Annotated in this window: 99 protein-coding genes, 1 tRNA gene and 3 pseudogenes; 59 read left to right on the forward strand and 44 right to left on the reverse strand. The window is 65.2% G+C overall.

The genetic code is table 11. The annotated features are described in order from the left end of the window. Positions 1–69: 69 nt before the first annotated feature. The 6 genes and pseudogenes from CKO40_RS23935 to CKO40_RS08565 form a co-directional block, all read right to left on the reverse strand. On the reverse strand, positions 70–267 hold the full coding sequence (locus CKO40_RS23935) for a restriction endonuclease (protein ID WP_207173505.1): 198 nt from the start codon (positions 265–267) through the stop codon (positions 70–72). A gap of 116 nt (positions 268–383) precedes the next feature. Beyond that, a pseudogene (locus CKO40_RS23940) lies at positions 384–911 on the reverse strand (restriction endonuclease subunit R); the annotation flags it as partial. A 138-nt stretch (positions 912–1,049) separates the two neighbouring features. After that, a complete protein-coding gene (locus CKO40_RS08550; protein ID WP_200345789.1) occupies positions 1,050–1,472 on the reverse strand; it encodes a type II toxin-antitoxin system VapC family toxin in 423 nt (140 codons plus the stop codon). Further along, on the reverse strand, positions 1,472–1,711 hold the full coding sequence (locus CKO40_RS08555) for a DUF2281 domain-containing protein (RefSeq protein WP_200345790.1): 240 nt from the start codon (positions 1,709–1,711) through the stop codon (positions 1,472–1,474). The genes CKO40_RS08550 and CKO40_RS08555 overlap by 1 nt, the downstream gene beginning before the upstream one ends. Then, positions 1,708–1,872, reverse strand: coding sequence for a PIN domain-containing protein (locus tag CKO40_RS08560; RefSeq protein ID WP_200345791.1), 165 nt, complete (start codon positions 1,870–1,872; stop codon positions 1,708–1,710). The genes CKO40_RS08555 and CKO40_RS08560 overlap by 4 nt, the downstream gene beginning before the upstream one ends. Further along, entirely contained in the window at positions 1,869–2,015 is a 147-nt protein-coding gene (locus tag CKO40_RS08565) for a hypothetical protein (RefSeq protein ID WP_200345792.1), read from the reverse strand. The genes CKO40_RS08560 and CKO40_RS08565 overlap by 4 nt, the downstream gene beginning before the upstream one ends. A gap of 189 nt (positions 2,016–2,204) precedes the next feature. Between CKO40_RS08565 and CKO40_RS08570 the strand changes: the two genes are divergently transcribed. After that, complete coding sequence (locus CKO40_RS08570) at positions 2,205–2,486, forward strand: hypothetical protein (RefSeq protein WP_200345793.1); 282 nt, start codon at positions 2,205–2,207, stop codon at positions 2,484–2,486. A 226-nt stretch (positions 2,487–2,712) separates the two neighbouring features. Here CKO40_RS08570 and CKO40_RS24890 read toward each other — a convergent pair whose 3' ends face one another. Both CKO40_RS24890 and CKO40_RS24260 read right to left on the reverse strand, forming a co-directional pair. Beyond that, positions 2,713–2,847, reverse strand: coding sequence for a hypothetical protein (locus CKO40_RS24890; protein ID WP_276570800.1), 135 nt, complete (start codon positions 2,845–2,847; stop codon positions 2,713–2,715). 86 nt (positions 2,848–2,933) lie between these two features. Further along, complete coding sequence (locus tag CKO40_RS24260; RefSeq protein WP_242476918.1) at positions 2,934–3,128, reverse strand: PIN domain-containing protein; 195 nt, start codon at positions 3,126–3,128, stop codon at positions 2,934–2,936. A gap of 223 nt (positions 3,129–3,351) precedes the next feature. On the opposite strand from CKO40_RS24260, the gene CKO40_RS08580 reads away from it, so the two are divergent. Beyond that, positions 3,352–3,744 (forward strand): DDE-type integrase/transposase/recombinase, encoded by a 393-nt coding sequence (locus tag CKO40_RS08580; protein ID WP_200345794.1) that lies wholly within the window; start codon positions 3,352–3,354, stop codon positions 3,742–3,744. 88 nt (positions 3,745–3,832) lie between these two features. Here the strand turns inward: CKO40_RS08580 and CKO40_RS08585 are convergent. Further along, positions 3,833–3,923: transfer RNA gene (locus tag CKO40_RS08585), tRNA-Ser, on the reverse strand. A 178-nt stretch (positions 3,924–4,101) separates the two neighbouring features. Here CKO40_RS08585 and CKO40_RS08590 point away from each other — a divergent pair. Then, positions 4,102–4,923 (forward strand): class I SAM-dependent methyltransferase, encoded by an 822-nt coding sequence (locus CKO40_RS08590; protein WP_200345795.1) that lies wholly within the window; start codon positions 4,102–4,104, stop codon positions 4,921–4,923. 84 nt (positions 4,924–5,007) lie between these two features. Here CKO40_RS08590 and CKO40_RS08595 read toward each other — a convergent pair whose 3' ends face one another. Beyond that, entirely contained in the window at positions 5,008–6,180 is a 1,173-nt protein-coding gene (locus tag CKO40_RS08595; RefSeq protein WP_200345796.1) for a DesA family fatty acid desaturase, read from the reverse strand. A gap of 212 nt (positions 6,181–6,392) precedes the next feature. Here CKO40_RS08595 and mutM point away from each other — a divergent pair, with 212 nt between their 5' ends. Then, complete coding sequence (gene mutM / locus CKO40_RS08600; protein ID WP_200345797.1) at positions 6,393–7,208, forward strand: bifunctional DNA-formamidopyrimidine glycosylase/DNA-(apurinic or apyrimidinic site) lyase; 816 nt, start codon at positions 6,393–6,395, stop codon at positions 7,206–7,208. Between the two features lie 227 nt (positions 7,209–7,435). On the opposite strand, the gene CKO40_RS08605 is transcribed toward mutM, so the two are convergent. Together CKO40_RS08605 and CKO40_RS08610 are read right to left on the reverse strand one after the other, a co-directional pair. Beyond that, complete coding sequence (locus CKO40_RS08605) at positions 7,436–8,602, reverse strand: glycerate kinase (protein WP_200345798.1); 1,167 nt, start codon at positions 8,600–8,602, stop codon at positions 7,436–7,438. A 59-nt stretch (positions 8,603–8,661) separates the two neighbouring features. After that, the gene (locus CKO40_RS08610; protein WP_200345799.1) at positions 8,662–9,057 is read right to left on the reverse strand and encodes a CPCC family cysteine-rich protein; all 396 of its coding nucleotides are present in this window, start codon (positions 9,055–9,057) and stop codon (positions 8,662–8,664) included. Positions 9,058–9,320: 263 nt separating this feature from the next. Between CKO40_RS08610 and rapA the strand changes: the two genes are divergently transcribed. After that, positions 9,321–12,218, forward strand: coding sequence for an RNA polymerase-associated protein RapA (gene rapA / locus CKO40_RS08615; RefSeq protein WP_200345800.1), 2,898 nt, complete (start codon positions 9,321–9,323; stop codon positions 12,216–12,218). A 199-nt stretch (positions 12,219–12,417) separates the two neighbouring features. Here rapA and CKO40_RS08620 read toward each other — a convergent pair whose 3' ends face one another. The 3 genes from CKO40_RS08620 to CKO40_RS08630 all read right to left on the reverse strand — a co-directional run bounded on the left by CKO40_RS08620 (position 12,418) and on the right by CKO40_RS08630 (position 18,130). Beyond that, entirely contained in the window at positions 12,418–13,395 is a 978-nt protein-coding gene (locus CKO40_RS08620) for a general secretion pathway protein GspB (RefSeq protein WP_200345801.1), read from the reverse strand. 129 nt (positions 13,396–13,524) lie between these two features. Further along, a complete protein-coding gene (locus CKO40_RS08625) occupies positions 13,525–15,465 on the reverse strand; it encodes an ExeA family protein (RefSeq protein WP_207173509.1) in 1,941 nt (646 codons plus the stop codon). Positions 15,466–15,514: 49 nt separating this feature from the next. Next, positions 15,515–18,130 carry an EAL domain-containing protein gene (locus CKO40_RS08630; RefSeq protein WP_200345802.1) on the reverse strand — a complete coding sequence of 872 codons (2,616 nt, stop codon included), beginning with the start codon at positions 18,128–18,130 and terminating at the stop codon, positions 15,515–15,517. Positions 18,131–18,145: 15 nt separating this feature from the next. On the opposite strand from CKO40_RS08630, the gene CKO40_RS08635 reads away from it, so the two are divergent. From CKO40_RS08635 to CKO40_RS08660, 6 genes are all read left to right on the forward strand, one after another. Beyond that, positions 18,146–18,499: a DUF2333 family protein gene (locus CKO40_RS08635; protein ID WP_200345803.1), complete on the forward strand. Its 354-nt coding sequence runs from the start codon at positions 18,146–18,148 to the stop codon at positions 18,497–18,499. A gap of 92 nt (positions 18,500–18,591) precedes the next feature. Further along, complete coding sequence (locus CKO40_RS08640) at positions 18,592–21,933, forward strand: MFS transporter (protein ID WP_200345804.1); 3,342 nt, start codon at positions 18,592–18,594, stop codon at positions 21,931–21,933. A 12-nt stretch (positions 21,934–21,945) separates the two neighbouring features. Continuing rightward, a complete protein-coding gene (locus CKO40_RS08645) occupies positions 21,946–22,395 on the forward strand; it encodes a hypothetical protein (protein WP_200345805.1) in 450 nt (149 codons plus the stop codon). Between the two features lie 257 nt (positions 22,396–22,652). After that, complete coding sequence (locus CKO40_RS08650) at positions 22,653–22,946, forward strand: RNA recognition motif domain-containing protein (protein WP_200345806.1); 294 nt, start codon at positions 22,653–22,655, stop codon at positions 22,944–22,946. A gap of 243 nt (positions 22,947–23,189) precedes the next feature. After that, on the forward strand, positions 23,190–23,390 hold the full coding sequence (locus CKO40_RS08655) for a Trm112 family protein (protein ID WP_200345873.1): 201 nt from the start codon (positions 23,190–23,192) through the stop codon (positions 23,388–23,390). 86 nt (positions 23,391–23,476) lie between these two features. Next, positions 23,477–24,484 carry an NAD-dependent epimerase gene (locus tag CKO40_RS08660; RefSeq protein ID WP_200345807.1) on the forward strand — a complete coding sequence of 336 codons (1,008 nt, stop codon included), beginning with the start codon at positions 23,477–23,479 and terminating at the stop codon, positions 24,482–24,484. A gap of 105 nt (positions 24,485–24,589) precedes the next feature. Here CKO40_RS08660 and CKO40_RS08665 read toward each other — a convergent pair whose 3' ends face one another. After that, positions 24,590–25,627: a recombination-associated protein RdgC gene (locus tag CKO40_RS08665; protein ID WP_200345808.1), complete on the reverse strand. Its 1,038-nt coding sequence runs from the start codon at positions 25,625–25,627 to the stop codon at positions 24,590–24,592. 63 nt (positions 25,628–25,690) lie between these two features. Next, positions 25,691–27,049 carry an AmmeMemoRadiSam system radical SAM enzyme gene (gene amrS / locus CKO40_RS08670; RefSeq protein ID WP_242476921.1) on the reverse strand — a complete coding sequence of 453 codons (1,359 nt, stop codon included), beginning with the start codon at positions 27,047–27,049 and terminating at the stop codon, positions 25,691–25,693. A 94-nt stretch (positions 27,050–27,143) separates the two neighbouring features. Between amrS and amrB the strand changes: the two genes are divergently transcribed. The 3 genes from amrB to CKO40_RS08685 all read left to right on the forward strand — a co-directional run bounded on the left by amrB (position 27,144) and on the right by CKO40_RS08685 (position 30,063). Beyond that, on the forward strand, positions 27,144–27,983 hold the full coding sequence (gene amrB / locus CKO40_RS08675; RefSeq protein WP_200345809.1) for an AmmeMemoRadiSam system protein B: 840 nt from the start codon (positions 27,144–27,146) through the stop codon (positions 27,981–27,983). Further along, entirely contained in the window at positions 27,970–28,704 is a 735-nt protein-coding gene (amrA, locus tag CKO40_RS08680; protein WP_200345810.1) for an AmmeMemoRadiSam system protein A, read from the forward strand. The genes amrB and amrA overlap by 14 nt, the downstream gene beginning before the upstream one ends. Before the next feature lie 72 nt (positions 28,705–28,776). Further along, on the forward strand, positions 28,777–30,063 hold the full coding sequence (locus CKO40_RS08685; protein ID WP_200345811.1) for a CNNM domain-containing protein: 1,287 nt from the start codon (positions 28,777–28,779) through the stop codon (positions 30,061–30,063). A 285-nt stretch (positions 30,064–30,348) separates the two neighbouring features. Here the strand turns inward: CKO40_RS08685 and CKO40_RS08690 are convergent, their stop codons facing one another. Next, the gene (locus tag CKO40_RS08690) at positions 30,349–31,194 is read right to left on the reverse strand and encodes a SirB1 family protein (RefSeq protein ID WP_200345812.1); all 846 of its coding nucleotides are present in this window, start codon (positions 31,192–31,194) and stop codon (positions 30,349–30,351) included. A gap of 113 nt (positions 31,195–31,307) precedes the next feature. Between CKO40_RS08690 and cysZ the strand changes: the two genes are divergently transcribed. Further along, a complete protein-coding gene (gene cysZ / locus CKO40_RS08695; protein ID WP_200345813.1) occupies positions 31,308–32,063 on the forward strand; it encodes a sulfate transporter CysZ in 756 nt (251 codons plus the stop codon). A 21-nt stretch (positions 32,064–32,084) separates the two neighbouring features. Here cysZ and CKO40_RS08700 read toward each other — a convergent pair whose 3' ends face one another. From CKO40_RS08700 to CKO40_RS08715, 5 genes are all read right to left on the reverse strand, one after another. Next, the gene (locus CKO40_RS08700; RefSeq protein WP_200345814.1) at positions 32,085–32,528 is read right to left on the reverse strand and encodes a type II toxin-antitoxin system VapC family toxin; all 444 of its coding nucleotides are present in this window, start codon (positions 32,526–32,528) and stop codon (positions 32,085–32,087) included. Further along, complete coding sequence (locus CKO40_RS08705) at positions 32,516–32,803, reverse strand: type II toxin-antitoxin system Phd/YefM family antitoxin (RefSeq protein ID WP_200345815.1); 288 nt, start codon at positions 32,801–32,803, stop codon at positions 32,516–32,518. The genes CKO40_RS08700 and CKO40_RS08705 overlap by 13 nt, the downstream gene beginning before the upstream one ends. Positions 32,804–32,906: 103 nt before the next feature. Then, positions 32,907–33,254, reverse strand: a complete 348-nt coding sequence (locus CKO40_RS24265) for a YbfB/YjiJ family MFS transporter (protein ID WP_338074155.1) — start codon at positions 33,252–33,254, stop codon at positions 32,907–32,909. Between the two features lie 30 nt (positions 33,255–33,284). Further along, on the reverse strand, positions 33,285–33,497 hold the full coding sequence (locus CKO40_RS24270) for a hypothetical protein (RefSeq protein WP_242476922.1): 213 nt from the start codon (positions 33,495–33,497) through the stop codon (positions 33,285–33,287). Continuing rightward, complete coding sequence (locus CKO40_RS08715; protein WP_200345816.1) at positions 33,494–34,852, reverse strand: hemolysin family protein; 1,359 nt, start codon at positions 34,850–34,852, stop codon at positions 33,494–33,496. The genes CKO40_RS24270 and CKO40_RS08715 overlap by 4 nt, the downstream gene beginning before the upstream one ends. Positions 34,853–35,155: 303 nt before the next feature. Here CKO40_RS08715 and CKO40_RS08720 point away from each other — a divergent pair, with 303 nt between their 5' ends. The 8 genes from CKO40_RS08720 to CKO40_RS08755 all read left to right on the forward strand — a co-directional run bounded on the left by CKO40_RS08720 (position 35,156) and on the right by CKO40_RS08755 (position 47,604). Then, positions 35,156–36,244: an efflux RND transporter periplasmic adaptor subunit gene (locus CKO40_RS08720; RefSeq protein ID WP_200345817.1), complete on the forward strand. Its 1,089-nt coding sequence runs from the start codon at positions 35,156–35,158 to the stop codon at positions 36,242–36,244. Continuing rightward, the gene (locus CKO40_RS08725; protein ID WP_200345818.1) at positions 36,241–39,318 is read left to right on the forward strand and encodes an efflux RND transporter permease subunit; all 3,078 of its coding nucleotides are present in this window, start codon (positions 36,241–36,243) and stop codon (positions 39,316–39,318) included. Before CKO40_RS08720 ends, CKO40_RS08725 begins: the two co-directional genes overlap by 4 nt. 106 nt (positions 39,319–39,424) lie before the next feature. Next, positions 39,425–39,985, forward strand: coding sequence for a Uma2 family endonuclease (locus tag CKO40_RS08730; protein WP_200345819.1), 561 nt, complete (start codon positions 39,425–39,427; stop codon positions 39,983–39,985). 38 nt (positions 39,986–40,023) lie between these two features. After that, on the forward strand, positions 40,024–43,356 hold the full coding sequence (locus CKO40_RS08735; RefSeq protein ID WP_200345820.1) for a DEAD/DEAH box helicase: 3,333 nt from the start codon (positions 40,024–40,026) through the stop codon (positions 43,354–43,356). Positions 43,357–43,400: 44 nt separating this feature from the next. Then, positions 43,401–44,300, forward strand: coding sequence for an SWIM zinc finger family protein (locus CKO40_RS08740; RefSeq protein ID WP_200345821.1), 900 nt, complete (start codon positions 43,401–43,403; stop codon positions 44,298–44,300). 25 nt (positions 44,301–44,325) lie between these two features. Beyond that, positions 44,326–44,721 carry an HI0074 family nucleotidyltransferase substrate-binding subunit gene (locus CKO40_RS08745; RefSeq protein ID WP_200345822.1) on the forward strand — a complete coding sequence of 132 codons (396 nt, stop codon included), beginning with the start codon at positions 44,326–44,328 and terminating at the stop codon, positions 44,719–44,721. Continuing rightward, on the forward strand, positions 44,706–45,065 hold the full coding sequence (locus CKO40_RS08750) for a nucleotidyltransferase domain-containing protein (RefSeq protein WP_200345823.1): 360 nt from the start codon (positions 44,706–44,708) through the stop codon (positions 45,063–45,065). The genes CKO40_RS08745 and CKO40_RS08750 overlap by 16 nt, the downstream gene beginning before the upstream one ends. A gap of 73 nt (positions 45,066–45,138) precedes the next feature. Further along, entirely contained in the window at positions 45,139–47,604 is a 2,466-nt protein-coding gene (locus tag CKO40_RS08755) for a 2OG-Fe(II) oxygenase (RefSeq protein ID WP_200345824.1), read from the forward strand. A gap of 228 nt (positions 47,605–47,832) precedes the next feature. On the opposite strand, the gene CKO40_RS08760 is transcribed toward CKO40_RS08755, so the two are convergent. Then, on the reverse strand, positions 47,833–48,705 hold the full coding sequence (locus tag CKO40_RS08760; RefSeq protein WP_200345825.1) for a DUF1295 domain-containing protein: 873 nt from the start codon (positions 48,703–48,705) through the stop codon (positions 47,833–47,835). Positions 48,706–48,819: 114 nt separating this feature from the next. Here CKO40_RS08760 and CKO40_RS08765 point away from each other — a divergent pair, with 114 nt between their 5' ends. From CKO40_RS08765 to CKO40_RS08780, 4 genes are all read left to right on the forward strand, one after another. After that, the gene (locus CKO40_RS08765) at positions 48,820–50,166 is read left to right on the forward strand and encodes an MFS transporter (protein ID WP_200345826.1); all 1,347 of its coding nucleotides are present in this window, start codon (positions 48,820–48,822) and stop codon (positions 50,164–50,166) included. Between the two features lie 106 nt (positions 50,167–50,272). Further along, positions 50,273–51,829 carry a DUF2235 domain-containing protein gene (locus tag CKO40_RS08770; protein WP_200345827.1) on the forward strand — a complete coding sequence of 519 codons (1,557 nt, stop codon included), beginning with the start codon at positions 50,273–50,275 and terminating at the stop codon, positions 51,827–51,829. A gap of 557 nt (positions 51,830–52,386) precedes the next feature. Then, on the forward strand, positions 52,387–53,421 hold the full coding sequence (locus CKO40_RS08775; RefSeq protein WP_200345828.1) for an efflux RND transporter periplasmic adaptor subunit: 1,035 nt from the start codon (positions 52,387–52,389) through the stop codon (positions 53,419–53,421). Further along, positions 53,418–57,026, forward strand: a complete 3,609-nt coding sequence (locus CKO40_RS08780; RefSeq protein ID WP_200345829.1) for an efflux RND transporter permease subunit — start codon at positions 53,418–53,420, stop codon at positions 57,024–57,026. The genes CKO40_RS08775 and CKO40_RS08780 overlap by 4 nt, the downstream gene beginning before the upstream one ends. A 220-nt stretch (positions 57,027–57,246) precedes the next feature. On the opposite strand, the gene CKO40_RS08785 is transcribed toward CKO40_RS08780, so the two are convergent. Continuing rightward, positions 57,247–58,152 (reverse strand): PEP-CTERM sorting domain-containing protein, encoded by a 906-nt coding sequence (locus CKO40_RS08785; RefSeq protein ID WP_200345830.1) that lies wholly within the window; start codon positions 58,150–58,152, stop codon positions 57,247–57,249. Between the two features lie 627 nt (positions 58,153–58,779). On the opposite strand from CKO40_RS08785, the gene CKO40_RS08790 reads away from it, so the two are divergent. Then, a complete protein-coding gene (locus CKO40_RS08790) occupies positions 58,780–58,947 on the forward strand; it encodes a hypothetical protein (protein WP_200345831.1) in 168 nt (55 codons plus the stop codon). A gap of 75 nt (positions 58,948–59,022) precedes the next feature. On the opposite strand, the gene CKO40_RS08795 is transcribed toward CKO40_RS08790, so the two are convergent. From CKO40_RS08795 to CKO40_RS08865, 15 genes are all read right to left on the reverse strand, one after another. Next, complete coding sequence (locus CKO40_RS08795; RefSeq protein ID WP_200345832.1) at positions 59,023–59,427, reverse strand: type II toxin-antitoxin system VapC family toxin; 405 nt, start codon at positions 59,425–59,427, stop codon at positions 59,023–59,025. Next, positions 59,420–59,653 (reverse strand): hypothetical protein, encoded by a 234-nt coding sequence (locus tag CKO40_RS08800; protein ID WP_200345833.1) that lies wholly within the window; start codon positions 59,651–59,653, stop codon positions 59,420–59,422. The genes CKO40_RS08795 and CKO40_RS08800 overlap by 8 nt, the downstream gene beginning before the upstream one ends. Before the next feature lie 97 nt (positions 59,654–59,750). After that, on the reverse strand, positions 59,751–60,782 hold the full coding sequence (locus CKO40_RS08805) for a class I fructose-bisphosphate aldolase (protein ID WP_200345834.1): 1,032 nt from the start codon (positions 60,780–60,782) through the stop codon (positions 59,751–59,753). 267 nt (positions 60,783–61,049) lie between these two features. Beyond that, positions 61,050–61,667: an urease accessory protein UreG gene (ureG, locus tag CKO40_RS08810; protein ID WP_200345835.1), complete on the reverse strand. Its 618-nt coding sequence runs from the start codon at positions 61,665–61,667 to the stop codon at positions 61,050–61,052. A 200-nt stretch (positions 61,668–61,867) separates the two neighbouring features. Then, positions 61,868–62,272: a VanZ family protein gene (locus CKO40_RS08815; RefSeq protein ID WP_200345836.1), complete on the reverse strand. Its 405-nt coding sequence runs from the start codon at positions 62,270–62,272 to the stop codon at positions 61,868–61,870. Continuing rightward, the gene (locus tag CKO40_RS08820; protein ID WP_242476924.1) at positions 62,269–63,084 is read right to left on the reverse strand and encodes an urease accessory protein UreF; all 816 of its coding nucleotides are present in this window, start codon (positions 63,082–63,084) and stop codon (positions 62,269–62,271) included. The genes CKO40_RS08815 and CKO40_RS08820 overlap by 4 nt, the downstream gene beginning before the upstream one ends. Continuing rightward, on the reverse strand, positions 63,014–63,526 hold the full coding sequence (gene ureE, locus CKO40_RS08825) for an urease accessory protein UreE (protein WP_200345837.1): 513 nt from the start codon (positions 63,524–63,526) through the stop codon (positions 63,014–63,016). The genes CKO40_RS08820 and ureE overlap by 71 nt, the downstream gene beginning before the upstream one ends. Then, positions 63,516–63,938, reverse strand: coding sequence for a type VII toxin-antitoxin system HepT family RNase toxin (gene hepT, locus CKO40_RS08830; RefSeq protein WP_200345838.1), 423 nt, complete (start codon positions 63,936–63,938; stop codon positions 63,516–63,518). Before hepT ends, ureE begins: the two co-directional genes overlap by 11 nt. Next, positions 63,935–64,324 carry a type VII toxin-antitoxin system MntA family adenylyltransferase antitoxin gene (gene mntA / locus CKO40_RS08835; RefSeq protein ID WP_200345839.1) on the reverse strand — a complete coding sequence of 130 codons (390 nt, stop codon included), beginning with the start codon at positions 64,322–64,324 and terminating at the stop codon, positions 63,935–63,937. Before mntA ends, hepT begins: the two co-directional genes overlap by 4 nt. A 329-nt stretch (positions 64,325–64,653) precedes the next feature. Next, a complete protein-coding gene (gene ureC, locus CKO40_RS08840) occupies positions 64,654–66,378 on the reverse strand; it encodes an urease subunit alpha (protein ID WP_200345840.1) in 1,725 nt (574 codons plus the stop codon). Continuing rightward, entirely contained in the window at positions 66,375–66,752 is a 378-nt protein-coding gene (locus tag CKO40_RS08845; protein ID WP_200345841.1) for an urease subunit beta, read from the reverse strand. The genes ureC and CKO40_RS08845 overlap by 4 nt, the downstream gene beginning before the upstream one ends. A 77-nt stretch (positions 66,753–66,829) precedes the next feature. Continuing rightward, positions 66,830–67,132 (reverse strand): urease subunit gamma, encoded by a 303-nt coding sequence (gene ureA, locus CKO40_RS08850; RefSeq protein ID WP_200345842.1) that lies wholly within the window; start codon positions 67,130–67,132, stop codon positions 66,830–66,832. Positions 67,133–67,559: 427 nt separating this feature from the next. Further along, positions 67,560–68,606, reverse strand: coding sequence for an urease accessory protein UreD (locus CKO40_RS08855; protein WP_200345843.1), 1,047 nt, complete (start codon positions 68,604–68,606; stop codon positions 67,560–67,562). After that, positions 68,606–69,301 carry an urea ABC transporter ATP-binding subunit UrtE gene (urtE, locus tag CKO40_RS08860; protein WP_200345876.1) on the reverse strand — a complete coding sequence of 232 codons (696 nt, stop codon included), beginning with the start codon at positions 69,299–69,301 and terminating at the stop codon, positions 68,606–68,608. Before urtE ends, CKO40_RS08855 begins: the two co-directional genes overlap by 1 nt. 53 nt (positions 69,302–69,354) lie before the next feature. Beyond that, complete coding sequence (locus tag CKO40_RS08865) at positions 69,355–71,442, reverse strand: ATP-binding cassette domain-containing protein (RefSeq protein WP_200345844.1); 2,088 nt, start codon at positions 71,440–71,442, stop codon at positions 69,355–69,357. A gap of 167 nt (positions 71,443–71,609) precedes the next feature. Here CKO40_RS08865 and CKO40_RS08870 point away from each other — a divergent pair, with 167 nt between their 5' ends. The 22 genes and pseudogenes from CKO40_RS08870 (at position 71,610) to prsR (ending at position 98,112) form a co-directional block, all read left to right on the forward strand. After that, complete coding sequence (locus CKO40_RS08870; RefSeq protein ID WP_200345845.1) at positions 71,610–72,317, forward strand: Crp/Fnr family transcriptional regulator; 708 nt, start codon at positions 71,610–71,612, stop codon at positions 72,315–72,317. A 673-nt stretch (positions 72,318–72,990) separates the two neighbouring features. Further along, complete coding sequence (locus tag CKO40_RS08875) at positions 72,991–73,989, forward strand: SLAC1 anion channel family protein (RefSeq protein ID WP_200345846.1); 999 nt, start codon at positions 72,991–72,993, stop codon at positions 73,987–73,989. A gap of 52 nt (positions 73,990–74,041) precedes the next feature. Next, positions 74,042–74,488 (forward strand): DUF6858 family protein, encoded by a 447-nt coding sequence (locus CKO40_RS08880; protein WP_200345847.1) that lies wholly within the window; start codon positions 74,042–74,044, stop codon positions 74,486–74,488. Positions 74,489–74,658: 170 nt separating this feature from the next. Then, entirely contained in the window at positions 74,659–75,006 is a 348-nt protein-coding gene (locus CKO40_RS08885) for a NifB/NifX family molybdenum-iron cluster-binding protein (protein WP_200345848.1), read from the forward strand. A gap of 425 nt (positions 75,007–75,431) precedes the next feature. Then, on the forward strand, positions 75,432–77,057 hold the full coding sequence (locus tag CKO40_RS08890; protein ID WP_200345849.1) for a cytochrome ubiquinol oxidase subunit I: 1,626 nt from the start codon (positions 75,432–75,434) through the stop codon (positions 77,055–77,057). A 2-nt stretch (positions 77,058–77,059) separates the two neighbouring features. Next, entirely contained in the window at positions 77,060–78,202 is a 1,143-nt protein-coding gene (cydB, locus tag CKO40_RS08895) for a cytochrome d ubiquinol oxidase subunit II (protein WP_207173512.1), read from the forward strand. 103 nt (positions 78,203–78,305) lie between these two features. Beyond that, complete coding sequence (gene cydX, locus CKO40_RS08900; RefSeq protein WP_200345850.1) at positions 78,306–78,446, forward strand: cytochrome bd-I oxidase subunit CydX; 141 nt, start codon at positions 78,306–78,308, stop codon at positions 78,444–78,446. Positions 78,447–78,589: 143 nt separating this feature from the next. Next, entirely contained in the window at positions 78,590–79,399 is an 810-nt protein-coding gene (locus tag CKO40_RS08905; protein WP_338074152.1) for an SDR family oxidoreductase, read from the forward strand. Between the two features lie 145 nt (positions 79,400–79,544). Further along, complete coding sequence (locus tag CKO40_RS24275) at positions 79,545–80,672, forward strand: transketolase (protein ID WP_242476925.1); 1,128 nt, start codon at positions 79,545–79,547, stop codon at positions 80,670–80,672. After that, positions 80,669–81,697, forward strand: a complete 1,029-nt coding sequence (locus tag CKO40_RS08920; RefSeq protein ID WP_207173514.1) for a transketolase family protein — start codon at positions 80,669–80,671, stop codon at positions 81,695–81,697. Before CKO40_RS24275 ends, CKO40_RS08920 begins: the two co-directional genes overlap by 4 nt. Before the next feature lie 242 nt (positions 81,698–81,939). Then, on the forward strand, positions 81,940–82,431 hold the full coding sequence (locus tag CKO40_RS08925) for a DUF29 domain-containing protein (protein WP_200345851.1): 492 nt from the start codon (positions 81,940–81,942) through the stop codon (positions 82,429–82,431). Continuing rightward, the gene (locus CKO40_RS08930) at positions 82,428–83,681 is read left to right on the forward strand and encodes a RuBisCO large subunit C-terminal-like domain-containing protein (protein ID WP_200345852.1); all 1,254 of its coding nucleotides are present in this window, start codon (positions 82,428–82,430) and stop codon (positions 83,679–83,681) included. The genes CKO40_RS08925 and CKO40_RS08930 overlap by 4 nt, the downstream gene beginning before the upstream one ends. 219 nt (positions 83,682–83,900) lie before the next feature. Next, positions 83,901–84,779 (forward strand): hypothetical protein, encoded by an 879-nt coding sequence (locus CKO40_RS08935; protein WP_200345853.1) that lies wholly within the window; start codon positions 83,901–83,903, stop codon positions 84,777–84,779. Between the two features lie 502 nt (positions 84,780–85,281). After that, on the forward strand, positions 85,282–87,951 hold the full coding sequence (gene aceE / locus CKO40_RS08940; RefSeq protein ID WP_200345854.1) for a pyruvate dehydrogenase (acetyl-transferring), homodimeric type: 2,670 nt from the start codon (positions 85,282–85,284) through the stop codon (positions 87,949–87,951). Positions 87,952–88,179: 228 nt separating this feature from the next. Beyond that, positions 88,180–88,347 (forward strand): annotated as a pseudogene (locus tag CKO40_RS25325) (biotin/lipoyl-containing protein); the annotation flags it as partial. 456 nt (positions 88,348–88,803) lie between these two features. Continuing rightward, on the forward strand, positions 88,804–90,249 hold the full coding sequence (locus CKO40_RS08950; protein ID WP_242476931.1) for a dihydrolipoyllysine-residue acetyltransferase: 1,446 nt from the start codon (positions 88,804–88,806) through the stop codon (positions 90,247–90,249). A 244-nt stretch (positions 90,250–90,493) separates the two neighbouring features. Beyond that, entirely contained in the window at positions 90,494–90,964 is a 471-nt protein-coding gene (locus CKO40_RS08955; protein WP_200345855.1) for a DUF29 domain-containing protein, read from the forward strand. A gap of 28 nt (positions 90,965–90,992) precedes the next feature. Beyond that, positions 90,993–91,550 (forward strand): Uma2 family endonuclease, encoded by a 558-nt coding sequence (locus CKO40_RS08960; RefSeq protein ID WP_200345856.1) that lies wholly within the window; start codon positions 90,993–90,995, stop codon positions 91,548–91,550. Between the two features lie 120 nt (positions 91,551–91,670). Continuing rightward, positions 91,671–93,101, forward strand: a complete 1,431-nt coding sequence (lpdA, locus tag CKO40_RS08965) for a dihydrolipoyl dehydrogenase (RefSeq protein WP_200345857.1) — start codon at positions 91,671–91,673, stop codon at positions 93,099–93,101. Positions 93,102–93,207: 106 nt separating this feature from the next. Continuing rightward, positions 93,208–94,599, forward strand: coding sequence for a TIGR03013 family XrtA/PEP-CTERM system glycosyltransferase (locus tag CKO40_RS08970; RefSeq protein ID WP_200345858.1), 1,392 nt, complete (start codon positions 93,208–93,210; stop codon positions 94,597–94,599). Between the two features lie 30 nt (positions 94,600–94,629). After that, entirely contained in the window at positions 94,630–96,696 is a 2,067-nt protein-coding gene (gene prsK, locus CKO40_RS08975; RefSeq protein WP_200345859.1) for an XrtA/PEP-CTERM system histidine kinase PrsK, read from the forward strand. 75 nt (positions 96,697–96,771) lie between these two features. Next, the gene (gene prsR, locus CKO40_RS08980; RefSeq protein WP_420827373.1) at positions 96,772–98,112 is read left to right on the forward strand and encodes a PEP-CTERM-box response regulator transcription factor; all 1,341 of its coding nucleotides are present in this window, start codon (positions 96,772–96,774) and stop codon (positions 98,110–98,112) included. A gap of 15 nt (positions 98,113–98,127) precedes the next feature. Here the strand turns inward: prsR and CKO40_RS08985 are convergent, their stop codons facing one another. Both CKO40_RS08985 and CKO40_RS08990 read right to left on the reverse strand, forming a co-directional pair. After that, complete coding sequence (locus tag CKO40_RS08985) at positions 98,128–98,712, reverse strand: PilZ domain-containing protein (protein ID WP_200345861.1); 585 nt, start codon at positions 98,710–98,712, stop codon at positions 98,128–98,130. 249 nt (positions 98,713–98,961) lie between these two features. After that, on the reverse strand, positions 98,962–99,750 hold the full coding sequence (locus CKO40_RS08990) for a S1 family peptidase (RefSeq protein WP_200345862.1): 789 nt from the start codon (positions 99,748–99,750) through the stop codon (positions 98,962–98,964). Between the two features lie 349 nt (positions 99,751–100,099). Between CKO40_RS08990 and CKO40_RS08995 the strand changes: the two genes are divergently transcribed. From CKO40_RS08995 to CKO40_RS09015, 6 genes and pseudogenes are all read left to right on the forward strand, one after another. Continuing rightward, the gene (locus CKO40_RS08995; protein ID WP_200345863.1) at positions 100,100–100,474 is read left to right on the forward strand and encodes a hypothetical protein; all 375 of its coding nucleotides are present in this window, start codon (positions 100,100–100,102) and stop codon (positions 100,472–100,474) included. A gap of 99 nt (positions 100,475–100,573) precedes the next feature. Continuing rightward, a complete protein-coding gene (locus CKO40_RS09000; protein ID WP_200345864.1) occupies positions 100,574–100,825 on the forward strand; it encodes an HPr-rel-A system PqqD family peptide chaperone in 252 nt (83 codons plus the stop codon). Next, positions 100,822–101,793: an HprK-related kinase A gene (locus tag CKO40_RS09005; protein WP_200345865.1), complete on the forward strand. Its 972-nt coding sequence runs from the start codon at positions 100,822–100,824 to the stop codon at positions 101,791–101,793. Before CKO40_RS09000 ends, CKO40_RS09005 begins: the two co-directional genes overlap by 4 nt. A gap of 4 nt (positions 101,794–101,797) precedes the next feature. Continuing rightward, on the forward strand, positions 101,798–102,892 hold the full coding sequence (locus CKO40_RS09010) for a nucleotidyltransferase domain-containing protein (RefSeq protein WP_200345866.1): 1,095 nt from the start codon (positions 101,798–101,800) through the stop codon (positions 102,890–102,892). Positions 102,893–102,918: 26 nt separating this feature from the next. Next, positions 102,919–103,293, forward strand: a pseudogene (locus CKO40_RS25330) (VanZ family protein); the annotation flags it as partial. 123 nt (positions 103,294–103,416) lie between these two features. Further along, entirely contained in the window at positions 103,417–105,537 is a 2,121-nt protein-coding gene (locus CKO40_RS09015; protein WP_242476926.1) for a hypothetical protein, read from the forward strand. A gap of 6 nt (positions 105,538–105,543) precedes the next feature. Here CKO40_RS09015 and CKO40_RS09020 read toward each other — a convergent pair whose 3' ends face one another. Further along, positions 105,544–106,539 carry a right-handed parallel beta-helix repeat-containing protein gene (locus CKO40_RS09020; RefSeq protein ID WP_200345868.1) on the reverse strand — a complete coding sequence of 332 codons (996 nt, stop codon included), beginning with the start codon at positions 106,537–106,539 and terminating at the stop codon, positions 105,544–105,546. 863 nt (positions 106,540–107,402) lie between these two features. On the opposite strand from CKO40_RS09020, the gene CKO40_RS09025 reads away from it, so the two are divergent. From CKO40_RS09025 to CKO40_RS09035, 3 genes are all read left to right on the forward strand, one after another. Then, a complete protein-coding gene (locus CKO40_RS09025; RefSeq protein WP_242476927.1) occupies positions 107,403–107,996 on the forward strand; it encodes a hypothetical protein in 594 nt (197 codons plus the stop codon). A 14-nt stretch (positions 107,997–108,010) separates the two neighbouring features. Then, positions 108,011–108,715 carry a tetratricopeptide repeat protein gene (locus CKO40_RS09030; RefSeq protein WP_200345869.1) on the forward strand — a complete coding sequence of 235 codons (705 nt, stop codon included), beginning with the start codon at positions 108,011–108,013 and terminating at the stop codon, positions 108,713–108,715. Between the two features lie 407 nt (positions 108,716–109,122). Continuing rightward, positions 109,123–110,427, forward strand: coding sequence for a hypothetical protein (locus CKO40_RS09035; RefSeq protein WP_200345870.1), 1,305 nt, complete (start codon positions 109,123–109,125; stop codon positions 110,425–110,427). Here the strand turns inward: CKO40_RS09035 and CKO40_RS09040 are convergent. Further along, positions 110,385–111,074: an IS630 family transposase gene (locus tag CKO40_RS09040; RefSeq protein ID WP_200345871.1), complete on the reverse strand. Its 690-nt coding sequence runs from the start codon at positions 111,072–111,074 to the stop codon at positions 110,385–110,387. The two genes, CKO40_RS09035 and CKO40_RS09040, sit on opposite strands and share 43 nt — an antisense overlap. Between the last annotated feature and the right edge of the window lie 666 nt (positions 111,075–111,740).

A 111,740-nucleotide genomic window follows, 5' to 3' on the forward strand; every position in this document is an offset into this window, starting at 1 on the left:
TGAGGGGAGAACAAGCCAGCTTCATCAAAGCGTTGCTCTGCAGCGAGGCGTCCATGCGTCCAGAGATCTTCAATGCCGGTCTCCGTGTCTTGTCAGCTGCCATCTCCGAGGATGGCGGGAATTGCTGTCAGCAGCGAAGTAGATGTGCCGCACGCTGCCGGCGGTGAACGCGATCGCCCAGTCCGGGTTGTAGTCGCCGACGGGTGTCGGGATCAGGAAGCCGCGTAGCAGCTTGGCGTAGACGACTACTTCCGGGCGCGTCTCCAAGTCGTTGACGAAGTCCCGCTCAACATTGGAGTCGACGATGGCGTAGTCGTAGACATGGTTCTTGAGCTTCTCCGTGGCGCTGGAGAAATCATGGCCGGCCTGGCTGGCGGTGAACACGCATACTCGCCCTTCTCGTCGGCCTGAGCGTAGTCGCGGTACTTCACCACCTCGTCGATGAAGAACAGCGATAGCACCTTGACGCCCTGGGCGAAGAGCTGCTTTTCCTTGTCCAGATGGGCCTTGATGGTCTCGCGGATCTGGATGCGGCGGATATCGCTCTCGGAGACGTCGCCGTTGGCCTCGCCCACCTTCAGCACCTCGCCGTTGGTGAATTCGACCGTGTCGGTCACGGCGTCGATCTGGCTGATGGTGAAGCCTTGGTACTGGTCCAGCTCGCCGGAAGCGATGAACAGATCGTCGCGAAAGCGCAGCCGGCGCAGTTGCCGCTTGATCTCGCCAGACTTGAGCTTGACCTCCAGCTCGATGCGCGCGACGGGCGCTTGCTTGGAGATGTCGATGCCTTCGAGGTAGAGATAGGCGTTGGTCCCAGCCAGCCCGCGGGTCTGGATGCCACGCACGGCAATCTTCTTCACCAGCTTCTGGTTGAAGGCATCGAGCGCTTCGAGCCGGTGCACGCGGTGGTGCTAGGTGCGATGTACGTAAGGCCGGAGGTCATCGGCTGACCGGCGAAGCAATCGACGACCGTTTCGACGGCGTTGGTCTGTTAAGGCTGGACTTTGAACTTGAGCTTCATACCGGAGACGTCAGTATCCTACAGAACATCAGGGCGCATGAACGACGATTTCGAGGTGAGTCGCAGCATCGCTCATCACGCCATCCAGCGTACAGATTGACATGCCCCGACGCTCGGCAATCGCGATATGCAGTGCGTCGCCCGCTCGCAACCCTGACTGCCACTGATCGCACAGCGAGGCAGCCTCATCAAAGTCAGCAGCATCGGGTATCAAGACGACAAAGTCGCTCTGCACGAACTGTCTGACCTTTGACAAGACTTCGTCATGCAGCGAGTCACTGATCACCTGCATGCGCCGCTTCACCCCTAAAGCACTTGCTATCTCCGTGAGCGTCCACTTGCTGATCAGGGTAGAACCTGGCGCTTGCCGATTGAACCAGCCCCATGTATCCCCTGTCTTCGACTCATTGAGGAACATCGCAAGCAGCACGCTCGTATCAACATAGGTCATCAATACCTGGCCTCATGGCGCAAGCGATGAACAAATTCACCCGCACTCTCTGACTGTTTTGGTTGCGAGGCAACCCAAGCCTGCAATTCAGCGCGGTGTTGCCGTGCAACGTCAGTTGGACAGGCGGCTGAAAGCTCAAGCTGTTTCGCTTTTAGACACTCCGCATAGTCAAGAACCTCAGCAGCCTGCGACTCTGGGAGGCCTTTGACAGCTTCGTAGACTTTCTCGGCGATCGTCATCGTAGATTCCATAACAGGTTCAACTCAGTCATCATGATCATCATCGTTTCTTGATACACAGTGTCGGGCATCAGCACGCGACCGAAGAGGCTGCGGAGTATCGTCAGGCGCTGCGTTTGCCCAAGCGCGATCAGTGGGCTTGCATTGGTGATGACGATCATCGATGCTGCATCAATGCCTCGAAGGCGCAATAGCTGGCGTCCGCTTCTTCCGCTGAGACATTGACGAAGCTCAGGCCTTTTTGTCCCAGCAGGACGAAGAACTCCTGATAGCTCAGATCGAGTCGCTCAGCGGCCTTGCTCAAACTGACTGCCCCCACCTGGCGTTGCTCGATGATGAAATCCTAATAGAGCGTTCGACGCAATTCGTCCTCGCTTTGAAAATTGGCCGCAAGCTCATCGGGCAGTGTCAAGGTTAGCTGCATCGTTGTTCTCCAACATCATGGACACCACTAAGACGCTCAAGCGGCCTGAGATAGCACCTTGTTTAGCTCATGCCAGAAGATCGCGGTCTGCTCAGGCTTCTGGTCGAAAAAGTCCTCGAAAAACCCAGGCGCGTTCAAGGCGGCGGGATAGGCATACCGCTCACCGTCATCGCCGAACTCGGTGAGCCAATCAGCTGGTTGTTGACTGTCGATCACCTCGAAAAAGGCGGCTGGATACAGATAGGGCTTGCCGGAATCATTGAGTATCCGAAAATCGTCGGCCTCAATGCCAATCACGAAGTAAGGCTGATTCGCGGACAGATCTGGATACTCGGGCTGCGTTGTGGTTAGACGAACAATCATCGCAATCAGAGCCTCTTCATCTTTGTTTCAAATCGACCCAAGCCTTGGTGTTCGTACCAGTGGTACTCACAGGTCTCGCCCTGATCCTCGAACGGAGGGCTACTCTTCTTGACCCACTTCGACGCCTTCCCACCGTAGGTCGCGACGAGCCGATCTACGTCGCAGATGCGCCGGCCCTTCGCGATGACACGCGAGGCCGAGATCAACGCTTTAGTCAGCGGTTCAGACATGCCGATTCAAGCGACTTGACCTCGGTGATCGGCGAAAGCTGACGGACCTTGACCCGCTCCTCAGTCACGCCATGCTCGAAGGAGGAGACCAAGGCGGTGTCGCCGAATTTGAGCTTCATTGCCTACCAGAGCCGCTGAACTTGAAAGCTATCGCATAGGGTTTCATTGCTGACCAGCGTCATGTCCTCGATCTGCGCCTGAGCAATCAGCATTCGGTCGAAAGGATTACGATGCGCATGCTGCAACAGCCAGCCTGGCGCGCATGCTCGACACGGGTGGCCAGCGGCGTGAAGACCTGCTCCGACAAGATCTCGGGCAGGCGTGCCGCCACCTCGACGGCCTCAGGCAGTTTGCCGATCCGAACCTTGGTGGCGATTTCCCATACCGTCGCCGCACTCACCCACACCGGATGGGCCTCATTCCCGATCGCGGTGCGCGCGGTCAGAGATAGCTTGGCGTCCCCATCAAGCCATCACAGCAGGGCATGCGTATCGAGCAACAAGCGCATGCGTCATCCCTCCCAAGCGCTCAACTGATCCTCGGGCAACGGCTCGAAGAACCGCTCATCAACCCGTGCGCGTCCGGCCATGGCGCCGAACCGACGCCCCACCCGATACGGCCCGATGGCACTGAGCCGTGAGGTCGTGGGCTGGGAGGTGTTCGAGGCCGAGTCGGCGGCCAACGCAAGCGGGATGATCCGCTGCGAGGTGCCGGCCGAGGCCGTGATCGATCAGCCGTTGGTGCTGCATGCCGATAACGGCAGCCCGTTCAAGGGCGCCACGTTGCTGGCGACGCTGCGGGCGCTGAAGATTACCCCCTCCTCTAGCCGCCCGCGGGTGAGCGATGACAATGCCTTCTCCGAGGCACTGTTTCGCACCTGTCAGTACGTGCCCAGCTATCCCGTCAACGGCTTCGAAGGCCTCGAGGCCGCTCGGCGTAAGGCGATTGCCGGAAAAGCTCGTACCGAATTGCGCAGGATGTTCGTTTGCCTTCGAGGAGCGTCGCCGGGAGCATAGCCGGGCTATGTGACCGGCGGCGCGACGAAGAAGGCGAGCGAAAAGACCAGCAAGGCGGTATGAGCTTTGACAGAAATCGCCTAAGGTATGGCGGAGAGGGTGGGATTCGAACCCACGATAGGCTATTAACCTATACACACTTTCCAGGCGTGCTCCTTAAGCCACTCGGACACCTCTCCGGAATGCAGTCGGGCAAGGCCACCGTTGCAGTAGCAAACGCTCCGACGCTTGCACCGATGCGCAGCGAGCCTGCAAGCTTAAGGGAAGCCGCCTTTGCTTGCAAACGGAGCACGACGCTCGCCGATGAGCCGCATCCCTGATCCACCTCTCTCAGCACCATCCCAAGGCCCTTCGCTGATGGCCGATCGAGCCGACCGGTATGCGCTCTATGAGCGCGCGGTTCAGTGTCCGGAAGCCGAGGTCGACTTCATCGCGGAGACCTTTCAGGCGCACCGCGGGCGCCCTGCACGAACGCTGGCCGAAGACTTCTGCGGGACGGCGGCAGTCTGCTGCGAGTGGGTTCTGCGTGATCCGTCCCATCGGGCGGTCGGGTTCGACAATGATCCGGATGTCCTGGCCTGGGCATCGGATCAGAAGCTCGCCATGCTCAGCCCAGAGGCACGCGCCAGGCTGAGCCTGGTCGAGGCCGATGTGCTGGAGATCGAACCGGCCTGGTCTTCGAGTCCTGAAGACGGGCTTGTCGACCTTGTGCTGGCGATGAATTTCAGCTGGTGGCTGATCACCAACCGGCGCCGATTGCGACGGTACTTCGAGCGCGTGCGCGAGCGTTTGCGCGCCGACGGCCTATTCATGCTCGATGCCTACGGCGGCTACGACGCGTTCCGGGTGATCACCGAGGAGCGCGAGATCGATGACGGCGGCTCGCCCTTCACCTATGTCTGGGAGCAGTCTGACTATGATCCGATCAGCGGCCACATGGACTGCGCCATCCATTTTGTGTTCCCTGATGGCTCCCGGCTCGACCGGGCCTTCAATTACAGCTGGCGACTGTGGACCCTACCCGAGCTCCGCGAGCTTCTGGCGGAGGCAGGCTTCAGCAATCTCTGCGTCTACTGGCAGGGCTGGACCGAGGACGGCGAGCCGGACGGGACCTTCAGGCCGGTGCAGCGAGCGGACCCGGACGCCGGCTGGATCTGCTATCTGACCGCAGAGCCTTGAGCCGGCTTGAAGCCAGCCACGCCCCCTTGCTTGTACGCTCGATCACCAGGGCATCGGACTGGCTCCAGTCGATCCAAGCGCGCGCTAGGCGCTGACCAGCGACAATCCCCGCAGGTTGCGTGAGAACCCTTCCAGGGCTTGGATACCAGTCGCTTCCGCGCGCTGACACCAGTCCTGCAGCGATTTGAGCAGCGCCTCCTGGGAGGCCGCATTGCGCTCCCAGATCTGGCGTAACTGCTCGCGAAACTGATAGACGACCTTCAATTGCTGGCTGCGCGAGAGCATCTGCTCGAGGTTCGAACGGCTCAGCTCATCGAGGCGCTCTCGCACGAGGAGCCTCCGGGCCTGGCGTGCGATCCGCCGGCATTTCCGCCTGCCTTGACAGAGCTCGGCCCGTGTCACCGGACGCAAGACCTCGTTCGAGTACCGACGGATGACCAGCATGCGGGCGACCAGCACTGCCTTGAGCGTATCCATATCAACATGCTGCTTGCCTTCAACAACGGTTGCCCGTGGCGGAAGCTTCTTGACCCGCGCTAACCCCAGTAACTCGAGTAGACGCACATAGAACCAGCCGATATCGAGCTCCCAGCGGCGCATCGATAGGCGCGCCGAGGCCGGAAAGGCATGATGGTTGTTGTGGAGCTCTTCGCCCCCAATCACGATGCCCCAGGGCAACACGTTCGCAGAAGCGTCCGGCGTGTCGAAGTTGCGATAGCCCCAATAGTGACCAACCCCATTGATCACCCCGGCCGCCAAAACCGGAATCCAGAGCATTTGGACCGCCCAGGCCGTGATGCCGTAGACGCCGAAGAGCCCGAGATCAATGATCAGCATCAGTGCGCACCCTTGCCAGGCGAATCGGCTGTAGAGGTGGCGCTCGAGCCAGTCATCCGGCGTGCCGTGCCCGAATCGCTCGACGATGCTCGGGTTTTTCGCGCTCAGCCCGTAGAGCTCCGCACCCTGCCAGAAGACCTTACTCAGACCGAGCACTTGGGGGCTGTGCGGATCATCGGCGGTCTCGCAGCGAGCATGGTGCTTGCGATGCACCGCCACCCAGCGGCGCGTCACCATGCCGGTGGTCAGCCAGAGCCAGAACCGGAAGAAGTGCTCCGGGATCGGATGGAGATCAAGGGCGCGATGGGCCTGCGCCCGATGCAGGAACAGGGTGACCGCAACGATCGTGATGTGTGTCAGACCAAGGGTAATCAGGGCCACCTGCCAGGCCGGCAGATTGAGCAATCCGTAAAGCGTCATGAGAGATTCCGGCTAAGTGGAGGTCGCGGCGATGGGATTCGGCGCTTGCGATTTGGACCCGGCGCTTGCAATGCAGCACTTCCGATCAGGGATTTGACACCAGCTGTCCGAGACGTTCCGCCGAGCCGGCAAAATCCCCCCGGCAAGCTTGCCCACAGGCGCTTTCTGTAACCGCCTCCCCCGTAAACTGTTGCCGAGGAGTCAACGCCTGCATGCCCGAGCTTCCCGAGGTCGAAACCAGTCTGCGCGGCATCGCGCCGCATCTGAGCGGACAGCGCATCGAACGGCTCGAGGTCCGCGACCACCGCCTGCGATGGCCGATCCCAGCCGATACCGCTGAGCGAGTCGTCGATCAGCGCATCCAACAATTGCGCCGGCGCGCCAAGTATCTCGTGCTCGAGCTCGAGGAGGGCTGCCTGTTGCTCCATCTGGGGATGTCGGGGAGCCTGCGCGTGCTGCCGGCGGCGACCCCGCCGGCACTACACGATCATGTCGATCTCGTACTCGCGAACGGAGACTGCCTGCGCTTCCGCGACCCGCGCCGCTTCGGGATGCTGCAATGGACGCCGAGCCCGGCCGAGGCGCATCCACTGCTGCGCGATCTTGGTCCGGAGCCCCTCGGGCCGGCGTTCAGCGGCGACTATCTCTACCAGCGTTCACGCGGACGGCGCGCGCCGGTCAAGAGCTTCATCATGGATAGCCACGTGGTCGTCGGTGTAGGCAACATCTATGCCAGTGAGGCCCTGCATCGCGCCCGTATCCACCCCAATCGCGCTGCGGGACGCATCGCCCGGCCACGCTATCAAGCACTGGCCCAGGCGATCCGGCTCGTGCTGAGCGCGGCCATCGCCCAGGGCGGCACCAGCCTGCGCGACTTCGTTCAGGAGGACGGCCATCCCGGTTACTTCGCCCAATCGCTCAGCGTCTACGGCCGCGCCGATCTGCCCTGCCCCTGCTGCGGCCAACCCATCCGTCAGCGCCGTATCGGCCAACGCTCGAGCTTCTACTGCGCGGCCTGCCAGCATTAACACCGGGCACGCAAGGCCCTTTTGTAACCCGTTGGCTATACCAGCTCGCGTGACGGCCGCTCGACCTTAGAGCACCGTCTCACCCAAAACCTACCAATGCAGCCCGGAATACCGTGTTTAAACGCTTATCGTAGAGACCAAGCGAACCCTACTATAGTCACTCGCCCTGGTTTCCAGACAAGCTGAGCCCATCGGTGCTGACTGTTCCGGCGCTTTCTGTCCGGCGATCAGGCGAAATGGCTATACCGACCCTCGCCTGCAGACGACTGAGCGCGCACACCGGCCAGGAATGCGCGGACGGCCTGCTCGGCAGCATCGGCGAGCAGCTCGGTGACGCGCTGCTCGGCCTGATCGAGACTGATCGGGCCCGGACACAGGCTAAAGAGGGCATCGAGACCGAGTTGGTGCAGCGCCTCGCGCCCAGCGCCGAGACCGCCGGCGATCGCGAAGCAGGCGACGCCATGCTGCTTTGCGCGCGCGGCCACCGCGGCCGGCGCCTTGCCGTATGCGGTCTGACCGTCGATCTGCCCCTCTGCCGTCAACACCAGATCAGCGCCCGCGAGCGCGGTATCGAATCCGATCAGATCCAGTATCACATCGGCTCCCGGCCGCAGCTCGGCGGCACAGAACGCGAGCAGGCCAGCGCCCAGGCCCCCGGCCGCACCGGCGCCAGCTATCGCGCTCGGATCACAGCCGAGGTCTTCGCGCATCCGCGACGCAAGCCGCTCAAGGCCGGCGTCGAGCTCGGCGACCTGAGCCGGGGTCGCCCCCTTCTGCGGACCGTAGACCCATGCTGCACCCCTCGCCCCGGTGAGCGGATTCTCGACATCGCAGACGGCCTGCACCTTGACCCGCTGCAGACGAGGATCACACCCCGAGCAATCGATCTGTGCGATCTGCCCGACCGCCATACCGACCGGCTCCAGCTCGCACCCGGTCGCGTCGAGGAACCGATAGCCAAGTGCGGCCGCCATGCCGATGCCGCCATCATTGGTGGCACTCCCGCCAAGACCGACAATCAGGGTTTCGGCGCCGAGCTCGAGCGCATGTCGCATCAGCTCGCCGGTGCCGAAGGTCGTGGTGCGCGCTGGATCGCGCTTGCTCGTCGCTAAGAGCGCCAAACCGCTGGCCAGCGCCATCTCGATGATGGCGGTGCGCTGTACCGGCAGCCAGGCGAGGGTCGCTGCGACCGGGCGCTGAATCGGGTCGGTGACTCGGAAGGTCCGCGGCTCCGCACCCGGCCACTGGAGCGCGATCTCGACAAGGCCGTCGCCGCCGTCGGCGACCGGGACCTGGCGAATCTCTGCAGCGGCCGCGACACGCCGGGCACCGGCGGCCAGCGCCGCCGCCGCTGCGCCCGCGGTGCAGCTTCCCTTCAGCGCGTTCGGGGCCATCACCAGCGTCAGGGGATGCGATCCCTTTTCCCGAAAAGGCTGCACTGACAGTTCGTTGCTTAGCTCGCGAGACGTCGCCAATAGGTTCTGCGCCAGTAGTAGAGGACAGTCGTATCCGGCCATGGATACGAATCGCCATAGCCAACACCGCGCCGCGGCTGTTCGACATTGTCCTGCGCCCGATCCAAGGGCCGCCATTCCTGTTCGACCGGCTCACCGTCAACCGGCTTCCGGGTCGCCCCGCGATTACGGCGCTCTGAGGCGCCGTAGTCTTGATAGTTTTGCTGGGCCTCGGCGAGACTGACGGTGTTGCTGCTGCCGGGCATCTCTGGGAACCGCAGCTGCGAGAGATCGTCCTCCCAGCCGCAGATGGGACAGACCTGATGGGAGCCGGGAACCTGATCGTGGACCAGATGGCCGCAGCACGGGCATGGAAATTTCTCGGCGGCGTGCATCGATGCTGTCTCCTCTGTCGTCGTGTCAAAGGACACCTCGTCTCGTCACTATAACGACCTGGCCTGAGCCGAAAAACCATCGGCTGCGTCGGTCGATCACAACGGCTGTGTCCGCAGCTTGCCGCCCCGAGATAAACAGCGGCGAGGCCGAATCGACGCACGCGCCCGAGCGCAACAGCGCAAAAGTCCGGATAATCGCGCTCTTGGAACCGATTCATCAGCGCGTTCGCGTCCAACAGTCCTGCAATCTGCCCCCAGTCCTTATGTCTGAGCCCGCCTCTGCCTTCGCCGTCGGCCAACGTTGGCTCTCCGAGACCCAGCCCGAGCTCGGCCTGGGTATGGTCGAGAACGTCGAGCACCGCCGCGTCACGGTACTGTTCCCGGCCACCGGCGAGCGCCGCACCTATGCCGCCGACAATACCCCATTATGGCGCGCCCAGTTGGCGGCCGGCGAGCTGCTGCGGGATCTCGAGGGGCGCGACCTGACTGTGGTCGACCTGCTCGAGCACAATGGCTTCGTCACCTACCTGGTGCGCGACACCGCCGGCAACGAGGAGCCCTTACCAGAGACCCGGATTGATCCGACACTCCGCCTCAGCAGGCCGCAGCAGCGCTTGCGCGCCGGCCGCCTCGATACCGACACCTGGTTCCGGCTGCGGGTGCAGGCACTCGAGCAGACTGCGCGTTTGGCGACTGCGCCTGCGCGCGGCCTGATCGGCGCCCGCATCAGCCCGATCCCACATCAGCTCCATATCGCCGCCGAGGTCGCAGACCGCCATCAACCACGCGTGCTCCTGGCCGATGAGGTCGGCCTTGGCAAGACCATCGAAGCGGGTCTGATCCTGCACCGTCTCCTGCTGGCCGGGCGGGTGCGCCGGGTGCTGGTGCTGGTGCCCGAGCCGCTGTTGCATCAGTGGCTGGTCGAGCTGCTGCGCCGCTTCAATCGCCGCTTCGCATTGTTCGATCGCGAGCGCCTGCGCGGGCGTGGGCAGGCTGCCGACGCGGGTAACCCATTCGAGTCGGAACAGCAGATCCTCTGCAGTCTGGAGCTGCTGCGCGATGACCCCGGGCTCGCCGAGTCGGCCATGCAAGCCGGTTGGGATCTGCTGATCTGCGATGAGGCGCATCATCTGGAATGGACGCCCGCTTCGGCCAGCCCCGCTTACGACCTGGTTGCTGGTCTCGCTGCGCAGACCCCCGCAGTGCTGCTGCTGACCGCCACGCCAGAGCAGCTCGGCCGCGCCGGTCACTTCGGCCGACTGCGGCTGCTGGACCCGGAACGCTTCGGCGATTATCAGGATTTCCTCAACGAGGAGGCGCGCTACGCTCCCGTCGCCGAGCTCGTGACCCGCCTGCTTGACCCAAGCCCGCTCAATGCAGACGAGCAGCAGCGCCTTGAGGAGCTGGTCGGCCCTCAGGATGGCGGGGGTCCCGACCCGGATTTGGAAGCAGGCGCCCTCGCAACCGAAGCCCAGTCAAGCAGCGAGGAGGCCGACAATGCGGTCCCACCCGGACGCCAGGCACTGATCGACCGGCTGCTCGATCTACAGGGCACCGGCCGGGTGCTGTTCCGCAACACACGCGCTGCGATCAGTGGATTTCCCGAACGCCAGCTCTATCCGGCTGCGCTCGAGCCGAGCGCGACAGAGTCGATCGCCGATATAGACCCCCTCGATCCTCAGCGATCGGCGCTGGATGATCCAGATTGGGCCGAGTCCGATCCGCGCGTCGATTGGCTGATCGAGCAGCTGCGCGCGCTCAGCCCGGCCAAGGCCCTATTGATTGCGGCCGCGGCCGAGACCGTGCTCGATCTCCGGCGCTTCCTGCTCGAGCGCGCCGGCATCCATGCGGCCGTCTTCCACGAGGGCATGCCGATCGTCGAGCGCGACCGCGCGGCCGCATTCTTCGCCGATCCGGAGGAAGGCGCCCAGCTGTTGCTATGCTCCGAGATCGGCAGCGAAGGACGCAACTTCCAGTTTGCGCACCATCTGATCCTGTTCGATCTACCCGAGGACCCCGAGCTGCTGGAGCAGCGCATCGGTCGGCTCGACCGTATCGGCCAAACCGAAACGGTCGCTATCCACGTCCCCTACCGCACCGGTACCGCGGATGAGGTGCTGTTCCGTTGGTATCACGAGGGTCTGGATGCGTTCTCGGCACACCAACCGGCCGCTCCGGCCGTCTATTGGGAGCAGCAGGAACGGCTCGGCGAGCTGCTGCTCGACCCGGCGCCGGAGGCCGACGAGATCGCGGCGTTGGTCGCTGAGGCCGCTTCGCGACGGGCCGAGCTCGACGCCCAGCTCACCCAGGGGCGCGACCGCCTGCTCGAGCTCAGTTCGCATCGGCCCGCCGTCGGTCGGGCGCTGGCGGAGGCAATCGATGCGGAGGACCGTGATCCAGCCATCGAGACCTTCTTGACCGGGCTCTGGGATGCGTTCGGCGTCGAGCGCGAGCCAGGGCCGAGCGGCAGCATCGTCGTCCGCCCTGGCGCCCACATGATGCAAGAGCGCTTCCCCGAGCTGCCCGACGAAGGGCTGACCGCGACCTTCAGCCGCACCCATGCGCTGGCCCATGAGGAGCGCCAGTTCCTGACGCGCGAGCATCCGCTGTCGCGTGCGGCACTCGAGCTCGTCACCGGCTCGCATCTCGGCACCAGTGCGCTGGTGCTGACCCAAGACCCGCGCTTCCCTTCCAGCGCCGTGCTGCTGGAAGCCGTCTACGTCGCCGAATGCCCGGCCCCGCCGGTCTTGAACGCCCAGCGCTTTCTGCCGCCGACAGCGCGGCGGATGCTGATCGACGAGCACGGCCAGGAACGCAGCACCGAGATCGACGCTGACGCGCTCGGCGGCAAGTGTCTGCGCAGCCGGCGCCCATTGGCCAAGGCCCTGCTCGAGGCCAAGCGCAAGATCCTCGATGCGATGGTGACCTTGGCCGAACAGCAGGCTGCTCGCGAGACAGCCGAGCTGCGCGATCAGGCCGTTGCGCTGATGCGGCGCGAGCTCGACGGCGAGCTGGTCCGACTCGAGACCCTCGCGCAGCGTAACCCAGCGGTTCGCAGTGAAGAGATCGAAGCCCTCAAGGCAGAGCGGGATGCGCTGACCGAAGCCCTCGCAAACAGCCGGCTGCGACTCGACGCCCTGCGCGTCATCGCCTTCGCATAATGCTGTCCCGATGCGTGGCCGTTGGATGCCGCCTAAGGTCTTGTCGGTACGACCGCGCGAGGAAAGCGAAACGGCGGTTCGACCGCGCTCCGGCCGCGCGCCGCAGCCCCGATTGCACGCCGGCCAACAGCGCAATCCAAAGCGAACTCGTCATCCTATTCCAACGAGTTGTCACGCCGCCGAGAACAGTCAGCGCAGGTCAAGGGGACTGGAAGAAGCGATGCTCGTCATAGCGGAAGATTGCGCCATCGGCAACGATCTGCTCGACGATGAATCCGTCCCGGCTCAGCTCCCCTTCTCGCAGCTTGTTTCCATTCAGGTAGACGAAGCGACGAGTCGGACTCGGATCATAGACATGCACGGTCATCGAGAACGGGGGCAACTGTCGCCGCAGCGATGAGCTCAGTGGCGGCGGGCGGCCTGAACTGGCGTCCGAAGTGGCCGCGCGCGAAGCGACCCGATCTTGATCCGCTGCCGTTGCGTCGTCGCTTTCAGCGGCCGGGCCATCACCGGCTTGGACCGTCCGTTTGAACTGCTCGATCTCGGCGATCAACTCCGGCGGCACCGGCACATGATCCGGCGCCGGTTGCGCCCGCACAGGGCCTTGTTCCCGGCGCCTGATCGACGAAGACGCCTCAGGGCCGAGCACCGCGCGTCGGAGCTCATCGGCGCCGCGCGGCAACCGCTCGCCGGGCTTCGGCGGAGCAGGCACGACCAGCACCTGCGGCTCGACGCTGAGATCATCCGGATCAGTGGCGGCCAGCGGCGAGTCAGTCCCGCTCGACGCAGGTGCTGACTGCGGACCGGAATCCCCTGCATTGCGAGTTGGTCCAGTCATGCCGCTTGCGCCTGTTCCCGGTTTGGCGCCTGGTTTGGCTGCCGGTTTGGCTTCCGGCTCGGCGCTAGCGATCATCGCCCCAGCGCCCTGATCACCGGCAGCGGTATCCACATCGCTTACCGCAACTGGATCGGCCGCCGGTTCCAGCACCGGCGGGCGCAGCGCTGCATAGCTCGCCAACATCACTGCGATGATTGCGAGGCCGAGCGCGACGTAGATCCAAGGCTGGACCCGCGCGGGCTCCAACGGCTCCTCGAACATCGGCGCCTGAAGCCGCGGCACCTGGCCGAGCTCTCGCTCCTGCTGTGACTTCTTGAGCGCTTCCAGGATATAGGACATGGTCGAACGCCCGGCCCAGGTCAGGCGCTTGCGCGGCTCGGGTTCGAGAAGACCGGCCTGCTGATTCCCGGTTTTCTGGTTCCCGGCCTTCTGGTTCCCGATCGAGGGGGTCGCATGAATCGCATGACCCTAGCGCCCCTGCGACTGGCTCAAGCGGGGGATCGTGCGATCCGACAAGGCGTTGTTCAGCATCATCAGGGTGCGAGGCCCGGCGATCCCGTCGGCGACCAAGCCGCGGCCGGCTTGGAATGTGCGCACCGCCTTGCGGAGCCCGTCATCGTAGCTGGGACTGGTCACATCGCTCAGGACGCCATCGGGTAAGGCAGCCAACTGCTCACGCAGCCAGAGAACCGCCTCGCCAGCGGTGCCAGGTCCGATCAGACGCACGCCGTGGGGCGGCACTCGCCAGAGCATCAACAGATCGCCAGACCAGCGCTCATCCAGGGTTGCAATGGGTACGCGGCCACTGTTGTCTCCGCGCTTGAGGATCGCAAACTCTTCATCGAGCGCCGTAATCAGTGCGTAACGCTCTTGGTCTTCGACGACCAACCGCAGTGCAACCGGACGGTCAAAGAGCCGCAGATCGCTCCAGCGCGCTTGAGCGCGCTCGCAACCGAGGCTGAAATCGGACAGACCGTCACAACCCAATCCCTCCTCGACCTTATACCCCCAGCTGTGCATCAGTGCCGAAACCGGCTCGCCGTCATCCAGAGTCAGCTCCGGCAGCTCTGCGACCGCGACCTCGGGAACCCGGGTCGCGACTCGCGCCAATGCGACCCGTGGGGTCGCTTCATCGCGTTCAGTCGAGCTCGCCGGCGCGGCGTCGTCGGCCTCCCCGCCCTCGGATTCCGCGACGACCCTCCCCGAGCTAAGGGGGGCACCCGCACCTTCGTCGTTAGCACCAGCCGGAATACCCACCGTGGTCGGCTCCTCAGCTCCAGCGCTCGATACCTTGTCTGCGGTACCCACAGCCATAGCCGCCGACGGGCCGTCCGCATCGTCATTCGGGACCGGTTTACGACCCGGTTCACTACCGCTCGCAGCCAGGGCTTCGGGTGCTCGTTGTGGCTCCTTCAGTGCTGTCCAAAGCTGGCGTGTCCGATCGACCTGCCTCAGCGCTCCATCGACGAAACCATTCGTCCCGAGCCATGCACCGAAGGCCAGCGCAAACACGCCAGCCGCGACGGCCCCAAGCAACTGCGGACGCTGGGCCTGCGTCCTTGCCCGGGGCTGGTCGCCGAGCAGCTCCCGAGCCGCACGGCGAACGATGCGTGTCGAGACCAGCATCTGCCGCGTCACGGCGGCACCGAGCAGCGCTCGGTCGCAGACCAGATTGATCAGCCGTGGGACCCCCTGAGTGCACCGATTGACCTCGCGTAATGCGGCAGGGGTGAACAATGGCCGCTCAACGCCGGCGACGGCGAGCCGGTGCTCGACGTAGGCAACGGTCTCGCGCGCCGACAGCGGCGAGAGATGAAACCGCGCCGTGATGCGCTGATTCAACTGCCGCAGCTCGGGCGTTGCCAGGGTCTCCCTGAGCTCGGGCTGTCCAATCAGGAAGATCTGCAGCAGCTTGTGCTTGGAGGTTTCCAGATTCGTCAGCAATCGCACCTGCTCGAGTACGCGCGGACAGAGATTCTGCGCCTCGTCGATCATCAACACCGGGTGACGGCCGCAGGCATGGGCATCGAGCAGGAAACGGTTCAGACGATCGACCAGCCCCTTGACCGAGTCGTTATCCGCCGGGGTCTCGACACCGAACTCTTGACAGATGGCGTGCATCAGCTCGATCGCTGTCATCGCCGGATTCAGCACGAGCGCGACGTCGACCTGTTCCGGCGTCTGCTCGAGAAAGGCTCGGCAAATGGTCGTCTTGCCGGTGCCGACCTCGCCGGTGAGCAGCACGAAACCGCCGTTCTCGCCAGCACCATAGAGCAGATGCGCGAGCGCTTCACGGTGCTGCTCGCTCAGGAAGAGGTACTGCGGATCAGGCGTGATCGAGAAACTGGCTTCGCTCAGACCGAAATAGTTGAGATACACGATCGAGACCTGCGCAATCGCCCGGCTCAAGGCGCGGGTAATTCGGAAAAGACGGCATCAGCGGACCAAGCCATGGAGACTAACCTGGAGCAGACAGATGTTGAGAGAGCGCCTCCACTGGCATGGGCTCAGCGAAATAGTAGCCCTGAAAGACACTGCATCCCTCGGCGCGCAATAACTGGAATTGTTCCTCGTTCTCGACGCCCTCGGCGATCACCGCCAAAGATAACGCCTTGGCCGCACTGATCGCCGCGCGCACGATGGCCACCTTGGTCGGGCTGTTCTCGATGCCCCGAACCAGTCCCTGATCGATCTTGACCGCCTGCAAGGAAAGCCGCTGCAGCTGTAACAAGGACGAGGAGCCGGTACCGAAATCATCGAGCACGATCGCAATGCCATGGCTTAGAAGTCGTTCGATGGCCGCCTGCGCCTGCTCGACATCGACGAACAAGGCTTGCTCGGTGACCTCGAGCCGGAGGTGGTGGGGCTGCAGCCCAGCTTCGAGCACCGTCTGCATCACGCGCTCGGCAAACTCCGTATCCAATAGTTGGCGGATACTGACGTTGACCCCCAGATGCAGGTAAGACGGCGGCTGGTGGGCGGTCAGGTCGGCGAAGTCACGGCAGGCTCGCTGCAGCACCCAGTCGTCGATCGCCTGGATCAAGCCACTGCTCTCGGCCAGCTTCAAGAACTCGTCCGGACGGCGCAGCTCGTGCCCGGAGGCGTTCCAGCGCACCAACGCCTCGTAGCCGCACCACTGGCCTTCTTGATCGACCTGAGGCAAGTAACGCAGCACCAGCCGATCCTCATGCAAGGCCTGCCGCAGGGCCTGCGTCTTCGCCTCTTGTTGCTCGATCGCGCGCTGCATCGAGGTCTCGAAGAAGCGCCAAGTATCCCGACCGGTCCGTTTGGACTCGTACATCGCGATATCGGCCTGCTTCATCAGCTCATCGGCACTGCAGGATTCATCGTTGAACAGGGTGATGCCGATACTCACCGAACAGTAGAGCGGCACCTCGTCGGCACCGCTTAGCCAGTAAGGCTCGGCCGCCATCTCAACGAGCTTGGAGGCGATCCGCGCCGCCTCCTGGGTGGCATCCTCAGCCGACGCGCTGAGCCCGCCGCACAGAACAACGAACTCATCCCCTCCCAGCCGCGCGGCCGTATCGGTGCGCCGCAGCGCATGGCGGAGACGATCAGCGAACGCGATCAGCAACCGGTCCCCGACAGCATGGCCGCGGGTATCGTTCGCCCGTTTGAACCCATCCAGATCGAGCAGCAGCAGCGCCCGGTAGCTATGCTGGCGCTGCGTGAGCCTGATCGCCTGACTAAGCCGGTCCATCAGGAGCCGGCGGTTCGATAATCCGGTCAGCTCGTCGAACAGGGCGAGCTGCTCGATCCGCGCAGAGGCCAGGTGCTGCTCGGTGACATCGTAGCAGACGCCTGTGACCCGCGGCCGCTGGCCGTTCCCATCCCGAAACCGGCAGGCGTGCAGCTGCAGATAGCGGTATTCATCGTTCGGCAGCACGATGCGCAGACGCGCGCTGCGCGGCTGGTCCGAGCGCGCGGCCGAGAGCAAGGCGCGGGTCGCGCGGAATCGGTCATCCGGCACGATCCGCTCGCGCCACTCGCGCACACTGGTCAACATGGCGTCGCCGTTCAAGCCGTGCAGGCGGCGCATCCAACCATCCCAGTGCAGCGTACCCTGCTCCAAGTCCAGTTCCCAGATCCCGATCCGGGCGGCATCGACGGCAAGGCGCAGCCGCTGCTCGTTCTCGTGGAGTCGCGCCGCGATCTCGCGCCGTTCGGTGAAGTCCTCGAGCAAACCGATGCCGGCGACGATCCTCCCACTGCCATCGCGGACGCCGGTGAAGACGGCCCGCACGGGTAGGAACTGATTCCAGGCCGCGGACCGGTAGACGATATCGAGGTGACCTTGGCCTTGGGTCAGCGAGCGACGGACGGCATCGACAACCCGCTGGTCATCGATGTCATGGATCAGGTTGGCGCCGATGAGCTGCTCGCGATCCGCTCCGAGAACCCTGAGATAGACGGCATTGCAGTCGACGATGGTCCCGTCCGCGTCATAGTGGACGATGCCGAGCGGACTCTGCTCGAAGATCTGACGATAACGCCCCTGGCTCTCGATGAGCACCGCCGCGTTGCGGCGCGCCTCGAGTGCGAGCCCGAGCGCATTCGCGGTGACCTCCAGCAACAGCACCTCGTCCTGACCGAAGAGGTCGGCAACCGCGGCACAGAGGTTGAGCGTGCCGAGCACCCCTTCCGAGGAGCGCAGCGGCAGCGCAATCGCAGCGGCGACCCCGCTCGCGCGGGCGCGCTCTTGCCAGGGCTCGGCCCAGGGATCGGCAGGCGCCGAGTCGAGCACATCGTTATCGAGATAGGTCTGACCGCTGCGATAGGCCAGCAGATGCGGTCCTTGGGCGAGCGAAGGCTCGCCATGCGGCGCAAGGACAAGCTCATCGAGGCAGTCTGTTCTGCCCGCGGCCGCAGCGCTCTCGAGCCGGCCACTCGCGCTCGGCAGCGCCACCCAGGCGAGTACGATCTCCGCACCGCGCACGAGGGTTTCGCACAGGGCCTCGAGCAGCCTGTGCTCGGCCGGTTCGAACGGGATGGCCTGGTTGGCCGCCGCAATGGTGGCCTTCAGGCGGTCCCTAGGGTGTTCGGTGTGATCCACGTCTTCGGACTCTAGATGCTCTTCGGACCGAGTTGCAAATGCGGGGTGATCATGGCGCTGTGCGACGCACTGCGCGCGCTGCGCAACGATTTCAGCCGAGCGCAGACCCAATCTGTCGAGAACCTCGATCTCAAACGCGCCGATCTCCAGTTCGCTATCGACCCCAAATTCTGGATCATGCCAGCAGCCGAAGACGAGTACCAGAAGCGGATCGAGGCGCTGAAGGGCCATCTGCACGCAATGGATGTCGGGCGAAGATCGCCCATAAGCTGGTTCCTACCGCACGACCCTTGCGGGCAGGGACAATCGGTCCCGGGATTTCCGCTGTCTTGCACGAGCGATGACGGACTGTTCGATCTTCGCGCCTGAGGATTAGAATCCGCGTTCGCTCGCCAGCGCTCCGGGCATGAACCGACCGAGGCGCCCGGCGGCTTGGGCCATTTGCAGGGGACTCGCGCGGCATGACCCGCCTTACGCAGATCGCCGGCTTTCTGCCGTTTGTAGCGGTCGTCTTCCTCAACAGCTTCGTTGATCTTGGTCACAAGATCATCGTCCAGAACGCGCTGTTCAAGGCCTATGATGGGCCTGAGCAGATCTGGCTGACGGCCTTCGTCAATGCCCTGATCCTGCTGCCGTTCATCCTGGTGTTCACACCATCGGGCTTCATCGCCGACCGTTGGCCCAAACCGCGCGTGATGCGCATCGGCGCCTTCGTCGCGGTCGCGATCACGCTGGCGATCACTGCCTGCTACTACCTCGGCTGGTTCTGGACCGCATTCGCGATGACCTTCGTGCTCGCCGTGCAGAGCGCGCTCTATTCACCGTCGAAGTTCGGCTATATCAAGGAATTGTCGGGCAACGAGGCATTGACCACCGCCAACGGCTGGGTGCAGGCGGCGACCAGCACCGCGATCCTGGCCGGGACCCTGGTCTTCTCGGTGCTGTTCGAGGCGCTGTTGCGCACCGACTCGGGGGCGATCGGCGGCACTGGCCTGCCGCCCGATGAGCTGCTGCGGCGCATCGCGCCGATCGGCTGGTGCCTGGTGCTCGCCTCGCTGATCGAGGCCCTGCTCACCTTCCGGCTGCCCGAGCATCACCCCGGCCAAACGGCGCTCCGCTTCGACCGCGCCGACTATCTCAGCGGCCGCTACCTCAAGCACAACCTGCATGCGGCCTGGGACAACCAGGTGATCTGGCTCGCGATCGTCGGGCTCGGGGTGTTCTGGGGCATCGCCCAGGTGCTGCTGGCAGCCTTCCCAGCCTTCGTCGAGGACCGCTTCGGCGAGCACAACACCGTGATGATCCAAGGAGTGATGGCGTTCTCCGGCATCGGCATCATCCTCGGTGCGGCGATCGCCGGGCGCATCTCGCGCGATCATGTCGAGACCGGGCTGATCCCGGTCGGCGCCGTCGGCATCGCGCTGGTGCTAATCCTGCTGCCGCAAATCAGTATCGAATGGCTGCACGCGCTGAACTTCTTGGCGCTCGGCGTCCTCGCCGGCTTCTTCATCGTCCCGCTCAATGCCCTGATCCAGTTCAATGCCGGTGAACGCGAGCTCGGCCGCGTGTTGGCGGCGAAGAACTTCGTGCTCAACTGGGTGATGCTCGCGGCGCTGGCCATCACCCTGGCCTCGGCGCTCGCCGATGCCGGCAGCCGGGTGATCATGGTGGCGTTGAGCCTGGTCGCCATCGGCGGCGCCCTGTACACCATCGTCCAGCTGCCGCAATCGCTACTGCGCTTCCTGCTCGCGCGCCTGATGCACAGCCGCTACCGACTCGAGGTGAGCGGGCTCGATCACATGCCGGCGCAAGGCGGCGTGCTGCTGCTCGGCAACCATATCAGCTGGATCGATTGGGCGCTGGTGCAGCTGGCCAGCCCGCGGCCGGTGCGCTTCGTGATGGAACGCGGGATCTACGAGCGCTGGTATCTGCGCTGGTTTCTGGACTCCTTCGGCGTGGTGCCGATCTCCGAAGGCCGCCCGCGCGGCGCCCTCAAGAAGGTGGCCCGATTGCTGGACGCTGGCCAGGTGGTCTGCCTGTTCCCGGAGGGGACCATGAGCAAGAACGCCCAGCTCGGCGCGTTCAAGCGCGGCTTCGAGCGCGCCGCGGCGGCCGTCGACCCCGGTGCCGAGGCCTGCATCCTGCCGTTCTATCTGCGCGGGCTCTGGGGCAGCCGCTTCTCACACGCCAGCGCCAAGCTCAAGCGCAGCCAGCCAGCGGGGCGGCCGCGGGATGTCATCGTCGCCTTCGGCCCGGTGCTGCCGATCACGGCAAACGCCGAGACCGTGAAGCAGGCCGTGTTCGGGCTCTCGATTAGCTCGTGGGAGGGGCATGCGGCGACCCTGCCGACCCTGCCCGTCGCCTGGCTCAGGCGCGCCAAGCGCCGCCTCGCCGCGACCGCGGTGATCGACGCCGACGGCTACAGGCTCAGCAATCGCCGGTTGATCGCGGCGGTGCTGATCGCGGCCGAGCGTCTGCGCCACCGCTGTCCCGACGCGCGCCTCGCCATCCTGCTGCCGCCGGGCCGCGCTGCCGTCATCGCCAATCTCGCCGCCTGGATGGCCGGCAAGCAGGTGGTGCACCTGGATGCCACGGCTAGCACCGACACGCTCATCGCCGTCTGCCGCCAGGCCGGCATCGCGCAGCTCGTCAGCGCGCCAGGGTTCTTGGACAGGCTGCATGAGCGCGGTCTCGAGCCTGAGCGGCTGTTCGCGCAACGGACGCTGATCGACGCCGCCGACCTGCACGGCGATGGCGTCGGCTGGCAGCATCTACTGGCGCTGGGCGGGGCCTTGCTGCTACCGTCCTGGCTGCTCGTCGCCCTCAGCGCCCGCCAGCGCCCGCACCCGCAGGAGACAGCCGCGATCCTGGTCGTGCGTGGCGACAGGACCAGCCCGGGGAAGGCCGTCGCGCTCAGCCATCGGCATCTCGTCGCCAACATCGAACAGATCGTCGATGTGCTGAACATCGAGCAGGATGACGTGATGCTCGCCAATCTGCCGCTATCCCATACGATGGGCCTGACCGTCACCACCTGTCTGCCGCTGCTCGCCGGGGTGCCGATGGTCTGTCATCCGGAATCGACCGACGCGCTCGGCACCGCCAAGACGATCGCCCGCTACCGCGCCACCCTCCTCTTCAGCACCCCGACCTTACTCGGCCTGCTCTTGGCCGAGCCGCGCATCCACCCGTTGATGCTGGAGCCGCTGCGCCTCCTGGTCACCAGCACCGAGCCTCTCGGTTCGCCGCTGCGCGAAGGCTTCGCGCTGCGTTTCAGGAAGCCGATCTTCGAGGGCTACGGCGTCACCGAGGCGACCCCGCTCGCGAGCGTGAACATCCCCGATGTGCTTGAGACCCGGCATTGGACCATCCAGACGGGCTGCAAGCCAGGCACGGTCGGGATGCCGCTGCCCGGAACCTGCTTTCGCATTGTCGATCCGGTCACCTTAAAGGAACAGCCGCGTGGCGGTGAAGGGCAGGTATTGATCGGCGGCGTGCCGATCATGCAAGGCTATCTCGGCGATCCCGAGCGCACCGCCGAGGTGATCGTCGAGCTCGACGGCCGGCCTTGGCTCCGAACTGACGACCGCGGGTGGGTTGATCCTGATGGCTTCCTGACCCTCACCGAGCAGGGCGCGGCTTCCGCTAGAATGGGCAGCGCGCCGGTGAGCACACGTGCGTCGAATACCGACCCGACCGACGCAGCCGCAAAGCCACTGGTGCAGCAAGCGCCCCCTGAGAATCCCCCTGAGAATCGCCCCAGGGATCACCCCGGGGATCACCCCGCTGAGGTTCACCGCTGAGGTTCATAATCGATGAGACCGATCGAATCCCGACCGCGCTTACGCCGGCCTCTGCTTGCCGGCCTGTGTGCCAGCGCCCTACTGCTCGGCTGTGGCAAGGACCCGCTCGGACCCGAGAATCGCTTCGCGCTGGTCGCATTCGGCCAATGCAGCTACGATCAGGCCCTGATGCTCGCGGAGCAGGCCATCGCGAGCGACAACGCCGATCATGTCGAGCGCGGGCTGCTGCTCAAGGCCGCAATCCTGCGGGACCGCGGCGACACCGCAGCCGCCGAGGCCCTCTACCCTGAGATCGCCGCGGCCTGGGAGCGCGCGCGCGACAAACCCCTAAAATCGAGCCGGCGCGAGCGCAAAATCCAGCTCTTGCTCGACATCGCCCGTGCCGAGCGGCGAGCCAAGGAGCTCGACCCGGACTGCGAGAACGTCCCGCAAAAAGGGCCTCGCCCCGAGCCAGACGCTTGAGGCAACGGAGACAACGCCGCGCCGACGCAATATTTCTCTTTCAACGGCCCTCACAGCCGTGTATGCTGCCGCCATCAATCTTAATATTGTGCGGCTCTCTCAACGACAGAACCGTGCAAACCCGCCTCCATATCCGACTCCGCCATTTACGAGCCTGAAGGGAAGGCCCTTCAATCTCTGCTACGGCCGCCCGATTGGCACACTGGTCAGCGGCTGTCCACTTTTCTACGGTGTGTATTTCCAGAGAGACGAGACTGATGAATATCTACGTTGGCAATTTGGCCTACAGCGTCACCCAAGATGAGCTCCGTGAGGCCTTTGCCGCCTTTGGCGAAGTCGAGAGCGCTAACCTGATCATGGACAAGTTCACTGGCGAATCGAAGGGCTTTGGCTTCGTCGAGATGCCGAACAATAGTGAGGCGGACGCCGCGATCAAGGGCCTCAACGAACAGCCGTTGAAGGGCCGCGCGGTCCGTGTCAATCAGGCCAAGCCGCGTGCCGAACGCGGCCGTGGCGGCGGCGGCGCCGGTGGTGGCGGTCGCCGTTGGTAAGGGCTGATCGGGGCTGACACCAGGACCAGCAGGCCGTGCTGAGCACGGCCTGCTGCGGCGCCCGAAACGGCCGGATGAGCATGGCTCATCCGGCCGTTTTTGATTGCACACCCGGAAATGCACACCGACCAACCAGACGTTTCCCGGGGCATGACCGGCCAGGCTAAGGTAGCATTCGCATTGGATTCGGCCCGGTAGCGGGCCGATCGGAGACCGACCTATCCTGCCCGAGAGAACACCATGTTGGACAAGAAGCTCCTCGATATCCTCGTCTGCCCGGTCACCAAGGGACCGCTGATCTACGATAAGGAACATGAAGAACTGGTCGCCGTCGCCGCACGGCTGGCCTACCCGATCCGTGACGGCATCCCGGTCATGCTCGAAGACGAAGCGCGCGCGCTAAGCGAGGATGAGGCCGAGGCCTGGCGTAAGCAGCAGGGCTGATTGCAGACCAGACGAGAAGCGGCTAGCAGCCTCTGTTCGGCCGCAGCCGATGGCCGCCAGAAACGTGATCGAGAGGATATGTTGCGATGAAGGTATTGGTGACAGGGAGCGCGGGCTTCATCGGCTCCGCGCTCGCGCTGCGGCTGCTCGCGCGCGGCGATGAGGTGATCGGGGTCGACAACCTCAATGACTACTACGATGTCACGCTCAAGCAGGCGCGGCTCGAGCGCGTCAAGGCCCAGCCCGGCTTCACCGACCTGCGGCTTGATCTCGAGGATCGCGCCGGCATCGCCCGCGCCTTCGCCGAACACCGTCCGCAGCGGGTGGTCAACCTCGCCGCCCAGGCCGGGGTGCGCTATTCGATCGAGAACCCGCTCGCCTACATCGACACCAACCTGGTCGGCTTCGGCCACATCCTCGAGGGCTGTCGCCACAACGAGGTCGAGCATCTGGTCTACGCCTCGAGCAGCTCGGTCTACGGCGCCAACACCAGCATGCCGTTCTCGGTGCACGACAACGTCGACCATCCGCTGAGCCTCTATGCCGCGAGCAAGAAGGCCAACGAGCTGATGGCGCATACCTACAGCCATCTCTACCAGCTACCGACCACCGGGCTGCGCTTCTTCACCGTCTACGGCCCCTGGGGTCGACCGGACATGGCCCTGTTCCTGTTCACCCGCGCGATCCTCGCCGGCGAGCCGATCGATGTCTTCAACTACGGCCGGCACCGGCGCGATTTCACCTATGTCGACGACATCGTCGAGGGCGTGATCCGGGTGCTCGACCGCGTGCCCGAGCCGAACCCGAATTGGACCGGCGCCGAGCCGGACTCGGCGACCAGCAACGCCCCCTATCGGCTCTACAACATCGGCAACAACCAGCCGGTCGAGCTGATGCACTACATCGAGACGCTCGAGCGCTGCCTCGGCAAGACCGCCGAGAAGAACCTGCTGCCGCTGCAGCCCGGCGATGTGCCGGATACCTATGCCGATGTCACCGATCTGGTCGAGCAGGTCGACTACCAACCCTCGACCACGGTCGAGGACGGCATCGCCCGCTTCGTCGACTGGTATCGCGACTACTACGGGGTTTGAGCAGCGACGCGCGGGCGCTGAAGCACGACCTCGCGCATCCGGTTTAGTTGGCAGGCCGACAATCGCGCAGGCGCTACGGCTGTTCGTGGCCTCGGGCTAGGCCGCTCAGCGCCAAGGCGGTTGGTCAGCCGCTGGCACCGGCTCATCGACCTGCGGCGCGCCGCTGTCGGAGGCGGGGGCCTGGACAGCTCGTCCCTCCTGATCCGCTGGCGTGCTCGCCGCGTCGGCCGCCGCGGTCGGCTCGGCCCCGCTCACGACGAACTCCTCACACAGCCGCGCCAGCAGCGCGCGCAGCTCGAGCGACAAGAGCGCCAGCTCGGCATCGAGCCGGGCGCCCTCGTCATCGGCCTCGCCGGTGTCGAGCTCGTTGGTGACCTCGTCGGCGAAGCGCAGGCGCTTGAGGCTGAGGTCCTCGTTGAGCAGCAGCGACAGGCGCTCCTTCCAGTTCACGCCGACACTGACCGCCCGCTTGCCGGAGTCGAGGTGGTTGCGGACCTCGGGCGAGCTGAGATCCTGCCCGCGACAGCGCACCGTCGAGCGACTGTCCTCCGGGTCCTGCAGGACGCAGGCATCCTCGAGCGCGAAGCCCGCGGCCGGCTGTCCCGACAGCAGCCAGGTGCTCAGACGCTCGGCTGGTGCGACCTCCGGCACCAATGGCTTCACCGGGAAGCTGCCGAGGCTCTCGCGCAGCAGCGCGATCAGCTCCTCGGCCGCCTTCTCACTGGCCGCATCCACCACCGCCCAGCCCTCGCCGGCGTCGATATAGGCGCGCACCACGCGCGAGCGGGTGAACGCCTGCGGCAGCATCTCGGCGAGCAGATCCTCGCGCAGCTCCCGGCGCTCGCGCCGGCCGACCTCGCGCATCTCCGCCTGCTCGATCTCGGCGACGCGGTCGGCCACCGCCTCGGTCACCACCGAACCCGGCAGCAGCCGCTCCTGGCGGCGCATCGCGACTAGATGCACCTGTCCGACGGTGTGCACCAACAGCTCCGCCTTCGGACCCAATGGTGCCGTCCAGCCCATGGTCGCGGTCTCGACCGGCCCGCACGGGCGGAACCCGCGCTCCTGCAGGCGCGCATGCAGCGCCATCTGATCCAGCTCGAACGGCACCTGCAGCCGATACACCCTCGCGTTCTTGAACACGGCGGACCCCCCGCAAAAAGCCGCGCATTATGACCGCTGGGCGCGCGGGTGCAAGGGCCTCGATCAGTGCGCGAGCCGGATCGGCGCCCGGCGCGCGCCGAAGTTGCCGGGCTGGGCCTCGAAGACGCCGGCGCAGGGCGTGCCGCATTGCTCACAGCGGCCGTCGGCGGTCAGCCCCCAGCGGCCGAGCTGATACCAATCGCGCTCGATCAGCAGATGGCCGCAGGCATGGCACCAGGTGCTGCCGCCCTCCCCGTCGTGGACATTGCCGGTATAGGCATAGCGCACCCCGTTCTGCAGCGCGATGCGCCGCGCCCGGGCGAGCGTCGCCGGCGGTGTCGGCGGCAGGTCGCGCATCTTGTAGTCCGGGTGAAAGGCCGAGAAGTGCAAGGGCACGTCCGGCCCCAGATGCTCGACGACCCAGGCGCTCAGCCGGTTCAGCTCGGCGTCACTATCGTTCTCGCCCGGGATCAGCAAAGTAGTCAGCTCCAGCCAGACGCTGGTCTCGTGGCGGAGGTACTCGAGGGTCTCGAGCACCGGCGCCAGGCTGGCGCTGCAGAGCTTGCGGTAGAACCGCTCCGTGAAGCCCTTGAGGTCGACATTGGCCGCGTCCATCGGTGCGAAGAAGGCCTCGCGCGCGCCGGGCGAGATGTAGCCGGCGGTGACCGCGACATTGCGCAGCCCGTGTTCATGGCAGGCGACGGCGGTATCGGTCGCGTACTCGAGGAAGATCACCGGATCGTTGTAGGTGTAGGCGACGCTGCGGCAGCCATGCCGCTCGGCCGCCTGCGCGATCTGCTCCGGCGCGGCCGCATCGGCGAGGCTGTCCATCGCCCGCGACTTGCTGGTGTCCCAGTTCTGGCAGAAGCGGCAGGTCAGATTGCAGCCGGCGGTGCCGAAGGACAGCACCGGGGTGCCGGGCAGGAAGTGGTTGAGCGGCTTCTTCTCGATCGGGTCGATGCAGAACCCGCTCGAGCGGCCATAGGTGTAGAGCACGATCGCATCCTGCTCGCGGCCGCGCACGAAGCAGAGGCCGCGCTGGCCCTCGCGCAGCGCGCAGGCGCGCGGACAGACATCGCACTGGACGCGTCCGTCATCGAGCCGGTGGTAGAGCTGGGTCGGCCAGCTGCGCGGCGGCTCGGCCGGGGCCGGACTGGGGGTGGCGTTGGGCGCGGGGTTGGGTTGTCGGATCGTCATCATCATCACCTCGAAAACAGTGGTGACCGCGGCATCGCGGCGGTGATCGCAGCATCGGAGCGATGCATCGGGCTCGAACTCGGCGCGCAGGCGAAACTGGGCGCCGAGCTTGGCGATGACACCGGCGGTCAGGCCGATTCCGGGACCGACCCCGGGTCCGACTCTGGGCGCAGCCCTGAGCCCAGCCCTGGGCTGGCGAAGAAACCGGGCTCGAGTCCATCGCAACCCGCTGCGAATCCTTGACTAAAATTGTAGACGTCAGTGCAAGGGTCGCCGACCGCAGCGACCTTTGGTCCGATCACACAGGAGGGCTTTCACCATGACCAACCCGTCCATCCAACGGCCGGCGGTCGCCGGCATGTTCTATACCGGAGACCCGGTGCAGCTGAACGCCGAGGTCCGCGGCTTCATCGCCGCTGGACGCCAGGGCGCTCAGGGGCGCGGCGCCGCGAACACTGGCACTGGGGACGGCCCGAGCACCCACCCGCGCGCGCTCATCGCCCCGCACGCGGGCTATGTGTTCTCCGGCGCCGTCGCCGGCAGCGCCTATGCCGCGATCGCCGATGACGCGGCCCGCTTCGATCGCGTCGTCTTGCTCGGCCCGGCCCATCGCGTGCCGGTGCGCGGCCTCGCCGCCAGCAGCGCCAGCGCGTTCGAGACCCCGCTGGGCCGAGTGCCGGTGGATCAGGACGAGGTCGAGCGGATGCTCGCCGCACACCCGTGGATCAGCCGCCTCGATGCCGCCTTCGACAACGAGCATTGCATCGAGGTCCAACTGCCATTCCTGCAGGTGCTGCTCGAGCGGTTCTCACTGGTGCCCTTGCTGGTGGGCGCCGCCAGCGCGCAGCAGGTCGCCGCGATCCTGGAACCGCACTGGGACCGCGACGCGACCCTGATCGTGATCAGCTCCGATCTCAGCCATTATCTGGACTATGCCAGCGCGCAGGCCCTAGACCGCAAGACCTCCGAGGCCATTCGCACATTGCATCCCGAACGGCTCGCGCCGGAGCAGGCCTGCGGCCACGATGCCATCGCCGGCTTGCTGCAGCTCGCCGCCGCCCGCGGTGCGACCGGCCGTGTGCTCGATCTGCGCAACTCGGGTGACACCGCCGGCCCGCGCGATCGCGTGGTAGGCTATGGCGCCTATGCATTCAGCTGACCCTGATCCATCCCAGCGCCCAGCGAACGGCCGAGCCGAGCAGCCAGCGGAGCGGTTGTCCGAGCCCTCGGCCCAGCGGCCGGCTCAGCGCTCAGCGCAGCCCGCAGCGGACGCCCGCCCGGAACAGGCGGATGCGTCGGCCGACCAGGATCGCGGCGCGCTCGGCCGCGCCGAGCGGCAGCGGCTGCTCGCGATCGCGCGCGCATCGATCGCGCACGGGCTGGCGCAGGGCGCACCGCTGCCGATCGCGCTCGCCGATGAGCCAGCACCGCTCCACGCGACCCGCGCCAGCTTCGTGACCCTGGAGCTGGGCGGGAACTTGCGCGGCTGCATCGGACATCTCGAGGCCGTCGGCCCGCTCGCGACCGATGTCGCCGAGAACGCCTTCGCCGCCGCCTTTCAGGACCCGCGCTTCCCGCCGCTCAGCGAGCCCGAGCTCGCGCGCGTCGCGATCGCGATCTCGGTCCTGACACCGCCCGAGCCGCTCGCGTTCGCCAGCGAGGCCGAGCTGCTAGCGCAGATCGAGCCCGGCATCGACGGCCTGATCCTGAGCGAGGGCCACCGTCGCGGCACCTTCCTGCCCTCGGTCTGGTCGCAGCTGCCGAGCCGCGAGGCCTTCCTGCGCCATCTCAAGCAGAAGGCTGGTCTGCCGCCCGATTATTGGTCCGACCAGATCCAGGTCGCCCGCTACCGCACCGAGTCCTTCGGCGAGCACGCCTAACGAGCACGGCGGCCAGCCGCCCCAAAGCATGAAACGATCCCCCCCATTGCTTCACGGTAACCGACGACCATCGTGAACGAGATCCCGCTGTCCGCGCTGTTCGCCTCGCTCGGCGTGCTGCTGCTGCTGTCCGGCTTCTTCTCCGGCTCCGAGACCGCGTTGATGACGCTGAACCGCTATCGGCTCAGCTATCAGGCGGATCAGGGCGTGCGCGGTGCGATCCTCGCCCGCCGGCTGCTCGACCGCCCGGACCGGCTCATCGGCCTGATCCTGCTCGGCAACAACTTCGTCAACATCCTCGCCTCCTCGCTCGCCACCGTGATCGCGTTGCGCATCGGGGGCGAGGGCGCGATCGCGATCGCGGCCGGCCTGCTGACCCTGATCATCCTGATCTTCTCCGAGGTGACACCGAAGACCCTCGCGGCCCTGCATCCGGAGCGGCTCGCCTACCCCGCGGCCTTCGCCTACACGCCGCTGCTGAAGGTGCTGCAGCCGATCGTCGTGTCGGTCAATGTGGTCACCAATGGACTCCTGCGCCTGCTCGGCGTCCGCCCGCAGGAGGGCCAGGACAACGCGCTGAGCCGCGAGGAGCTGCGCACCGTCGTCAACGAGGCCGGCGCGATGATCCCGGAGCGCAGCCGCGACATGCTGATCGCGATCCTGGACCTGGAGAATGCGACCGTCGAGGAGATCATGATCCCGCGCAACGAGGTCGAGGGCATCGATCTGCAGGACCCGCCGGACGAGCTCATCACCTCGATCCGGCGCGCCAATTACACGCTGCTGCCGCTGTTCGACGGCAACTTCGACAATGTCATCGGGATGATCCATTCGCGCACCGCGATGCACGCCCTGTTGGAGCAGGGCCTCGGACGCGGCCAGATCGATAAGGACTATCTGCGCTCGATCGCGCGCGAGCCCTACTTCGTGCCCGAGGGGACCCATCTCTATCAGCAGCTGGTCAACTTCCAGCGGGTCCGGCAGCGGGTCGGGCTGGTGGTCGATGAGTACGGCGACTTCCAGGGCCTGATCACGCTGGCCGATCTGCTCGAGGAGATCGTCGGCGAGTTCACCACCGACCCGGCCGACGCCTATCCCGATATCCACCGCGCCGAGGACGGCAGCCTGCTGATCGACTGCACCATCACCATCCGCGAGCTCAACCGCGCGATGCGCTGGTCGCTGCCGACCCACGGCCCGAAGACGCTCAACGGCCTGATCATCGATTACCTCGAGACCATCCCCGAGCCCGGCACCAGCCTGAAGCTGGAGGACCACCCGCTCGAGATCATCCAGGCCGACGACACCGCGGTGAAGACCGTCAAGTATCGCGCCGAGCCTGGCCGCATGCTCCACTGAGGGGTAGACCCGACAGTCGGGTCATCTACCGCCATTTCCCTCGCTGGCACGCGCCTCCGTGCGCTACGACATCGACCACGACTTGGTCGTCGACGCGCGCGTGGCGGCGATGTGTGTCGGCGAGCCCGAGTTGGCCATCGCTGCGCGGGCTCGATGCTGCGGTCAGGGCGGCTTCGCGCCGGCAAGGCCCGGATCACGATCATGCTCGACGACAAGGTCCTGGCTGCCTTCCGCAGACGTGCCCACGAGCAGGTCGGAAGACGAGCGGCGGGTTCGACGGCGAGCTCAGTGCAGGCGCACCCCGCCGTCCTGCCCGCCGAGCTCATCGATCAGTTTGCTCACCGCGGCGATCTGCTCGGCATCGTCGGAGACCTCGACGAAGCGCCGCAGGTCGCCGAGCGCGGCCGGCACGTACTCGAGGTCCCGATACAGCAGACCGCGCTCGCGCAGCTCGTCGGGCAGATCGGGCGCCAGGGTCAGCGCCGCGGTCAGGGCCTCGAGCCGGTTGATGGGCTCGTTGCGATCGCGGTAGATACCGATCAGGTTGCGCAGCATCCGCACCAGGATCTCGCGCTTGGTCGCCGGTCGCAGCAGCGCCGGGTGGCTGCGGATGCTGAGCGTGCCTGCGCCATAGAGATCGGCGAGGCGCTGATCGAGCTCGGATTCCGGCAGCGCCACGCCGCCGGCGTAGACATCGAGCATCAGCGCGGTATCGCCGCGCCCGATGCGGACCAGGAAATGCGCCGGGAAGCCGACCCCGAACGCCGGCAGGCCAATCCGCGCCGCGACCTCGATGTAGACCACCGCCAGCGTGATCGGGATGCCGAGCCGGCGCGCCAAGACCTGATCCAGGAAGCTGTTGCGCGGATCATAGAAGTCCTCCTGATTGCCGGCAAAGCCGAGCTCCTCGAACAGCACCGCATTCAGCGCGCGCACCCGATCGAACAGATCGGCATCGTCCGGAATCCGCCCGCGGACCTCGCTCGCCAGCGCGTCGAGCTCGGCCAGCGCATCGCCCTGGGCGAGTTCGCGCTGGAACAGCCCGCTGACCGCGAGCGCACCTGCGGCCAGATCGATGCCCTCGTCCGGATGCCGAGCCAGCTCGACGAACGCCTGCTGTGCCTGATTCATAGCGCCCCTCCTCTCATCAACACCACCAGCCCCGCCTCGCGTTCTGAGCGCCGGCCCACCGAGCCTAATAGAATGCGGCATCCGCACGCGCAACCAAACCCCGCGAGGTTCCGATGTCTTCCAACCCCGTTCGCGGCGCGGCCTTCATGCTCGATGGGCTGACGCTGCTCAGCCGGCCCGGCCTGAAGCGCTACGTCGCGATCCCGTTCCTGGTCAATCTGTTGGTCTTCACCGGCGCGATCTGGTACGGCCTCGCCCGCTTCGGCGATGCCGTCGCCTGGATGGAGCAGCAACTGCCGACCTGGCTGCAGTGGCTCGATTGGCTGCTGTGGCCGCTGTTCGTGCTCGCGCTGCTGGTGATCGTCTTCTACAGCTTCACGCTGGTCGCGAACTTCCTCGCCTCGCCCTTCAACGGGCTGCTCGCCGAGAAGGCCGAGGCCCTGCTGACCGGGCGTGCCGTCGATGAGCCGCTCGACACCGCCAAGCTGATCAAGGAGCTGCCGCAGACGCTCTGGGACGAGGTCAGAAAGGTCCTCTATGCGCTGGTCTGGACCATCCCATTCCTGATCCTGGCCTTCGTGGTCCCGCTGATCGGTCCACTGATCTGGTTCCTGTTCAGCGCCTGGATGCTCGCGGTGCAATACAGTGACTTCCCGATGGGCAACCACGGGCTGTTGTTTCGCGACCAGCGCGCCTGTCTGCGCGAACGGCGCTTCACCGCAATCGGCTTCGGCGCCGCCGCGACCGGCTTGACGATGATCCCGATCCTGAACTTCATCGCGATGCCCGCCGCCGTCGCCGGTGCGACCGCGATGTGGGTCAAGGTCATGCAGGAGACCCGAACCGCGCAGGCCAAGGCCAACCCTTGACCGCGCATTGCGGGATGGCGATCAAGCGCCGACATCCTTTCGGTTCTCGAACCAATTATCGACGCGCAAGCCATCGAAATCGCAGAAGTCCGCCAGATTGCGCGTGACCAGGACGCAGTCGTTGACAGCCGCAATGGCTGCGATCTCGGAATCCGGGTACGAGGGAATCTTGCCCACTTTGCCCAGACGCGCACGCTCCGCTGCCTGCCAGTGCGCGGCGCGCTCGTCGAAGCTCAAGATCGGCAAGGTCGGTCTGATGCATCGGAACAAGTAGTCCTCGATCTGATCGCGACGCCGCCCCGGGGCCAATCGAAACATCCCATAGAGCAGTTCTTGCCAGGTGATGGCGCAAAGGGCCAGAGCGCGGCTGTGTTTGCGTAGACCCTCGAGGATGCCGGCATTGGGATGCTTCACGAGCGGCTCGGAGAGGATGTTGGTATCGAGCAGATAGGTCACTCCGGCCATGCGAACTCCCGCGGCGGCTGGCGCTCGCGCCAAGCGTCGATCTCCTCCGGGGTCCAATCGATGGGCTGGAAGTGCGGCTCGGCGCGCATCGCCTGAAGACGCTCCCAGAAACTCGGCGGCTCTCCGCCTTGACAAAGACTGGAATAGGCGGCTTCGGAGACCAGCACCGCAACCGGCTTACCCCGTCGCGTAATCCGAATCGCCTCGCCCCGTTCAGCACGTTGAATGAGCTGCGTTAGATGGGTCTTGGCTTCAGCGATGGGGGTATCGGACATGATTTCAGATTCCTGATGGTCATCAAGATGGCTACCTTAGACAGGGCATTGCCCCGTTGTCCATGATTCGGATACAGGCAGCGCGCCCGGTTGGCCGATAGCATTACGCGCTCTCGCGACCACTTCCGCGCCCCGCCATCCGCTCCATCGCCACCAGGCACAGCAGCCCCAGCCCCATGATGGCGCCGACCAGGAGCAGCGAGTCGTCGAAGGTGCCGCGCAGCTCGGCCAGCTCGCCGGCCACCACCGGCGCGATGATCTGCGCGATGCCGTAGCCGACCGTCAACCGCGCCATGATCTGCGCCGGATGCGCCGGGTAGCGCACCCCGACCATGGTCAGCACCAGCGAGACGATGCCGATGAAGGTCAGACCGAATAGCAGCGCGCTGGCGATGGCCGCCGCCAGGGTGCCGCTGAACACCGGCAGTAGGATGCCGATGAGCTGCAGCAGTTAGGCGACCTGCAGCGTGCGCAGATAGCCTTAGCGCCGCGCGATCCGATCCCAGAGCAGCGGCGCCGGAGCCGCCGCCAACCCGACCAGCAGCCACATCAGCCCGTCCTGCCCGCTCAGCGCCGGCTGCTGCTCGGTGATCAGCAGCGCGAAGATGCCCGAGGCGAGCACGAGCAGGGGACGCGGGGCGCGCATCGGATCAGGATCGCGCCGCCGCGGCCTTGGCAAGCCCCAGCTTCTCATGGCGCCTCGTCGGCACCGGTCTCGCCATCCCGCTCGGGCGCAGCGCCGCAACGCCGCTCGACCAAGACCTTGTCCACCCGCTGACGATCCATGTCGACCACCTCGAAGCGCAGTCCCGCCGTCTCGAAGTGGTCCGAGGCCTGCGGCACCCGCCCGAGCACATGCATCACGAAGCCGCCGACGGTGTGGAAGTGGGCGCCCTCCTCGCCTGGCAGCAGCGCCTCGACCCCGAGCTCGGCGCGCAGGCGCTCGAGCGGCAGGCTGCCGTCGATCAGCCAGGAGCCGTCGTCGCGGCGCACGATCTCGTCATTCGCGGCGTCTTCGCCGAGCGGCGCGCCGACGATCGCCTCGAGCACGTCGGCCAACGTGACCAGGCCCTCGAGGCTGCCATACTCGTCGACGATCAGCGCCAGATTGACGCGGCTGTCGCGCAAGCGCTCGAGCAATTGCGCATTGCTCAGGCTCTGCGGGATGAACAATGGCGGCTGCAGCAGGGACTCGAGCCGCTCGGCGGACAGCGTCTCGGCCGAGCGCTCGGTGGCGGATAGCACCTGCGGCAGCAGCTCGGTCACCTTCAACACGCCGAGCAGGCGCCCGTCGAGCCCGCCCCGGCAGACCGGCACCAGCGTGTGCTCGAGCTCGGCGAGCGCGCGCCGCAAGGCCTCAGGGTCTTGCTCCAGGTCCAGCGCCTCGATCTCGTTGCGCGGTGTCATGATGGCGCCGATGCGCTGCTCGTCGAGGTGCAGCACATTGGCGACGATCGGGCCCTCGCTGGCATGGAAGACGCCGGCCTCGGCACCCTGCGCCATCAACACCCGGATCTCCTCGTCGGTCACCGGCGGTGCCTCGCCGCGGCGCGCGCCGAGCAGGCGCAGCAATGCGGCACTCGAGGCCGATAGCAGCCAGACCACCGGAAACGCGATCCGCGCGAGCAGGCCGAGCGGGCGCGCGACCTGCGCGGCCACCGTCTCCGGCGCCAGCAATGCGAGCTGCTTGGGCACCAGTTCGCCGACCACGACCGACAGATAGGTGATCGCGCCGACCACCAGCACCAGCGCGATCGCATCGGCCGAGGGCGCGAGCCAGGGCACCAGCGCCAATGTCTCGCGCACCGGCCCGGCCAGGGCCGCCTCGCCGAGCGCCCCCATCAGCACCCCGACCAGCGTGATCCCGATCTGGATGGTCGACAGGAAGCCGCCGGAATCCTGCTGCAACGCGAGCGCCCGCCGCGCCCCGCTGCGGCCTTGCTCGGCCAGCTCCTCGAGCCTTGAGCGCCGCGCCGAGACCACCGCGATCTCGGACAGCGCGAAGACGCCGTTGGTCAGGATCAACAACAGGATGAACAGCAATTCCATGGGACGCACGACCGTTGCCCGAAGAGGGCCTTAGCATGACATAGGCGCCAGGCCGCGAACTGGACTCCACTGGCACTGACGATTTCGAGCGGATCGGGGCATCGACCGGTCTCGCTGCGCGTCCTGGGCCGTCCATTGCCTGGCGGCCACAATTCGGCATCGCTCCCAACGAGCCGCTATACTGCGCCTAGCATTGACGAAACAACCGTTTGAACCGGCGCGCCGGCGCACCAACCTCCCCGATCGGCGAACGGGTCAGACCGACCGCGCTCCGCCCCTTCCTCTGGCCACTGGACGAGACCCATGATCCTGCGCTTTCTGCTCGTATTCCTGATCCTGCTGGCCCTCGCCGGCGGGCTCGGCTTGCTGAAATACCAGCAGATCCAGCAGCAAATGGCGGCCTTCTCGCAGCCGCAGCCGCCCTCGACCGTCTCGGCGGTGACGGTCGAGACCCGCACCTGGCAGCCGCAGCTGGAGGCGGTCGGCAGCGTCCAGGCGGTCCAGGGCGTGCTGGTCAACAACCAGGTCGCCGGCCAGATCGAGCGCATCCTGTTCGAGTCCGGCGACCGGGTCAGCGCCGGCCAAGCCTTGGTGCAGCTCGACACCGAGGTCGACGAGGCCGATCTGGTCGGCCTCAAGGCGGGCCTGAACCTGGCCAAACTGCAGCTCGAGCGCAATCAGAAGTTGCTGCGCGACCGCGCGGTCTCTCAAGGCGATGTCGACGAGCTCAGCGCCCAGGTCTCGCAGGCGATGGCGCAGGTGGAGGCCAAGGAGGCCCTGATCCGCAAGAAGACCATCCGCGCCCCGTTCGACGGTCAGCTCGGCATCCGCCGCGTCGACCTCGGTCAGTTCCTCGATGCCGGCTCGGCGATCGTCGAGCTGGAGGCGCTCGACCCGGTCTATGTCGACTATACACTGCCCGAGCGCCGGCTCTCGCAGATCGCCGTCGGCCAGTCGATCGAGGTGCGCGTCAGCGCCTATCCCGAGCAAACCTTCGCCGGTGAGATCCGGGCGATCAGTCCGGCGGTGAACGCCGAGACCCGCAACATCCAGGTGCGCGCCCTACTGCCCAATCCGGACCAGCGGCTGCTGCCCGGCATGTTCGCGAAGGTCTCGACCCTGCTGCCGGCCAAGGATGCGGTGCTGACGCTGCCGCGCCAGGCGGTGACCTACAACACCTACGGCGACTCGGTGTTCGTGATCGAGCCCGGCAGCGGCGAGCAGGAAGGCCAGCTCGTCGTGCAGCGCCGCCAGATCCAGACCGGCGCGGTGCGCGGTCAGGAGATCGAGGTGGTCGAGGGGCTGACGGCCGGTGAGCGCGTGGTCTCGGCCGGCCAGGTCAAATTGCGCAACGGCGCGGCGGTCGAGATCGTCGAGGACGCCGCCGAATGAGATTCACCGACCTCTTCGTCCACCGGCCGGTGCTGGCCAGCGTGGTCAGCCTGCTGATCTTCATCCTCGGGCTGCGCGCGCTCGCCGGACTCGAGATCCGCCAATACCCGGAGACCCAGAACACGGTCGTCACCGTGACCACCGCCTACCCGGGCGCGAGCAGCGAGTTGGTCAAGGGCTTCATCACGACCCCGCTGCAGCAGGCGATCGCCGAGGCCGACGGCATCGATTATCTCACCGCGACCAGCACCCAGGGCGTCTCGACCATCGAGGCCAACATGCGCCTCAACTACGACCCCAATGCGGCGGTCGCCGAGATCCAGGCCAAGGTCGCCAGCCAGCGCAACGTGCTGCCGGCAGCGGCGCAGAACCCGGTCATCGACTCGACCACCGGTGATTCGACGGCCTTGATGTACCTCGCCTTCTACAGCGAGAAGATGACGCTGCCGCAGATCACCGACTACCTGATCCGGGTGGTGCAGCCTTCGCTGCAGGCGCTCGAGGGGGTCGCCAAGGCCGAGATCTTCGGCAACCAGACCTTCGCGATGCGGGTCTGGCTCGATCCCGACCGGATGGCCTCGCTCGGGGTCAGCGGCGAGCAGGTCGCGCAGGTGCTGGCCGCGAACAACTACCTCGCCGGCGTCGGCCAGATCAAGGGCGAGACGGTGCAGATCGACCTCTCGACCACCACCGATGTCGGCGATGTCGAGAGCTTCCGCAAGCTGGTCGTGCACGAGACCGGCGGCACCCTGGTGCGCCTCGAGGACATCGCCGAGGTCGAGCTCGGCCCCGCCAACTACGACTCGGCGACCCTCTATAAGGGCATCCCGGCGATCTTCATCGGCGTCGAGCAGACGCCCGGCGCTAACCCGCTCAATGTCGCCGAGCGCGTCCATGACGCCCTGCCCGGCCTCCGAGCGCAGTTCCCGGAGGGGCTCGAGGCGCACATCCCCTATGACGCCAGCGAGTTCATCCAGGAGTCGATCGAGGAGGTCTTCAAGACCCTCGCCGAGGCGGTGCTGATCGTGCTGTTCGTGATCTTCCTCTCACTCGGCTCGCTGCGCGCGGCGATCGTGCCGTCGGTCGCGGTGCCGCTGTCGCTGGTCGGCGCCGGCTTCCTGATGCTGCTCGCCGGCTTCTCGATCAATCTCTTGACCCTGCTGGCGATGGTGCTGGCGATCGGCATCGTCGTCGACGACGCCATCATCGTGGTCGAGAACGTTCACCGCCACATCGAGATGGGCAAGACCGGGATGCAGGCCGCCCTCGAGGGCGCGCGCGAGCTGGCCGGGCCGATCATCGCGATGACCACGACCCTGGTCGCGGTCTATGCGCCGATCGGCTTCATGGGCGGGCTGGTCGGCTCGCTGTTCGTCGAGTTCGCGTTCACGCTCGCCGGCGCGGTGCTGGTCTCCGGTGTCGTCGCGCTGACGCTCTCGCCGATGATCTCGGCGCGGGTGCTGCACTCGAGCAAGGAGGAAGGGCGCTTCGAGCATCTGGTCGAGCAGTTCTTCCAAGGACTCGCGCGTTTCTATGGCAAGGTGCTGCACGGCTGGCTGCGCTTCCCCAGCGTGACCGTGCTGGTCGCGGTCGCGGTCGTCGCCAGTGTCTATGCGATGTACACCATGACCGAGAAGGAGCTCGCCCCGACCGAGGACCAGAGCATCCTGTTCTTCCAGGCGACCGCGCCGGAGACCGCGACCATCGACTACGATCTGCGCTACATCGACCAGATGCTGGAGCTGTTCGAGCAGATCCCCGAGTATCAGGAGAGCTTCATCATCGCTGGCTTCGGCGGCAGCCCGGCCACGACCTTCGGCGGCTTCAAGATGCCCCAGCCGTCCGAGCGCGAGCGCTCGCAGATGACGATCCAGCCCGAGCTGCAGGGCAAGCTGGCGCGTATCCCCGGCTTCCAGACCGTGCTCTTCCCGCGTCCGAGCCTGCCCTCGCCCGGGCGCGGCGTGCCGGTCGAGTTCGTGCTCGTCTCCGATGCCAGCTATCCGGAGCTGGCGCGCTTCGCCGACGAGCTGGTCGGGCGCGCGATGCAGAGCGGGCAGTTCATGTTCCTGCAGAAGGACGTCAAGTTCGAGCGCCCGCGCACCGTCATCGAGGTCGACCGCGACCTCGCCGGCGACCTCGGTATCGATATGCAGCAATTCGGGCAATCGCTCGGGGTGATGCTGAACGAGGATTACGTCAACTGGTTCAGTCTGGAAGGTCGCAGCTACAAGGTGATCCCGCAGGTCGATCGTGAGGCGCGCAACGCGATCGAGCGTATCGAGGACTACAACCTCCGCACCGACACCGGCGAGCTGGTGCCGGTGTCGACGCTGGTGAGCATCCGCCAGACGGTCGAGCCCTCGCAGCGCACCCAGTTCCAGCAGCTCAACGCGATCACCCTCTCCGGCGTGCCGACGCCTGGGGTCACGCTCGGCGATGCCCTCGCCTATCTAGAGGAGACCGCTGCCGAGATCCTGCCGCGCAACGTGCGCTGGGACTACAAGGGCGAATCGCGCCAGTTCAAGAGCGAGGGCGGCGCGCTCGAGGCGACCTTCTTCCTGTCGATCCTGGTCATCTATCTGGTGCTCGCGGCCCAGTTCGAGAGCTGGCGCGACCCGTTCGTGATCCTGATGTCGGTGCCGCTGACCATCGCCGGCGCGATGGTCTTCCTGTTCCTCGGCTTCGCGAGCATCAACATCTACACCCAGGTCGGGCTGATCACGCTCATCGGGCTGATCGCGAAGAACGGCATCCTGATCGTCGAGTTCGCCAACCAGCTGCGCGAGCAGGAAGGGCTCGACAAGCGCGCGGCGGTCGAGCAGGCCTCGCAGATCCGGCTGCGGCCGATCCTGATGACCACGGTCGCGATGCTGGTCGCGATGATCCCGCTGCTGCTCGCGAGCGGCCCGGGTGCCGTGAGCCGCTTCGACATCGGTCTGGTCATCGCCACCGGGCTCGGGATCGGCACCTTCTTCACGCTGTTCGTGGTGCCGGCGATGTATGTGCTGGTGGCCTCGAAACAGGTGAGGCGTCTGGATAGCTCGCAACCGGCGCGGGAGCCGAGCGTGGGTTGAGCGGCCGCGAGCCGCGAGGCATTACCGTCAACGACAGTCCCCACTGGCGCGAGGTATCCGCATAGAGATAGCCTAACGCCTCTGTCCTGTCGCGAGGTCCTCCCCCATGGAAGCGAGACGACTAAGCACCGTCGATGATCTGCTGCGCTCCAGCGAGGAGCGTGTCGAGCTGATAGACGGTGAAATCGTCAAGCGCCCGATGGCGCGCTCCGAGCATGCGCTGATCCAATCCGGCCTCTCCGACGAGGTCTCGCTGTTCAAGCGCAAGGACGGCCCTGGCGGCTGGTGGATCATGCCCGAGATCAGCGTCGAGTATGCCGAGCACCAATGCCCCAGCCATGATCTGGCAGGATGGCGCAAAGAACGCGTCCCCGGCCGTCCCTCGGGGATCATGACCATCCTCCCCGACTGGGTGTGCGAGATCACCTCACCTGGACACGAACGAAAGGACCTGTTCCACCATTTCTTGCTCTTGCAGCGCAACCAGGTGCCCTACTACTGGGTCATCTCCCCGGAAGACAAGACACTGATTGCTTACGAATTGCTTGCAGAGACCTACCATGTTGCCTTTGCTGTGGAGTCGGGCGTCGATCAGTCGCTCGGCAAGTCCAGAATCCCGCCTTTTGCCGACACCGAGATCGATCTCGACTATGTGTTCGGCGATTGACCGGTAAGCTACACCGAACTTCACGATCGCGCGCCTCAATGGAGATCCTGCACGCCTTCTGGCACCCCGATCCAACCGATGCCTTCGCCCGCGGCGGCCGCTTCCGACTCTGGGTCGAGACCGACCTGCCGCCCAAGCCAGCAGCGGCCCGCAAGGCCAAGCAGCCCAAGGCGCAGCAGCCGGCCCCGCACCCGTTCGCGCTGCCCAAGGCGCGCTGGCCGGAGCTGCTCGAGACGTTCGGGTCGGCGACCACGCGCGACGCGGCCGAGGGGCGCCTGCAGCCCTGCCCAGTCTGGCTGCCGAGCAGCCCGGATCGGCCTCTGCCCTCGCCCGAGCTGGCCCATCGCCTCGGCGAGCCGGTCACGGGCCTGGCGGATGCGGAAGCCGACGCCGATTCCAGTGCTGACCCAGATGCCGATTCCGATACGATCAGGCGGCGCCCCTGGCAGGTCGAGACCTTCCCGCTCGAGGCGCCGCTGCGCCAATTCCGCGAGCTGCGCTTCCTGACCGATGACACCTTCGGCGATCGGCGCGCCGGCCCCGATCTGCTGTTCTGGCATTGGCTCACGCAAGCGCTCAAGCAGCTGTTGCTGCAGGATCAGTATCTGCCCGGCCTGCGCTATCGCCAGCCACCGAAGCTCCCGAGGCGCAAGAGCGCCCCGCCCGGCGAGCTGCACCCGGTCTGGCAATGGGCCGGCCGTGCCTATGAGCAGCTGATCGAACAGGCGGTGCCGGCAATGCCAGCAGCGTGCGCCGCCGGCAGCGAGACCCCGCTCGACCCGGCCAGCGTGCTCGCACACTGTGCCGCAGTCCTGCTCGACGAGCTGGTGCGCACGACGCCGCTGCCGGCCACCTTCGAGAAGCGCATCGACGGCAGCCTCATCGCGTTCGGGCTCAAGGTCGAGCCCGGTCAGCACCCGTTGCCTGCCACCGAGGGCGGATTGGCGCTGTATCGGGAGTGGCGCCGCTGGCGTCAGGCCATCGACGGCGGCGAGCAAGCGGCGCGCTTCACGCTCGGCTTCCGCCTGCTCGAGCCCGACCCGGCCGAACCCGAACAGGCCGAGGCCGACGCCGACCCCCAGGCCAGCAACTGGACCCTGGAGCTGATCGTGATCCCGCGCGACGACCCCTCTCAGCGGCTGCCGCTGGCCGATTATTGGGATGCCTTGAGCGAGGAGCAGGAGGCCTTCCGCGCGCGGCTCGGCGATGCCGATTTCGAGCGCCATCTGCTGCTCGATCTCGGGCTCGCCGCGCGCATCTATCCCAAGCTCTGGGATGGGATGGCGACCGCTGAGCCGCAGGCGCTCGCGCTGAGCATCGACGAGGCCTTCGACTTCCTCAAGGACTCGGCCTGGGTGCTCGAGAGCGCCGGCTACAAGGTGGTGGTGCCGGCCTGGTGGACGCCGAGCGGGCGGCGCCGGGCCAAACTGCGCCTGCAGGGCGCGAGCGCGCCGAGCGCATCGAGCAGCGAGACCGCGGCCGGCACCCGCCGCTTCGGCCTCGATCAGCTGCTGCAATACCGCTACGCGCTCAGCATCGGCGACGAGGAGGTCAGCCCCGAGGAATGGGAAGCACTTATCGCCGCCAAGACCCCGCTGGTGCGCTTTCGCGGCGAATGGGTCGAGCTCGACCGCGAGCGTATGGCCGAGATGCTCGCGTTCTGGCAGCGCCAAGGCGACGAGACCGTCAGCCTCAGCCTGCCCGAGCTGTTGCAGCAGACCGCTCAGGACGAGACGCTGGAGATCGACCGCGACTCGGCCCTGGCCGAGATGCTCGAGCGCCTGAGCGACGACAGCCGCCTGGAGCTGGCCGAGACGCCAGCGGCGCTCAACGCCACCTTGCGCGACTACCAACGCCGCGGCCTGTCCTGGATCGGCTATCTGGAGCAGCTCGGGATGAACGGCTGTCTCGCCGACGACATGGGCCTCGGCAAGACCCTGCAGGTAATCGCGCAGCTGGTGCGCGAGCGAGAAGACGGCGCCCAGCGAGGTGCCAGGCCGGGCGGCGAGTCGGACGCTCAGCCGGATGCCGGGCCGGGTGCCGAGCCGGGCGGCGAGCCGGCCGTAGCGCCGGTCCCCGAGCCGGGTCCGACCCTGTTGGTCGCCCCGACCTCGGTGCTCGGCAACTGGCAGCGCGAGGTGCAGCGCTTCGCGCCGCAGCTCTCGACCCATCTGCATCATGGTCCGGCGCGCGAGCAGGACAAGACGGCCTTTGCCGCCCAGGCCGGGCAGGTCGCGCTGGTGATCACCTCCTACGCGCTCGCGCGCAAGGATGCCGCCTTGCTATCGAGCCTCGACTGGCACCGGGTGGTACTGGACGAGGCGCAGAACATCAAGAACCCGAAGGCGGCGCAGACCAAGGCGGTCTACAAGCTGCCAGCACCGCGCCGGCTGGCGCTGACCGGCACCCCGGTCGAGAATCGGCTCGGCGATCTCTGGTCGTTGTTCGAGTTCCTGCAGCCGGGCTATCTCGGCACCCGGGCGCGCTTCCGCAAGACCTTCGAGCTGCCGGTGCAGCGCGACAAGGACCCGGTCCAGACCCACACGCTCAAGCAGCTGGTGCAGCCGTTCATCCTTAGGCGCGTTAAGACCGATAAGGCGATCATCAGCGACCTGCCCGACAAGCTCGAGGCGCCGCAATACTGCCAGCTCAGCCGCGAGCAAGGCGCCCTCTACGAGAGCCTGGTGCGCGATGTCGAGCAGCAGCTCGAGCAGGTCGAAGGGTCCGAGCGCAGCGGCCTGATGCTCTCGACCCTGATGAAGCTGAAGCAGATCTGCAACCACCCGGCGCAGTTCCTGCACGACGGCAGCCCCTTCACCCCCCAGCGCTCGAACAAGTTGCAACGACTGCAGGAGATGCTCGAGGAGACCATGAGCGAGGGCGACAGCGTGCTGGTCTTCACCCAGTTCACCGAGATCGGCGAGCAACTCGAGCGGCTCGCCCGCCAGCGCTGGCGCCTCAACACCTTCTTCCTGCACGGCGGCACCCCGCAGCGCCGGCGCGAGGCGATGATCGCCGAGTTCCAGGACCCGGCCAGCGCGCCGTCGCTATTCATCCTCTCGCTCAAGGCCGGCGGCGTCGGCATCACCCTGACCAAGGCCAACCATGTGTTCCATTTCGACCGCTGGTGGAACCCGGCGGTCGAGGACCAGGCCAGCGACCGCGCCTACCGCATCGGCCAGGAGAAGACCGTGTTCGTGCACAAGTTCGTGACCCTAGGCACGCTCGAGGAGCGCATCGACGCGATGATCGAAGAGAAGAAGGCGGTGGCCGGCGCCATCATCGGTGATGATGAGTCTTGGCTCACCGATCTGGACAACGACCGCTTCAAGGCGCTGATTCGGCTCAATCGGGAGGCGGTTGGGGAGTGAAGTGTGAAGTTTGAAGTGAGAAGTTTGAAGGGTGAAGGTTCAATATGAGCAGCCATGGCAAGACCTGGTGGGGGCAGCGCTTCATCGCGGCGCTGGAGGAGCAGATGGATGCCGGGCGCCTGCAGCGGGGGCGTTCCTATGGCGGACCGAGCCGGATTCTCGGTTTCGAGATCGGGGCTGATGGCAAGGTCAGCGCGACCGTGCGCGGCAACGTCAATCCGTACTTCGGGGTCACCAAGGAGCCCCGCTATCAGGTTGAACTGCAGCTCGCGCCGATCCCGGCCAAGGCACGCAAGGCATTGATCGCTCAGCTCGGCAGCCGCGCCGATCTGGTCAGCCGGCTGCTGATGAACGAGATGCCCGATGACATCGACGCCGCCTTCGCGGCCTCGGGCTTCACGCTGTTGCCGCACAGCGCGCAGGACTTCGCGCGCACCGATTGCTCCTGTCCCGACTACGCCAATCCCTGCAAGCATATCGCCGGCGTCTACTATCGGCTCGCCGATCAGCTCGACCAGGACCCGCTGCTGCTGTTCGAGCTGCGCGGGCTCGGGCGCGCCCGGCTGCGCGCCGAGCTTGCGAAGACGCCACTCGGCCAGGCGCTCGCGCCGCTGATGAGCGAGGACGACGAGGCGCCGCCGGAACCGGTCGAGTCGCTCTATCCGCCCCTGTTGCCGCACGCGCAGCCGCAAGCGGCGCGGCCGCAAGGGACGGCAGCGAGTGTGGAGGCAGGCGCAGCGGCCGTCGATGCGCGCGCCTTCTGGCATGCGCCCGCGCCGCTGCCCGAGGATAAGGCGCACTCGGGCGAAGCGGCCAGCGTGCCGGCCATGCTGGTCAAGAAGGGCGGCGACTTCCCGCCGTTCTGGGACCGCTCGCAGTCGTTCATCGCGGTGATGGAGGAGCTCTATCGCCGCGTCAAGAGCAAGCACAAGCAGCGCCTGTGATCGGCGACGCCCCGGTGTGACCCGAATGGACAGCGAACGCCTGAACGAACGCATCGTCGATTTCCTCAAGGGCGTGCATCAACTCGAGCGCGCCGTCGCCCAGCCGTTCAACGAGTTCACGCGCGACGCAACGATCCAACGCTTCGAATTTTGTTACGAGCTGGCCTGGAAGCTGCTCAAGCTCAAGCTCGAAAGGGAGGGCATCGATGCGCGAACGCCGAGACAGGCGCTGCAGGAGGCCCTGCAGGTCGCGCTGATCGACGACGGCAATGCCTGGAGCGAGATCCAGCGCTACCGTAACCTCACCAGTCACACTTACAACGAGCGGTTGGCCGATGAGGTCTATGCCTTCATCGGCCAACAGGCGCTACCGCGATTCCAGCGGCTGGCGCAGGAGGCCAACGCATGGAAGACCCGCTGACCTTTGGCTTGTCCGCGCGCATCCGGGACGATTTCATCCAGATATTCGAGCGCTATCCACAGATCGAGCGGGTGCTGATCTTCGGCTCCCGGGCCAAGAGCAGCGCCAGACCCGGCTCGGACATCGATCTCGCGGTGTGCGCGCCGCAGATGACCGACCTGGAATTCGCCCAGCTCTGGAACGCGATCGACGACCTGCCGCTGGTGTTCAAGGTGGACCTGCTGCATTGGGACCGCCTCGCCAACGCACGGCTGAAGGACAAGATCCGACGGGAAGGCCATCCGTTCTATGAACCGGCACCAGACCACAAGCATTTGGCCATCGGGGGCATCGCGCAAGACTGATCGCTCCCCCAGGCGGGCCCTGAGTCGGTATCCTCTTTGACCGCGCCTGAACGACGATCACCGGAGCCTCGCCATGACCCAGCTCGCGCACGACCTCGCCAACGCCTTGAAGGCCGCCGAGCGCCCCGGCGACTTCTACGCAAGTGGTACGCTGGATATGCACCCGCTGCGGCTCGAGGCCGAGGGTGTCGGGCCGATCGCGCTGCCGCTGCTGCCGGGTCAGGCCGAGCGGCTCATCGCTCAGGCCGAGCAGGCGCCCTGCGGCCGCGGCAGCGAGACGCTGGTCGATCCCGAGGTGCGTCGCACCTGGCAGCTCGATGCGGCCAGCGTCCAGATCTGTGGCCGCCGTTGGGCCGAGGACCTGGGGCAGATCGTCCAGCAGGCGGCGGACGGGCTCGGTGTCTCCGGCGCGGTCGAGGCCGAGCTCTACAAGCTGCTGGTCTACGACACCGGCAGCTTCTTTGTGCCGCATCGCGACACCGAGAAGGCGCCGGGAATGTTCGCGACCATGGTGGTCGTGCTGCCCTCGCCCTTCACCGGCGGCGAGCTGGTGATCCGCCACAAGGGGCACGAGGCGCGGCTCGACCTGCGCCGCGACGAGCCCTCCGAGGTCGCCTGGGCCGCCTTCTATGCCGACTGCCGGCACGAGGTCCTGCCGATCGCCTCCGGGTATCGGCTCGCGCTGATCTACAACCTGATCCGACCACACGGCGAGCCGATCCCGCAGCCGCCCGATCACGACAGCGTCTGCGCCGTCGTGACCGACCTGTTGCGCGCCTGGGGCCAGGGGCCGAACCAGCAGCAGCCGGATCAGGATGAGCCGAACAAGCTCGTGCTGCCGTTGGAGCATGCCTACAGCGAGGCCGAGCTCGGCTTCCAGACGCTCAAGGGCGCCGATGCCGCCGTCGCCGGGGTGGTCCGCGCCGCGGCCGAGGCCGCGGGCTGCGACCTCCATCTCGGGCTGGTCAGCGTCTACGAGTACGGGCTCGCCGAGCACACCGGGTACTACGGTGGTTGGGGCCGGCGCCGCGGCTGGCGCGATGACGACGCCGACGAGGAGTTCGAGATCATCGAGGCGACCGAGGAAGGCCGCGTCATCCGCCACTGGCGGCTGCCGGACGGCAGCGCGCCGGCGATCGGCGAGCTCGACATCGACGACAACGAGCTCAGCCCGCCCGATGCCTTCGCCGGCTTCGACGACATCGAGCCCGATTTTCAGGAGGCCACCGGGAACGAAGGCGCGTCCTATGAGCGCTCCTATCAGTGCGCGGCGCTGGTGGTATGGCCGCGCAGCCATCGCGGCGCGGTGCTGGCCGCGGGCGGGCTCGGCGTCAGCATGCCTTACCTATCCGCATTGCTCGATCGCTGGCGGCAGGCCGCGGCCAGCGACCGGGATGCATTGCGCGAGGAGGCCCATGCACTGGCGCTCGCGATCCGCGATCACTGGCCGAACAAGGTATCGCGCCCCTGGTGGGCAAGCGGTCACGCGCAGGAAGGGGACTTGATCGCCGCGCTCGCCGAGATCGGGGATCATGCCGCTGCCGCCGAGTTCATCCTCGACCAGATTGCCGCCGGTACCTATGACGCGGCCGACAATGCGCAGCTCGTCAAGGTACTGGCCGAGTTATCGAAGGCGCAGGCCGCCGAGCTGCTCGGCGCCGTCATCAGCGGCAACGCGCTGGTCAAGCCGGCCGCCTGCGCCGACCTGCTCGCGCGTTACACGGCTCATCCCGGCCACGCTGGCGACGCCCTCCGCCCCGCGGCCGAGGCCCTGCTCGCGGCCCTGCCCGGCTCGGCCGCAACGCCGGCCGAGCTGCCGCCCGAACAGCGCTATCGGCACGAACCGCCCTCAGCGGCGCTGGTCGCCGATACGCTAACCGCATTGAGCCGCATCGACCCGGACCCAGCTGAGACAGCCCCAGCCGAGCCAGCACGGACCGAACGCGCACAGGCCGAACAAGTCCGGGTCGAAGAACAGCGGGCGGAAGAAGAACGGGCTCAACGAGAACACGCTGGACAAGGACTGGCCGAGCAGGCGCTGTCCCTGTTCCTGAAGGATCATGAGCGCTACCCGATAGATAGCGTCCTGCTGCCAGCGGCCTTGCATCTGGTGGAGCAGGATCGCCCCGGCGCATCCGAGGCGCTCCCCAATGCTGACTCGGACGCCCCAGGCACCGCCGCCAACCGGCTCCGCAATGCCGTATTGCAGCACCTCGAGCAGCGCATCGCCGAGCCGCTGGCACCGCCGGCCGATTGGGAGCGCCCGGCGACGGTTCAATGCACCTGCACCGATTGCCGCAATCTGAACCGCTTCCTCGCTTCCCCGACGGAATCGACCTGGCGCCTCAAGGCAGCTGAGCAGAGCCGTAGGCATGTGGAGCACAGCATCCAACGCAGCCAGTGCGATCTCGACTGCACGACCAACAAGCTTGGTCGGCCCTACACCCTCGTCTGTAAGAAGAACCAGGCCAGCTATGAGCGTCGGGTGCAGCAGCGCGAGAAGGATCTGGACGACCGGGCTCGATTGACCGGCCGCTGATCCTCTTCAAGCAGCCGCTTAGCAACATTTCGCGGCCGAGCACAGCAGCCGTTGCACTAGACTGAGAACACAGCGCTCGTGGATCACTCGCCATCGGCAAGCTCCCGATTCTGATCGATCGACCTGCGCGGGTAGGGATTGCGTCACGTTGAGGCGCCTACAGATCGCGGCGATCTGGTCTCGCTTCTCGGCGATGGTCGCGTGCATCGGCTCGGTCTCTCGCCTGAGTCAACGCGGCGGACGCGGGAACAGCACCGGTGTGCGCGCCTTGTACTCGCGATAGGCCGGGTCATCGCCCCAGCGCTCCTCGGCGCTCGCCTCGAGCATCGGGATGCCGCTGATCCGGGTCAGCAGCAGATAGACGAACAGCGGCGAGATCAGGGTGAGGTACTGCCAGCCCGACAGGGCGGGCAGCGCGATCAGCGCGACGCCGGTCCAAAGGGTGATCTCGCCGAAATAGTTCGGATGGCGCGACCAGGCCCAGAGGCCGGAGCGGATGAACTGTCCCTTGTTGGCCGGGTCCTTGCGGAATGCCTGCTTCTGCGCATCGGCGACTGCCTCGATTCCGAAGCCGACCACCCAGACCAAGAGGCCGATCCAGCCGAGCAGCCCGAACGCCGGCGCGCTCGCGGCGGTCATCGCCGCCAGCGCCGCGGCCAGCGTCAGGAAGACCCAGAGCCCCTGCAGCGTCCAGGCCATCAGGAAGCGGGTGAACGACGGCTTGATGTCATCGAAGCGGCTATCGCGGCCGGCTTTGCGGACGCGGCGAAAGAGAAAGGTACCGAGGCGCAGCGCCCAGATCGCGACCAGCGCCGCCAGGATCAGTGAGCGCGGATCGAAGCGAGCGGCCAGCAGCAGGGTGCCGAGGGTGACCGTCAGATACGTCAGGCTGCCGGTGAGGTCGTACCAATGCTCGGTCTGCGCCCGATAGGACGGCACGAAGACCGCCCACTGGATCACGAACGCGACCATGCCGGCGAGCGCGAACAACGAGAGGCCGGCAACGGTGACGCCGCCTTGGCTGCCGGCCCAGGCCACCGCCGCGGCGACCAGCAGCGCCGCGACGATCGCGATCACGGATTCGAGGACTTGGTTCTTCATTCTTAGTTGCAGCCTGGGTCTGGATGGTTGTCCGGCAGCGGATGGCTACCACTTCGATCGCTAAGATCATGCCCACCGCCCCCGCAGTCAACCCGGTCGTCAGGATTCCTCCGCATGTCATCAAGCCCCTCCCGATTGCCCGGCTCGCGGTTGCTGCGCTACTCGCTGCCCTCGCTGGTCACTTCGGTCGCCGCCCTGCCGATGGCGCTCTTCATCCCGGCCTTCTACGCCGACGAACTCGGCCTGCCGCTGGCCGCGGTCGGCGCCGCGATCGCGGCGTCCCGAATCTTCGATGTCGTGACCGATCCACTCATCGGCACCCTCAGCGATCGGCTGCCGACCCGCTGGGACCGCCGTAAGCCCTGGATGCTGCTGGGCACGCCGCTGTTCTTGGTCGCGATCTGGCAGGTCTTCGTGCCGGGCGACTCGGCGACGATCGGCGGGCTGCTGCTGTGGGCGGCCCTGCTCTATCTCGGGTTCACCCTGATCGACCTGCCGCACCGGGCCTGGGGTGCCGAGCTGTCGACCGACTACGACGAGCGTTCCCGGATCACCAGCATCCGCGAGGCCCTGTCGATGGCCGGCCAGGTCGCGCTGCTCGGCTTCCTCGTCGTGCTGACGATGCTCGGGCTCGAGGCCGGTGCCGAGCAGCTGCGCGGGATCGCCTGGCTGGTGCTGATCAGCCTGCCGCTGCTCGTCGCGATCGCGGTGCTGACCGTGCCCGAGGGGTCTCCCGGTGGCTTCGCCCATGCGCGCCGCGGTTGGCGGGCCGGCCTGCGCATCCTGCTGCGCAATCCGGCGTTCGGACGCATGGTCGGCTGTGTGCTGCTGTTCGTCTCCGGCATCGCGATCCAGGGCACGCTGCATCGGATGGTGCTCGCCGATGTGATCGGCGACGAATCGCTGTTCCCATTGATGCTGTTTATCGAGAATCTGGCCACACTGGCCGCGGTGCCGGCCTGGCTCTGGCTGTCGGTGCGCATCGGCAAGCATCAGGCGCTGATCGCCGCGGCGCTCTGGCTCGCGGCGCTGAGTCTGCCGCTGATGCTGCTGCGTGCAGGCGATGCGACCCTTTTGATCATCCTGATCGCGATCCGTGGTGCGAGCTTCGCGTCGATCCTGTTCCTCGCGAACTCGATCGCGGCCGACGTGATCGATGTCGACACCCTGGACTCCGGCGAGCAGCGCTCGGGCCTGTTCTTCGCCGTCTGGGGCATGACGACCAAGCTCGCGCTCGCCCTCGGCGTGCTGCTCGGGACCCTGCTGCCGGCGGCCGTCGGCTATGATCCCTCGACGGATGCGACATCGGCAGAGATTCAAGCCCGGCTGATGCTGATCTACGGCGGCGTCCCGGCGCTGATGATGGCCGCCGGCGCCCTCTTCCTCCGGGGTTTCCCGGTCTCGCGGGAACGTCACGCCGAGGTGCGGGCTAAGTTATTGGAGCGCGAGGAGACCGGATAGCGCCTGTGCAAGCGCGGTCGCCAGCGGCATCGCTGACAAATCACTGGCTCAGCCCTCGAAGCGGGACTAGACTGCGGTTGAAATCAGCCAACCCGGGACCGCCAAGATGCGAAACCTGATCGTCTGCGCGGATGGAACCTGGAGCACCGCCGAGCAAGAGACCGACGGTCTCCCGCGGCCAACGAACGTGGTGCGACTCTATAGCGCGCTCGCGGACAAGGGGCCCGGCGACGAGCCGCAGCTGCGCTACTACCACCCGGGACTGGGTACCGACGGAGGGCTGCTGCGGCGGCTGGCCGGCGGTGCGCTCGGCATCGGCCTCGGCCGGAACGTGATGAGCGCCTACCGCTGGCTCAGCGATGAATACGAGCCCGATGATCGCCTCTTCCTGTTCGGCTTCAGCCGCGGCGCCTACACCGTGCGCAGCCTCGCCGGCCTGATCACCCGCTGCGGGCTGATCGAGACGCAAGGGTTGAGCGACCATGATGCCTGGGCGGCGGTCGAGCGCGTCTACGAGCTAGGTTACCGGCAACGCCAGGACCCGGCAGCCTGGTCGCAGGGCCTCGCCTTTCATCATCGCGGCAATGGCATGCCGGCCGATGAGGTCCATTTCCTCGGTGTCTGGGATACGGTCGGCGCGCTCGGCATCCCGGACAACTATGGCGTGCTGAATCTCTTCGACGATGCCACCCGCTACCGCTTCCACGACACCGAGCTGAATCCGAATGTGCTGAACGCCCGCCATGCACTGGCATTGGACGAGCGCCGGGGCAGCTTCAGCCCCACCCTATGGAGCAATCTCGCGGGCCGCAGCAGCGTCCAGCAGCAGTGGTTCCCGGGTTGCCATGGCGATGTCGGCGGCGGCCACATCGAGACCGGTCTCTCCGATGGCGCGCTCGAGTGGATGCTCGACGAGGCCTCGGCGCTCGGACTGGCCCTGGTGCCCGATCTGACCGACCAACTCTCGCCCGATCCGCAGGGCCTGATGCATGACTCGCTGAATGGGTTCTGGCGGCGACTGTTCCATCAACCGCGGACGGTACCAGCGGTCGTCACTGCAGTCACTCCAGCCACTCAAGACATTTCGCTCCATCCGTCAGCGCTGACTCGCCAGCAGCGGCCACCCCTCACCCAGGCCCCCTACCGTCCGACTCGACTGCTCGGTGTCGACGACACCCAAACCCTGGATGTCTTCGCTGCCGAACGCTGGAACGATACCGGCCTCTATCTCGAAGCCGATGCGACCTATCGGTTCGAGGCAGACGGCGAATGGCTGGATGCAGCGATTCCCTGCAGCCCGGCCGGCGACTGCCAGCCGCGGCGATTCTGGGGCGGCCTTGCCCATCGGCTCGGCACCTGGGTCGGCAACGCCGAGCGGCGCTTCGCCCGGATGACCGGCAATCCGCGCGTGAACTTCATCGGCAGCCGGCGGATCGAGACCGCACCCTGGTTCGCGCTGATCGGAGTCGTCGCAAACGGCCGGCTGCAGACGCAGCAAGACGGCTCGCCCCTACCGCATGAGACCCTTGTCATCGGTGCAGGGCTCGAGGCCTGGACACCAAGACAGGGCTCGGGCTACCTCTATTGCTTCGCCAACGATGCCTGGCGTTTCTACGGCAACAATCGAGGCCATGTGCGGCTGACCGTGACCCGCACCGGCTAAGAGGCGGTACCGCAGCGCCTGAACAAGCTGCCCAAGCTGCCCAAGCTGCGAAGATGGTGCATCTGCCGCACCGGCGGGGCATTTGCCCCGCCTGCCCCTCTACGCTCGCTTGAAGCTGATGGCACGCTGCCACCCGGTACGGTAACCCCTCGAGCATTCAGGGTAAGAGGCATTCGGCCCGGCTCGACAGCCGCTTGCGGTTCGCCCCCCTCCACCGCTTACTGTGAATGACGCGAACCTCATCGTTCGGGATGGCACTCCGATCGTAAACGCTACCATGCAACAACGGCAGCAAGCGTTTCCCTCTTCGAGGTCGCACGCCGTCATGATCGTGAGGGAGAGACCAGTCCGAGAGGACGAAGACAGCGGGCCCCGCTCGAGCGGCTGCACGGGACAAGGTACAGGCTTTGCTTACGAAGCGGGTCGTGAGCACCCCGATTCTTCTCCGACCGATGCGTCCCTTGCGGCCAACACCCTCTGCCTCCTTAGGGAAGGTCCAGCCTCGCACGGCCAAACCTTCCGCAGCGCGGCTTCGCGGGGCCGAACCCTGCGCGTCAGTGTTACGTCCTCCTGGACCGACGCTGCTGCTCGCAGCCCTGGTCGCGCTATTCGTCACGGCGACGGCCGCAACAGCGGATGCGAATGCAAGCGCCGAGAGCGAGACCGGCACTGATGCCGGCTCCGGCGGCACCGGCCATCCGCCAGAGTATGTCGTCGAGGCGGAAACCGTTTCCGTCACCCGGGTCGTGCATGCCGAGGTGCGACCCGTGGAGCGCCCCGAGGCCCGCGCGCGCATCGCCGGGCTGCTGCGCGATCTGGCTGTCGACGAGGGCGATGCGGTCGCGGATGGCGAGATCATCGCGCGCGTCGAGCCGCCGAAGCTCGAGGCCCGCATCCAGACGGCCAAGGCCGAGCGCGCCCGAGCCGAGGCCCGTCAGCGCCGCACCGCTCAAGCCCTGGCCCGCGCCGAGGAGCTCCATGCCGACGACGTGATGAGTCAGGCCGATCTCGATGATGCCCGCGAGGCGGCCACTGCGGCCAGCAACGCGGTGGAAGCCGCCGCATCCGAGGTCGACACCCTGCTCGCGCGTCGCGAGCGCGGCGAGGTCCCGGCACCGGCCAAGGGCTGGATCATCGAGGTGCTGCCAGCCAACGGCAGTCCAATGCAGCCCGGCGGCCTGGTCGCGCGCATCGCCGCCGCGCCGGCGGTGATCCGCGTCGCCGTCCCCGAGCGCCACCTGGGCCGGCTTCAGGATGCGACGGCGCTGACCCTCGAGACGGCCTCGGGTCTGCTGGAGGCCGAGCTCCTGCAGCTCTATCCGGATGTGCGCCAAGGCCGGGTCGAGGCCGACCTGCGCCTGCCAACAGGCCAACCGGCGCTGCCGGTCGGGCGCCGGGTCGCGGTCAGGCTCGCCTTGGATCAGGTCGAGCGGCTACTCGTGCCCGAGCGGCTGACCACCGAGCGCCACGGCCTGACCTTCGTCTACCGCGCCGAGGCTGGCTGCACCCTGATCCAGCTGGGGGCGCGTCGGGGGGATCGGATCATCGTCCTCTCCGGGCTGCGCGCCGGCGACCGGCTGATCGCACCATGACGGAACGCGACCCAGGAGAAAAGCCGAGGCAGGACCCGGAACAGAGCCCGGAACAGAGCCCGGAACAGAACCCGGAACAGAACCCGGAACAGGACCCGGCGCAGGCCCCAGAACAGGACCAGGGACCGAACCAGTCGCAGCCGGCAGGGGGTCGGCTGGGCCTGGCGGGACGGATCAGCGCGCTCTTCATCGACAACCCGGTGACACCGATCCTGATCCTGATCGCGGTGCTGCTCGGTATCGTCGGCATCAGTCTGGTGCCGCGCGAGGAGGAGCCGCAGATCCCGGTGCCGCTGGTCGAGGTCCTCGTGCCGGCGCCGGGGCTCTCGGCCCAGGACGTGGTCGAGACCATCACCCGACCGGTCGAAGACATCGTCACCGGCATCGAGGGCGTCGACCACGTCTACTCGCGCAGCCGCGAGGGCCAGGCGGTGATCTCAGCGCGCTTCTACCCCGGCACCAGCAGCGATGACGCGGCGCTGCGCGTGATCGAGCGCATCGGCGCCAACGGCGAGCGCCGCCCGCCCGGCATCCCGGAGCCGCTGATCGTCGCCCGCGGCATCGAGGACGTCGCCGTGGTGACGCTGACGGTCGCCCCGACTCCCAAGGCCGCCGAGCGCTACAGCCGCGCCGATGCCTGGGACGTCGCCGAGGCGCTGCGCTGGCGCATGGCCACCATCGACCGCGCCGGCCTGACCTACCTGGTCGGCGCCGGCGGCACCCAGCTGCGGGTGGAGCCGGACCCGAGCGCACTGGCGCGCTGGGGCGTCAGCGCCAGCACGCTCGCCGAGCGTGTCGCCGCCGCCAACGAGAACCTCTCGCCCGGAGACCTGTTGTCGCCGCAGGCCGGACGTCAAGCGCTGAAGCTCGGCGGCGGCCTCACTGACCCCAGCACCATCGGCAACCTGGTCGTCACCACCCGCGATGGGCGCCCGGTCTATGTGCGCGACCTGGCCCGCACCCTGGTCGCCCCGCCTCAGCCGGGGCCGCTGGTCTGGCATCAGCAGGCCGACCGCGACGGCGGGCTCGAGCCCGAGCGACCCGCAGCGGTGCTGGCGATCGGCAAGCGCCCGGGTGCCAATGGCGTCGAGGTCGCCGCGGCGGCGATGCAGGTCCTGGAGACCGCCCGCGACGAGATCATCCCAACCGGCATGGAGGTGACCGTCACCCGCAACTATGGCGAGAGCGCCAACGACAATGCGCGCGCCCTGCTCTGGCAGTTGGTCGGTGCGACCCTGACCATCGTCGTGCTGATCGCGCTCGCGGTCGGGGTGCGCGAGGCGATCGTCGTCGGTCTGGTGATCCCGACCACCATCCTGCTGACCTTCTTCGCGCTCTGGGCCTTCGGCTACACCATCAACCGAGTGAGCCTGTTCGCGCTGATCTTCGCGATCGGCATCCTGGTCGACGACGCCATCGTCGTGGTCGAGAACATCACCCGGCACTGGGCCGGTGAGCCGCCCGACGCGCGCGGCCGGGCCGCGGCCATCGCGGTGCGCGCGGTCGACGAGGTCGGCAACCCGACCCTGATCTCGACCCTGACCATCATCGCGGCGCTGCTGCCGATGCTGGCGGTGACCGGGCTGATGGGACCCTACATGGCGCCGATCCCGGCCAATGCCTCGGCCGCGGTGATCTTCTCGACCGCGGTGGCTTTGACCGCCACCCCTTGGCTGCTACTGCGCCTGCGCGGGCTGCGTACGCCGCTGCCGAAGCTGCTCGGCCGGCAAGCGAAAGACGAGCGGAACGCACAAGCCGACAGGCAGCGCAACGGGCAAGCCGGCCGACAGGAGGATAAGTGGCGCGAAGGCATGGACAAAGGGAGGGGCCAGAGGTGGGACAATGGGCAGGACGGTGATCCCCCCAACAGCGCCCCGCACAGCAACGGCTCTGGCTCTGGCACCGGCTCTGGCAGCGGCTCTGGCACCGGCAGCAGCAGCAGCGGCGGTTCGGGCGGCGGTTCGGGCGGCCCATTGGGCAGCCTCTACCGGCGTATCGCCGAGCCGGTGCTGCGCACCCGTCGCCGCGCCGCGCTCTTCCTGCTGGTCGTGCTGCTGGCGACGGTCGCCTCGTTCGCCCTGTTCGCCGTCGCTGCGGTGACCGTCAAGCTGCTGCCGTTCGACGACAAGCGCGAGATCCAGGTGGTCGTCGATCTGCCCGAGACCGCCACCGTCGAGCAGACCGACCGCGTCCTGCGCGCCATCAGCGCGCGCCTCGCGCCAGTCCCCGAGATCACCAGCCTGCAGCGCTACGCCGCCACCTCGGCGCCGTTCAATTTCAACGGCCTGATCCGGCAATACTATCTGCGCGAGCTGCCGTTCCAGGGCGACATCAAGGTCAATCTGACCCCAGCCGCCGAGCGCAGGCGCAGCAGCCACGCGATCGCGCTGGCGATCCGCGAGCGCATCGCCGAGGTCCCGGCGCCCGAGGGTAGCGCCATCCGCGTGGTCGAGGTGCCGCCCGGCCCGCCGGTGTTCGCGACCCTACTCGCCGAGGTCTATGGCCCCGATGCCGCAAGTCGGCGTGAAGCCGCCCGCGAGGTCCGTGCAGCCTTCACCGATGTCGATTTCATCGTCGATGTCGACGACACCATCGGCGTGCGCCGCGACCGCCTGCATCTGAATCCGGATCAGGCGGCGTTGGAGCGCCTCGGCGTCTCCGAGCGCGCGGTGCTGAACGAGCTCGGACTGCTGCTCGGCGGCCGCATCCTGGAGCCGACCGCGGACCGGCCGGCACGCGGTGCCTGGCCCATCGTGATCGAGCTAGCGCGGCACGACCGGGGCGAGCTGGAGGCACTATTGTCGGCGCCGGTGCCGGCGGCGGACGGTCTGGTCGAGCTCGGCCAGGTGGTCGAGGTCGAGTCACTGCAGACCGAGCGGCCGGTATTCCGGCGCAACGGTCGCAGCCTGGTGATGGTCCAGGCGACCCTCGCCGGCGCGCGCGAGGCGCCGATCTACGGCATGCTGCAGGTGCAGGATGCACTGCAGAAGGCGAATGCCGATCTCGACATCCGCCTGCGCGGCCAACCGCTTGCGCCCGAGCGACCGGTGCTGCTCTGGCATGGGGAATGGGAGATCACCTACACCACCTTCCGCGACATGGGGCTGGCCTTCATCGGCGCCTTCCTATTGATCTACGCACTGGTAGTCGGCCATTTCGGCCGGCTGAAGCTGCCGCTGGTGATCATGCTGCCGGTGCCGCTGACCCTGCTCGGGATCGTGCTCGGCCATTGGGCGATCGGCGCCAAATTCACCGCGACCTCGATGATCGGCTTCATCGCCCTCGCCGGTATCGTGGTGCGTAACTCGGTGCTGCTGATCGAGTTCATCGAGGCACGGCGCGCGGCCGGCGCCCCGGTGCGCGAGGCGGTGCTCGAGGCCGGCGCCGTGCGCTTCCGACCGATCCTGCTCACCGCGGTCACGGCGATGATCGGCGCATTGTTCATCATCGTCGACCCGATCTTCAAGGGCCTCGCGACCTCGCTGTTCTTCGGCCTGATCTCGTCGACGCTGCTGACCACGCTCGCGATCCCGGCGCTCTACATCTGGCGCCGCGGCAATGACCGCGACCCGGTCGCCCGCGCCGCGGCTGAGGGGGGCGGCTGATTGGCACCGCAGATAATCGCAGCCTCACTGGACTGACTCACCAGCTTTCGCCGCTTCCATTCCACCCGCCGCAACACCCTGCGCGGTTCCAAAAAAGCAAAGCAAATAGGCCGAGTCGCCACGGGTGAGTACTCACCCGTGGCGACTCGGCCAGCAAATAATGGGATGCAGCTTCTAGCTACACCCCATAATATCATCGTGTTAGAGAAGCTCTAACCGATTAAACTGTAATGTTATTAGTAGTGCTTTTACGCCGACGGTAGGTGAAGGAAGCCATAAGTCCTGCGATCCCTAGCAAGCTAAGCATGGTAGGCTCCGGCACTTCGCTAACCGTGCGAAAAACGCTTGGCGAGAACTCATCATCAATCACATTACCATCATTATCCTGTGTTTTAAGACTGTCGCGATTACTCCAGGCCCAATTCGTCATCGACAAACCCAAGTCCACAGAATAGAAACCCAGCCTATCAGGACTAGTTTCATTCTCGGTAATCTCAAATAGACCTGCAATACTACCGGTCACCCCCGTTGGCTGCACAGTTGACTCAATGACGCCAGGCGCGATTTCTTCACCCTGCAGGCCAGTAGCTGTGAGGTTCAAGGAATAGCTATGCCAAACACCCCCATCATTGACATTATCATAGGCACTAAGGCGGGCGTAGTCGCTACTGCCCGCATCCGATCCCTCTAAGTCCATCTCAAACTCAGTATAATAAGTACCATCAAAAGCATCAAACATCATTGACAAACTAGAATCTGTCGAACTGTCATTGTCGTATAATTGTAGGAAGCCAACACCGGTATTGCCCCGTGTATTTCCCCAGCCTGATCTTCCTTGATCATCTGTTGTGTACCACCAGGATCCCATCATCATATTAAAATTTGGCGCAACTTGATCGTTATCTGCAATATACAGGGATAGATCGCGATCGCCAATACTGATGGTATCTATAGGATTAACTCCATTTTCAGCGTCAGATCGCGTATCGTATCGACTAATCGTTCCGCTATATCCAAATCGATCTGTATCAATCAAGCCCCCAATAGGTGAAGACCAGACGGTGAACGATGCGAGTGCGAATGGGATTCCGGCCAAAGCGGAATACCATGATTTATATTCAAACATGACGATCAACTCCATATTGCAATGGCGCGAAAATCTCACGCCAATCTCTGTGTGCACGTTACTCTGAAAGCAGTATTAAAGGCGGCAGCACGAAATGCCGAATGGCGACACGATCCAGAATTAGATCGATCAATTTAGGACTTGAATCCGCCCGACCAAGGCAGTAAGCACATCTCATGCCAGCGTCTAAAATAGTCGTACTATCAGACAGTAATAACAGAGACAACGGTTGAAGAGGCCACCATGAAAGGCCAATGTAAAAAGCCTCGACAATTTTTGGGTTGTATACTCGCGAGCCCCGTGAGCCGCAGCCGTTAGCTCCGTCCTAGCTGTATCTACTGATGTGGCACTGGGATGCCGGAAGCGCAGTTAAATCAGAATACTAGCGGCCAGCAGCTGACCTTAACCACGAGCCCGCTGTTCTTCTGGTCTGGTTTAACAGCAATACCAGCGTGGACGGCCGTTCCAAGGTGAGAGTCTGCTCCGACCCGATTAACCGTCGGAAAACTTTACGTTTCGGTTGGGATCAGGCGACGCTAGAAAGCATAAGTGTCTCCAAACGCCCGCGCTACTATCAAGGCTGGGGCCATGTACTTCTAGCCGATCCTGCTCACCGCGGTCACGGCGATGATCGGGGCACTGTTCATCATCGTCGACCCGATCTTCAAGGGCCTCGCGACCTCGCTGTTCTTCGGCCTGATCTCGTCGACGCTGCTGACCACGCTCGCGATCCCGGCGTTCTACATCTGGCGCCGCGGCGATGACCGCGACCCGGGCGTCCGGGCCGCGGGATAAGATCACGGGCTGCTGATGCCCGTGCAGCGTAAGGGTCTATCATCAGGCGCGCTATTCCCGGTTATGTGCTCGCCTTTAGCGTTGAGGCACGAGGAAGCCGGCCTGAACGAAGTGCTGGTCAAAAGCGAGCGCCGTCGACAAGCCCATGCGGCGCATAACCACAAAGGAGATGCAATCGACGAGGCCCCATCGCTTGTCAGCGTGGCTCCGATAAAGGTCGAAGGCCGCGTCGAACAATTCAGGCGTAAGAGGGACAAGGGTCACTTCCGGTGACTCGCGGAGGTCCCGGATGATCTCGACAGCGGCACCGCGATCAATCCTCGAGAGGGCATTGCCGATCTCCAGAAGCACGGCGTCGGTGACGACAACTGGTTGACCGTCGAACCGCTCGGAGAACGCAAGCGCCTCGGCGTGGTGCTGGTCGGCTTCGTTGACCAGTGCCAGGATGTAGCCAGTATCGATGAAAACGGGTTCAGGCATCCGGCTCGCCGACGACATAGGCGTCATGGTGCGTCGAGAGGTCCGCCGGCCCCTGCGTCTTTACCCGTCGTAACCGCGCAAAGAGCGTCTCGTTGATGTCGCCCTTTTGAGGCTCAGCATCCACCAGCAGAACACGGACCTTCTTGCCATCAAGCCGCTGACGATGCTCAGCGGGGATGTCGAGCACACCATCATGCGCGACGGCCTGAAATTCGATTGAATCCATCAACGAGCCTCATTGACTTCGCATTAGACGACCGCGACCCGGTTACCTGGACTGCGGGCTAAGGTCGCGGCCGGCCGTCAGCGCGGAAGCAGCCGCTCTAGGCCGCCTCGCGCTCCATATCGGGCGCATACTCGCCCAGGCTGGCGAGCGAGTTCAGCTTCGCTCGATGCAGCAGGGCCTGGCTCGCCTGTTCCGCCTTCGCGGCATCCCCGCGCCAGGTCTCGAGCACCTGATTCTGCAGCGCCCGCGCATACGAGAAGGTCAGCTGCCAGGGCAGCGACAGCCTGGCGGCCATCTGATTCATCGTATTCAGGTGCTGGGTCGCCTCCTCATCGCTCTGGCCGCCAGACAGGAACGCGACGCCGGGCACCGCGGCCGGAACGGTCTGCTGCAGGCAGCGCAGCGTCTCTTCGGCGACCTGCTCGACACCGGCGCGCTGCGGGCAATCGGTCCCTGAGATCACCATGCTCGGCTTCAGGATCATGCCCTCGAACTGGACGCCCTGCCGATAGAGCTGCTCGAACACCTGACGCTGGGTCTCAACCGTGACCTCGTAGCTGGTCTCGATCGTGTGGGCGCCGTTGATCAGCACCTCGGGCTCGACGATCGGCACCAGCCCCGCCTCCTGGCACAGCGCTGCGTAGCGCGCGAGTGCATGCGCATTGGCCTCGATGCAGGCGCGGCTCGGCTTGTCCTCAGCGATCGTGATCACCGCGCGCCATTTGCAGAACTTGGCGCCGAAGCCGACGTATTCCTCCAAGCGCTCACGGAGCCCGTCCAGCCCTTCGGTGACCTTCTCGCCGGCGTTGAGCGCGAGCTCCTTGGCGCCGGTGTCGACCTTGATCCCGGGCATGATGCCTTGGCGCTTCATCAGCTCCGGAAACGGCTCGCCGTCGCTCGTCGATTGGCGGATGGTCTCGTCGTAAAGGATGGCACCGCTGATGTAATCGCCGAGCCCGGGCGTGCCGAGCAGGATCGTCCGATAGGCGACCCGATTCTCCTCGGTATTGTCGACGTCGACCGCCTTCAGCCGCTTGCCGACGGTGGGTGTGCTCTCGTCCATGGCCAGGATGCCCTGACCGGGCTTGACCATCGCTTCTGCCGTTTGACGCAGGACGCTCAGAGTCATGATTGCACCTCCAGAGGGGATTGCGAGAATTGAGGCCGAGAGCCGGCTGGCCCCCAACCCCAACGACCCTGAGGAAACCAAGCGACGAATTCAACCGCGCAGCCCGGTCACAGTCGAAAAAGCTCAGTCCCCGGGGCTCGCGCCCCTTGCGTCGCGGCAGGGCCGCCTGCCGCCACTGCGGTGCCTGAGCCGCGGAGGGCTTCGCGACCGACTCGCATCAGGAAGCATGAAGCGCTGCGGACGGACCCCTTGAGGCTGAAGTCCGGCTTAAACGAGCATGCCTTCGCGCACCACGAACTCGATGATCGCGTCGAGCCCCTCGCCTTGGCGTAGATTCGTCATCACGAAGGGCCGCTCGCCGCGCATGCGTCTCGCGTCGCGTTCCATCACCTCGAGCGAGGCGCCGACATGCGGGGCCAGATCGATCTTGTTGATCACCAGGAGATCGGAGCGGGTGATCCCGGGGCCGCCCTTACGCGGGATCTTCTCGCCTTCGGAGACGTCGATCACGTAGATCGTCAGGTCGGCGAGCTCCGGGCTGAAGGTCGCGGCCAGGTTATCGCCACCGCTCTCGATGAAGATCAGATCGAGGTCCGGGAAGCGCTGCTGCAGATCGGCCACCGCGGTCAGGTTCATCGAGGCGTCCTCGCGGATCGCGGTGTGCGGGCAGCCGCCGGTCTCGACCCCGATGATCCGTTCAGGGGCGAGTGCCTCGCTGCGGATCAGGAATTCGGCGTCCTCACGGGTATAGATATCGTTGGTGACCACCGCGATCCGATAGCGCTCACGAAGGCGCTTGCAGAGCGCATCGAGCAGCGCAGTCTTGCCGGAGCCGACCGGACCGCCGACGCCGACGCGCAGCGGGTTACTGGATTCGTTGCGCATAGATCATCCTAGCAAGAGCAGTTGAAAGGCCCCAGCGGTGCGTCCCGCGTGGTTCCTGGCGAGGCACAGCGAGTCGGAATGATCGCTCCATTCCAACGAGTTGTAACGAAGCCAAGGGCCGCGCGGACATGCATCCGGGGTCGAATAAGAACGCGGGTCTTGGTAGGGCTTCCGACGCATTCCGGCAGCAACCCATACCCTTACGCCGTCCGGTTCCGGTCATGCAGCAGCGAGGCGGCGAGTGCCGCCCCGATCACCACGCCGAGGGTATTCAGCCCGATGTCAAGCAGCCCAGGATAGCGCCCGGGCACGAAGCGCTGGGCGTACTCCAACAGGACCCCATAGCCGATCGCAAAGCAGGCCGCCCAAAGGATCGGCCGCTTCCAGCGCACCAGCACGGCCGCCCACAGCAGCGTCAACAGCGCATAGAGCGCGCAATGCATCGCGTTCTGCAACAGCGACGGCACGAGCGCGACGGTTCGGACAAGCGCGGGGTCGTCTTCGGTTGGATAGCCAGGCACCAGAGACAAGTAGGCGATGCTGAGGGTCAGCGCGAGGCTGGCCGCCAGGCGAACAGGAATTGCGCGAAAAACGGCCGCGATCATGAGCGATAGAGCCTCGTGTACTGGGTCTCGTGCAGGCTGCTCGCAATCGCCAGCGCCGGCATGCTCGCGCCGATCTCGGTATCGGGGAGGTCGCGGGCCTGCTCCACCGCAGCCGGAATCCGCCCGGCGAGCCTTGTGAGGATGCGCTGCCCGGCGGTCTGACCCAAGGGCACCAGCTTGATCCCGGCGAGTGTCAGGTTCTCGGCCCAGGACCAGGCATAGCCGGCTAGCACGTCGCTCTGATCGATCTCCCAGACGGTTGCCGCGAGCGCAAAGCCGGCAAGCTGGCTCCGGCTCAGCAGCGACTTCCAGTCCGGTGCGGGCGATGGTGAACTCGGGCCGAGACTGGTCGGAGGCGCTGGCTGCATGCGCGTCGCCCCGCCCGCGTTGAATGTGTCGAGCAGCCCCAAACCGTCCAGCAGTTCGGCCAGCGCGCGCCCGCGGTTGGCCTCCTCGGCGCGCAGCTCGGCGGTCTCGCGCAGTGCGATCAGCTCGTCGATCCAGGCCGCCATCGCCGCCATGTCTCCGCGGCTGGCCGCGTCCAGCATGCGCAGCAGCAGCGGCAGATCGACCCAGGTCAGCGACTGCGCAAGCTGATCCGAGAGCCAGTCCTCGAGCGTCGGCTGATCGCAGACCCAGCCGGCCTCGACCGCCCATTCCAACCCTTGCGAGTAGGCGAAGGCGCCGACCGGCAGTGACGGGCTGACGAGCTGCAGCAGCCGCAGCAACGACAGCGAGGCATCAGTGGTCATGATCGTGTCGGTGTCCATGCCCGTGCCCGATGCCATCCGCTGCATGACGGCTACCGCCATAGGCACCGGGCTCCGGCTCGAACGAGGCCTCCTCCGCGACCACCGCCAGGCCGAGGCCGCGCACCATCGCATCGAGCACATGATCCTGCAGCCAGCGCAGGCGGCCCGGTTCGATCTGCAAGGCGACATGCCGGTTGCCGAGGTGATAGGCGGCGCGCGCAAGCAGCACCGGATCAGCCGACTCAGCCGTTGAGACCGGCTCCGGTGCGGCCCGGACCTGGACGATGACGCCCTGCTCATCGCTCAGCCGATCACCGTCGCGCAGCGGCTCGCCGCCGCGCGGCAGCAGAACCCCGACCGCGCGGCCGTCATCCAGATAGGCACGCAGCCGCGAGCGCGAGCGCTGCTCGTAGGTCAACGGCAGCACAGCACTCGGCCGCGCAACCGTTGCCCCATCGAGCCGCTGGGTCAGCCGTAGCGCTAGATCGCCGTCAGTCTTCATCTTGCGGCAGCCTGCTGCGAATGGCGCTGACGAAGCCTTTCAGGTCATCGAGCCGATGTTCGACGACATCGCGCACGATGCGCGGGTCCACGGCTTGATAGCCATGCACCAAGATGTTGCGGAACCCGACCATCTCGCTCAAAGGCGCAGCGAGGTCGCCTGGGAGCCAGCCCCACTTGACCAGGAGCTCGAACAGCGCGCGATTGCTGCTCGGCTCCCCGAGCCGATCGTCGGAGACGATGTGTGAAGCAACGTCCAGCGCCGCCTGGATCGCGATCTGCAGCGTATAGGCCGCGAACCGCTCTTCGCGCAGGTCCAACGTGATCGCCTCCGGCTGCGCGAGGCGCCGCAGGTCACCGAGGCAGGTCTCGATGAATGCCAGCTTCTTGCGGACCAAATCGGCATCGGTCATAACCGGCGCTGCTCTATATGCCGATAGCGCTGCAAATGCGGCAGCAGATCGAAGTACTCATTGCGGGCGCGGACCTCGAAGCGGACGCGCGCTGCGCGATCGCGCTCGAAGACCAGCTCGCCCTCGCGCAAGATGCGGTGGATCAGATCGACCGGCGCCCGATTCAGCACCACCAGATCGACCCGACATCCGAGTTCGGCGCCCAACCGATCGGCAAGATCGAGGTGCAGCCCCTGCAACGTCGGCGGCGGGTCGGTTGCAAGCAGGATCGCAAGATCGAGATCGCTTGCCGGTCCTGCCCGCCCGCGCGCTTGGCTCCCGAACAGATAGGCGCAGCACAGATCCTCTGACAACGCCGACAGCGCATCCGCGATACGCTCGCTCATTGCCTTCAGCCTTTGTCCATCGCGGGCGTTATCCCCGGACATGACACGGCCTGCCGCAGGCTGCGGCCGATGGCGGTTGGCATCGGACGTTGGGCCTTGCTCATCGTCGCGACCAAAGCCCCTTGATTCCCGCAGAGATGCCATGTTGACTATCGAAACATCATGCCGTTGGCTTGCACTTCCTGAACTGCGGGTAGCAGGTAGAGCATTGGATGGTCAATTCGGGGCATTGATACGCCTCACGCTCATGGGAACGATGTCACCCCACGACCATGAATCTCGTGTGATTCATGGCAAAGCCGCGGCGCATACCGACGCTGCTTAGGGCCTCAGAACAGAAAGTACCGCTGCGCGAGCGGCAGCTCGGTGGCCGGCTCGCAGGTCAGCAGCTCGCCGTTGGCGCGGACCTCATAGGTCTGCGGATCGACCTCGATGGTCGGCTGCCAGAAGTTGTGGATCATGTCGATCTTGCGCACCTGGCGCACGTCCCGCACCACGCCGACCCGCCGCTTCAGATTAAGCCTCTGCGGCTCGCCGGCCTGCAACGCCCACTGCGAGATGAAGGTCATGCAGGTCTCGCCGAGCGCACCGCCGAAGGCGCCGAACATCGGCCGATAGTGGACCGGTTGCGGGGTCGGGATCGAGGCGTTCGGGTCGCCCATCGGCGCCGCGGCGATCATCCCGCCCTTCAAGATCAGACTCGGCTTGGCGCCGAAGAAGGCCGGCTTCCAGAGCACCAGATCGGCCAGCTTGCCGACCTCGACCGAGCCGACCTCGTGGGCGATGCCGTGGGTGATCGCCGGGTTGATCGTGTACTTGGCGACGTAGCGCTTGGCGCGGTAGTTGTCGTTGTCGCCGCGGTCGACCGGTCCCGCCCAGTCCGGCGCGTCCAGATGGCCGCGCTGCACCTTCATCTTGTGCGCGGTCTGCCAGGTGCGGCTGATCACCTCGCCGACCCGGCCCATCGCCTGCGAATCGGACGCGATCATCGAGAAGGCGCCGAGATCGTGCAGGATGTCCTCGGCGGCGATGGTCTCGCGGCGGATGCGCGATTCGGCGAAGGCGACGTCCTCCGGAATCGATGGGGACAGGTGATGGCAGACCATCAGCATGTCCAGATGCTCATCGACCGTATTGACCGTGTACGGCCGGGTCGGGTTGGTCGACGACGGCAGCACATTGGCCAGTCCGGCCGCCTTGATGATGTCGGGCGCATGGCCGCCGCCGGCGCCCTCGGTATGATAGGTGTGGATGCAGCGATCCTTGAACGCGGCGATGGTGTCCTCGACGAAGCCGGACTCGTTGAGGGTGTCGGTATGGATCGCGACCTGCACATCCATCTTCTCGGCGACGCCGAGGGCGCAGTCGATCGCCGCCGGCGTCGTGCCCCAGTCCTCGTGCAATTTCAGCCCCATCGCGCCGGAGCGCACCTGCTCCTCGAGTGCGTTCGGTTGGCTGCCGTTGCCCTTGCCGAGGTAACCGATGTTGACCGGCAGGCCTTCGGCCGCCTGCAGCATGCGGCGGATGTTCCAAGGCCCGGGGGTGCAGGTCGTCGCATTGCTGCCGGTCGCCGGGCCGGTGCCGCCGCCGAGCATCGTGGTGATGCCGGACATCAGCGCCTCATCGGCCTGCTGCGGGCAGATGAAATGGACATGGGCATCGATGCCGCCGGTGGTCAGGATCTGGCCCTCGCCGGCGATGATCTCGGTGCCGGGGCCGATCAGCACATCGACCCCGTGTTGGGTGTCGGGGTTGCCGGCCTTGCCGATTGCGGCGATGCGCCCCTTCGAGATGCCGACATCGGCCTTGACCACGCCCCAGAAGTCGAGGATTAGGGCATTGGTGATGACCAGGTCCATGACCTCGTCGGACTGGCGCTGGCATTGCCCCATACCGTCGCGGATCACCTTACCGCCGCCAAACTTGACCTCGTCGCCGTACTGGGTCAGGTCCTCCTCGACCTCGATGATCAGCTCGGTATCGGCGAGCCGCAGCTTGTCCCCTTTGGTCGGGCCGTACATCGACGCATAGGCCTGCCGGCTGATCTTGCTCATGGCTGGGTCTCCTGCTCGGCGTCTCCACCCTGGTCGGTTGCCGTGTCGGTGTCGGCTGCTGGCGCCGGATCGAGCCGGCCCATGATCGCGCCGCGGAAGCCGAAGACGACGCGCGCGCCGGCATAGGGCACCAGATCGACGGTGCGCGACTGGCCGGGCTCGAAGCGGACCGCGGTGCCGGCCGGGATGTCGAGCCGCTGGCCGCGCGTCGCCGGGCGATCGAACTGCAATGCCGGGTTGGTCTCGAAGAAGTGGTAATGGGAGCCGACCTGGATCGGCCGGTCGCCGGTGTTCGCGACCTCGATGGTCAGCACCGGGCGGCCGGCATTGAGCTCGATCTCGCCAGCCGCCGGAAGAACTTCGCCAGGGATCATGATGCCTACCTCGCCGGGGTTACCGTGAAACAACGGGGGATCGTCTCATTCTTCGGGGTGGCTGGCCGCCATGATCGTTAGACGATCGGATCATGCACGGTCACCAGCTTGGTGCCGTCCGGGAAGGTCGCCTCCACCTGGACATCCGGGATCATCTCCGGAATCCCGTCCAGCACATCTTCGCGGGTCAGCAGTGTTCGACCATAGTCCATCAGCTCGGCCACGCTGCGGCCCTCGCGCGCGCCTTCGAGGATCGCGCAGCTCAGGTAGGCCACCGCCTCGGGGTAGTTCAGCTTCAGCCCTTTCGCCTTGCGCCGTTCAGCGAGCAGCCCTGCCGTGAATAGGAGCAGCTTGTCTTTCTCGCGGGGGTTCAGGTCCATGGTCGACGCCTCATCGGATCGCGTTACAGGACGGGAGCACGGCGGATGCTGACCGCCGCACCGCGGGCCAGTTTACGCCAGCCTTGTTGCCGGTTGCACCGTTGAGCCGAAAAGTCGGGGTCGAAATCTTGCATCGGTCCCGCTCGGACCAGCTCGGACCAGCTCGGCCCGATGTCGCGCCCGCTCGCCATGACCTACCCGTCAGACGGTATCTCATCCTGTACCGGGAGATCACGGAAGGCGTGGAGATCGTCCGCGTCATGCCCGGTACGCACGACGTCAAGATGCTGACGTCGAACCGCTAGACCGGCGCGTGCAGAACGGGCAGCCGGACAGCTTCCAAGGGTTACCAGCATGACAAGGGCGCGACCGCCGTCTGCGGGGGTGCTCAGAGCACGCAGCGCGCCCCAGGCTGGGTCCCTGCCGATCATGTCGCCCAGATGCGGGGCGCCGACGCCTCCAATCCGAGCAGACGCGGACGCAGTGCCTGCCAGATCGCCCGAAAGGCATGCAGCACCGGCTCGACCCGGTGCGCGAGCGCCCGCGCGATGAGCAGATCGTCAAGGAGCGTGATCCCGATCGGCCAGCCGCAGGAGTCCAACGGCAGCGCGGCGCGGGCGGCGGCGAGGTCCGCGGCATCGGCGCCGACGGCGATCAGCGTGGCGGTCACCGGCCAGCCGCGCAGCCCTGTCGCCGCATCGAGCCCGATCGCAGCGTCGAGCCCGATTGTCGCGTCGCCTGAGGTTGCCGCATCCACTCCTGTCGCTGCAACGCCTCCTGTCGCTGCATCGAGTGAGGGAGCCGCGTCGAGCCCAGCGCTCCCCTCGCACGCTCGGTCCCGAGCGCCCGAGACCGGCCCTGAACCGAGGGCGTGCGCGCGGAACCATGGCCGCGAGCGCTCGATCCCTCGGGGCGGCGCGCCGAGCTGATCGTCAGCACCCACCCGCAAGCGCTCACTGAGCAATGGCCGGCCGTCGCGCTCGATGCGCAGGCCGAGATCCGCCGCTCCGCCCTCGAAGCGCTCGCCGATCACCGGCCGTCCGAGACTGACGAGCTCCCAGCCGATGAAGCGCGCGCTGCCCTGCAACGAGACCCGCAATCGCTGGCGGAGCCTGGCTCCCGGGAACAGGATCGATTCGGGCGGCAGCCACTCAAGCACCGCGCCGTCGTCGACCTGCAGCCGTTGCTGCAATGAGGCGACCGGCCCGGCACTGCGGTAGAACTTGGCCGCCCCGGGGGCGGTCATCAGGGCATGGGCGCCAGGCTGGAGCTGCGCCGCGATCTCGAGCCGGTCACCGCCGACCACCCCGCCCGGCGGGTGCAGCAGATACAGATGACAGGGCGTCCCCTCCGGATAGAAGGCGCGCTGCACCGTCAGGGGGCCATGCTGGCGTTTGCGCGCCAACACGGTGCGCCCAGCGCGCGGCGCAAACTCGAGCGCGAGCTGCGCCCCCCAGCCCTCGGCCCTGGACATCAGACCGTCAGATACTCGCGCACCAGGTCCTCGCCCAGATCGGCCATCGGTCCTTGCGCCTTGAGCCGGCCGCGATCGAGGAGCGCGAAGCGGTCGCCGACCCGGCGCGCGAACGGCAGCTTCTGCTCGACCAGGATCACCGTCAGCCCCAGATCGTCCATCAGCCGGCGAATGATATCGCCGATCTCGTGGACGATATTCGGTTGGATGCCCTCGGTCGGCTCGTCCAGGATCAAGAGGGTCGGATCGAGCACCAACGCCCGGCCGATCGCGAGCTGCTGCTGTTGACCGCCGGAGAGATCGCCGCCCCGGCGCCCGCGCATCTGCTCGAGCACCGGGAACAGCTCGAAGATGAAGCGCGGGATCTGGCGGCTGCGATCCCGGCGCGCGGGCAGGCCGATGCGCAGGTTCTCCTCGACCGTCAGCAGCGGGAAGATCTGCCGCCCCTGCGGCACATAGCCGATCCCGAGCCCGGCACGGCGCTCGGCCGGCAGCCGGGCCAGGTCCTCGCCCTGGAACGTCATGCGGCCGCTGCGGATCGGCAGCAGCCCCATGATGCAGCCCATCAAGGTGGTCTTGCCAACCCCGTTCCGGCCCATCACGCAGGTGCACTCGCCTTCGGCGAAGCCGATGTCGAGGTCCCAGAGCGTATGGCTCTCGCCGTAGAACTGATTGAGCGACTCGATCTGAAGCATGGTATCAGCCATTTGGACGGCCCTGAGATCAGCAGGATGTGGGAGGGCTGAGCTCACCGCAGCGCCTCCTGCGCGGCCTCAAGCGCCTCCCAGCGATCGTAGCATTCGGCGAGCTCGGCCTCGACCTCGGCCAGACGCGCCTGGGTCGCGGTGACCTCGCTCGCCGGCCCCTGGTAGAGCGCCGGATCACCGAGCGTTGCATGCAGTTGCTCGACCTCGGCCTCGAGCGCTTCGATCTGCTGCGGCAGCTGCTCGAGCGCGCGCTGATCCTTGTAGCTGAGCTTGGCCGGCTTCGGCGCCCCCTTGTTGGCGCGCGCCTTCCCGGCGCGCTGTTCGGTCGCTTGGGCGCCCTTCGGCCGCGCGCCACGGGTCCCGGTTGCGGCCCCGGCCGCGCCGCCAACCTTGGGCTTCATCGCCGGTTGTCCGTCTGCCTGCGAGGACGGACGCTGCCGCAGCCAGTCGCTGTAGCCGCCGACGTACTCGTCGACCCGGCCGTTGCCGGCGAGCACCAGGCTCGAGGTCACGACGTTGTCGAGCAGATCGCGATCGTGGCTGACCAGCAGCAGGGTCCCGTCGAAATCGTTCAGCAGCTCCTCGAGCAGCTCGAGGGTCTCGACATCGAGATCATTGGTCGGCTCGTCGAGCACGAGCAGGTTGGCCGGCTGGGTGAACAGCTTGGCGAGCAGCAGCCGGTTGCGCTCGCCGCCGGAGAGGGCCGCGACCGGCTGCTGCGCGCGCTCCGGCGGGAACAGGAACTCCTTCAGATAGGAGAGCACATGCAGGCTGCGGCCGCCGACCTCGATCTGGTCGCTGCCGCCGGCAACGTTGTCGCGGACGCTGCGCTCGGGCTCGAGCTGGGCCCGGAGCTGATCGAAATAGGCGATGTTCAGGTTGGTCCCGTGCCGGATCTGGCCCTGATCCGGGGCGAGCTGGCCCAGCAGCAGCTTGAGCAGGGTCGACTTGCCGGCCCCGTTCGGGCCGATGATGCCGACCCGATCGCCGCGCAGGATCAGCGTGCTGAGCCCCGCGATGGTCGGTGCCTCGGCGCCGGGATAGCGGAAGGCGACCGCCTCGGCCTCGACCACCAGCTTGCCGCTGCGCTCGCCGCTGTCGAGGCTCAGCCGCGCCTGCCCCGGCCCCTCCCGGCGCGCGCGGCGCTCCTCGCGCATCGCCTGCAATGCGCGCACCCGGCCCTCGTTGCGGGTGCGGCGCGCCTTGATCCCCTGCCTGATCCAGACCTCCTCCTCGGCGAGACGCTTGTCGAAGCGCTCGCGTTCCTTGGCCTCGGCGTGCAGCCGTTCCTCGCGGCGGCGCAGATAGTTCTCGTAGTCGCCCGGCCAGTCACTGAGCCGGCCGCGGTCCAGCTCCAGGATGCGAGTCGCGAGACGGCGCAGGAAGCGACGGTCATGGGTAATGAACAAGAGCGATCCGGAGAAGCCGAGCAGCAGTTCCTCGAGCCACTCGATGGTCTCGATGTCGAGATGGTTGGTGGGCTCGTCGAGCAGCAGCAGGTCCGGCTCGGTGACCAAGGCCCTCGCGAGCATCACGCGCCGGCGCAGACCGCCGGAGAGGGTCGCATAGACGGCCTCCCCATCCAGCCCGAGCCGCGAGACCACCCGCTCGGCGCGCTGCTCGATCTCCCAGCCGCCCTCGGCCTCGAGGAGCTGCTGGATCGCCGCCAGTCGGGCGAGATCCCGCTCGGGATCGGGATCGAGCCCAGTTGCAGGCCCGTTTGGGGCCCCGGCTGCGGCCCCGGCCCTGGCCCCGGCTCCGGACCCAGCTCCGGACCCGGTCACAGCGCCGCCCTCGCCCGCCGCGAGCCGATGGCTCAGGTGATGATACTCGGCGACCAGCGCGCCCAGTTCGCCAAGACCGCCGGCGACCACATCCAGCACCCGGTGCGCGTCGCTCAGCGGCGCCTCCTGGGCGAGCCGGGCGACCCGCAGGCCGTCGCGACGCCAGAGCGCGCCCGAGTCCGGCTCGATCTCGCCGGCGATGAGCTTGAGCAGGGTGCTCTTGCCGGTGCCGTTACGGCCGATCAGACAGGCGCGCTCGCCGGGACCGATATCGAGGTCGACCCCATCGAGCAACGGCGGCTGGCCGTAGGACAGTGAGACACCGCGGAGCGAGAGCAGGGACATGCGTGAGATCCGATCCTCGAGACAGAAGCACTGGAGAGAAGCAATGGCAGCATGATACTGCCCGAACCGACCCGCGGTCCGGGTTGTCGAGGGCATTGTGCAGCGCAAAAATCCTGTACACTTGCAACGCATCCGTCATTGACAGCCGCCAACAGATAGCGAGAGGCATGGTCAAATCCGTGACACTGCGTGAGGCTTGGGCCGGCGAAGCCGACTGCCGGCGTTGCACGCTGCGTGAGTCGGTGCTCTTCGCCGGACTCGGCGAGCAAGACTTCGACCGCATCCACGACCCCATCGATCAGTTCAACCTGAAGCCGGGCACGCCACTGTACCAGGCTGGCGAGGTCGGGGATCACATGTTCACGGTGCGCTCGGGCTCGTTGAAACTAGTCCAGTATCTGCCCGATGGCAGCCAGCGCATCGTGCGGATCGCGCGCGGGACCGACGTGCTCGGCCTCGAGGCCCTGCTCGGCAACGCCTATCAGCACGATGCGGTCGCGCTTGCACCGACCGAGATCTGCCGCTTCCCAACCCGCGTCGTGAAGATGCTGAGCAAGGAGAACCCGAGCCTGCACGACGAGCTATTGCAGCGCTGGCAGCGCGCCCTGAACGAGGCCGATGCCTGGCTGACCGAGCTCTCCACCGGCTCGGCGCGGCAGCGCGTCGCCCGTCTGCTGCTGCGACTGGTCCGCGACCGCGAGTCGAGCGAATGCCAGCTCTTTGGCCGTGAAGACATGGGGGCAATGCTCGGCATCACCACCGAGACCGCGAGCCGCACCATCGCCGGCTTCAAGCGCGAGAGCCTGATCGTCGAGTCGCGCCCGAACCGCTTCCTGCTCGATATCCCCAATCTGCGCCGCATCGCCGAGGATTGAGCCGACCCGGCGGGGACTCGCCGGCGAGGACTCGCCGGCGGGGACTAACCTGCGGGGGTAACCGGCGGGGACCAACCTGCGGGGACTAACCGGCATGGGCTAACCGGCCCTAGGGCCTGTTCCCGCCACCCGGCTCTCTGCGCTGTAGGAGCCCGCTTGCGGGCGACGCCTCTCAGCGCCGCGGGCGACCACTGTCAGCGCGTTAGGCCAGGCCTCTCAGCGCGGTACGCGACCCCACCGCGCTGGCGGCGGCGAAGATCGCCCGCAAGCGGGCTCCTACCTCACCACCATTGCGGGTAGCGACAATCGGTCTCGGGATTTGCGCTGTCGTGCACGAGCGCTAACGCTGTAGCCATCCAACCTGATGCGAGCGCTGACCCCTTTGATTCTGGCAGCAGTGATGCAGAAAGACCAAAAGGGTCTGTACGGATATCAGCGCGGTTGACTATAACCTGCAGCGAGGCTGCCATCCGGTCGATCAGCTCGTTGCCGCAACGGAACCGCGCTTGGCAGCCCAAGCCGCTGCCGCTGCCGCTGCCGCTGCCGCTGCCGCTGCCGCTGCCGCTGCCGCTGCCGCTGCCGACAGGATGGTCTGCCCGATGATTGATGGCTTTCAATGTTGATACCTTAGCAAGCTGGCTAAGCTGCGCCGGTTGATATCCTCTTGACGATCATGTCCGATAACACTCCATCCGCTGCCAACCGAGAACCCCGGATCGAGCATTTTCCGGTCGCGTTCTTCGCAATGATCATGGGCCTGATCGGCCTCTCGATCGCCTGGGACCGGGCCCAGGAGACCTTCGGTATGGCGTTCGACATGGGCGGGGCGCTGCGCTGGTTCGGCCTTGGCCTGTTCGGGCTGATCCTGGTGATGTATCTCGCGAAGCTCGTACTGTTCTCGGAGGCGGTGGTCAAGGAATGGCAGCACCCGATCCAGCTCAACTTCTTCCCCACCATCTCGATCAGCATGATCCTGCTCGGCATCGCCCTGTTGCCCAGCCTCCCTGGGGTTGCCGCGGTGTTCTGGATGCTCGGCAGCGCGCTGCACCTGCTGCTGACGCTCTATGTGGTCAGCATCTGGATCCATCATGACCGCTTCGAGATCCATCACATCAACCCGGCCTGGTTCATCCCGATCGTCGGCAACGCGTTGGTGCCGATCGCGGGCGTGCCGCTCGGCTACACAGAGCTGTCCTGGTTCTTCTTCAGCATCGCGATGCTGTTCTGGCTGATCCTGTTCACGATCATCATCTACCGGATGCTGTTCCATCAGCCGCTCCCGGACCGGCTGATGCCGACCTTCTTCATCCTGATCGCACCGCCGGCGGTCGGCTTCATCGCCTACATCGAGCTGGCCGGGCTGGCAGAGGGCAGCGGCCTCGACGGCTTCGCGCGTGTGCTCTACTACAGCAGCCTGTTCCTGACCCTGCTGTTGTTGACCCAGGTCGGGCGCTTCGTGCGTCTGCACTACTTCATCTCCTGGTGGGCGTACTCGTTCCCGCTCGCCGCGGTCACCATCGCCACGCTGATCATGTTCGAGATCACCGGGCTGCTGGCCTTCGCGGTCATCGGCTGGACCCTGCTCAGCCTGGTGACCCTGGTGGTGATCTTCCTGCTCTACCGCACCGCAGTGGCGGTCGGCAGCCGGAGCATCTGTGTCCCGCATCTTTGAGTCTTGTTCGACGCCTCGGCTCATCGGCGTCGTCCGCCGGAGGTCCTGAGCCATGAAGCAATTCCTGTTGAACGAACGTTATCCGCTCTTCGTGCTCAGGTTGGAGCGCGGCGAGACCCGCTTTCAAAGCCTCGATGCGATCTGCGACTACTTTCGCGGCTGCATCGAGGCCCACCCCTGCGGTCATTTCATCGCGATCTTCGACCACTATGCCCATACCTGCGCGCTGCCCGACGGTGAGGTCGACAGTGCGATCCAGGCGGCCAAGAATGTGCTCTTCTGCTTCGGCCTCGCCCTCCCGAACCCTGAGATCCTGGGCTTGCGGCCGCGCTCGATCGGCGTCGCCGAGCTCGCCGATCAGTTCGTCATCAGCTTCATGGAGACCCCGATGCCGGTGGCCAACGCCGCGATGGAAGACTGGGCGCTCGGGCTGCGCCAGGGGTCGGGCGAAGCGAGCCCATCGGCAGCGGAGCCCGGGCTGCAGGCACCCATCGAGTAGCCGCCCATAGCGGATTTTGAGGCGCCGTCTGGAAATCCGGTCTTAGCTGCCATGCGCTTCTCGTAAACAAACACTTCGCTGAGGCAACCTCGATTTCAGACGACCGTTGAGCAGCCGACTCAGCCCTCGTTGCAGCCAATTCCCTACCCACCCGCCGCCGAGCCAGTTCAATGCGCATCGCCGTCTCCAGCCAGAACTTCCGGACCATCACCGGCCATGCCGGCAAGACTCGACGCTTCCTGATCTATGCGCTCGCGCCCGACAGCGAGCCGACCGAGATCGAGCGGCTCGAGCTCCCCAAAGACCTCACCCTGCACGCATACCACGGCCCGGACCATCCCCTCTATCAGCGTCAGCTCGATGCCGTACTCACCGCCAGCGCCGGCGAGAAGTTCGTCGAGCGGATGAACCGCCAGGGCATCGAGGTGATCACCACCGCCGAATCCGATATCGAGGCCGCACTGAAGGCGATCGCCGCCGGCGAACCGCTGCCGCCCGCCGAGCCGCACGAGCATTGAGCGACCCGATCAAAACGGCCGCCTGACTCGCGCAAGCTCCTGATTTCAAAGCCACAGGAGCCATTCTGCTAGAGCCCCCAAGGCCGTTATCCGACTAGGTCGAACAGCACCTCGAACCGGCGGGCTGGTCTTTGGCGTTCGCCTTGACCCCGATCATCGCCCCACCCTGAAACCTTGAGTAAAACGCTCGGGATTGAGGATTCGCATTCTCGCCGGTGAGAATTCGCAATTAAGCTCCGGCTGATGGAGCTGGGCCGGACGCATGCTACCGCTGCGTTCGCTATCAGAAGACGCCGTCTATCAGGACGGCGCGAAGACCGAGACACCGTGCCGCAACCGCGCGGCGACGGCGACGACGGGAGTGGTGGATGCCGGCTTCCCAAGGCCGGGATCTCAAGGGTTCAAGCTGACTCGGAATTCGAACCATGCTAGATAGCGCAATGATCGAGCTATCGCGGTGGCAGTTCGCCATCACCGCGATGTATCACTTTCTGTTCGTCCCGCTGACCCTAGGGCTCAGCTGGATGCTGGTGATCATGGAGAGCGTCTACGTGATGACGGGACGCGCGATCTATAAGGACATGACCAAGTTTTGGGGGAAGTTGTTCGGCATCAACTTCGCGCTCGGCGTCACCACCGGACTGACGATGGAGTTCCAGTTCGGCACCAACTGGTCCTACTACTCGCACTACGTCGGTGATGTCTTCGGCGCACCGCTGGCGATCGAGGGCCTGATGGCCTTCTTCCTCGAATCCACCTTCATCGGCCTGTTCTTCCTCGGCTGGGAGCGCCTGACCAAGCGCCAGCACCTGGCCGTCACCTTCCTCACAGCGGTCGGCTCGAACCTCTCGGCGATGTGGATCCTGATCGCCAACGGCTGGATGCAGCACCCGGTCGGTGCAGAATTCAGCTTCGAGACCATGCGCATGGAGATGGTCAGCTTCTCCGAGGTGCTGTTCAACCCGGTCGCCCAGGTCAAGTTCGTCCATACGGTTGCCGCCGGCTATGTCACCGCGGCGATGTTCGTCGCCGGCATCAGCGCCTTCTACATGCTCAAGGGCCGGGATCTCCCCTTTGCGAAGCGTTCATTCTCGGTCGCGGTCGGCTTTGGCATGGCCTCGATCCTGTCGGTGATCCTGCTCGGCGACGAATCCGGCTACGAGGTCGGCGACGTGCAGAAGGTCAAGCTCGCCGCGGTCGAGGCCGAATGGCATACCGAGGAGGCGCCCGCCGCGTTCACCGCATTCGGGATGCCCAGCAACGAGGACGAGGAGACCCACAACGCGATCAAGATCCCCTGGGCGCTCGGGCTGATCGCGACCCGCTCGCTGGATGAAGATGTCGTCGGACTCAAGGACCTGATGCGCGAGCACGAGATCCGCATCCGCTCCGGGATGATCGCCTACGAATACCTGCAGCGGCTGCGCAACGGCGAGGACACCGAGGCCAATCGTGGGATGTTCGCCGACCATATGGACGACCTCGGCTACGGGCTGCTGCTGAAGGCCTACACCGACAACCCGGCCGAGGCCACCGAGGAGCAGATCCAGATGGCGGTCAAGGACTCGATCCCGGAGGTCGCACCACTGTTCTGGGCCTTCCGGATCATGGTCGGCGCCGGGGTCTGGATGCTGTTCCTGTTCGCGCTCGGCTTCTACTACAACGCCAAGCGTCAGATCCAGGACAAGCGCTGGCTGCTGAGAGCGTTCCTCTACAGCATACCGGTGCCCTGGATCGCGGCCGAGACCGGCTGGTTCGTCGCCGAGTTCGGCCGTCAGCCCTGGGCGATCGGTGAAGTGCTGCCGACCACGGTCGCCGCGTCCAGCCTCACCGCGAACGATCTGGTCATCAGCCTGAGCGCGTTCATCATCTTCTACACCCTGCTGTTCCTGATCGAGATGTACCTGATGTTCAAGTTCGGCCGCCAGGGTCCGAGCTCGCTGCACACCGGCAAGTACCATTTCGAGACTCAGGGTTCGGACAAGGGCGACCACAGCAGCGGCGGCGCCCCCTCGGCAACGGCCCCGGCCCGGCAGCATCAAGGAGACTGATCATGATCGTCGATTACGAAGTCCTCAAGCTCATCTGGTGGCTGCTCGTTGGCGTGCTGTTCATCGGCTTCGCCGTGACCGATGGGATGGATATGGGCGTCGGCACCCTGTTGCCGTTCCTCGGCAAGGGTGACGACGAGCGTCGCGTCATCATCAATACCATCGGCCCGCACTGGGACGGTAATCAGGTCTGGCTGATCACCGCCGGCGGCGCGATCTTCGCCGCCTGGCCCTTGGTCTATGCCACCGCCTTCAGCGGCTTCTACTTCGCGATGCTCTTGGCGCTGTTCGCGCTGTTCTTCCGGCCAGTCGGATTCGACTATCGCAACAAGATCCAGGACAAACGTTGGCGCGGCGCCTGGGACTGGGGCCTGTTCATCGGCGGCGCGGTGCCGGCGCTGGTGTTCGGCATCGCGTTCGGCAACCTGCTCCAAGGGGTACCGTTCCATCTCGACGAGCTGCTGCGGCCGTACTACACCGGGAGCTTCTTCGCGCTGCTGAACCCGTTCGCGCTGCTGGCCGGGCTGATCAGCTTAGGGATGCTGACGATGCACGGGGCGATCTGGCTGCAGTTGCGCACCGGCGAGCCGATCGCCGGGCGCGCCAAGGAGTGGGCGCGGAAGATCGGGCTTGCGACCATCGTCGGCTTCGCGCTGGCCGGGATCTGGCTGACCCTGTTCGTCGACGGCTACAAGGTGGTCAGCATGCCGCCGCTCGATGCGATCTCGAACCCGCTCACCAAGGAGGTCGTCGTCGACCCCTACGGCTGGCTCACCAACTATAAGCAGTACCCGCTCACGCTCCTGTTTCCGATCCTCGGCTTCGCCGGGCTCGGCTTCGCGGTCTCGTTATCGATGCGTGATCGGGCCGGGCTCGGCCTGATCATGAGCGGACTCGGCATCACCGGCATCATCATGACCGCCGGCGCCGCGATGTTCCCGTTCATCATGCCCTCGAGCAGCAACCCCAACAGCAGCCTGATCGCCTGGGACGCGACCTCCAGCCATCTGACGCTGACGGTGATGTTCTGGGCCGCGGTGATCTTCATCCCATTGATCCTGGCCTATACCACCTGGACCTATGTAAAGATGTGGCGCCGGGTTACGGTCGAGGAGATCCGCTCCCAGGACACGCTGGCGTACTGACGCATCCAACGAGCACAACCTGAGACGGCACCCCATCCGAGATGCGCTCCGGTGGGGTGCCGGCAACCCGCTCAACAGGCTCTCTCTATCGAGGAATCAGCTCATGTGGTACTTCGCCTGGATACTCGGCGTCCTGCTCGCGGTCGCCTTCGGCATCATCAACGTCATGTGGTACGAGTCCGAGCAATGCCTCGGCGACCCGGGAGATGATCCACAACGCGACCAAGATCAGCTCTCGGCCTGAGGCGTCCCAGCCGATCGATATCACCCACCCTGAGCCGAAGGCGCTGAATCGCTTGGCGCTTTCGGCTCCGCGATCGCAAAACCGCATTTCGCCCGCTCCTTCGTTTGAGCTAGGCTAGCGTTTTGATTCCATTAGGACCCGCTGTGACCGACCCGATCCAGGACTACCAACCCCGCCCCGACCTCCTGCAAGACCGCGTGATCCTGATCACCGGTGCCGCCGAAGGCATGGGACGGGCGCTCGCGCTGGAGTGCGCCCGCCACGGCGCGACCGTGATCCTGAGCGGCTTCCGCGAGAAGGCGCTCGAGTCCGTCTACGACGCCATCACCGAGGCCGGCGGACCCGAGCCGGCCAGCCTGCCGCTCGATCTGGACAAGGCCGACGAGCAGCTGATGCTCGGCATCGCCACCACATTAGGCGACGAGTTCGGCCGGCTCGACGGCCTGGTGCATACGGCCCAGTACATCCCGTTCCTGAGCCGGATCGACGACTACGACGCCGACCAGTGGAGCAAGGTGCTGCGCATCAACCTCACCGGCCCCTTCCTGCTGACCCAAGCCTGCCTGCCGCTGTTGCGCTCGGCCGAGGCGGCCTCGGTGGTGTTCCAGGCGGACCGGGTCGGCCGCCGCGCGCTCGCCTACTGGGGCGCCTTCGCCACGGCGATGTCCGGTATCGAGGCCCTGATGCAGACCCTCGCCGAAGAGACCGAGGCCAGCAGCCGCATCCGTGTCAACAGCCTCGACCCCGGCCCCTTGCGCACCGCGCAGCGGCGCGAGCTCTATCCGGCCGAGGACCCGAACACCGTGCCCAAGCCCGAGCAGCTCACCGACGCCTTCCTCTACCTGCTCGGCCCGGATTCGCGCGGGATCACCGGACAGGCCTTCAGCGCCCGCCCGGCGTCCGCCGATGCGAATCGGGATGCAGCGAGCGAGGCGGAGACGGCGCTCCCATGAATGAGCCAACGCCCGCGCTGCTGCCCGTGCACAGGCCCCCGCCCCTATCTGGGCCTCTGCCTGGGCCCCTGCCTGCGCCCCTGCCTGGGCCCCTGACTGTGACCAGGCCCGCGCATCCCGAGCCCGGCAGGACGGCAACACCGGCATGACTGACTCAGCACCGACGCCCGCCGCATCCGCTCAGGCGGCGCCAACCCTGGCCGTCGCAACCGTCGCGGATCGCATCCGGCGCCGCGTGCTCGAGCACACCTTGCGCAACAACGGCGGTTACCTGAGCCAGGCCTGTTCGGCCGCCGAGATCCTGGCGACGCTCTACCTGCGGGTGATGCGGCTCGGCCCGAGCCAAGGCCCGGCCGTGCCGCGGCCATTCGCCGGGGTGCCCTCGGCCGCGAACCCGGATGCGTTCACCGGCGCCGACTACAACGGGCCCAAGCATCCGGACCTCGACCGCTTCATCTTCTCACCGGTGCACTACGCGCTGGTCCTGTACTCGCTGCTGATCGAGCTCGGCCGGCTCGGCCCCGATGCCCTGGAGCAGTTCAACCAGGACGGCAGCACCGTCGAATTGATCGGTGCCGAGCACTCGCCCGGCCATGAGGTCACCGCCGGCTCGCTCGGGCAGGCGCTGAGCCAGGCCGGCGGCATCGCGCTCGCCCGCCGTCTGCGCGGTGAGCGCGGCCGGGTCTGGGTCTTCATGTCCGACGGTGAATTCCAAGAGGGCCAGACCTGGGAGGCCTTCGCGGCGCTCGCCCATCACCGCATCGGCAATCTCGGTGTGTACATCGATGCCAATGCCCAGCAGTGCGATGGCGCGATGGCCGATGTGATGACCATCGAGCCGCTCGCCGAGCGCCTGCGCGCGTTCGGCGCCGAGGTCCACGAGGTCGACGGCCATGACCCCGACGCCTTGGCCGCACCGGCGCGCGCGCGCCTGCGCCTGGCTGGCGATCCTCGAGTGCAGGCATCCGATGAGACACCACGCCAGCCTCCAGTCGACGCCTTGGGCCAGACCGAGTCGCAACCGCCTGAGCCAGCCGCAGTGCCAACCGCAGTGCCAGCCATAGGACCAACCGCAGGACCGGCCACCGGGCCGGCAGCCGAACCCGCGGCCGCCGATCGCCCGCTGGTCGTGATCGCCCGCACCGATCCCTGTCGCGGTATCGATCTGCTGCGCGCGCGCGCCCCTAAGCTGCATTTCCTGCGCTTCAAATCGGCCGACGAGCACGATGCCTACGAGGACCTGCTCGAGCACTGGCAGGACGACGCCTCATGATCGAGACCGTCACCCGCCCGCATCGCGCCAACCTGATCCGCTTCGGCGAGCAGCACCCAGCGGCATTGGTGCTCGGCGCCGATCTGACCTCGTCCTGCGAGGCCGACGGCTTTCGCGATCGCTACCCGGAGCGCTTCTTCTCGTTCGGGATGGCCGAGCAGAACATGCTCGGTTTCGCGGCCGGGCTCGCGCGCGAGGGCTTCCTTCCCTACATCCACACCTTTGCGGTGTTCATCACCCGGCGCCCGTTCGACCAGCTCGCGATGAGCATCGGCTATCCGAACCTGCCGGTGCGGCTGATCGGCTTCCTGCCCGGGATCACGACGCCGGGCGGCGTGACCCACCAGGCGATCGACGACATTGCGTTGCTACGCGCGATCCCGAACATGACCATCCTCGAGGCCGGTGACGCGACCGAGGTCGAATCGATGCTCGATTGCGCGCAGGCGATCGACGGGCCGGTCTACGTGCGCCAGCTGCGCGGCGAGGTCCCGCGGCTGTTCCCGGCCGATGAGCCGCTGCGGCTCGGTCAGGCGCGTGTGCTGAGCCAGGGTCCAGAGCCAGACCTCGCGGTGATCAGCAGCGGCATCTGCACCGAGGAGGCGATGCGCGCCGTCCCGGCATTACAGGCCCAAGGGGTCTCGGTCACGCACCTGCACGTCTCGACCCTGAAGCCATTCGACGACCCGCAGCTCATCGACGCGATCGCCCAGGCCCGCCATGGCGCGATCGCGATCGAGAACCACAGCGTCATCGGCGGGCTCGGCAGCGCCCTTGCCGAGCAGCTCGCCGAGCAGGGTATCGGCAAGCGACTGCTCCGGCTTGGATTGCGCGATACCTATGCGCACGGCGCCAGCAAGCCCTACCTGATGCGCGAGTACGGGCTCGATGCGCTGGCGCTGGTGCGCGCCGCCGAGCGCCTGATCGGCGCATCACTCGACATCGATGCGGATCATTTGGCGGAGGTTGATGTCGAGAATGGATCTCAGCCCTTGGCCAAGGCTGACAAGAGCGAGGATCTCTAATGAGGCTCTCTGGACAAGCCGATCAGCTTCGGCATGTAAGGCGATTTCTGTCAAAGCTCATACCGCCTTGCTGGTCTTTTCGCTCGCCTTCTTCGTCGCGCCGCCGGTCACATAGCCCGGCTATGCTCCCGGCGACGCTCCTCGAAGGCAAACGAAAATCCTGCGCAATTCGGTACGAGCTTTTCCGGCAATCGCCTAAAATTGAGCGACAATGATTCGCTCTGAACCGGAAGCGTGCCGCTATGACCGATGCACAAGCGCTCTATCAAACCGACTATGCCACATGGGCGAAGCAGCAGGCAGCGCTTCTCCGCGCGCGGCGCTTCACCGAGCTCGATATCGAACACCTGATCGATGAGCTCGGCGACATGGGCAAGAGCGAGCGCCGCGAGCTCGAGAGCCGGCTACTGATCTTGCTGGCCCATCTGCTCAAATGGGAATACCAGTATCGAACGCTCTCCGAGCGATGGCGCGAGTTCAGAGGAGACAGCTGGCGGTCAACGATCGTTGAGCAGCGCAAACAGCTCGGCGTGCTGTTGCGACGCGCGCCTGGACTCAAATCGGCGCTCGACGACACGATCCTGTCGACCTACACGGACGCCGTCGATCTCGCGACTAAGGAGACGGGCTTGTCCATTGAGACCTTCCCGAGCCGCTGCCCCTACACGAGGGATCAGGTGCTGGACGATGACTTCTACCCGAGCCTCGACGGGCACTCGCCGAAGTCGACTTGAGTAGCGCCAAACCGCCTCTTGCCCTCAGCGGTGAGCGCTTCACCGCCGTCTACCGGCTCGCCGTCGACGCGGCCGAGGTCGAGGCGCGCGCCCGCGCGATCGGCCTCGAGCAGACGGTCGAGTTCCCGGACGCATTGATCCCGAGCGACGCGATCCGCGAGCAGATCGTCGGCGAGATCGCGGCGATTACGCCCTGTGCCCGCGCGGACGGCGGCAGCGGCTTCGAGGTCAGTCTCCGCTATCCGGTCGAGGCCGCCGGCAGCGAGCTCACGCAGTTGCTGAACGTGCTGTTCGGCAATGTCGCCTTGCAGCCTGGGGTGCGGCTGCAGCGCATCGAGCTGCCACCAGCGCTGCTGGATGGGTTCCGTGGCCCGCGCTTCGGCATCGCCGGACTGCGGCGGGCGCTCGCTTCCGCGCTCGCCCCCGATGCCCTCCATCCCACACGCACACCACCCGAGGCGGCCAAAGCATCCTCGACACCACCACAGCGGCCGCTGCTGTGCACGGCCTTGAAGCCGATGGGTCTGTCCCCGAGCGAGCTCGCCGAGCTCGCCTACCGGCTCGCGCTCGGCGGGATCGATCTGATCAAGGACGACCACGGCCTCGCCGATCAGCCCTTCTGCCGCTTCGACGAGCGTGTCGCCCGCTGCGCCGAGGCCGTGCACCGGGCCAATCAGGAGACCGGCGGCCACAGCCTCTACCTGCCCAATGTCACCGCTCCGGCGACAGCGGTCGTGGCCCGGGCCCAACGCGCCAAGGCCGAGGGCGCTGGCGGCCTGCTGTTCTGCCCCGGTCTCGCCGGCCTGGATACGATGCGCGCGCTCGCCGACGATGACGCGCTCGCGCTGCCGATCCTGAGCCATCCGGCGCTGCTTGGCGGCCTCGCCATCAACCCCGGCACCGGCATCGCGCACGGTCTGCTGTTCGCCACCCTACTGCGCCTCGCCGGCGCCGACGCCACCATCTTCCCGCACAGCGGCGGGCGCTTCACCTTCACCGCCAGCGAATGCCAGGAGATTGCCGACGCCGCGCGGGCCTCGCTCGGGACACTCCAGCCGATCTGGCCGGTCCCGGCCGGCGGCATGCGATTGGCGCGCGTGCCCGAGCTGGTCGAAAGCTATGGGTCCGACAGTATCTTCCTAATCGGCGGCGACCTGCATGCCGGCCCCGATCTGGTCGAACGCTGCCAGGCGTTCCGCGCGCTGGTCGAGCGCAGCGCTGATGGCTCCGTTATTGATAGACATCAATGACAGCTGTCGGCGCGCGGCGAACGGAAGTGATGAAGGTTGCTGCTTCACTATTTTCTTATAAACTAACGAGCGTTCTGCCAGCTCTCCGCGGGCCGGAATGATTCCAAGCCCGGGAAGCGCAGCACCGCCGCCGCGCCACGATAACAACACCATAACGCTGCCGGCAGAACCGCTTGTGAAGCCCATCCGTTTCAAAATCACTGAGTGGAAAGAACCAATATGAAACGTCTTACCCTGTCCGTGTCAGCCGTAACGCTGGCCCTTGCGTCCATGAGCGCCGCCGCCTGGTGGGCGGGCCCCTACCATGGCGCTCCCTACGGCGCTCCAGCCCCCTCGCCCGAGCAGCTGCAACAGATGGCCGAGCAGCAACGCGAGGCGGCGATCAAGCGGATGGAAACGCAGCGCGAGGCAATAGCGTCGCGCCGCACAGCGCTGCCGCAGCCGCCTGCCTTCGCGAGCAACGAACGGATGCCACAGATACCCGGCTTCGGCCAGCGCCCGGAGATCCCGGCGAGGCCCGCCTTCGGTGAACGCCCCGAGATCCCAGAGAGGCCAGCAATGCCCGCCTTCGGTGAACGCCCCGAGATCCCAGAGAGGCCAGCAATGCCCGGCTTCGGCGAGCGCCCCGAAATGCCGGCCCTGCCCGATATCCCGAGCTTCGGTCAGACCCCCGAGCGCCCGCCAATGCCCGACATGCCGGCGTTCCCGAAACCGGATTACCCCGAGCTCGGAATGCCTGAGCTGCCCTCAGTGCCGGGCTATTCAGTGCCGGGCTATGACGAGCTGCCGGCCATGCCGGACGCACCGCTCAGCGCCGAGGAGCTGAAAGCGGAGCGCGAGGCCCATCGCGCCGCGATGCAGAAACAAGCGGCCGAGCGGCGTGCCGCGATGCAAGCGATCTCCGAGCAGCGCCGCGCGCTCGCCGAGCAGCGGCGCCACGATTGGCTTTGCAGCCGCCAGCCAATGAGCCCGCGTGCCTATGCGCGGTTTGCCGACGAATGCAGCCCGAGCGAGCCTGAGAGCAAGGCTGACGCCGATAAGCGCGAGTCGGCCGAGAAGACCGCCGATACGACGCCCGCGGCGAGCAAGGCCGGCTGATCCGCCGGTCAGGCCCCAGCGCACGACGCCCCCGCCCGAGTGCGGGGGTCCGTGTTACCCCCGAGATGGCAGATCGCTCGCCTGCTCGAGGGGCTGTTGGCTCAAAGCAGCCCGGTAAGCACGCATCGCAGCGGAGGTCGTCTCATAGCCTTCGAGAAACCGCGCAAGCAGTGCCGGTTCCAAGCCTGGCAGCACCTCGCTGTCGGCTGCAGGGGATGCAGCATAGACTGTCCCACGCATCGCTGCCATGCGCCGGTCGCGCGGTCGTGCCCCCTGCGGCCGCCGATTCTGCGCAGACTCAACCCGCGCGAGCCTGAACCGATACCCAAGGTCGCGTTCTCGCAGCCCGCTCTCACACAGGCGCAACGCGAGCGCATCAGCGCGACTCAATAATCAGTATTTGCCAATTCACTGTGGCTCGGTTAGGTTTGCGGGCTTTCGCCATGTTGCCCAGTTGCTGCGCCCGCGCTTGCGGTGATGCGCCCGCGCCCTAGGAAACGCCATGCCCAACAAGCCCGACATCGATCCCCAAGAGACCCAGGAGTGGCTCGAGTCCCTCGATGCCGTGCTCGAGAACGAGGGCATCGAGCGCGCGCATTATCTGCTCGAGCGCCTGACCGACAAGGCGCGCCGCTCCGGCGCCTATCTGCCGTTCAGCGCCAACACCGCCTATGTGAACACCATCCCGATGCAGAAGCAGGAGCGCTTTCCGGGCGACCGCGCGATGGAGCGCCGTATCCGCTCGTTCGTGCGCTGGAACGCGATGGCGATGGTGGTCCAAGCCAACCGGCTGTCGTCCGAGCTCGGCGGGCACATCTCGTCGTTCGCCTCCAGCGCGACGCTCTATGACATCGGCTTCAACCACTTCTTCCATGCCCGCAGCAAGGACCACGGCGGCGATCTGGTCTTCATGCAGGGCCACTCGGCGCCCGGCATCTATGCCCGCGCTTTCCTCGAAGGGCGGCTGAGCGAGGAGCAGCTCTACAACTTCCGCCAGGAGGTCGACGGACCGGGGCTGTCGTCCTATCCGCATCCCTGGCTGATGCCCGGCTTCTGGCAATTCCCGACCGTGTCGATGGGGCTCGGCCCGATCATGGCGATCTACCAGGCCCGCTTCATGCGCTACCTGAGCGATCGCGGCATCGTCAACACCGAGGGGCGCAAGGTCTGGACCTTCCTCGGCGACGGCGAGATGGACGAGCCGGAATCGCTCGGTGCGATCTCGCTGGCGGCGCGCGAGCGGCTCGACAACCTGGTGTTCGTCGTCAACTGCAACCTGCAGCGCCTCGACGGCCCGGTGCGCGGCAACGGCAAGATCATCCAGGAGCTCGAGGCGCTGTTCCGCGGCGCCGGCTGGAACGTGATCAAGGTGATCTGGGGCAGCTACTGGGACCCGCTGCTCGCGCGCGACAACCAGGGCTTCTTGCTCAAGCGCATGGAGGAATGCGTCGACGGCGACTATCAGGCCTACAAGGCCAAGGGCGGCGCCTACACCCGCGAGCATTTCTTCGGCAAGTATCCGGAGCTGGCCGACATGGTCGCCAACATGACCGATGAGGACATCTGGCGACTCAACCGCGGCGGTCACGACCCGGTCAAGATCTTCAACGCCTATGCGGCCGCGCTGCGCACCGAGGGTCAGCCGACGGTGATCCTGGCGAAGACGGTCAAGGGCTACGGCATGGGCGTCGCCGGCGAGGGGATGAACATCACCCACTCGCAGAAGAAGATGGGCGAGACCGCGCTCAAGGCCTTCCGCGACCGCTTCAACATCCCGATCTCGGACGAGCAGATCGGCGCCGCGCCGTTCTACAAGCCGGCCCCGGACAGCCCCGAGCTCAAGTACCTGCACGAGCGCCGCGAGGCCCTCGGCGGCCATCTGCCGGCGCGCTTCGATGATGCGCCGGCGTTGGAAATCCCAGGGCTCGACGCCTTCTCGCAGCTGCTCGAGGGCAGCGGCGAGCGCGAGATGTCGACGACCATGGCGATGGTCCGGCTGATGACGATGATCATCCGCGACAAGGCCATCGGCAAGCTGGTGGTGCCGATCGTCCCGGACGAGGCCCGCACCTTCGGCATGGAGGGGATGTTCCGCCAGCTCGGCATCTACTCGCACGTCGGCCAGCTCTATGAGCCGGTCGACTCCGACCAGGTGATGTACTACCGCGAGGAGAAGAACGGCCAGATCCTGCAGGAAGGGATCAACGAGGCCGGCGCGATGTCGTCTTGGATCGCCGCCGCCACCGCCTACGCCAACCACGGCCAGGCGATGATCTCGTTCTATATCTACTACTCGATGTTCGGCTTCCAGCGCGTCGGCGACCTGATCTGGGCCGCCGGCGACATGCAGGCGCGCGGCTTCCTGCTCGGCGGCACCGCCGGGCGCACCACGCTGGCCGGCGAGGGCTTGCAGCACCAGGACGGGCACAGTCATCTGGCCGCCGCGACCATCCCGAACTGCGTCAGCTACGACCCGGCCTTCGCCTACGAGCTCACCGTCATCGTCCAGGACGGCATGCGCCGGATGTACGCCGAGAAGGAGAACTGCTTCTACTACATCACGGTGATGAACGAGAACTACCCGCAGCCGGCGATGCCCGAGGGCGTCGAGGACGGGATTCGGCGCGGGATCTATCGGCTGCAGACGGCCGAAGCGATCGGGGCCAAGGACTCGGCGCCGCGCGTGCAGCTGCTCGGCAGCGGCACCATCCTGCGCGAGGTCCAGGCCGCGGCCCACCTGCTGGAGAGCGATTTCGACGTCGCCGCCGATGTCTGGAGCGTCACCAGCTTCAACGAGCTGCGCCGCGACGGGATCGATTGCGAGCGCTGGAACCTGCTGCACCCGGAGGAGACCCCGCGCACCGCCTATGTGACCGAGCAGCTCGCCGCCAGCGAAGGGCCGATCGTCGCCGCGACCGACTACACGCGCGCCTATCCCGACCAGATCCGGCCCTATCTGCCGCGCCGTTACAGCGTGCTCGGCACCGATGGCTTCGGCCGCAGCGACATGCGCAGCCAGCTGCGCAAGTTCTTCGAGGTCAACCGCTGGTATGTCGCGATCGCTGCGCTCAAGGCGCTCGCCGACGACGGCGCGCTGCCGGCCGCCCGCGTGCGCGAGGCGATCGAGAAGTACCGGATCGATCCGGACAAGCCGAATCCGGTGACGCAATGAGCACCTGGCGTGCCAGTGAAGAAGGCCCTCGTTCAGTGCGGCCCTGGGCAATCCAACCCCGTGCAACGCGATCGCACGCGCCCGTGCGCCGAGCTAGGGTGCGCAGGATTGCGACAGCGAGCCGCGCAACGGTGCATCTTGCGATAACGCGTCATGCCAAGGCGCTGACCCCGCTGCACCGCTGCGGCAACCCCTCAACGCGCACCGTCGGGAACAGGAGATAGCTGCGTGGCAACGGTAGAAGACGTCCTGCTTCCCGACATCGGCGATTTCGCCGATGTCGAGATCATCGAGATCCTGGTCAGCACCGGCGATCAGGTCGAGCCCGAGCAGTCGCTGCTGACGCTCGAGAGCGACAAGGCGACGATGGAGATCCCATCGCCGGTCGGCGGCACGGTCGAGGCGATCGATGTCGCGGTCGGCGACCGCGTCAGTCAGGGCCAGCGACTGATGCAGGTCGCGACCGATGCAGCCGGCGGCGACAGCGACCAGACTGGTGCCGATGCCGATACTGATGCCGGCTCTGGCTCCGACTTCAGCTCCGCGACTGCCGCGAGCAGATCTGCCGGCCGTGCTGATGCCGGGCATGCCGCGCCTGATACGGCGGCGGGCCAGGCCCAAGCAAGCGGCTCCGGCTCCGGTTCAGGCTCAGGCGCTAAGGACGCAGCGCAGGCTCAGGCGACAACCGACAAGCGCCACGGCGCTGCCCAAGACAGCGATCGACAGCCAGGCGGCCAGCAGCACGACCATCAGCCCACACCGGCTGGCGCTTCCGGCAAGCACGGCGCACCCGCTGCGACCGCGGCCGGGGCCGATGACAGCGCCGAGGGCGGCGAGCCGATCGAGGTCCGGCTGCCCGATGTCGGCGATTTCGCCGACATCCCGGTCATCGAGATCCTGGTCGGCGAAGGTGACCCGGTCGACGTCGACCAATCCATCGTCACGCTCGAGAGCGACAAGGCGACGATGGAGATCCCGTCACCGGCCGCCGGCACGGTCGAGACGGTCCATATCCAGACCGGTGACAAGGTCAACCAGGGCTCGCTCCTGCTGACCCTGCACGGAACCGCCGATCAGCGCAAAGCGTCCGCCAGCGGCGACACGCCCTCGGCCGAGGAAGCGGAAGCGGCGCAAGCGCCGGCCGCGACCTCGAAGGCTGGAGCAACCGGCGCCGCGGCCGGAGCAAGTGCCGGGACCGGAGCCAGCTCAGGAACCAGTTCAGGAACCGGCACGGGCGCTGCAGGTGGTGCGGGTGCCGAGGCCGGCGCTGCAACGCAGCCGGACGCGAGCACCGCGCCGGCGTCAGAGCGCGTGCCCGGCGAGGCCGAGCGCCGCAAGGCCCCGGTCCTGCCGCGCCCGGCCGACATGCAGGCGATCGCCGCGGGCCGCACCCCGCACGCGAGCCCGGCGGTACGCCGCTTCGCGCGCGAGCTCGGCGTCGATCTCACGCAGGTCAAGGGCAGCGGCCGCAAGGGACGCATCCTCAAGGACGATGTGCAAGCGTTCGTCAAGAAGGCGCTCTCGGCCGGCGGCGCGCCAGCCCCGTCCGGCGGGCTGCCGTTCCAGCTCCCGGCCGCGCCCGAGGTCGATTTCAGCAAGTTCGGCGCGACCGAGACCCAGCCGCTCGCACGGATCAAGAAGCTCAGCGGCACCCACCTGCACCGCGCCTGGCTGACCGTCCCGCACGTCACCCAGTTCGACGAGGCCGACATCACCGAGCTCGAGGCCTTCCGCAAGGGCCAGAAGCAGGCCGCCGAACAGGCCGGGGTCAAGCTCACCTTCATGCCGTTCCTGATGAAGGCGGTCGCCGCGGCGCTGGCGCAGATGCCGACGCTCAAGGCCTCGCTCGCGCCCGACGGCGAGCACCTGATCCTCAAGCACTACACCCACATCGGCGTCGCGGTGGACACCCCGAACGGGCTAGTGGTGCCGGTGATCCGCGACGTCAACAAGAAGGGCCTGTTCGAGATCGCCCGCGAGCTGATGGCCGTCAGCGGCAAGGCGCGCGACGGCAAATTGCTGCCCGGCGACATGCAGGGTGGCGTGTTCAGCATCTCGAGCCTCGGCGGCATCGGCGGCACCGCGTTCACCCCGATCGTCAACGCCCCCGAGGTCGCGATCCTTGGCGTCTCGCGCACCGAGACCAAGCCGGTCTGGAACGGCGACAGCTTCGAGCCAAGGCTGATGCTGCCGTTGTCGCTCTCCTACGATCACCGGGTCGTCGACGGGGCCGACGGCGTGCGCTTCACGACCCTGCTCGCGAGCCTGCTCGGGGATATCCGTCGGCTGCTGTTATAGCCAGTCCGCTTGGTCGGCCGACACAATCGGCCGAACAGCTCAGCGTTTGCGAGCCTACCCCGCCGAGAGCCCGAACGGGCCGCCAGACGACCACGCGACGCAAGTGGCGCTTGTCGCGTCGCGACAGAAAGGCTAGGCTGCGCGCGCAGAGTATGCCGACACTGATGATTTACAACGGGTTTTCATTACCGCAACGGCCCTTTTCCGGTACGCTGACTGCAGACAGGGCCGAGCGAGGCACCTGATGCACACACTGAGCAAGCTGTACGAGCTGGACTATTCGGCCTGGGCGGCACAAACGGCCGAGCTGCTCCGCCAAGGGCGCTTCTCGGAGCTGGACCTGGAGCACCTGATCGAGGAGTTGGGCGACATGGGCAAGAGCCAGCGGCACGAGCTCGTCAGCCGGCTGCGCGTGCTGCTCGCCCATCTGCTGAAATGGCAGTTCCAGTATCGGCGCCTGTCCGAACGCTGGGCGGAATTCGAAGGCAAGCGCTGGCGCAACACGCTCATCGAGCAACGGCTTGCCCTTGGCTACCTATTGGAAGAACATCCCGGACTCAAGGGTCAACTGAACCAGGCCATCGGCAAGGCCTACGGCCAGGCCGTCGAGCTTGCGGCTCGCGAGTCGGAGCTGTCTGTCGAGACCTTCCCGGTCTCCTGTCCCTATACTCAGGCAGAGATCCTCGATGCAGACTTCTATCCCGACATCGAGTAGGCATTGCCAAGAGCGTCCCGACCAAGACATGAGCTCAGGACTCCCCAACGCCCACTGCTGGTCACGATTCGAATACGAGCGCATCGTCGATGCGGGCGGATTCAGCGCTGATGCACGCGTCGAATTGCTGGATGGCGAAATCATCGACATGAGCCCACAGAAGAGCGCTCACGCAACGGCGGTTGGCCTGGTCGAGGACGTGCTGCGCGGCTGCATTGACGAGGGCTATCACATCCGCAGTCAAAAGCCGCTGGCCCTCGATGACCGATCCGAGCCCGAGCCCGACATCGCGGTGGTGCCCGGCCGGCTTCGCGACTATGCGGACAGACATCCGGATACCGCGCTTCTGATCGTCGAGGTTGCCGACACCAGCCTTGCCTACGATCAGGTCAGTAAGGCGCTGGCCTATGCGCGCAACGGCATTGCCGACTACTGGATCCTGAATCTGAGGGATCGAGCACTCGAGGTCTGCCGTGAGGCAGATGATCGAGGATATGGACAACGACGGCTGATCGATGCCCGCGGACATGTCACACCACTGGTCGCCCCGCAGTGCGTCATTCGCGTCGATGATCTGCTGCCCTAGACAGTCCGCGCTACAGAGATACCGACGCCTCACGCCCAACCAGCCTGTCGTGAGGCGACACCTCCTGTTCACGACCCGCCCGTTCACAACCCGCCCTTTCTCAACCTAATGGAAGTCCCGATGAGCGACACCGCTCCGAATCATGAAATCAATGCCCAGGTCGTCGTCCTCGGCGCCGGCCCGGGCGGCTATACGGCCGCGTTTCGCGCCGCCGACCTCGGCCTGCGCACGGTGCTGATCGAGCGCTATCCGACCCTCGGCGGCGTCTGCCTCAATGTCGGCTGCATCCCATCGAAGGCCCTGCTGCACACCGCGCAGATCATCGAGGAGACCAAGACCATGGGCGCAATGGGTGTCACCTTCGCCCCGCCCGAGATCGACCTCGACAAGATGCGCGCGGGCAAGGACAAGGTGGTGAAGAAGCTCACCACCGGTCTCAGTGGCATGGCCAAGCAGCGCCAGGTCGAGGTGGTCCAGGGCACCGGTCGTTTCGAGGGCCCGAACCGCATCCTGGTCGAGAGCCGCGAGGGCAAGACCGCGGTCGGTTTCGACCAGTGCATCATCGCGGTCGGCTCCAGCCCGATCCGCATCCCCGGCTTCCCGCACGATGATCCGCGCGTGATGGACTCGACCGGCGCGCTCGAGATCGCCAGCATCCCGGAGCGGATGCTGGTGGTCGGCGGCGGCATCATCGGCCTCGAGATGGCCAGCGTCTATGCCGCCCTCGGCACCAAGATCGATGTCGTCGAATTGCAGGGCCAGCTGATGCCCGGTGCCGACAAGGACCTGGTGCGCGCCTTCCAGAAGGTCGTCAAGAAGCGCTACGACCACATCTGGCTCGAGACCAAGGTCGCGACCATGAACGCCAGCTCCCAGGGCATCGATGTCGCCTTCGAGGGCAAGCACGCCGGCGAGGCCCGCTACGACAAGGTCCTGGTCGCGATCGGCCGCCGTCCCAACGGCAAGCAGATCAACGCCGAGGCCGCCGGCGTCAAGGTCGACGAGCACGGCTTCATCAAGACCGATCAGCACATGCGCACCAATGTGCCGACCATCTTCGCGATCGGTGATGTCGTCGGCGGGCCGATGCTCGCGCACAAGGCCACCCACGAGGGCAAGGTCGCCGCCGAGGTCATCGCCGGCGAGCCGGCGCTGTTCGACCCGATGACCATCCCGTCGGTCGCCTACACCGACCCCGAGGTCGCCTGGATGGGCCTGACCGAGGTCGAGGCCGAGGCCAAGGGCATCGCCCACGAGAAGGGCGTCTTCCCCTGGGCCGCCAGCGGCCGCGCCCTCGGCATCCACCGCGACGAGGGCCTGACCAAGCTCTTGTTCGACCCCGAGAGCAAGCGCATCCTCGGCGCCGGCATCGTCGGCCCCAACGCCGGCGAGCTGATCGGCGAGACCGTGCTCGCGCTCGAGATGGGCGCCGACATGGAGGATCTGGGCATGACCATCCATCCGCACCCGACCCTGAACGAGACCATCGGCCTCGCCGCCGAGATGGCGCACGGGACCATCACCGACCTGATGCCGCCGAAGAAGCGCTGATGGTTTAGGTCCGTCGCCAGTTGGGTTTCTGCAATGGTGGTTGTTGTACCGCTGCAATAGTACACTTGACGCGCGAGCACGCCAGCCTTGCAGGAGAACTCACCCCTTGCAACTCTTCGGGCACCACATTTCGCGCCGGACGATCTATCTGGCAGGGATCGAGATCCTCATCATTGCCTGCTGCATGCAGTTCGCTTTGATGGTGATTACGGGCAACGCCCTCCAGGAGGGTCTTCTGCTCGGTCAGAACATTGCACTCGCAACATTCACGGTACTGGTGATGGAGACGATGGGTCTCTATGACCGCGAGGTACACGCCCAGCTCGGCACCCAAGGCATCGATGACGTGATACGGCTTGTCGTGTCGATGTTGCTGGCTCTCGCTGCAGTTGAGTTGCTTGGACCCTGGATTCCGCTGGACTTTCCCAAGCTTGAGGCCTTAACCATTGGTATCGGTCTAGCCTTCGTAGTCATCGTCGGCGAGCGCCAAATCTACCGCAGCATTAGCAATAGGGAGGCCTTTGCACATCGCATCCTCGTGCTTGGATCAGGACGCCGGGCCATGGCATTACAGACGTTTAACACCCATGCCCACCGACCTTACAAAGTGGTGGCCTTCGTCGCGATCGAGCAAAGGGAACACTGTGACGTACCGGAAAACCATAGGATCGCATTGGAGCCAGGCCAAACCCTGCTCGGTCTTGCTCGCAGTACACATGCCGAGGAGATCGTCGTTGCCATTCGGGACCGCCGTGGCGTCTTGCCGGTCCGCCAGTTGCTCGAATGCAAGCTCCAAGGGATCACCGTGACCGATGTCTCTTCGTTCTTTGAACGTGAACATCAGCGACTGGAGCTAGAATCCATGAACACGAGCTGGCTTGTCTTCGGAAACGGTTTCCGCCAAAGCTGGTTTGGCAATCTCATCAAACGCACGTTCGATCTGTTTTTGAGCTTGGTGATACTCGTGATCAGCCTGCCCGTGATGCTGATTACGGCCGTCGCGATCCGTCTCGACAGCCCGGGCCCGGTCCTGTACTGGCAAACCCGCGTCGGCCGCGGCAACAGACCGTTCGAGATCTGCAAGTTTCGCAGTATGAGCCAAAATGCGGAACAAGACGGAAAGCCACAGTGGGCGGCCAGTAACGACCAGCGGGTCACGCGCGTTGGTCGCGTCATCCGCAAGCTTCGCATCGACGAGCTACCGCAGATCATCAACGTCCTCAAGGGCGAGATGTCGTTCATCGGGCCGCGTCCGGAGCGGCCGATCTTCGTCGATCAGCTCAGCAAACAGATCCCCTACTTCTTGGCACGGCACAGTATCCGCCCCGGCATCAGCGGCTGGGCCCAGGTGCGCTATCCCTATGGCGCATCCGTACAGGACGCAAAGGAAAAGCTCCAGTACGACCTCTACTACGTCAAGAACCACACCCTATTCTTGGATATCCTGATCATACTGGAGACGGTCAAGGTCGTACTCTTCGGCCGTGGCGCCCGCTAGCATCTCGCGTGCGAGACCCAACGCCGGCCAATGCCCGTCACCGCAATCAGTTATCTCGGCGCCGCGCTTGCTTACCTACTCCTCGCAGTATTGGTCCTGACGCGCTGGCGCCAGCGTCCAAGCAGTGCTTGGATGCTGACGGCGAGCCTGCTGACGGCCGCTTGGGCGCTCTATCTCGCCTTACTCTCTTGGCGATTCAACAACGACGCGGCGATCACCGCAGGCCTCTTCGAGGTTGGCCGAAACGCGGGCTGGTTCGCTCTTCTACTGGCGATACTCGCATCGGTCGGGGGCAGCACCGAGACTGACCAGAGCGCCGAAGACTCAACGAATACGAAGGCCATTCGCACCTGGGTCGGTTCGATCACCGGTTTCGTTCTCTCGGTCACTCTGCTCTTCGTCCTTCCTCCTGCCCTTGCCGGGGTTCCGCTTTGGCGCAGTCTGGCCATCCTGGCGATGGCCGTCGTCGGGCTGATCCTGGTCGAGCAGGTCTACCGCAACACGCCGCCGCAACGCCGTTGGCAGATCAAGTTCCTCTGCCTCGCGCTCGGCGGCCTATTCGCCTTCGATCTCTTTCTGTATGCCGATCTAGTCCTGTTTCAGAACCTCGACAGCCCAACATGGCAGGCACGGGGCATCGTCAGCGCGCTGGTCGTCCCGTTACTCGGCATTGCATTCAGCCGTCGCCTGGCACAGCCAGGCCAAACCCTCGTCTCCCGTAATCTGCTGTTTCATACGACGGCATTGATGGGGAGTGGGCTCTACCTGCTGGCCGTCGGCATCGCGGCCTACTTCCTGCGCCAGGTACGGGGTGATGTCGGCACATTGCTGCAGATCGGTTTCCTGTTCGGGGCGATCGTGCTGCTGGCGCTCGTACTCTTCTCGGGTAGCGTCAGAGCCCGACTGCGCGTTTTTCTATCGAAGCATTTCTTCCATTACAAATACGACTACCGTGAGGAATGGCTGCGCCTCACCGGCATGCTATCGGGTGAGGATCAGGCGATACCCTTCCATGAACGCTGCGTCGGCGCCATCAGCGAGCTGGTCGAGAGCTCGGGAGGCATCCTGTGGGTGCGTCGCGACGATGGACGCTATCAGATCGAAGGCGCATTGAATCTAGGCGAACCGGCTTACCCGCCAGAGAGTCCGACCGAACCGCTGGTCAGCTTTCTCGACCGCACCAACTGGATCATCGAGCTTGAGGAATACCGTCGCGAGCCAGACTTCTATCACGGCTTGATCCTACCGGACTGGCTTCTCCAAGATCCGCGCCACTGGGCGGTGGTGCCGTTACTCAAGGGTGAGGAGCTGGTGGGTTTCGTCGTCCTCGCGCAGCCACGCGCCCCACACCGCATCGACTGGGAAGAACGCGATCTGCTCAAGACAGCCGGCCGTCAGCTCGCCGTTTACGTCGCCCTCGTGCGAACGCAAGAGGCCCTGCTCGAGGCTCGCCAGTTCGAGGCATTCCATCGTCTCGCCGCCTACTTGGTACACGATCTCAAGAACGTGTCCGCCCAGCTCTCACTGATCTGCTCCAACGCCGAAAGACATCGCGATAATCCAACCTTCATCTCCGACGCGTTCGAGACGATTGCCAATGCCCGCGACCGGCTCGAACGAACCCAGGCCAACCTGCGCCATGTGCAACCGCAAGGGCCGAGCGTGCCGCAGCAGACCGTCGCCCTGCGCGATCTCTTGACAGAGGTGATCACCGAAAGCCAGGACGAACGGCCAACCCCGACGCTTGAGGTCAAGCAACCGATTGAGCTCAAGATCGATCGCGACGGCCTCAAGAACATCATCCAGCACTTGGTCCGCAACGCCCAGCAAGCGACAGCCGAGAACGGCTGGGTTAAGCTGATCCTCGATGCCGAAGACGACTGGATTCGCATCCTCGTCGAGGATAACGGTTCAGGGATGGACGAAGAGTTTCTCCGACGACGGCTGTTCCGGCCCTTCCAGACCACCAAGGGCAATGCCGGCATGGGCATCGGGCTCTACGAGGCGCGCGATCGGATTATCCGCATGGGCGGTCGTATCGATGTCCAAAGCCGGGTCGGCAAAGGGACTCTCTTCACGTTGCGGTTGCCGCGATAACCGTTGGCAGCAGTCCTTGTCTTTTCTCGTTCATACACTTACCGAATCGCGATGGACTCTCCCGACAAATACGCCATGAAACTGCTCATCGTCGAAGACGACAGCGGCTTGCAGAGCCAGCTCCGCTGGTGCTTCGACGGTTATGAGGTTCTCCTCGCCGAGGATCGCTCGAGCGCAATGACCCAGGTTCGCAGACATCAGCCTCAACTGGTGACGCTTGACCTTGGCCTACCACCTGATCCAGCCAACGCGACCGAGGGCCTCGCCCTCCTCGAGGAGATCCTAGCGACGACACCAGAGACCAAGGTGATCGTGGTCACCGGCAATGATGACCGGGCCAATGCCCTTAAAGCGGTCAGCCTCGGCGCCTATGACTTCTACATCAAGCCCGTCGATGCCGAGGCGCTGCGGTTGATCGTGGATCGAGCCGCACACCTGTTCGAGCTCGAGGCCGAAAATCGCAAGCTCGCGCGCGAGAGCGCCTCTCCGCTCCAAGGTCTCATCACCTCCGACCCGGGCATGCTCAAGATCTGCCGCATGATCGAACGCGTTGCGCCCTCGGATGCGACCGTCCTGCTCCTAGGTGAAAGCGGTACCGGCAAGGAGGTCCTCGCCCGCGCGCTGCACCAGCTCAGCCCACGCAGCAAAGGCCCTTTCGTCGCGATCAACTGCGCCGCGATCCCGGAGAACCTGCTCGAAAGCGAGCTCTTCGGCTATGAGAAGGGCGCCTTCACCGGTGCAACACGACAAACCATCGGCAAGATCGAGCACGCCGACAAGGGCACCCTGTTCCTCGACGAGATCGGCGATCTCCCGATGAGTCTGCAAGCGAAGCTGCTGCGGTTCCTGCAGGAGCGCGTGGTCGAGCGGCTGGGTGGTCGAACCGAGATCCCGGTCGATATCCGCATCGTTGGCGCGACCAACAAGGATCTTGAGGCACTGATCAAGAGCGGAGACTTTCGAGAAGACCTCTTCTACCGCATCAGCGAGATCGCCATCCATATCCCGCCACTGCGTGAGCGCCAAGGTGACCGGAGCTTGATCGCACACGCGCTGCTCGAGCGTTTCCGCCAAGACCAGCGCAGAACCAACCGCCTCGGTTTCTCGACCGAGGCCCTGCGGGCAATCGAGGCCTACGACTGGCCGGGCAACGTGCGCGAAATGGAGAATCTGATCCGGCGCGCGGTCATCATGGCCGATGGCCCCCTGCTCGAGCCGGACGACCTTGGCTTGGCAGCATCGTCGGATTCTCAAGACCACATCGGCCTCCGCGAGATTCGCGACGCCGCCGAACAGGAAGCGATCATCAAGGCCATGGGCCGGTGTAACGGCAACATCGCCCAGGCCGCCGATCTGCTTGGAATCACCCGGCCAACGCTCTACAACCTGCTCGACAAATACGGCTTTCGCCAATAACCGGTAACCGGGGGTTCAAGCGGCTTCGGGCTGCTCAAGGAAGCGCAAGCCCATCTCCAGACTGTCATTAACGAAGACCACGATGGCATCGCGAATGCCCTTCTCCGGGACAATCACGCGGACCTCTGTTCCAGGAGGGGGCACCTCTGTTTCCTGCACGGCGACGCGCGCACCGCCCAGCGAGATGTCAACCAGGCGACAAGGAAAGGTGAATCCCTGAATCCAGATATCGGTCAACAGGTTCACGATCTTGCGCGGGAAGCGACGCCGATCCGACAGATGCTCGGGCTCGTCGGGGCCGTTCTGGAGGTTCCAGGCTCGGCTTGCATCCCGATGGACCTCATTGGCTGAGAGGGCATAGATCTTCGCCTGCGCACCGGCCTCGACCTGTGGCGCCCCCAAGCGCTCGATGATCGCCGCGACGAATTGTGGCGAAATCTGCCGATACTCGGCATCGGTCGCAAGATCAACACGCAGCTGTTCGTGGATCTTGTCCAACACCTGGAGACGTTGCTCCCAGTTGCCATGCTCGAGCGCTGAGAACCAAAAATCCGCCAGTTCGGCAACCAGTTTCTCCTGATTATCTTCGCCCGTCGACATGGAGCGCCCCCAAGTGTGAGCCTGGACATAGCCCCGGCCAGGAATCTTTAACAACCGTGAGACAACACACCCATCCCCCGAGGCGGTACCTCACAACGAATGTCAGTTAACTATGACCAAGCAAAGATGGGGCCAATTCTAGATTCGACCCTTAACCGATTGATAACAAAAGCGCCTCGCTTAACCGAAGAAAATGCCCAGCGACCGCGCACTGCATTTGTAAAAAAACCTGACACTGACCGCAGGGTTCTACGGTCGCAGATTCTGACCACTCAGCAGATCACGCGCAAAACCGATCGGGATCGCATAGGTGATTCCACTCGGGCGTTCCAGCGCACTCTCCCGCCCTTCCTTGACGAAGACCATATTGATCACGCCCAGCACCTTACCGCTGCCCGGATCGAACAGCGGGCTACCGCTGTTGCCCGGATAGGCCGTCGCGTCCAACTGATAGATATCGTACGGATCGCGCATGCGCCGGATCAGCGACGGCTTCAACTGCTTGCCGGATCGCGCCGGCATCACCACCGGCGCGACGGCGGCAACGATGCCGCGATGCGTAGCAGGAAAAAGTCCCAAAGCTGCACCGATCGGGAAGCCGATGAACGCGATATCCTGGCCTTCACGAACCGACCCAGACCCCGTCAACCGCAATGCCGGCAGCGGCTTGCCCTCGACCCGCAGCAGGGCCAGATCATGCGCCTCGTCCTTCGCGACCGGCCGCGCTGGCCGCACCTGCGCCTTCGGCCCCTCGGCCGGGATCAGCACGGCCAGGAACTCGCGGCGCTCCTTGTTCAGCTGGTCCGGCAGCACATGATGATTGGTGATCACATGGCGCCCATCGGCCACCACGAAGCCCGTGCCGCGCACCTGCGCCCGCGGCTGCCGGGTCTCCTGATAGGTGCCGATGCCGACAACGGAGGGCTTGACCTGCTCGATGGTGGATGGCAAGTCCGCCGCAGAGAGGGTGCCGATGCCTGCTCCCAGCAGGAACGCTGCCGCTAGCAGCCGCCGCGCCAGTCGACGGAACGATTGCATCCGCATTACTCGATCGGTCACTTCATCACCCTCACAAGGAACAGACATTGGCAGACGCGATGGTACACTGAGGTCTCGACTTCGAGGTGACCGAGCGCCAACATTTACGGATTTGTCGACAAACTTGACAGTAGCCGCACGCTGATACATTGTCTGCCTGATCACCGAAGAGCAACAGCTTGATAAATAAAAAAAAACAAAATCGGCGCGAAATTTGCTAGCTTATACAAAAGCATCAACTTCGATTCCCGCCCGACAACGTTTTGGCTCCACTGACGATACAGACAGGATTCAGCCAAGATCAAGATGGAGCGCGGGCTAACCAGGATCAGAGGAGCAACTCAAAGCCATGCATCATGAGCAGCCCAACCAGTCCCAACACCTACCCAACGATCATGCCGAGGCACCAACCGCCAGCGCCCCCCAGGAGCCTGAGATGAGCAAACGGCAATCCCGACGTCGGCTGCTAAAGGCTGCGACGGCGGTCCCCGTCATTTACACGCTGCCAATTGGCGCCTCGGTCGCAGCAAGCTCGACCTGTATCGACAAGGAGGATAACTTCAAGCCGTTGACCGATGAACAAAAACAGGATTTTGCCGATGGAAAATTGAGCCGTGGGCAAGAACTCGACCATAACTACGTCGTTTTCGATGGCAACGATAAGGTTAAGGGGTCTTGTTGGTGTTCGATCAATCCAACGGATACCAATTGCAGCCCAATATAAACTGGCTCAACCTTGAGCAATGAAAGCCCAAGCTAGAAAAATGATCGTCACGGGCGCATTTGCCTGACAGTCACGGGAAGGGGGCGTCCAAACACCTCTATGCAAATTTGCTATCGTCGCCTTGACGACGGCGCGATTATCTTCGATCACCGCACCTGGAAGACCCACGTCTTGACGCCGGCAGCGACCATCATCTATGAAGCCCTCGACGAGATCCGTCCCGCGGATGGCGGCCCCGTCCCGAACGCGGCCGCGCTCGCGTTGCTACAGGAGGATCTCGACATCGAGACCGACACGCCCAGCACCCAACAGCTTCTGCGCATGCTCAGGCATCTCGGCGTCATCGCTTGAAGGAGACAGCCAGCGTGCGCCTGCGCGAGCAACCGCTGCACGCACTCAGCAGACAGGCAGACCGCGGCCGACTCTATCTCGACCAGGGCGCCGCGCGCCTGCGCATCCGCTCATCGGTCAAGGGCTTTATCCGCAACCTGCACCTGCTCTACGGCGCCTTTCCGTACCTGCCCGCCGACACCGGCTTCGCCGACCACCATGTCGAGCTGCGCCGCGGCCGCCGGCTGCGCGCCCTGATCCGCCCGCAATCCCGCTTCCGCACCGACGGCCAGGAGCCTTTCGAGCCCTTCCCGCTGCACGGCGCGCTCCCACTGTTCGAATGGGGCATCAATTGGAGCTTCGCCCAGCGCGCCAATCAATACATCCTGCTCCATTCCGGCGTACTCGCCAGGGCCGACCAAGCCGTCATCATGGCCGCGCCGCCGGGCTCCGGAAAGAGCACCCTCGCCGCGGCCATGATGCTCAGCGGCTTTCGCCTGCTCTCCGACGAGTTCGGCGTGCTCGATCCCAACAGCGGCCAGCTGCTGCCGATGCTCAAACCGGTCGCGCTGAAGAACCAATCCGTCGACGTGATCCGCGCCTTCTCCGATCAAGCCGTCATCGGCCCGCTGTTCATCGGCACCCGCAAGGGCGATGTCGCCCATCTCGCGCCGAACGAGACCAGCACCGACGGCCTGCATCGTCCGGCCCGCCCAGCGCTGGTTATCTTCCCGGCCTTCGAGGCCGGTGCGACCCTCGATTGCCGCCTGATGGCCGGCGAGGATGCCTTCGCGCATCTGGCCTTCAACAGCTTCAATTATCATCTGCTCGGGCCGATCGGTTTCCATGCCGTCGCTGATGTGATCGCCGCCTGCCCGGCCTATAGACTGCGCTTCGGGCAGCTTGAGGCGGCCATCGAGCAGATCCGCTCCCTGCTCGATGAGGCCGATCGCAACACACAGCGCGCAGCACAAGGCCACCCGAAATAAGCCGATGCGTGGGAACGCCGCCTTGCCGATGCCAGCAGGCCGTCATCTGCTCCCGCTGCTGCGCGATCCCGCCCACGCCCGAGGCATGCGGCTGGCCGATTGGGATCAGACCCTCCGCCTCGCGCGGCACGCACGCCTGCTCGGTCCGCTCGGGCACCGACTGCAGGCGGACCCGCCCAGTTGGGACCAGATCCCCGCGCGCGTGCAGGGCCACCTTCAAGCCGGCATCAACGATGCGGCCTACCATGCACAGCTCGTGCGCATGGAGCTGCGGGATCTCGAGCAGGCGTTGCCTTCAGACCTCTCCGTGACCCTGCTCAAAGGCGCGGCCTATCTCCTGCAAGACCTACCGCTCGCGCGCGGACGCACCCCGAACGATGTCGATCTGCTGGTCCGGCGGGCGGACCTGGAGACCGCCGAACAGGCGCTCAAACGCGCCGGCTGGCGCATGGCCGTCCAGTCTGCCTACGACGAGCACTACTACCGCGAATGGAGCCACGAGCTGCCGCCGCTGCGCTATCCAGGTCACCCGCTCGAGGTCGATCTGCACCACAGCATCACCCCGGTCACCAGCCGCACCCGCGCCGATGATGCCCTGCTCTTCGCCGACCTGAGACCGATCCCGAACTCCCGCTATCAGGCCCTCGGCCCGCTGGATCAGATCATCCACGCCGTCATCCACCTGTTCCAGGACTCCGAGCTCAATAACGAGCTGCGGGGGCTGCTCGATCTCGACGGGCTGCTGCGCCAGTTCCTCGACAGCGAGCAGGACTGGCGCATCCTGATCGACCGCGCCCGTGCCCACCATGCCAGCCGGCTGCTCTGGTATGCCTTGCATTACTGCCGCACCTGGCTCGGCACCCCGGTCCCGGAGCCGCTCGAGTTACCGGCCCCGCCGGCCCTGACCCGCGTCGCATTCGACTGGGTCTTCCGCCGCAGCGGCCCGCCGAAGCTCCCCGACAAGCGCTCCACCCTCGCGCAACGCCTCGCCCGCCAGGCGGGTCAAGCGCGCTACCATTATCGGCGGATGCCTGCCGGGCTCCTCGCCAGACATCTACTACACAAAGGCTGGATCAAGGTGACAGCCAAGAATAGATAGCGATAGCGAATCCCGGTCAGCAGAGCATGCCAGTCAGCCAGACATCGTCTCGGGGTATCATCGCGATCGTCGCGGCGCTCATCGCCTACGGCTCGCTTTATCCGCTCGCGTTTTCCCTTCATCAGGGCACAAGCAGCGATGTCTGGGTGCAGTTCCTCACAACCCGGGGCGAGGGACGCGACTCGCTCAGTAATCTCGTCGGCAACATTGCCTTATTCGTTCCGCTCGGCTTCTTCGCGGCGATTGGCGACCCAGCGGCGGGAGGCCGCATTTCCCGATTTCGGCCGATACTCGTGTGGGGGATGCTATTCGCCCTCACACTCCAGATCCTGCAAGTTTTGATACCCACTCGCGATGCCGCTTTGGTTGATGCGGTCTGGAACACCCTTGGTCTTGGCATCGGCGTCGCACTTGGCTCCGCTGCCACGTTAACGCGTTGGTTCCGAACCTCTGCTGAGCAGCCCCTACCGATGGCGACTCTTCTTGTCGCTTCGCTGTGGGGGGCAAACGAGCTCTTGCCTCTGGTGCCAAGCATCGACCCGCAGCTCGTCAAGGACAGCCTCAAACCGCTGCTAATCGAGCCACACTTCGCGCTCGCCGACAGCCTCGCCACGGCCATCGGCATCGGCGTGCTCGGCCAAGCCCTTGCGCGTCTCCTTGGCGAGCGTGCAAGCCTCCCCTGGCTGTTGCTTCTGGCGGTCCTTGTACTCGCGGTAAAACCGTTCATCGTCATCGTTGAGCTCGACCTCTCAACCGTCATCGGCTTCGCCATGGGCTGCATGACCTGGGCGCTTCTCCTGCGCTTCAATGGACAAGCGCGTGCAACTGTGCTCCTCGCTGCACTCTTCCTAGTACTGACCCTCACTAGCCTTGAGTCCTTTCACCTCGCTGATGAGCCCAATCCAATAGGGAGGATTCCGTTCGCCGAGGTGCTCGAAGGATCAATGCTGGTTAACGCACGAGCACTGATCGCCAACCTGTTTTTCTACACCGCCATCCTGTGGCTATTCCGGCTACATGGCGTCTCGCTCGGGAGGGCGAGCCTACTGCTCGCGCTCTGGGTAGCCCTGCTCGAAGCGGCGCAGCTATTCGTAATCGGGAGGACGCCTTCGGTAACCGAGCCGCTGTGGGTCCTTCTCGTCGCGTTTGTCCTTAGTCGCCTAACCGATCAAGCACAACCATGGGATGCGCGCCGCACTCCCGCGCGCGCTCAAGCCCAGTACCACGCAGACACCGCGCGAGCCCTTACAGAGACCACCCCATGGCAGCGCCTGTTGCTCCCGTTCGCCGTGATCGCGGCGCTCGGGGCAGCTGCACTCTTGATACTCTTGCAGCTGCCCGGCATTCCCTACAACCTGCGCGAGCTGTTACTCGGCGAGTCGCACCCGCTCGCGGCCTGGGTCTTCATGCTGGCGGTACTCTGGATCGGCGCCGGTGCAGCCTGGATGGCGCACCTGATCAACCGCTCACGCTGGCCGATCCTCTCCATCCCAACAACCGCATTCGTAGCCGCTATGGTGAGTCTGCTGTTGCTCATGCTCAGCGTCACCCAAGAGAGTCTCCTCGATATCGCCGGATCGACCAATCTGCACTGGTTCGTGACCAATAAGGACATCTGGGGCGAGCCAGCTCGCAACCTGTTCCTCGCCGTCGACCCAGACGTCGTTGCCTTCGTCGAACGACCGGTGCGCTATGCGGCACTCTACGGCCCAATCGTCATCTTCCTCGCCCTCGCGCAAGCGGCCTGGATGCAACTGCAAAACCAGGATTCATCCGTGCGCACCGTTGCGACGCGCCTGGGCTGGCTGATGCTGAATGCCCTACCTTGGCTCTTGCTCTGCAAAACCATCGTCTTCGATTGGTCCTCGACCGACAACCTGAACGAGCTCATCACGCGCGAAGGGCTTTTCGGCCTCCATGGCGACTATTTCCTCTACGCGCTGATGGCCTTGCTTGCCGTCGACGCAGTCTTGATCGCGAACGCGCACTCGCGACGCGCAGCGCTGATTGCCGTGTTGGTGAGCATCCTATCCATCCCGCTCGCCTGGTGGCTGCTCGACCAGGGGCTCGCAGACCAAGTCGAGAAATACGGCTTGACGTTCTCGGGCGTCCAATTCCTGCTTGGACCCGACCGCAGTGATCTGCTGAGCGAGGAGGCCCTGCTCGCGCGCTGGGTCGCGGTGCAAACGGCCGCCGTGATGACCTTCGCATTCGGATTGAGGCTCGCGAGCCCGATCTTCACACCCGCAGCCAGATCGGCAAACCGAGGACGCACGTCGACCAATACCATCTCCCCCAACCGCCGACATGCACCCGTCATCACGGTCAACCTGACCGAGCATCAGCTCGACTTCCTCGAGCAGGTGGCCGAACAGCTCGGGCTGGATTTGCGCAGCGCCCTTCAGCGTATCCTCGACAGCGTGCTCGACGAGGAGCAGGCGGAGTCGACCCTGCTGGACCAACTACCAAGACCGCAGCCCGAAGCCGGTGACCTCGGCCAGCGCCTCCATGCCATACCGATCGCATTGCGCGCGGATCAAGGACAACGCCTCTCAGGGATTGCAGAGCAGGCAGACGTCAGCGTCTCCCGAACCATCCGCCGCGCGCTGCATCTGTTCATGGAGTCAACCGCGGATTCGAGCTGACGGCAGTCACGGCCAATAGGCCCCGAACCGTCTCGCCGCGGCATCGCCCGCCCGCTGCTGCGACAGCCGCCTAGCCCTCGGCCAGTGCGGCGCGATCTCGAGCGTCTCCGGCATCCGCAACTGGCCGGCCCGCGGGCGCAGATCGATCGCCTCCAAATCCGCCAACGGCGCCCTGAACAGCGTCTCGGCCTCGGCGAGCCTGCCCACATGATTCAAGCCATTCTCCCACTCCGGCTGCGGGCGCATGCTCAGCAGCACGTTTCCGGCAACCTGGGGCGATACCCCCTCCGGCATCCCGCTCACGGTCAGGGCCGTGCCGCGCGCCAGGATGGTATTGTGGATCACATCCACCGCCCGTGGCACATCGTTGTGGGCCATGAAGATCACCCCATCGCCCAACCAGTTCACGAATCTGTTGTTGTGCAACGCCACGCGGCCTTCACCCTGGAACAGGCGCTCGGTCGGGTTCTGAAAGAACAGATTGTGCTCGATCAGGTAGTAATCCTCAGCGCCCGGCCCTTGCAGCGGAAAGTGCCCAACCAGCACATTCGGCCGCGCCCGCTCGCCCTCACCGCCGCCGGTCAGCTTGCTGAAGACATTGTCGCGGATCACCGTCACCGACGGCCCTTGCGGCATGCCCTCCAGCACCGGCCGCGGCGCCTGATGCTTGATCTGCAGGTTGTAGCCGAGCGTCTCCTCGATCCGGTTGCCCTCGATGAGGCCGTTGACGAAGGGGGCGCTCCCATCGGGATTCCCCAGGTACATCCCGGTTCCGACGTCTTTGATCCGGTTATTGCGGATCACCCAGTTCCAGGCCGGCACGCGAGTCGCAATCCCGTTGAAGCCCTGCGCCGCATCGAAGCCAGTGATGGTCAGGTTTTCCAAGTTCACATCATGCGCGAAGCGCCCGCGGCCTTCGGCAACAATCGCATGGCACCGACGGCCATGTCCTTTTAGGTAGAGATTCCTTATGGTCACATGTGCCGCGTCAATTAAACTCACGGTAATCCCATCCTCGCGACCTTCGAACACTGCCGGCGGCCCGTCGGCTGGTCCTTCGATGACCACGGGCCGCCCCGGTTCTCCAGTGATTCCTCGCAGCGGTAGTCCACTGCGGTAGCTGCCAGAGGCCAACATAAGCGTATCCCCAGCCTCCAGGTTGCCTAGGTATCCGCGATAATCTCCTGGCCCTGCATTCAGCAACTGCTCGGCGGCAGCCACTGCACCAAGCGACATACCCCATGCAGCAAGAATCAAGCATATCGACGCCAAACGCATCTCTTGCACGACTTTCCTAAACTTCGCTAGCGTATCGGGAGCAAAGTTGCTATGTTGTTCATGTTGCATAAAAACTACAGGCATTGCCTCCCGCAACCGCGGTACAAATTGCTGCGACATTATCGGCGAGACGATACTCCACTGAGTATGGCCGCTATCGACTCCACAACGCTGGCACGCAGAGCCACACATGACCGGAGCCGTAGATAGCTGACTACGGCATAGGCATGGGATTTCTGCCCCAGAAAAGGGATACGGCGACATTTTTCATCTATAGATTCACGATCATGACGGACACGTTCAATCGAGACGATTGGTATAAGCACGACCCTGACCAACGTCGCTATGCCGCAGGTAATGGGAGTTGGCTTGCGATCACTCCTGAGGAATTTGAGGCTATAACGGCGCAAGCAAAAACTGCGTGGAGGAGCGCACTAGAGGGTATTGCCTACCCGTGGCTCTGTTGGAGCGTTGCTAGCGATTGGTGCCTAGTGCAGCAACGACTAGTTCGTTCCGTGGGTTGGACACCTATCGTCGGATATGACCCCCGCGCGGACGTTCCTCCTATTATCGACGGCGCCATACTCATGAATTTCAATAAGGAGATAGGTTTTCCGAAACTTACACCCATGGTGCCAATGGAGCTTACATATTTATTCGCTCCTCGGCTCGCATTTTGGCATAGTGATCTTTTGGTACGTGAACCATTGCTTCGCAAAATTGCTGAATTATTCAAGGCTTTATCTGATGGTGAAATGGCAGCTGTTGATGACCGTCAAAGATGGCATCAACGGATAAGAGGTAATCGTGGCCGATACTGGGAGTTACTCGGTTGTACGACACGGGGTGCAAGTCAGTCAAACTTTGCACACGGGTGTGGATGGTGGCGTCGCAGCTATCTTCATCCAAACTGCCAAACCGAAGAAGAACGCAATCTTCGAAGGCGCCGCTATACATGGGATCATGGTGCTGGAATTCTGGCATGGCAAGAACTCCACAATGGCAAATTAAGGCCTCTCCGTGCAAAACCTTTACAAGAAGGACATTGTACGAAAATTAGCAATAAGCGCTACATAAAACAGTCTCCAAATAACGCCAAAAAGGATCTAACGAAAGACCTGGTATTTAACTACGATCTAAATGAAGTCTGCATTAAATTGGGGTTGGCTAAGTTCTTATAAACCGGGAAGTTCTTTTGGCGCCCTCCCAGGCTAACAACCTGCAGCTGCTGCCAGATTCATTAGCGATGAGCTTACAAAACACTATGAAACACTGCTTATCTCGTTTAATTTTGCTATCTCTATTGCTGATGGCAACAGAAAATTCCTTGTCGGTTGATTTCTGCCCGCCTTTAAAGAGCTCGCATGGAAATAGAGATTATCTTGACCCAAGTAATCAGCACCATGTGGGAATGGTTGAAAGATACCATTTTAATGAAGACGTCAGGCAGTTAAGAGGTGGCGCTCGGCCCAGCGGCAGCCTAGTAGGGGATCTTGAGTATACCTTGAATTGGTTTCCGAATCATCACGTGGCGCTTGATACGCTAGTCCGTCTTGCTATAAAGAAAAAAAATCCGATGCCTTTAGGCGCGGAACACATTGAATGTCGCTTTGAATGGGCTAGAAAAGTAAACCCGCAAGATGGCATGGTTGAATTTATCGAGGCCCAATATCGATTTAAAATTGGAGAACATGACCAGGCTAAGATTTTGCTTAAAAATGCAGCGCGGCTATCACCAAGAAATGCGAATGTATTATATAATGTAGGGTTGTTATATTTCCGCATGAAAGAGTACGAGAAAGCGCACAAGTATGCGCAATCTGCTTATGAGCTTGGGTTTCCATTACCGGGGCTACGTGAAATGCTTAGTGATGCCGGCTATCCACTAGATGAGTCTTGAATCATGTTAACGAACGGTTTTAAAATATTGTCCAGCTAACAATTATCCGGACACTCTCATTGTGCGTACTGAGTATACGGGAGCTTGAAGAACGACTTGATCAGCTCGGTTTCTTCTTTCAGCGACTGCAAGGCTGATTGCACGGAGCGCAACGGTGTCCGGTTTCGAAACCAATGGGGTACAGCTTGATCGAGTTTAGCTAACTGTCAGGGGCTGTCTACGGTGCCCGGAGGCAGAGGGGTTCCTGTTTTGATTCGTGCGTCGAGGGCGGCAAGTGTGCCCGCCCAGCGCGTTGTAAGGACCGCGAATGTTTATTGATTTAGCGCAAGCGAGTCAATAAAAAAGCTTGACAAGAGAGCCGGGGACGGCTCGCGTTTTCATAGGCTTCACCTATCGAGAACGCGATCATGTTTGATAAGAACCGCTTAACCAACCTGATGCAGACGCTGACCGAACAGACCGTTTTGGGGGACTTGCTCGCGCCGCTGCAGCGCGTCTTGTCTCGCGTGCGCCCGGCTAAGGCGCCGGGGCGGGTGCTGAGCAGCGAGGCGTTCATGAGTCTCGGTGTGCTGCGTCATCTGCAAGGGACCTCGGCGTTGCGGGAACAGATTCAACAGCTGCTGCATCTCGATGTGAGCGCCGTTGAGCGCCCGCCCTTGGCGCGCTCGACCTGGTCGGATGCGTTGGCCTCCAAGGAGCGCCAAGGGGTGCTGCGGGCGGTGGTGGCTGAATGGCGCGCTGAGGCGGCTGGCGTCTTGCCCGATCGCTTGGCCGAGCTTCCGGGGCTGGCTGGACGCCCGGTTCGGGCGCTGGATGGGACCGACCAGCAGGAGAGCGCTCACGATCGACGCTGCACACCCAAACAGGGCGGCGAGGACAACCCCAAGGGGCACGCCCTGCTGGCGTTTCAGAACCTGCGCATCGGGGTCATTGACGACGTCTTGACCGACACCCGCAGCCGCCACGAGATGCAACTGTTGCGCGACTACGATCAACGCAGCGACGCCTTGACCCGGGAGCGCCGGACCGTCTGGGTTGCGGATCGGGCCGTTGTCAATGCGCCGTTCTGGGATGCGAAGAAACGGGCGCTGAAGGTCACGGTGATCACCCGCATGAAGAAGAACCTCTGCGTGGACTCGACCGAAGGGTTGCCGATCGCTGAGCATCCCTGCAACGAGGGGGTCCTCTCGGACCTGCTCATCCGCCTGACCAGCTCGAAGGAGGAGTGGCGTCTGATCCGCTACCGCACGCCAGGGGGCACGGAGCTGGAGCTGCTGAGCAACGATTTCAGCCTGCTGCCAGGTGTGGTCGCCTTCCTGTATGGGCGGCGTTGGGAACAGGAGAAGACCCATGACAACTGGAAGAATGACTTCGCCGTGGCCAAGGCGTGGGGCCAATCACCGGTGGCCATCGCCAATCAGGCCGATCTGGCGATCATCACCACCCTGCTGGTGCATCGGATGCTTGCGCGCTGCCTGAAGGGCGAGCCCGCTGGCGATGAGAAGGCGCTGCGCAAACAGGATCGGCGACAGCAAGGGCTCGCCGATCAGGCGGTCGGCACCGAGCGCCCGGCCTGGAGTGCGCCGCTGTACCGCTATACGTCGAAACTCAGCCGTCAGGTGCTGCGCTTCTTTAAGCTCGCGTTTCTCCAACCAGCCTCGCCACAGCTCTATGAGACGCAGCTGCGGCCATTGTTGATGGCGTACCTGTGAGGGGGAGGCGGACACCGTTGCACGGAGCGCTTCAGGTCATCTTTCGTTTTAATTGCTTGTCGGCCGACCCGCTTATTCTTTACAGTGTTCCAGACTTGCTCGTCGGGGTTTAGCTCCGGCGAATACGTCGGGAGAAAGTACACCCGAATTTGATGGCGATGCGCACGCACAAATTCGCGCGTCTTTTTAGAACGGTGGAACGGTGCACCGTCAACAATGATAATCAACGGGTGATCGCGATTGGCAATCAGTTTTTCCAAAAAGGCGATGTAACGTTCAGAGTCGATCTTCGCGTCTTCAATCGAGAACTCCATCGCACCAGCGGCTGTCACGCTCGACAACAGGTTCAAACCACTGCGGTGCTCGCTGCCTCGCACCTGGGGGGTTGTCCCCACCGCGCCCCACGTCTTGCCCGCATGCGTGCGCAAGCCAATGCCGGCTTCGTCTTCAAACGCGATGTCGGCCTGAAGCTTCTCGGCGAGACGCTTAATGCGCGGAAAGGTGTCGGTGACAAAGCGCTCAACGGCCTCCGGTTTCTGCTCTGCAGCACGAAACCAGGGTGTTTGATCACTCAGCCCGAGCCGCTTGAGATGTTGGCTGACCGTGGTACCCGCCACCTGGATGGCCGGGTGACCGCGGGTGATCACTCACCCGCGGTTCCCACAGATCCGGACATGCGGAACTCCCGCATCCGGCTCCTCGGTCTAGACGTTCGCTACGTGGCATAGATGCTGTGCACCACCCGCGCGGGCGGGAGCGGGTAGCGCGTCGGGATAGAAATACGGCGCGCGCAACAGTAGGTCCAGGCTTGGCTGTTTCGGCGTTTCCGCGGGACGTGCCCGTTTAGACCAGACCGTGGTTCACGTTTCCGTAAGCCCCCCTACGATCCCGGACGGTCGGATTTCCCGAGTCCGGTTCTGACCTTGGCTTGTCCGCCCAGGGCCTTCCCGCAGCTGGAGGAAACTCAAATGCTGGCGCATATACGCCCCGCTCCAGCTCGGTTTACCACTGAGCCTAGGCCGGTTTACGCCATAGCTGATCTCGGCTCGGAGTCCGAGGCTATCGCAGGCCCGCCAAGTGCCCAGAGCCCCTTCGCCCGCTGTTGGTGTTACCTTCAGCGTAACCGTCTGGGCAACTACCGGATTGACCCTTCCTGTTTCAGGTCGTCCATTTTGAGGTTGTGCGGCAGCCAGTGGAAGCGGCAACTGCTCGAGAAGCTGCCGGAGCTGTTCGCGTCTGGCAAGGCGCGCAAGGAGCCGACGGTTGAGACGGCCACGGCGCCGCTTTACGAGGAGATCGGGCGCTTGAAGGTC

Source organism: Halochromatium glycolicum (assembly GCF_016584085.1).
GTDB classification, from domain to species: domain Bacteria; phylum Pseudomonadota; class Gammaproteobacteria; order Chromatiales; family Chromatiaceae; genus Lamprobacter; species Lamprobacter glycolicus.

Bases quoted from the DNA above. Each gene is read 5' to 3' on its own strand.
- CKO40_RS08890 (WP_200345849.1), top strand. From the start codon at position 75,432: ATGCTAGATAGCGCAATGATCGAGCTATCGCGGTGGCAGTTCGCCATC.
- CKO40_RS08815 (WP_200345836.1), bottom strand. From the start codon at position 62,272: ATGATCGCGGCCGTTTTTCGCGCAATTCCTGTTCGCCTGGCGGCCAGC.
- CKO40_RS08995 (WP_200345863.1), top strand. From the start codon at position 100,100: ATGCATCATGAGCAGCCCAACCAGTCCCAACACCTACCCAACGATCAT.
- CKO40_RS08635 (WP_200345803.1), top strand. From the start codon at position 18,146: ATGCTCTTCGGACCGAGTTGCAAATGCGGGGTGATCATGGCGCTGTGC.
- CKO40_RS08645 (WP_200345805.1), top strand. From the start codon at position 21,946: ATGAGACCGATCGAATCCCGACCGCGCTTACGCCGGCCTCTGCTTGCC.
- CKO40_RS08920 (WP_207173514.1), top strand. From the start codon at position 80,669: ATGATCGAGACCGTCACCCGCCCGCATCGCGCCAACCTGATCCGCTTC.
- prsK (WP_200345859.1), top strand. From the start codon at position 94,630: ATGCCCGTCACCGCAATCAGTTATCTCGGCGCCGCGCTTGCTTACCTA.
- CKO40_RS08650 (WP_200345806.1), top strand. From the start codon at position 22,653: ATGAATATCTACGTTGGCAATTTGGCCTACAGCGTCACCCAAGATGAG.
- ureA (WP_200345842.1), bottom strand. From the start codon at position 67,132: ATGGACCTGAACCCCCGCGAGAAAGACAAGCTGCTCCTATTCACGGCA.
- CKO40_RS08780 (WP_200345829.1), top strand. From the start codon at position 53,418: ATGACGGAACGCGACCCAGGAGAAAAGCCGAGGCAGGACCCGGAACAG.
- CKO40_RS08880 (WP_200345847.1), top strand. From the start codon at position 74,042: ATGAAGCAATTCCTGTTGAACGAACGTTATCCGCTCTTCGTGCTCAGG.
- CKO40_RS08620 (WP_200345801.1), bottom strand. From the start codon at position 13,395: ATGTCCTATATCCTGGAAGCGCTCAAGAAGTCACAGCAGGAGCGAGAG.
- CKO40_RS08805 (WP_200345834.1), bottom strand. From the start codon at position 60,782: ATGACTCTGAGCGTCCTGCGTCAAACGGCAGAAGCGATGGTCAAGCCC.
- CKO40_RS09010 (WP_200345866.1), top strand. From the start codon at position 101,798: ATGCGTGGGAACGCCGCCTTGCCGATGCCAGCAGGCCGTCATCTGCTC.
- mntA (WP_200345839.1), bottom strand. From the start codon at position 64,324: ATGAGCGAGCGTATCGCGGATGCGCTGTCGGCGTTGTCAGAGGATCTG.
- CKO40_RS08955 (WP_200345855.1), top strand. From the start codon at position 90,494: ATGCACACACTGAGCAAGCTGTACGAGCTGGACTATTCGGCCTGGGCG.
- CKO40_RS24270 (WP_242476922.1), bottom strand. From the start codon at position 33,497: ATGAGAAGCTGGGGCTTGCCAAGGCCGCGGCGGCGCGATCCTGATCCG.
- CKO40_RS08935 (WP_200345853.1), top strand. From the start codon at position 83,901: ATGAAACGTCTTACCCTGTCCGTGTCAGCCGTAACGCTGGCCCTTGCG.
- CKO40_RS08745 (WP_200345822.1), top strand. From the start codon at position 44,326: ATGGACAGCGAACGCCTGAACGAACGCATCGTCGATTTCCTCAAGGGC.
- CKO40_RS24890 (WP_276570800.1), bottom strand. From the start codon at position 2,847: ATGAAGCTCAAATTCGGCGACACCGCCTTGGTCTCCTCCTTCGAGCAT.
- amrA (WP_200345810.1), top strand. From the start codon at position 27,970: ATGCATTCAGCTGACCCTGATCCATCCCAGCGCCCAGCGAACGGCCGA.
- CKO40_RS08580 (WP_200345794.1), top strand. From the start codon at position 3,352: ATGGCACTGAGCCGTGAGGTCGTGGGCTGGGAGGTGTTCGAGGCCGAG.
- cydB (WP_207173512.1), top strand. From the start codon at position 77,060: ATGATCGTCGATTACGAAGTCCTCAAGCTCATCTGGTGGCTGCTCGTT.
- aceE (WP_200345854.1), top strand. From the start codon at position 85,282: ATGCCCAACAAGCCCGACATCGATCCCCAAGAGACCCAGGAGTGGCTC.
- cysZ (WP_200345813.1), top strand. From the start codon at position 31,308: ATGTCTTCCAACCCCGTTCGCGGCGCGGCCTTCATGCTCGATGGGCTG.
- CKO40_RS08870 (WP_200345845.1), top strand. From the start codon at position 71,610: ATGGTCAAATCCGTGACACTGCGTGAGGCTTGGGCCGGCGAAGCCGAC.
- CKO40_RS08795 (WP_200345832.1), bottom strand. From the start codon at position 59,427: ATGCCTGAACCCGTTTTCATCGATACTGGCTACATCCTGGCACTGGTC.
- CKO40_RS08690 (WP_200345812.1), bottom strand. From the start codon at position 31,194: ATGAATCAGGCACAGCAGGCGTTCGTCGAGCTGGCTCGGCATCCGGAC.
- CKO40_RS08865 (WP_200345844.1), bottom strand. From the start codon at position 71,442: ATGTCCCTGCTCTCGCTCCGCGGTGTCTCACTGTCCTACGGCCAGCCG.
- CKO40_RS08725 (WP_200345818.1), top strand. From the start codon at position 36,241: ATGAGATTCACCGACCTCTTCGTCCACCGGCCGGTGCTGGCCAGCGTG.
- CKO40_RS08705 (WP_200345815.1), bottom strand. From the start codon at position 32,803: ATGTCCGATACCCCCATCGCTGAAGCCAAGACCCATCTAACGCAGCTC.
- cydX (WP_200345850.1), top strand. From the start codon at position 78,306: ATGTGGTACTTCGCCTGGATACTCGGCGTCCTGCTCGCGGTCGCCTTC.
- CKO40_RS08590 (WP_200345795.1), top strand. From the start codon at position 4,102: ATGGCCGATCGAGCCGACCGGTATGCGCTCTATGAGCGCGCGGTTCAG.
- CKO40_RS08785 (WP_200345830.1), bottom strand. From the start codon at position 58,152: ATGTTTGAATATAAATCATGGTATTCCGCTTTGGCCGGAATCCCATTC.
- CKO40_RS08875 (WP_200345846.1), top strand. From the start codon at position 72,991: ATGTCCGATAACACTCCATCCGCTGCCAACCGAGAACCCCGGATCGAG.
- CKO40_RS08735 (WP_200345820.1), top strand. From the start codon at position 40,024: ATGGAGATCCTGCACGCCTTCTGGCACCCCGATCCAACCGATGCCTTC.
- ureC (WP_200345840.1), bottom strand. From the start codon at position 66,378: ATGAGCAAGATCAGCCGGCAGGCCTATGCGTCGATGTACGGCCCGACC.
- CKO40_RS08570 (WP_200345793.1), top strand. From the start codon at position 2,205: ATGCCAGAAGATCGCGGTCTGCTCAGGCTTCTGGTCGAAAAAGTCCTC.
- CKO40_RS08550 (WP_200345789.1), bottom strand. From the start codon at position 1,472: ATGACCTATGTTGATACGAGCGTGCTGCTTGCGATGTTCCTCAATGAG.
- CKO40_RS09000 (WP_200345864.1), top strand. From the start codon at position 100,574: ATGCAAATTTGCTATCGTCGCCTTGACGACGGCGCGATTATCTTCGAT.
- urtE (WP_200345876.1), bottom strand. From the start codon at position 69,301: ATGCTTCAGATCGAGTCGCTCAATCAGTTCTACGGCGAGAGCCATACG.
- CKO40_RS08845 (WP_200345841.1), bottom strand. From the start codon at position 66,752: ATGATCCCTGGCGAAGTTCTTCCGGCGGCTGGCGAGATCGAGCTCAAT.
- ureG (WP_200345835.1), bottom strand. From the start codon at position 61,667: ATGCGCAACGAATCCAGTAACCCGCTGCGCGTCGGCGTCGGCGGTCCG.
- CKO40_RS08790 (WP_200345831.1), top strand. From the start codon at position 58,780: ATGATCGGGGCACTGTTCATCATCGTCGACCCGATCTTCAAGGGCCTC.
- lpdA (WP_200345857.1), top strand. From the start codon at position 91,671: ATGAGCGACACCGCTCCGAATCATGAAATCAATGCCCAGGTCGTCGTC.
- CKO40_RS08960 (WP_200345856.1), top strand. From the start codon at position 90,993: ATGAGCTCAGGACTCCCCAACGCCCACTGCTGGTCACGATTCGAATAC.
- CKO40_RS08660 (WP_200345807.1), top strand. From the start codon at position 23,477: ATGAAGGTATTGGTGACAGGGAGCGCGGGCTTCATCGGCTCCGCGCTC.
- CKO40_RS08755 (WP_200345824.1), top strand. From the start codon at position 45,139: ATGACCCAGCTCGCGCACGACCTCGCCAACGCCTTGAAGGCCGCCGAG.
- CKO40_RS08770 (WP_200345827.1), top strand. From the start codon at position 50,273: ATGCGAAACCTGATCGTCTGCGCGGATGGAACCTGGAGCACCGCCGAG.
- CKO40_RS08925 (WP_200345851.1), top strand. From the start codon at position 81,940: ATGACCGATGCACAAGCGCTCTATCAAACCGACTATGCCACATGGGCG.
- CKO40_RS08715 (WP_200345816.1), bottom strand. From the start codon at position 34,852: ATGGAATTGCTGTTCATCCTGTTGTTGATCCTGACCAACGGCGTCTTC.
- CKO40_RS08555 (WP_200345790.1), bottom strand. From the start codon at position 1,711: ATGACGATCGCCGAGAAAGTCTACGAAGCTGTCAAAGGCCTCCCAGAG.
- CKO40_RS08760 (WP_200345825.1), bottom strand. From the start codon at position 48,705: ATGAAGAACCAAGTCCTCGAATCCGTGATCGCGATCGTCGCGGCGCTG.
- CKO40_RS08595 (WP_200345796.1), bottom strand. From the start codon at position 6,180: ATGACGCTTTACGGATTGCTCAATCTGCCGGCCTGGCAGGTGGCCCTG.
- CKO40_RS08885 (WP_200345848.1), top strand. From the start codon at position 74,659: ATGCGCATCGCCGTCTCCAGCCAGAACTTCCGGACCATCACCGGCCAT.
- prsR (WP_420827373.1), top strand. From the start codon at position 96,772: ATGAAACTGCTCATCGTCGAAGACGACAGCGGCTTGCAGAGCCAGCTC.
- amrB (WP_200345809.1), top strand. From the start codon at position 27,144: ATGACCAACCCGTCCATCCAACGGCCGGCGGTCGCCGGCATGTTCTAT.
- rapA (WP_200345800.1), top strand. From the start codon at position 9,321: ATGTCTGAGCCCGCCTCTGCCTTCGCCGTCGGCCAACGTTGGCTCTCC.
- CKO40_RS09025 (WP_242476927.1), top strand. From the start codon at position 107,403: ATGAATTTCAATAAGGAGATAGGTTTTCCGAAACTTACACCCATGGTG.
- CKO40_RS09035 (WP_200345870.1), top strand. From the start codon at position 109,123: ATGTTTGATAAGAACCGCTTAACCAACCTGATGCAGACGCTGACCGAA.
- CKO40_RS08640 (WP_200345804.1), top strand. From the start codon at position 18,592: ATGACCCGCCTTACGCAGATCGCCGGCTTTCTGCCGTTTGTAGCGGTC.
- CKO40_RS08610 (WP_200345799.1), bottom strand. From the start codon at position 9,057: ATGCACGCCGCCGAGAAATTTCCATGCCCGTGCTGCGGCCATCTGGTC.
- CKO40_RS08560 (WP_200345791.1), bottom strand. From the start codon at position 1,872: ATGATCGTCATCACCAATGCAAGCCCACTGATCGCGCTTGGGCAAACG.
- ureE (WP_200345837.1), bottom strand. From the start codon at position 63,526: ATGAAGACTGACGGCGATCTAGCGCTACGGCTGACCCAGCGGCTCGAT.
- CKO40_RS08605 (WP_200345798.1), bottom strand. From the start codon at position 8,602: ATGGCCCCGAACGCGCTGAAGGGAAGCTGCACCGCGGGCGCAGCGGCG.
- hepT (WP_200345838.1), bottom strand. From the start codon at position 63,938: ATGACCGATGCCGATTTGGTCCGCAAGAAGCTGGCATTCATCGAGACC.
- CKO40_RS08820 (WP_242476924.1), bottom strand. From the start codon at position 63,084: ATGGCGGTAGCCGTCATGCAGCGGATGGCATCGGGCACGGGCATGGAC.
- CKO40_RS08750 (WP_200345823.1), top strand. From the start codon at position 44,706: ATGGAAGACCCGCTGACCTTTGGCTTGTCCGCGCGCATCCGGGACGAT.
- mutM (WP_200345797.1), top strand. From the start codon at position 6,393: ATGCCCGAGCTTCCCGAGGTCGAAACCAGTCTGCGCGGCATCGCGCCG.
- CKO40_RS24275 (WP_242476925.1), top strand. From the start codon at position 79,545: ATGACTGACTCAGCACCGACGCCCGCCGCATCCGCTCAGGCGGCGCCA.
- CKO40_RS08990 (WP_200345862.1), bottom strand. From the start codon at position 99,750: ATGCAATCGTTCCGTCGACTGGCGCGGCGGCTGCTAGCGGCAGCGTTC.
- CKO40_RS08730 (WP_200345819.1), top strand. From the start codon at position 39,425: ATGGAAGCGAGACGACTAAGCACCGTCGATGATCTGCTGCGCTCCAGC.
- CKO40_RS08800 (WP_200345833.1), bottom strand. From the start codon at position 59,653: ATGGATTCAATCGAATTTCAGGCCGTCGCGCATGATGGTGTGCTCGAC.
- CKO40_RS08700 (WP_200345814.1), bottom strand. From the start codon at position 32,528: ATGGCCGGAGTGACCTATCTGCTCGATACCAACATCCTCTCCGAGCCG.
- CKO40_RS08720 (WP_200345817.1), top strand. From the start codon at position 35,156: ATGATCCTGCGCTTTCTGCTCGTATTCCTGATCCTGCTGGCCCTCGCC.
- CKO40_RS08765 (WP_200345826.1), top strand. From the start codon at position 48,820: ATGTCATCAAGCCCCTCCCGATTGCCCGGCTCGCGGTTGCTGCGCTAC.
- CKO40_RS08985 (WP_200345861.1), bottom strand. From the start codon at position 98,712: ATGTCGACGGGCGAAGATAATCAGGAGAAACTGGTTGCCGAACTGGCG.
- CKO40_RS08740 (WP_200345821.1), top strand. From the start codon at position 43,401: ATGAGCAGCCATGGCAAGACCTGGTGGGGGCAGCGCTTCATCGCGGCG.
- CKO40_RS08855 (WP_200345843.1), bottom strand. From the start codon at position 68,606: ATGTCCAGGGCCGAGGGCTGGGGGGCGCAGCTCGCGCTCGAGTTTGCG.